General features: G+C 57.6%; 104 protein-coding genes and 3 tRNA genes (1 of these 107 cut by a window edge). 64 read left to right on the top strand and 43 right to left on the bottom strand.

Annotation, left to right across the window (positions count from 1 at the left end):
* Positions 1-14: 14 nt before the first annotated feature.
* The 5 genes from ACP15R_RS17540 to ACP15R_RS17520 all read right to left on the bottom strand — a co-directional run bounded on the left by ACP15R_RS17540 (position 15) and on the right by ACP15R_RS17520 (position 3572).
* Complete coding sequence (locus tag ACP15R_RS17540) at positions 15-227, bottom strand: hypothetical protein (RefSeq protein WP_222230535.1); 213 nt, start codon at positions 225-227, stop codon at positions 15-17.
* A gap of 422 nt (positions 228-649) precedes the next feature.
* A complete protein-coding gene (locus ACP15R_RS17535) occupies positions 650-988 on the bottom strand; it encodes a P-II family nitrogen regulator (RefSeq protein ID WP_010133727.1) in 339 nt (112 codons plus the stop codon).
* A gap of 115 nt (positions 989-1103) precedes the next feature.
* A complete protein-coding gene (locus tag ACP15R_RS17530) occupies positions 1104-2363 on the bottom strand; it encodes an ammonium transporter (RefSeq protein ID WP_010133726.1) in 1260 nt (419 codons plus the stop codon).
* A 91-nt stretch (positions 2364-2454) separates the two neighbouring features.
* Positions 2455-2793, bottom strand: a complete 339-nt coding sequence (locus tag ACP15R_RS17525; RefSeq protein ID WP_222230538.1) for a P-II family nitrogen regulator — start codon at positions 2791-2793, stop codon at positions 2455-2457.
* Positions 2794-2849: 56 nt separating this feature from the next.
* Positions 2850-3572 (bottom strand): TorF family putative porin, encoded by a 723-nt coding sequence (locus ACP15R_RS17520; protein ID WP_224867790.1) that lies wholly within the window; start codon positions 3570-3572, stop codon positions 2850-2852.
* 436 nt (positions 3573-4008) lie between these two features.
* Here ACP15R_RS17520 and ACP15R_RS17515 point away from each other — a divergent pair, with 436 nt between their 5' ends.
* The 4 genes from ACP15R_RS17515 (at position 4009) to ACP15R_RS17500 (ending at position 7367) form a co-directional block, all read left to right on the top strand.
* On the top strand, positions 4009-4248 hold the full coding sequence (locus ACP15R_RS17515) for an accessory factor UbiK family protein (protein ID WP_224867792.1): 240 nt from the start codon (positions 4009-4011) through the stop codon (positions 4246-4248).
* 101 nt (positions 4249-4349) lie between these two features.
* Entirely contained in the window at positions 4350-5840 is a 1491-nt protein-coding gene (locus ACP15R_RS17510) for a YifB family Mg chelatase-like AAA ATPase (RefSeq protein ID WP_224867794.1), read from the top strand.
* Between the two features lie 31 nt (positions 5841-5871).
* Positions 5872-6036, top strand: a complete 165-nt coding sequence (locus tag ACP15R_RS17505; RefSeq protein ID WP_224867796.1) for a DUF2256 domain-containing protein — start codon at positions 5872-5874, stop codon at positions 6034-6036.
* 26 nt (positions 6037-6062) lie between these two features.
* Positions 6063-7367 (top strand): DASH family cryptochrome, encoded by a 1305-nt coding sequence (locus tag ACP15R_RS17500; protein WP_424987591.1) that lies wholly within the window; start codon positions 6063-6065, stop codon positions 7365-7367.
* 23 nt (positions 7368-7390) lie between these two features.
* On the opposite strand, the gene ACP15R_RS17495 is transcribed toward ACP15R_RS17500, so the two are convergent.
* The 3 genes from ACP15R_RS17495 to ACP15R_RS17485 are packed head-to-tail and all read right to left on the bottom strand — an operon-like array spanning position 7391 to position 8633.
* On the bottom strand, positions 7391-7936 hold the full coding sequence (locus ACP15R_RS17495) for a GNAT family N-acetyltransferase (RefSeq protein ID WP_224867800.1): 546 nt from the start codon (positions 7934-7936) through the stop codon (positions 7391-7393).
* A 2-nt stretch (positions 7937-7938) separates the two neighbouring features.
* A complete protein-coding gene (locus ACP15R_RS17490; protein WP_224867802.1) occupies positions 7939-8400 on the bottom strand; it encodes a YaiI/YqxD family protein in 462 nt (153 codons plus the stop codon).
* The gene (locus ACP15R_RS17485; RefSeq protein WP_224867804.1) at positions 8400-8633 is read right to left on the bottom strand and encodes a DUF3565 domain-containing protein; all 234 of its coding nucleotides are present in this window, start codon (positions 8631-8633) and stop codon (positions 8400-8402) included. Before ACP15R_RS17485 ends, ACP15R_RS17490 begins: the two co-directional genes overlap by 1 nt.
* Positions 8634-8824: 191 nt before the next feature.
* Here ACP15R_RS17485 and rep point away from each other — a divergent pair, with 191 nt between their 5' ends.
* A complete protein-coding gene (gene rep, locus ACP15R_RS17480) occupies positions 8825-10858 on the top strand; it encodes a DNA helicase Rep (protein WP_424987590.1) in 2034 nt (677 codons plus the stop codon).
* A gap of 55 nt (positions 10859-10913) precedes the next feature.
* On the opposite strand, the gene ACP15R_RS17475 is transcribed toward rep, so the two are convergent.
* Complete coding sequence (locus tag ACP15R_RS17475) at positions 10914-11804, bottom strand: hypothetical protein (protein ID WP_424987589.1); 891 nt, start codon at positions 11802-11804, stop codon at positions 10914-10916.
* Entirely contained in the window at positions 11804-12169 is a 366-nt protein-coding gene (locus ACP15R_RS17470; RefSeq protein ID WP_077399516.1) for a hypothetical protein, read from the bottom strand. The genes ACP15R_RS17475 and ACP15R_RS17470 overlap by 1 nt, the downstream gene beginning before the upstream one ends.
* 274 nt (positions 12170-12443) lie before the next feature.
* Here ACP15R_RS17470 and ACP15R_RS17465 point away from each other — a divergent pair, with 274 nt between their 5' ends.
* The 3 genes from ACP15R_RS17465 to ACP15R_RS17455 are packed head-to-tail and all read left to right on the top strand — an operon-like array spanning position 12444 to position 16259.
* Positions 12444-14339 (top strand): DUF3604 domain-containing protein, encoded by a 1896-nt coding sequence (locus ACP15R_RS17465; protein ID WP_424987588.1) that lies wholly within the window; start codon positions 12444-12446, stop codon positions 14337-14339.
* Between the two features lie 31 nt (positions 14340-14370).
* Complete coding sequence (locus ACP15R_RS17460) at positions 14371-15255, top strand: peptidyl-prolyl cis-trans isomerase (RefSeq protein ID WP_224867811.1); 885 nt, start codon at positions 14371-14373, stop codon at positions 15253-15255.
* Between the two features lie 8 nt (positions 15256-15263).
* The gene (locus ACP15R_RS17455) at positions 15264-16259 is read left to right on the top strand and encodes a HupE/UreJ family protein (protein ID WP_424987587.1); all 996 of its coding nucleotides are present in this window, start codon (positions 15264-15266) and stop codon (positions 16257-16259) included.
* Between the two features lie 61 nt (positions 16260-16320).
* Here ACP15R_RS17455 and ACP15R_RS17450 read toward each other — a convergent pair whose 3' ends face one another.
* Positions 16321-16746, bottom strand: a complete 426-nt coding sequence (locus tag ACP15R_RS17450) for a c-type cytochrome (protein WP_224867813.1) — start codon at positions 16744-16746, stop codon at positions 16321-16323.
* A 240-nt stretch (positions 16747-16986) separates the two neighbouring features.
* On the opposite strand from ACP15R_RS17450, the gene ACP15R_RS17445 reads away from it, so the two are divergent.
* Positions 16987-17063 (top strand) — tRNA-Arg (locus ACP15R_RS17445).
* A gap of 117 nt (positions 17064-17180) precedes the next feature.
* On the opposite strand, the gene ACP15R_RS17440 is transcribed toward ACP15R_RS17445, so the two are convergent.
* On the bottom strand, positions 17181-18590 hold the full coding sequence (locus tag ACP15R_RS17440) for a DsbA family protein (RefSeq protein ID WP_424987586.1): 1410 nt from the start codon (positions 18588-18590) through the stop codon (positions 17181-17183).
* A gap of 203 nt (positions 18591-18793) precedes the next feature.
* On the opposite strand from ACP15R_RS17440, the gene ACP15R_RS17435 reads away from it, so the two are divergent.
* Both ACP15R_RS17435 and ACP15R_RS17430 read left to right on the top strand, forming a co-directional pair.
* Complete coding sequence (locus ACP15R_RS17435; protein ID WP_224867815.1) at positions 18794-20464, top strand: AMP-binding protein; 1671 nt, start codon at positions 18794-18796, stop codon at positions 20462-20464.
* Between the two features lie 36 nt (positions 20465-20500).
* Positions 20501-22297: an acyl-CoA dehydrogenase C-terminal domain-containing protein gene (locus tag ACP15R_RS17430; protein ID WP_224867816.1), complete on the top strand. Its 1797-nt coding sequence runs from the start codon at positions 20501-20503 to the stop codon at positions 22295-22297.
* A 137-nt stretch (positions 22298-22434) separates the two neighbouring features.
* On the opposite strand, the gene ACP15R_RS17425 is transcribed toward ACP15R_RS17430, so the two are convergent.
* Positions 22435-23619, bottom strand: coding sequence for a glutathione S-transferase N-terminal domain-containing protein (locus tag ACP15R_RS17425; RefSeq protein WP_224867817.1), 1185 nt, complete (start codon positions 23617-23619; stop codon positions 22435-22437).
* Positions 23620-23818: 199 nt separating this feature from the next.
* On the opposite strand from ACP15R_RS17425, the gene ACP15R_RS17420 reads away from it, so the two are divergent.
* From ACP15R_RS17420 to ACP15R_RS17400, 5 genes are all read left to right on the top strand, one after another.
* Positions 23819-24901 (top strand): MBL fold metallo-hydrolase, encoded by a 1083-nt coding sequence (locus ACP15R_RS17420; protein WP_224867818.1) that lies wholly within the window; start codon positions 23819-23821, stop codon positions 24899-24901.
* Positions 24902-24955: 54 nt separating this feature from the next.
* Positions 24956-25642 carry a hypothetical protein gene (locus tag ACP15R_RS17415; RefSeq protein WP_224867820.1) on the top strand — a complete coding sequence of 229 codons (687 nt, stop codon included), beginning with the start codon at positions 24956-24958 and terminating at the stop codon, positions 25640-25642.
* Positions 25643-25726: 84 nt separating this feature from the next.
* On the top strand, positions 25727-26860 hold the full coding sequence (mutY, locus tag ACP15R_RS17410) for an A/G-specific adenine glycosylase (protein WP_224867822.1): 1134 nt from the start codon (positions 25727-25729) through the stop codon (positions 26858-26860).
* Between the two features lie 8 nt (positions 26861-26868).
* Positions 26869-27150 carry an oxidative damage protection protein gene (locus ACP15R_RS17405; RefSeq protein WP_010133137.1) on the top strand — a complete coding sequence of 94 codons (282 nt, stop codon included), beginning with the start codon at positions 26869-26871 and terminating at the stop codon, positions 27148-27150.
* A gap of 110 nt (positions 27151-27260) precedes the next feature.
* Positions 27261-27336 (top strand) — tRNA-Phe (locus ACP15R_RS17400).
* 501 nt (positions 27337-27837) lie between these two features.
* Here ACP15R_RS17400 and ACP15R_RS17395 read toward each other — a convergent pair.
* A tRNA-OTHER gene (locus ACP15R_RS17395) sits at positions 27838-27900 on the bottom strand.
* A 51-nt stretch (positions 27901-27951) separates the two neighbouring features.
* Between ACP15R_RS17395 and ACP15R_RS17390 the strand changes: the two genes are divergently transcribed.
* Positions 27952-28380, top strand: coding sequence for a DUF1810 domain-containing protein (locus tag ACP15R_RS17390; RefSeq protein ID WP_224868664.1), 429 nt, complete (start codon positions 27952-27954; stop codon positions 28378-28380).
* Positions 28381-28560: 180 nt separating this feature from the next.
* On the opposite strand, the gene ACP15R_RS17385 is transcribed toward ACP15R_RS17390, so the two are convergent.
* The 4 genes from ACP15R_RS17385 to ACP15R_RS17370 all read right to left on the bottom strand — a co-directional run bounded on the left by ACP15R_RS17385 (position 28561) and on the right by ACP15R_RS17370 (position 35994).
* Positions 28561-29727, bottom strand: a complete 1167-nt coding sequence (locus ACP15R_RS17385) for a hypothetical protein (RefSeq protein ID WP_224867824.1) — start codon at positions 29725-29727, stop codon at positions 28561-28563.
* A 64-nt stretch (positions 29728-29791) separates the two neighbouring features.
* Positions 29792-30688: a hypothetical protein gene (locus tag ACP15R_RS17380; protein WP_224867826.1), complete on the bottom strand. Its 897-nt coding sequence runs from the start codon at positions 30686-30688 to the stop codon at positions 29792-29794.
* Between the two features lie 382 nt (positions 30689-31070).
* Entirely contained in the window at positions 31071-34343 is a 3273-nt protein-coding gene (locus ACP15R_RS17375) for a S8 family serine peptidase (RefSeq protein WP_424987585.1), read from the bottom strand.
* Positions 34344-34446: 103 nt separating this feature from the next.
* Positions 34447-35994, bottom strand: a complete 1548-nt coding sequence (locus ACP15R_RS17370) for a tetratricopeptide repeat protein (protein WP_224867830.1) — start codon at positions 35992-35994, stop codon at positions 34447-34449.
* A gap of 243 nt (positions 35995-36237) precedes the next feature.
* Between ACP15R_RS17370 and ACP15R_RS17365 the strand changes: the two genes are divergently transcribed.
* From ACP15R_RS17365 to ACP15R_RS17345, 5 genes are all read left to right on the top strand, one after another.
* Positions 36238-37335, top strand: a complete 1098-nt coding sequence (locus ACP15R_RS17365; RefSeq protein WP_224867832.1) for an AI-2E family transporter — start codon at positions 36238-36240, stop codon at positions 37333-37335.
* A gap of 26 nt (positions 37336-37361) precedes the next feature.
* On the top strand, positions 37362-37640 hold the full coding sequence (locus tag ACP15R_RS17360; RefSeq protein ID WP_424987584.1) for a hypothetical protein: 279 nt from the start codon (positions 37362-37364) through the stop codon (positions 37638-37640).
* A gap of 75 nt (positions 37641-37715) precedes the next feature.
* On the top strand, positions 37716-38459 hold the full coding sequence (locus ACP15R_RS17355; protein ID WP_224867836.1) for a CPBP family intramembrane glutamic endopeptidase: 744 nt from the start codon (positions 37716-37718) through the stop codon (positions 38457-38459).
* A 4-nt stretch (positions 38460-38463) separates the two neighbouring features.
* A complete protein-coding gene (locus ACP15R_RS17350; protein WP_224867838.1) occupies positions 38464-39636 on the top strand; it encodes a sensor histidine kinase in 1173 nt (390 codons plus the stop codon).
* On the top strand, positions 39626-40270 hold the full coding sequence (locus tag ACP15R_RS17345; protein WP_224867840.1) for a response regulator transcription factor: 645 nt from the start codon (positions 39626-39628) through the stop codon (positions 40268-40270). The genes ACP15R_RS17350 and ACP15R_RS17345 overlap by 11 nt, the downstream gene beginning before the upstream one ends.
* 147 nt (positions 40271-40417) lie before the next feature.
* Here the strand turns inward: ACP15R_RS17345 and ACP15R_RS17340 are convergent, their stop codons facing one another.
* Both ACP15R_RS17340 and ACP15R_RS17335 read right to left on the bottom strand, forming a co-directional pair.
* Positions 40418-42466: an NADPH-dependent 2,4-dienoyl-CoA reductase gene (locus ACP15R_RS17340; protein ID WP_318247429.1), complete on the bottom strand. Its 2049-nt coding sequence runs from the start codon at positions 42464-42466 to the stop codon at positions 40418-40420.
* A 35-nt stretch (positions 42467-42501) separates the two neighbouring features.
* Entirely contained in the window at positions 42502-42891 is a 390-nt protein-coding gene (locus ACP15R_RS17335) for a nuclear transport factor 2 family protein (RefSeq protein WP_224867842.1), read from the bottom strand.
* A 240-nt stretch (positions 42892-43131) separates the two neighbouring features.
* Between ACP15R_RS17335 and ACP15R_RS17330 the strand changes: the two genes are divergently transcribed.
* Together ACP15R_RS17330 and ACP15R_RS17325 are read left to right on the top strand one after the other, a co-directional pair.
* A complete protein-coding gene (locus ACP15R_RS17330) occupies positions 43132-43692 on the top strand; it encodes a TetR/AcrR family transcriptional regulator (RefSeq protein ID WP_424987583.1) in 561 nt (186 codons plus the stop codon).
* A 351-nt stretch (positions 43693-44043) separates the two neighbouring features.
* A complete protein-coding gene (locus tag ACP15R_RS17325) occupies positions 44044-44799 on the top strand; it encodes an alpha/beta hydrolase (RefSeq protein ID WP_224867846.1) in 756 nt (251 codons plus the stop codon).
* A gap of 103 nt (positions 44800-44902) precedes the next feature.
* Here ACP15R_RS17325 and ACP15R_RS17320 read toward each other — a convergent pair whose 3' ends face one another.
* From ACP15R_RS17320 to ACP15R_RS17280, 9 genes are all read right to left on the bottom strand, one after another.
* Positions 44903-45955 carry a FecR family protein gene (locus tag ACP15R_RS17320; protein ID WP_224867848.1) on the bottom strand — a complete coding sequence of 351 codons (1053 nt, stop codon included), beginning with the start codon at positions 45953-45955 and terminating at the stop codon, positions 44903-44905.
* A 2-nt stretch (positions 45956-45957) separates the two neighbouring features.
* Positions 45958-46503 (bottom strand): RNA polymerase sigma factor, encoded by a 546-nt coding sequence (locus tag ACP15R_RS17315; RefSeq protein ID WP_224867850.1) that lies wholly within the window; start codon positions 46501-46503, stop codon positions 45958-45960.
* A gap of 148 nt (positions 46504-46651) precedes the next feature.
* Complete coding sequence (locus tag ACP15R_RS17310) at positions 46652-49210, bottom strand: TonB-dependent receptor domain-containing protein (protein ID WP_424987582.1); 2559 nt, start codon at positions 49208-49210, stop codon at positions 46652-46654.
* 431 nt (positions 49211-49641) lie between these two features.
* Positions 49642-50820 carry a DUF3570 domain-containing protein gene (locus ACP15R_RS17305; protein ID WP_424987581.1) on the bottom strand — a complete coding sequence of 393 codons (1179 nt, stop codon included), beginning with the start codon at positions 50818-50820 and terminating at the stop codon, positions 49642-49644.
* Positions 50807-51037 carry a DUF4266 domain-containing protein gene (locus ACP15R_RS17300; RefSeq protein WP_224867856.1) on the bottom strand — a complete coding sequence of 77 codons (231 nt, stop codon included), beginning with the start codon at positions 51035-51037 and terminating at the stop codon, positions 50807-50809. Before ACP15R_RS17300 ends, ACP15R_RS17305 begins: the two co-directional genes overlap by 14 nt.
* Before the next feature lie 3 nt (positions 51038-51040).
* Positions 51041-51526: a TlpA family protein disulfide reductase gene (locus ACP15R_RS17295; protein WP_010131932.1), complete on the bottom strand. Its 486-nt coding sequence runs from the start codon at positions 51524-51526 to the stop codon at positions 51041-51043.
* A 38-nt stretch (positions 51527-51564) separates the two neighbouring features.
* The gene (locus tag ACP15R_RS17290; protein WP_224867857.1) at positions 51565-52221 is read right to left on the bottom strand and encodes an outer membrane beta-barrel domain-containing protein; all 657 of its coding nucleotides are present in this window, start codon (positions 52219-52221) and stop codon (positions 51565-51567) included.
* Complete coding sequence (locus ACP15R_RS17285) at positions 52191-53030, bottom strand: SH3 domain-containing protein (RefSeq protein ID WP_224867859.1); 840 nt, start codon at positions 53028-53030, stop codon at positions 52191-52193. Before ACP15R_RS17285 ends, ACP15R_RS17290 begins: the two co-directional genes overlap by 31 nt.
* A gap of 45 nt (positions 53031-53075) precedes the next feature.
* Positions 53076-55799: a hypothetical protein gene (locus ACP15R_RS17280; protein WP_224867860.1), complete on the bottom strand. Its 2724-nt coding sequence runs from the start codon at positions 55797-55799 to the stop codon at positions 53076-53078.
* Between the two features lie 355 nt (positions 55800-56154).
* Between ACP15R_RS17280 and ACP15R_RS17275 the strand changes: the two genes are divergently transcribed.
* From ACP15R_RS17275 to ACP15R_RS17205, 15 genes are all read left to right on the top strand, one after another.
* Complete coding sequence (locus tag ACP15R_RS17275; protein WP_404804242.1) at positions 56155-57375, top strand: hypothetical protein; 1221 nt, start codon at positions 56155-56157, stop codon at positions 57373-57375.
* Between the two features lie 4 nt (positions 57376-57379).
* Positions 57380-59962: a LamG domain-containing protein gene (locus ACP15R_RS17270; RefSeq protein ID WP_224867863.1), complete on the top strand. Its 2583-nt coding sequence runs from the start codon at positions 57380-57382 to the stop codon at positions 59960-59962.
* A gap of 87 nt (positions 59963-60049) precedes the next feature.
* Positions 60050-61621, top strand: a complete 1572-nt coding sequence (locus ACP15R_RS17265) for a general secretion pathway protein GspF (protein ID WP_224867865.1) — start codon at positions 60050-60052, stop codon at positions 61619-61621.
* 27 nt (positions 61622-61648) lie between these two features.
* A complete protein-coding gene (locus ACP15R_RS17260) occupies positions 61649-62677 on the top strand; it encodes an FAD:protein FMN transferase (protein WP_424987580.1) in 1029 nt (342 codons plus the stop codon).
* Between the two features lie 239 nt (positions 62678-62916).
* Positions 62917-63399, top strand: coding sequence for an AraC family transcriptional regulator (locus ACP15R_RS17255; protein WP_424987579.1), 483 nt, complete (start codon positions 62917-62919; stop codon positions 63397-63399).
* A 7-nt stretch (positions 63400-63406) separates the two neighbouring features.
* The gene (locus ACP15R_RS17250) at positions 63407-65476 is read left to right on the top strand and encodes a hypothetical protein (protein WP_424987578.1); all 2070 of its coding nucleotides are present in this window, start codon (positions 63407-63409) and stop codon (positions 65474-65476) included.
* Positions 65473-68376, top strand: coding sequence for a tetratricopeptide repeat protein (locus ACP15R_RS17245; protein WP_224867873.1), 2904 nt, complete (start codon positions 65473-65475; stop codon positions 68374-68376). Before ACP15R_RS17250 ends, ACP15R_RS17245 begins: the two co-directional genes overlap by 4 nt.
* Complete coding sequence (locus ACP15R_RS17240) at positions 68363-69019, top strand: tetratricopeptide repeat protein (RefSeq protein ID WP_224867875.1); 657 nt, start codon at positions 68363-68365, stop codon at positions 69017-69019. Before ACP15R_RS17245 ends, ACP15R_RS17240 begins: the two co-directional genes overlap by 14 nt.
* Positions 69020-69319 carry a hypothetical protein gene (locus ACP15R_RS17235; RefSeq protein ID WP_224867877.1) on the top strand — a complete coding sequence of 100 codons (300 nt, stop codon included), beginning with the start codon at positions 69020-69022 and terminating at the stop codon, positions 69317-69319.
* 100 nt (positions 69320-69419) lie between these two features.
* A complete protein-coding gene (locus ACP15R_RS17230) occupies positions 69420-70106 on the top strand; it encodes a MotA/TolQ/ExbB proton channel family protein (protein WP_224867878.1) in 687 nt (228 codons plus the stop codon).
* 52 nt (positions 70107-70158) lie between these two features.
* The gene (locus ACP15R_RS17225) at positions 70159-70698 is read left to right on the top strand and encodes an ExbD/TolR family protein (protein WP_224867880.1); all 540 of its coding nucleotides are present in this window, start codon (positions 70159-70161) and stop codon (positions 70696-70698) included.
* Positions 70695-71216, top strand: a complete 522-nt coding sequence (locus ACP15R_RS17220; RefSeq protein WP_224867882.1) for an ExbD/TolR family protein — start codon at positions 70695-70697, stop codon at positions 71214-71216. The genes ACP15R_RS17225 and ACP15R_RS17220 overlap by 4 nt, the downstream gene beginning before the upstream one ends.
* Before the next feature lie 12 nt (positions 71217-71228).
* On the top strand, positions 71229-72248 hold the full coding sequence (locus tag ACP15R_RS17215; protein ID WP_224867884.1) for an AgmX/PglI C-terminal domain-containing protein: 1020 nt from the start codon (positions 71229-71231) through the stop codon (positions 72246-72248).
* Between the two features lie 366 nt (positions 72249-72614).
* Positions 72615-73412 (top strand): LuxR C-terminal-related transcriptional regulator, encoded by a 798-nt coding sequence (locus tag ACP15R_RS17210; RefSeq protein WP_224867886.1) that lies wholly within the window; start codon positions 72615-72617, stop codon positions 73410-73412.
* The gene (locus ACP15R_RS17205) at positions 73412-74224 is read left to right on the top strand and encodes a helix-turn-helix transcriptional regulator (RefSeq protein ID WP_318247430.1); all 813 of its coding nucleotides are present in this window, start codon (positions 73412-73414) and stop codon (positions 74222-74224) included. Before ACP15R_RS17210 ends, ACP15R_RS17205 begins: the two co-directional genes overlap by 1 nt.
* A gap of 357 nt (positions 74225-74581) precedes the next feature.
* Here ACP15R_RS17205 and ACP15R_RS17200 read toward each other — a convergent pair whose 3' ends face one another.
* Positions 74582-74971 carry a DUF2237 family protein gene (locus ACP15R_RS17200; protein WP_224867888.1) on the bottom strand — a complete coding sequence of 130 codons (390 nt, stop codon included), beginning with the start codon at positions 74969-74971 and terminating at the stop codon, positions 74582-74584.
* 2 nt (positions 74972-74973) lie between these two features.
* Entirely contained in the window at positions 74974-75585 is a 612-nt protein-coding gene (locus tag ACP15R_RS17195) for a DUF2939 domain-containing protein (protein ID WP_224867889.1), read from the bottom strand.
* A 219-nt stretch (positions 75586-75804) separates the two neighbouring features.
* Between ACP15R_RS17195 and ACP15R_RS17190 the strand changes: the two genes are divergently transcribed.
* From ACP15R_RS17190 to ACP15R_RS17160, 7 genes are all read left to right on the top strand, one after another.
* Entirely contained in the window at positions 75805-76554 is a 750-nt protein-coding gene (locus ACP15R_RS17190; protein ID WP_224867891.1) for a DUF975 family protein, read from the top strand.
* Between the two features lie 68 nt (positions 76555-76622).
* The gene (locus ACP15R_RS17185) at positions 76623-77405 is read left to right on the top strand and encodes an RDD family protein (RefSeq protein WP_224867893.1); all 783 of its coding nucleotides are present in this window, start codon (positions 76623-76625) and stop codon (positions 77403-77405) included.
* The gene (locus ACP15R_RS17180; protein WP_224867895.1) at positions 77402-78415 is read left to right on the top strand and encodes a stage II sporulation protein M; all 1014 of its coding nucleotides are present in this window, start codon (positions 77402-77404) and stop codon (positions 78413-78415) included. The genes ACP15R_RS17185 and ACP15R_RS17180 overlap by 4 nt, the downstream gene beginning before the upstream one ends.
* Positions 78412-80046, top strand: a complete 1635-nt coding sequence (locus ACP15R_RS17175) for a DUF4129 domain-containing protein (protein ID WP_224867897.1) — start codon at positions 78412-78414, stop codon at positions 80044-80046. The genes ACP15R_RS17180 and ACP15R_RS17175 overlap by 4 nt, the downstream gene beginning before the upstream one ends.
* On the top strand, positions 80043-81485 hold the full coding sequence (locus tag ACP15R_RS17170; RefSeq protein ID WP_224867899.1) for a DUF4350 domain-containing protein: 1443 nt from the start codon (positions 80043-80045) through the stop codon (positions 81483-81485). The genes ACP15R_RS17175 and ACP15R_RS17170 overlap by 4 nt, the downstream gene beginning before the upstream one ends.
* On the top strand, positions 81482-82507 hold the full coding sequence (locus tag ACP15R_RS17165) for an AAA family ATPase (protein WP_224867901.1): 1026 nt from the start codon (positions 81482-81484) through the stop codon (positions 82505-82507). The genes ACP15R_RS17170 and ACP15R_RS17165 overlap by 4 nt, the downstream gene beginning before the upstream one ends.
* A 98-nt stretch (positions 82508-82605) precedes the next feature.
* Complete coding sequence (locus ACP15R_RS17160; protein ID WP_224867903.1) at positions 82606-83832, top strand: DUF58 domain-containing protein; 1227 nt, start codon at positions 82606-82608, stop codon at positions 83830-83832.
* Between the two features lie 62 nt (positions 83833-83894).
* On the opposite strand, the gene ACP15R_RS17155 is transcribed toward ACP15R_RS17160, so the two are convergent.
* The 5 genes from ACP15R_RS17155 to cysK all read right to left on the bottom strand — a co-directional run bounded on the left by ACP15R_RS17155 (position 83895) and on the right by cysK (position 87321).
* A complete protein-coding gene (locus ACP15R_RS17155; RefSeq protein WP_224867905.1) occupies positions 83895-84479 on the bottom strand; it encodes an outer membrane protein in 585 nt (194 codons plus the stop codon).
* A gap of 90 nt (positions 84480-84569) precedes the next feature.
* Complete coding sequence (locus ACP15R_RS17150; protein WP_222231254.1) at positions 84570-84845, bottom strand: type II toxin-antitoxin system HicB family antitoxin; 276 nt, start codon at positions 84843-84845, stop codon at positions 84570-84572.
* A 119-nt stretch (positions 84846-84964) separates the two neighbouring features.
* A complete protein-coding gene (locus ACP15R_RS17145; RefSeq protein ID WP_157520468.1) occupies positions 84965-85171 on the bottom strand; it encodes a hypothetical protein in 207 nt (68 codons plus the stop codon).
* Between the two features lie 187 nt (positions 85172-85358).
* Positions 85359-86198, bottom strand: coding sequence for a 3'(2'),5'-bisphosphate nucleotidase CysQ (gene cysQ / locus ACP15R_RS17140; protein ID WP_224867907.1), 840 nt, complete (start codon positions 86196-86198; stop codon positions 85359-85361).
* 205 nt (positions 86199-86403) lie between these two features.
* A complete protein-coding gene (gene cysK, locus ACP15R_RS17135; protein ID WP_222231248.1) occupies positions 86404-87321 on the bottom strand; it encodes a cysteine synthase A in 918 nt (305 codons plus the stop codon).
* A 158-nt stretch (positions 87322-87479) separates the two neighbouring features.
* On the opposite strand from cysK, the gene ACP15R_RS17130 reads away from it, so the two are divergent.
* The 11 genes from ACP15R_RS17130 (at position 87480) to ACP15R_RS17080 (ending at position 98288) form a co-directional block, all read left to right on the top strand.
* On the top strand, positions 87480-88166 hold the full coding sequence (locus ACP15R_RS17130) for a lysoplasmalogenase (protein ID WP_224867910.1): 687 nt from the start codon (positions 87480-87482) through the stop codon (positions 88164-88166).
* Positions 88167-88228: 62 nt separating this feature from the next.
* Positions 88229-88885: a GMP/IMP nucleotidase gene (gene yrfG / locus ACP15R_RS17125; protein WP_224867913.1), complete on the top strand. Its 657-nt coding sequence runs from the start codon at positions 88229-88231 to the stop codon at positions 88883-88885.
* A gap of 196 nt (positions 88886-89081) precedes the next feature.
* Positions 89082-89462 (top strand): RNA-binding S4 domain-containing protein, encoded by a 381-nt coding sequence (locus ACP15R_RS17120; protein WP_224868668.1) that lies wholly within the window; start codon positions 89082-89084, stop codon positions 89460-89462.
* Between the two features lie 242 nt (positions 89463-89704).
* Positions 89705-91240 (top strand): S1C family serine protease, encoded by a 1536-nt coding sequence (locus ACP15R_RS17115; RefSeq protein WP_224867914.1) that lies wholly within the window; start codon positions 89705-89707, stop codon positions 91238-91240.
* 67 nt (positions 91241-91307) lie between these two features.
* Positions 91308-91772, top strand: a complete 465-nt coding sequence (locus tag ACP15R_RS17110) for a DUF4124 domain-containing protein (RefSeq protein WP_224867916.1) — start codon at positions 91308-91310, stop codon at positions 91770-91772.
* 239 nt (positions 91773-92011) lie between these two features.
* Entirely contained in the window at positions 92012-92890 is an 879-nt protein-coding gene (gene hslO, locus ACP15R_RS17105; protein ID WP_224867917.1) for an Hsp33 family molecular chaperone HslO, read from the top strand.
* A 390-nt stretch (positions 92891-93280) separates the two neighbouring features.
* Complete coding sequence (locus tag ACP15R_RS17100) at positions 93281-94828, top strand: phosphoenolpyruvate carboxykinase (RefSeq protein WP_224867918.1); 1548 nt, start codon at positions 93281-93283, stop codon at positions 94826-94828.
* Positions 94829-94989: 161 nt separating this feature from the next.
* Positions 94990-95706 (top strand): D-Ala-D-Ala carboxypeptidase family metallohydrolase, encoded by a 717-nt coding sequence (locus ACP15R_RS17095; RefSeq protein WP_424987577.1) that lies wholly within the window; start codon positions 94990-94992, stop codon positions 95704-95706.
* A 36-nt stretch (positions 95707-95742) separates the two neighbouring features.
* Positions 95743-96471, top strand: coding sequence for a D-Ala-D-Ala carboxypeptidase family metallohydrolase (locus ACP15R_RS17090; protein ID WP_224867920.1), 729 nt, complete (start codon positions 95743-95745; stop codon positions 96469-96471).
* 75 nt (positions 96472-96546) lie between these two features.
* Complete coding sequence (locus ACP15R_RS17085; RefSeq protein WP_224867921.1) at positions 96547-97668, top strand: AI-2E family transporter; 1122 nt, start codon at positions 96547-96549, stop codon at positions 97666-97668.
* A 77-nt stretch (positions 97669-97745) separates the two neighbouring features.
* Entirely contained in the window at positions 97746-98288 is a 543-nt protein-coding gene (locus tag ACP15R_RS17080) for a DUF3833 domain-containing protein (protein ID WP_224867923.1), read from the top strand.
* 3 nt (positions 98289-98291) lie between these two features.
* Here ACP15R_RS17080 and ACP15R_RS17075 read toward each other — a convergent pair whose 3' ends face one another.
* From ACP15R_RS17075 to glnA, 6 genes are all read right to left on the bottom strand, one after another.
* Positions 98292-99086, bottom strand: coding sequence for a hypothetical protein (locus tag ACP15R_RS17075; RefSeq protein ID WP_224867925.1), 795 nt, complete (start codon positions 99084-99086; stop codon positions 98292-98294).
* A gap of 84 nt (positions 99087-99170) precedes the next feature.
* Positions 99171-99506, bottom strand: a complete 336-nt coding sequence (locus tag ACP15R_RS17070; protein WP_224867927.1) for a zinc ribbon domain-containing protein YjdM — start codon at positions 99504-99506, stop codon at positions 99171-99173.
* Between the two features lie 133 nt (positions 99507-99639).
* Positions 99640-101058: a nitrogen regulation protein NR(I) gene (ntrC, locus tag ACP15R_RS17065; protein WP_404804244.1), complete on the bottom strand. Its 1419-nt coding sequence runs from the start codon at positions 101056-101058 to the stop codon at positions 99640-99642.
* 61 nt (positions 101059-101119) lie between these two features.
* Positions 101120-102193, bottom strand: coding sequence for a nitrogen regulation protein NR(II) (glnL, locus tag ACP15R_RS17060; protein ID WP_224867931.1), 1074 nt, complete (start codon positions 102191-102193; stop codon positions 101120-101122).
* A gap of 328 nt (positions 102194-102521) precedes the next feature.
* Entirely contained in the window at positions 102522-103202 is a 681-nt protein-coding gene (locus tag ACP15R_RS17055) for a DUF4124 domain-containing protein (RefSeq protein WP_224867932.1), read from the bottom strand.
* A 214-nt stretch (positions 103203-103416) separates the two neighbouring features.
* A complete protein-coding gene (gene glnA / locus ACP15R_RS17050; protein ID WP_224867934.1) occupies positions 103417-104823 on the bottom strand; it encodes a glutamate--ammonia ligase in 1407 nt (468 codons plus the stop codon).
* Between the two features lie 391 nt (positions 104824-105214).
* On the opposite strand from glnA, the gene thiI reads away from it, so the two are divergent.
* From thiI to typA, 7 genes are all read left to right on the top strand, one after another.
* Positions 105215-106687, top strand: coding sequence for a tRNA uracil 4-sulfurtransferase ThiI (thiI, locus tag ACP15R_RS17045; protein ID WP_424987575.1), 1473 nt, complete (start codon positions 105215-105217; stop codon positions 106685-106687).
* Between the two features lie 323 nt (positions 106688-107010).
* Entirely contained in the window at positions 107011-107760 is a 750-nt protein-coding gene (locus ACP15R_RS17040) for a MipA/OmpV family protein (RefSeq protein ID WP_424987574.1), read from the top strand.
* Complete coding sequence (locus ACP15R_RS17035; protein WP_224867939.1) at positions 107757-108134, top strand: DUF3019 domain-containing protein; 378 nt, start codon at positions 107757-107759, stop codon at positions 108132-108134. The genes ACP15R_RS17040 and ACP15R_RS17035 overlap by 4 nt, the downstream gene beginning before the upstream one ends.
* Before the next feature lie 5 nt (positions 108135-108139).
* Positions 108140-108832, top strand: a complete 693-nt coding sequence (locus tag ACP15R_RS17030; RefSeq protein ID WP_224867940.1) for a response regulator transcription factor — start codon at positions 108140-108142, stop codon at positions 108830-108832.
* Between the two features lie 11 nt (positions 108833-108843).
* Positions 108844-110013 (top strand): ATP-binding protein, encoded by a 1170-nt coding sequence (locus ACP15R_RS17025; protein ID WP_424987573.1) that lies wholly within the window; start codon positions 108844-108846, stop codon positions 110011-110013.
* A 184-nt stretch (positions 110014-110197) separates the two neighbouring features.
* Positions 110198-112627 (top strand): transporter substrate-binding domain-containing protein, encoded by a 2430-nt coding sequence (locus ACP15R_RS17020; RefSeq protein ID WP_224867942.1) that lies wholly within the window; start codon positions 110198-110200, stop codon positions 112625-112627.
* Positions 112628-112988: 361 nt separating this feature from the next.
* Positions 112989-114797, top strand: a complete 1809-nt coding sequence (gene typA / locus ACP15R_RS17015) for a translational GTPase TypA (RefSeq protein WP_224867943.1) — start codon at positions 112989-112991, stop codon at positions 114795-114797.
* Between the two features lie 158 nt (positions 114798-114955).
* On the opposite strand, the gene ACP15R_RS17010 is transcribed toward typA, so the two are convergent.
* Positions 114956-115343, bottom strand: partial view of a TonB-dependent receptor plug domain-containing protein gene (locus tag ACP15R_RS17010; protein WP_424987572.1) — the end only. The gene runs 2144 nt beyond the window's last position; 388 of the gene's 2532 nt are visible here — the last part of the coding sequence; the start codon falls outside the window, past its right edge — the gene reads right to left on this strand; it ends in the stop codon at positions 114956-114958.

The following is a 115343-nucleotide window of genomic DNA, read 5'->3' as shown; positions in this document are numbered from 1 at the left end:
CTGTTCCAGTGCGCTTAGATCGGCCGACTGCCGTACTTCGGCTGCGGCTTGCGCGGAGGGTCAGCAGTTACATCTGGCGCCACTTCATCGATGGCGCCGCCTCTGGCGAGAAAGGCCTCGACTTCGGCACTCAGTTGACTGCGGGCCCGCTGGCGGGAGGAAAGCGTGCGCTCTTCGGCGAAATCCTCATTGTCTTTCGATCGAGCGCTGGACTGGTCGTCTTTCATGTCAATTACCCTGTAACTTGATACCCCTGTTACAGAGGGAATACCCCTGCTGCCGCAGCACATCTCCGACATGCGTCATCGTTTGGCGGCAACCTTGCCTTTTCTCCCGCCAGTAAAAAACCGACGCGGGAAAAACAGCAAATAAAACTCGCCAAGCAGAAGATTACCTGCGGCGAAATATTTATAGGCAGTGTCCAACCAGCCTGCCAGAAAAGGTTCCCTTTTCCGGTAGAGTTTTTTTGTGCGTTTTTTGCCCGATTTATTGCTGTTGGTTATGCTTTTTTCGACGCCACAATTACGACGTCATCCACAGCGGCAAAACGTTTTCGCCGCCAGGCAACGCACGCCTATCCAACATTTCTTTCGCGCACAAAAAAGCCCCGCAAAGCGGGGCTCATAAAACACTGTGTCCGATTCTTTGATCAGACCGCTTCGCTGCCGGTTTCGCCGGTACGAATACGGATTACTTCTTCGAGCGCAGTGATAAAGATTTTGCCGTCACCGATCTTGCCAGTTTGCGCCGCTTTGGTGATCGCTTCTACAGCGCTATCTACCATGTCGTCGCCAACCGCCAGCTCCAGCTTAACCTTGGGCAGGAAATCTACGACGTATTCAGCGCCACGGTAGAGCTCGGTGTGGCCTTTCTGACGGCCAAAGCCCTTCACTTCGGTCACGGTCATGCCCTGCACGCCCACTTCAGACAGCGCGGTGCGCACGTCGTCTAGTTTGAATGGCTTTACAACAGCCGTAATCAATTTCATGACTTATCCCCTAATTATGTTTCTTGCGGGTACCGGCCCGAAAACCGGTACCGGAAGATTCCTTACTGCCGTCGATATTGGAAGTCCAACTATCGACGGCCTTCTTTAAGAGCAATTACTTGCTAGTAAATTCCGGATAAGCTTCCATTCCGCACTCAGCCAAGTCAACACCTTGTTGCTCTTCTTCTTCGGTAACACGGATACCGGTGATGAGCTTCAGGGCGTACCAGACTACGAAGGAGGCAGAGAATACCCAGCCAAAGATGGTAGCGGCGCCAATCAGCTGACCGCTGAAGGAAGAACCATCGTTGGTAACCGGTACCAGCAGCAGACCCAGCAGACCAACAACACCGTGCACGGAGATGGCGCCAACAGGATCGTCGATGCGCAGCTTGTCCAGGGTGATGATGGAGAAGACTACCAGGATGCCACCCAGCGCGCCGAACAGAGTCGCCTGCAGGGGAGTCGGAGTAGAAGGCTCAGCGGTGATCGCTACCAGGCCAGCCAGTGCGCCGTTCAGCAGCATGGTCAGGTCGGCTTTACCGAACAGGATGCGGCCAGTAATCAGAGCGGCAACAGCACCACCGGCAGCAGCGGCGTTGGTGTTCAGGAATACCAATGCAACAGAGTGCGCGCTTGCCGCATCGCCCAGCTTCAGTACGGAACCGCCGTTGAAACCGAACCAGCCCATCCACAGGATGAAGGTACCCAGGGTCGCCAGCGGCAGGTTGGCACCAGGAATCGCGTAGATTTCGCCGTTCTTGCCGTATTTACCTTTACGTGCACCCAGCAGCAGTACGCCAGCCAGAGCAGCAGCGGCACCAGCCATGTGTACGATGCCGGAACCGGCGAAGTCGGAGAAGCCCAGGTCGCCCAGGTTGTACAGGCCGAATACTTCACCGCCGCCCCAGGTCCAGTAACCTTCCAGCGGGTAGATGAAACCGGTCAGGGCAACCGCGAAGATCAGGAAGCTCCACAGCTTCATGCGCTCGGCAACCGCGCCAGATACGATGGACATTGCGGTAGCAACGAACACAACCTGGAAGAAGAAGTCAGAAGCACCGGAGTACACGGAATCGCCATCGAAACCGTTCTCAGCAGATGATGCGAGTACTTCGTCGAGGCTGAAGGCCTCAATGCCGTTCAGCAACCAGCCGCCATCGTACATGATCGCGTAACCGCTGATCAGATACATGGTGCACGCAATCGCGAACAGCGCTACGTTTTTGGTAAGAATCTCGGTGGTGTTCTTAGAACGCACCAGGCCTGCTTCCAGCATGGCAAAGCCCGCTGCCATCCACATAACCAGTGCACCACACACGAGGAAATAAAATGTATCAATTGCGTACTGCAACTGAAAAATTTGATTTTCCATTTTTCGCTCCGTTTAACCCAAACTAGTCCGGGTTACCCCGGCAGTTGTTGTCTATTGATCAAAGAATCGTTTTGGCAATCTGTTCTATTAATTAGATCGCTTCAGCACCGGACTCGCCGGTACGAATGCGGATTGCCTGCTCAAGGTTTGCCACAAAGATCTTGCCGTCGCCGATCTTGCCGCTTTGCGCTGCTTTACCAATTGCTTCCAGCACGGCATCCACCTGGCTGTCTTCAACGGCAATTTGCAGCATGGTTTTGGGCAGAAAATCCACTACATACTCCGCTCCACGATAGAGCTCGGTATGTCCTTTCTGCCGCCCAAAACCTTTTACTTCGCTCACGGTAATGCCATTGACACCGGCTTCTGCCAGGGAATCGCGCACTGCGTCGAGCTTGAAAGGTTTGATGATTGCGGTTACCAGTTTCATGGTCTCCCCCCTAAATAATTAAGCCCACTCAAAGAGCGGGCTCATTTTTGTTGCTGTTACCAGCTGTAAGAAGCACCAGCCAGAACGGTCGGCTCGCACCAATCGGTCAGGAAGCACTCCTGGTCGCTTACGTCGGTACCAACCAGAGAAGCGCTCAGGGCCAGGCCGCCGAACTCTTTACCTACAGATACGGAGTAATCGATGTAAGAATCGGAACCGTTCAGGAAGATTTCTTCGTCAAACAGGTTCAGGCCAGCGCTCAGGTCCAGGGAAATGTCGTTGGCCAGGGCGAAGGAGTAGCCAGCGCTCAGGTAGTAGAACTCACCGCTCTGGTACCAGTAGTCGTCGGAGTAAGCGAAGCCAAAGGAAGCGTCGCCGAAGCTCAGGCTACCGTAGATTTCCTGATAGTCTTCGTCCTGATCGCTACCGTGGTAGGCGTAGTAGATGTAGCCAACGTCGTAGCCAACACCGCCAGCAGTCTCACCGGCGTAACCGCCGTAGAAGTCCTGTTCGAAATCGGTTTCGTCAGCACCGTAAGCGAAGTCAACCTGAGAAACCCAGGTACCTGCGTAAAAACCGTTGCCCAGGTCCAGGTCTACACCAGCCTGAACAGCCGGGTTGCTGTCGGTCTGGGAAATACCGCGGAAACGGTAATCGGTCACAACACCAACATTGGCGCTGAAGCTGGGGCCAGATTCTTCGGCAGTAGCGGCGCTGGAAATAGCCATCGCCAGAACGCTACCGGATACGATTGCTGCAACTTTTTTATTGAATCCCACTTTTAGGTTCTCCTAGATCTCTGTGTGAAATATTTGTTTTGTATTTTTTATCTAGCGGCGCTGACTACGTCGGGGAGACGACACTGACCGCGCTCGCCCGGGTGCTTCACAAGAAGACCTGTCCCCTGCCTTCGTTACCAGGGCGATTCAGGGAGACTACTTGCAGAGTTAGTGCCAACTTTTAAAAAGCCAAGAGAATCAAACAGTTAGGTCTACATCTGGACATTTCTCACAGAAATCGCCACGACCGGCTCACACCACTGCGCAAAAATAGTGCGCACCAAAATGGAACCTGCACCCAAAGTGGGCGCCGATCTGCGCTGACTTGCCGGTGCGTGACCTAAATAGGCGCAGCGTCAGATTACCTTGGTAGGAAATCCGGGCTGCGGTACTATTTGCAGCTACGAATATCGTGTTTTGTAGTGGAGAATTGCGCTTGGCCGCGGAAAAATTGCAACAGTTACTCAATGAACTGCAACAACAAGGGGCAGTCATCAGCAGCGATCTGAAGGATGCGCTGGCGGTGGCGCTGGGCAAACTCCCGCTGGTAAGCCAGCAGGAGTTCGATATCCAGGCCGCCAAACTGGCGCGGGCAGAGGAAAAGCTCGCGCAACTGGAAACGCAGATCAGCGCACTGGAACAACAACTGGAACAACAGCTGCCAGATCCGCAGTAACTGCCACGCCCAGTCACGCAGGAAAGCTTCGGGTTAATTTGGCTCGCAGCCGCTCGCAATGAGCAAAAACTTTCACGGAAGACAATTTTTCAGGAAGAAAAGTGAGCCTATCCATTACCTATGCCCGTGCCCAACTGGGGGTCGCGGCGCCACTGGTCACCGTAGAAACCCACCTCGCCAACGGTTTGCCCGCATTCAATATTGTCGGCTTGCCGGAAGCCGCCGTGCGCGAAAGCCGCGATCGCGTGCGCAGCGCCATTATCAACAGCCATTTCGAGTTTCCCCAGCGGCGTATCACCGTGAATCTGGCGCCCGCCGATCTACCCAAGGCCGGCGGGCGCTACGATCTGGCGATTGCCCTGGGCGTGCTGGCCGCCTCCGGCCAGATACCCGGAGAAACCCTGGAGCAGTTTGAATTTATCGGTGAGCTGGCCCTGTCCGGCGGCCTGCGCCCGGTGCCCGGGGGGCTGCCCGCGGCCATGGCCTGCGGCGACAGCGGCCGCACCCTGGTGATTTCGGCAGAGTCGGCGCCGGAAGCGGCGCTGATCAAGACCCCGGTCAAATCCGCTAACAGCCTGCTGCAGGTCTGTGCGCAACTGCACGGGCGCGAGCCCTTGCCCGATGCCGTCGGCGATGAATCCATAGAAGAAGCATTGTATGCGGACCTCGCCGACGTGCGCGGACAGTTGAAAGCGCGGCGCGCTCTCGAGGTGGCTGCCGCTGGATCGCACAACCTATTGTTTTACGGACCGCCAGGTACCGGCAAAACCATGCTCGCCAGCCGCCTGCCGGGAATACTGCCGCCACTGACCGAGCGCGAGCGCATCGAGGTCGCCGCGCTCTATTCCAGTGCAGGGCTCGCGCGGGAGAGCCAAAGGCCTTTCCGTGCACCACATCATTCCGCCTCGCCTACCGCACTGGTGGGCGGAGGCAGCAACCCGCGCCCGGGGGAAATCAGCCTCGCCCACCGCGGCGTACTGTTTCTCGACGAGATGCCGGAATTCCCCCGTGCGGCGCTCGAGATTCTGCGCGAGCCACTGGAGAACGGCGAGGTACGCATTTCCCGCGCCCGCGCCCAGGTCACCTTTCCCGCCCAATTCCAGCTGGTTGCGGCAATGAACCCCTGCCCCTGCGGCTATCTGGGAGAACCCCGCTGTCGCTGCACCCCGGATCAGATCGACCGCTACCGCAACAAACTCTCCGGCCCGCTACTGGACCGCATCGATATGCAGGTAGAAGTCGCCAGCATGAGCGCGGCCCAACTGCAGGATTCGCCCGCTGGAGAATCCTCGGCAGTGGTACGGAATCGGGTGCGCAGCGCACGTCAGTCACAATTGCAAAGGCAAGGGAAGATCAACGGCGAGCTGCAGGGCAGTGAACTGGATGAATACTGTCGTTTGGGAAAAGCCGAGAGCGCACTGTTGCGCGCCTCGGTAGAAAAGCTCGGGCTGTCTCCGCGCAGTTACCACCGGGTACTGCGAGTGGCACGCACCCTGGCGGACCTGAGTGAGCAGCAACATATCGGCACAGCGCACATCGCCGAGGCTCTGGCCTACCGCAACCTGGATCGCAAAACCGCTATCCCCGCCTGAGCATGCCGTCTATTTCACGCTAGAGTAGAAAGTGACTCGGAAAAACGCGCTACCAGAAAAAATCTGTCCGGTATGCGGGCGCCCTTTCAGCTGGCGGCGGAAATGGAAGCGCTGCTGGCACGAAGTGCGTTACTGCAGTGAACGCTGCCGGCGACAGCGTCGCAAAAGCGCGATGAAAAGTCGCGACGAAAACTAGCGACGAAAAGCAGTAGCGGAGGCTAAATGAAGCTGGTCTGGTTTCTCAATAATCTGCGCAGCCATGACAATCGGGCGCTGACTCGAGCCTGCGCGCCAGAACATGGTGATGAACCAATTATCGCCCTCTACTGTTTTGATCCGCAGTTTTTCAGCAGCGATCCGTTCGGATTCCCGCGCACCGGAAAATTTCGCGCGCAGTTTCTCCTGCAGAGTCTGGAAGATTTACAACAACAGCTAACCGACCTCAATATTCCGCTACTGATACGCTTGGGTGCACCTGCACAGATTATTCCAGAGCTTGTCGCCGAACACGGAGTAACCAAGCTGTTTTTGCAACGTGAGTGGACCCGCGATGAGCGCACTGCGCTGGCGTCACTGCAAGCGGCATCGGCCATGGACGCAGTGCACCTCCACGTCGATTACGACCAGTTTCTCATCCACCCCGACGACCTGCCGTTTGCGGAAGTCGCAGAGTTACCGGAAGTATTTACCCAGTTCCGCAAGGTGGTTGAACAACAGTTACCCATACGCTCGCCACTGCCCACCCCCATACCGCGACCCGTAAAAAATCTCACCGCGGCGGGTGGCAGCTCGCCGTTACCGGCTCTCGAAGGACTTGGTCTGGAACAGCCGGCAGCGGATCCACGCAGTGCTTTTCCCTTTGTCGGCGGTAGTTCCGCGGGCAGGCAGCGCATGGAAGACTATTTTTGGCGTAGCGAAAACATTACCCGCTACAAGCAAACCCGCAACGGATTAATCGGCACCGAGTACAGCAGTAAGCTCTCCGCCTGGCTGGCCAATGGCAGCCTGTCGGCACGGGAGGTGTATGCCGAACTGAAACGTTTCGAGCGGGAGGTACAGGCCAACGAAGATACCTACTGGCTGCAGTTTGAACTGCTGTGGCGCGACTACTTCAAGTACATATCACTAAAGCACGGCGATCGCCTGTTCGCCCTCAGCGGTATTCGCGCGCGGGAATACGCGTGGCAGCTGGACCCGGAAAAACTCGCGGCATGGATAGACGGGCGCACGCCCTACGATTTCGTCAACGCCAATATGCGCGAATTCGCCGCCACCGGCTGGATGAGCAACCGTGGGCGGCAGAATGTGGCGAGCTACTGGGCGAAGGAATTACAACAGGACTGGCGCGCCGGCGCCGCCTTATTTGAAAGCCAGCTCATCGACTATGACGTGCACAGCAACTACGGCAATTGGATGTATAACAGTGGCGTGGGGAATGATCCGCGCGACCGGCGATTTAATATCGAGCGGCAAGCGGAAAATTACGATCCGGATAAACAGTATCGCACGTTGTGGTTAGGTAATTAGCTGAAATTAAACACGCACAACGATCACGCAGATCGCGATAGCCGGTACAACACATGGTCCTGCATCGGGTGCCCGGAGGGTAATCCCGGATGCAAAAAGTTATCTTCCCGCACCATGCCCAGCTTTTCCATCACCGCACGCGAACGCAGGTTACTAACTACGGCAAACGAGACAATTTCCTCAAGCCCTAACCGGGTAAACCCGTACTCCAGACTCGCACGCGCGGCTTCGGTAGCGTAACCCTTGCCCCAGGCAGCGGGTGCCAGGCGCCAGCCAATCTCCACCGCCGGGGCAAACGGCATATCTTCGGTAACATTTTTGATGCCAACGAAACCAATAAATTGCTTGTCTGCCAGAGTCTCTATTGCCCAGAAACCCCAACCGTGTTTTTCGACATGCGCAATCTGGCGGTCGACGCCGGCATCGCTCTCTTCACGGCTCAGCAGCTTGGGGAAATATTCCATCACCACCGGGTCAGCGTTCATTGCGGCAAACGGTGCCCGGTCGCTATCGCGCCATTGACGAAGTTGCAGACGCTCTGTTTTAGGTTGTGCAATTTCCACAGCCATTGTTATTTCCCACTGCGACGACACTGCACCAGCCAGCGGTCCAGCTGATCGGCAAACGCCTTGCGCTCCTGCTGCCCGAGCGGCGGCGGCCCGCCGGTATGCACGCCGCTGGAGCGCAAGGTCTCCATAAAATCGCGCATATTCAGGCGCGCGCGAATATTGGCCTTGGAATATTTCTCGCCGCGCGGGTTCAACGCGGTGGCCCCCTTGTCGATCACTTCCGACGCCAGCGGGATATCCGCAGTAATAATCAGGTCGCCCGCCTCACAGCGCTGCACGATTTCGTTATCGGCTACGTCAAAGCCCGCGGTCACCTGCACCGCGCGAATATATTGGGAGGGCGGCACACGCACATACTGGTTGGCCACCAGGGTCAGTTCGGTCTTGGTGCGCTCGGCAGCACGAAACAGAATTTCTTTGATAACGGTGGGACAGGCATCGGCGTCCACCCAGATCTTCGGCATTAATTGGACTCTCTCGATTGTGAGGGCGGTTGTTCATCCAAGGGGGCACCCTCGTCGCACTTTTTGCACTGGAGCTTGAACCCCAGCATCTTGGCCCGGCCCTCCGCGGTAGTGACCCACGGCCGATTCTGCCACGGTGGGTCGTGACGTACATGCTGGTTGTGGCCACAGGCGAGCTGCGCCACCCAGTGGCCCTCGTCATCGCGATGATAGCCGGTGATCGGCTGCTGCATTGCGCTTCCCCCTCTAGTAAGCCCCACCTTGGTTGGGCCGTCCTTTATAGACAAAATCCCGGCCTGGGTAAAAGCACCGTCCTGCTGGTCACAATAAAACCTGCCCACAGGCACAGCCAAGCGGCCCTTGCGCTGGTAAAATCGCCCAACTCTGTCGCCCAACCCAGCTGTATCTCGATCCTGTTTCGCTTATGACCAAGCTCAATCCACGCCAGGCGGAAGCCGTCAAATACATCGACGGGCCCTGTCTGGTACTGGCCGGTGCCGGCTCCGGCAAGACCAGTGTAATTACGCGAAAAATCGCCTATCTGATCGAAGAATGCGGCTATCAGGCGCGAAACATCGCTGCACTGACGTTTACCAACAAGGCCGCGCGGGAGATGAAGGAGCGGGTCGGCAAGCTGGTCACCGGCCCAGATGGCAAGAAATCCAAGGCCTCCCACGGCCTGACCGTGTCCACCTTCCACAACCTGGGCCTGAACATCCTGCGCAAGGAATACCGCGCCGCCGGCTTCAAGCCGGGCTTCTCCATCTTTGACGCCGAAGACGCCCGCGCCCTGATCAAGGAGCTGATGCTGCGCGACGGCGACCTGGATACCGACCTGCTGGACCGGGTACAGAACCAGATTTCCAACTGGAAGAACGACATGCTCACCCCGCGCAAGGCGCTGGAAATGGCCCAGAGCCCCGGTGAGCAGGCCATGGCGGTTGCCTACGGGCGCTACTGCGACGCCCTCAAGGCCTACAACTCCGTGGACTTTGACGACCTGATCATGATCCCGGTGGAGCTTTTCGATACTGACCCCGAGCTGCTGCAGCGCTGGCGCCGCAAGATCCGCTACCTGCTGGTGGACGAATACCAGGACACCAACAGCTCCCAGTACCTGCTGGTGAAAATGCTGGTGGGCAGCGGCGGTGGCCTCACCGTGGTAGGTGACGACGACCAGTCTATCTACGCGTGGCGCGGAGCGCGCCCGGAAAACATGAGCCAGCTGAAGCAGGACTACCCCAACCTGCGCCTGATCAAGCTGGAGCAGAACTACCGCTCCACCAGCCGCATCCTCAAGGTGGCCAACCACCTGATCGCGCACAACCCGCACGAATTCGACAAGGCACTGTGGTCCGACCGCGGCCTCGGTGACGAGATCCGCGTACTCAAGGTGGCCAACGAAAACGAGGAAGCCGAGCGCGTAGCCAACGAGATCTTCCTGCAAAAGGCCCGCCGCGGCTGCAAGTTTATGGACTTCGCGGTGCTCTACCGCGGCAACCACCAGGCGCGCCTGATCGAAATGAAGCTGCAGGAAAACCAGATTCCCTACCAGCTCTCCGGTGGCACCAGCTTTTTTGCCCGCGCCGAGATCAAGGACGTGATGTCCTACCTGCGCCTGCTGGTCAACCCGGACGACGACAACGCCTTCCTGCGCATCATCAACACCCCGCGCCGCCAGATCGGCACCAGTAGCTTGGAAGCCCTGGGCAACTATGCCAAAGGGCGCGAGATCTCCATGCTGAGCGCGTGTACCGAAATCGGCTTCAAGGAGCACATCTCCGAGGCGGGCTACGAGCGCCTGAACCGCTTCGCCCTCTGGTTGGAGGGTGTATCCCGCAACTGTGCCAACAGCAGTGCGGAATCGGCATTACGCGAGATGCTCGACGATATCGATTACGCCGGCTGGCTGTCACAAAATGCCAGTAGCGAGAAGGTGGCCGAGAAGCGCATGGAAAACGTGTACTGGCTGCTCGACTCGCTGATGAAAACCATGGAAGGTACCGACGACGAGCTGGAACAGGACGTGCGCCTGGAGCAGGCCATTTCCAAGCTGATCCTGCGCGACATGCTCGACCGCCAGGAAGAGGAAGAGGCCACCGACAAGGTCAGCCTGATGACCCTGCACGCCTCCAAAGGTCTGGAATACCCACACGTATTTATGATCGGCATGGAAGAAAACCTGTTGCCGCACCGCAACAGCATCGAAGACGACAATATCGAGGAAGAGCGCCGCCTCACCTACGTGGGCATCACCCGCGCGCAGAAGACCCTGACCATGACCCTGGCCGGCAAGCGCAAAATGTTCGGGGAAAATCAGGATACGACACCGAGCCGCTTCCTCGAGGAACTGCCCGATGAAGATTGTATCTTCGAGGGCTTTGGCAAGGCGTCGCCGGAGCAGAATCAGGCCAAGGGTAACGAGACGCTCGGATCGTTGCTGAGTATGTTTGACTAGGTGGAAACGGGTGGCGCTATAAATAGATAGCACCGCCGTCACCTTGGCGCAGAACTTACAGCCCCAGTGCCGCCAGGTCCCAGCTCCAGCCCAGCTTGAAGGTATTATCCGCTGCCCGATCCAATGGCAACTCGCCATCGGTATAAGCAATAAACATATTGTTTTTCAGATTGAGGACCGCTTTGGCATGACCGAATCGGTCCAGCTCCGCCTGCTCAATAACCTCAGGCGCATCCACCTCGGAAAAGTAGCGGTAACTCAACTCCAGGTCTTCGGCATAATCCCCAAGCAACTGGTCCACCCGCACCTTGTAAAGAGCCTGAAGATCCCAGCGGTTAAATGGCTCCAATGCATCACCGAGTATTTGTTGGCGCTCGCCGTCCGCTATCGGAGTGACCTCCCCAAAAGCTACGCTTAGATACAAGTCGCTACTCGTTTTATAGGTACCCGGCACACGGAAACCATAATGGGACAGGTAGCGCAGCCCCAGCACCGTTTGCTTGTCCTCTAAAGATTGGTCCGCCTCATATTTGTAAACGCCACCGAATTGGTGCTGCCAGGGATCGCAAGTAATACTCTGGCAGTCACTAATAGACTGAAGGTCGGCAAGCTTCACGTAATTCAGGAAAAGATCGAACTCCATAAAGTTCTCCGGATTGTTTTCCGGATCACCCGTGATGGTACCTTTCAGGGTATAGCCCCACTCCAGCTTGTCGGTATCGATTTCCTCCCATTCATCACCACCATCGGCGGCGGGATTGGAGAAATCACGCGACGACTTGCGCTTGAATTCATAGGCAAGCCCCAATACTGCAGACCCAGAATCACCAGTGACTACTATGGGAGAAACCAGCCTTTTTTCTTCCTGCCCATCTGCGTGGGCCGGAAAAGCCAGAATTAATGCGGCGAGCGAGCCCAGGGCCCAACGTATTTTGCTAATGGGCATCAGAATTCATCCTCAAACTTGCAGAAGCGATCCACCGTAGACGCCAGGTCGGTCAAGGTTTTTTCATCACTGGCAAATAATTCGATTAACTCACCCAAGAATTGCTCACTGGTCATTTCCCGCTGCTCTTTCTTCGGGCTGTAGTCGTCCCGCAGCGCGCGAAAAAACATCAGCGCGGTAGGCTTTGCTTCATAGCCATCAAAATTGCTGGTGCTGGTAATGCGAAAGCGCAGGTTCTTCAGTTTGAGGTCACCAGCCTGCGCAAGCGGATAGTCTTCCGAATCAAACTGGTCCATCTTGTTCTGGCCGGACAAGATCTTGTAGGTAGCCAAACAGGCCAGGTTATTTCTCCACTCGTAAGACACTCGGATCTCCTTTGATATTGTTTTCCACCGCAATACTTATTCAGAAAAAATTTCTGTAAAAATTCTCACAAAGAGGAAAAACACGCTAAAGGAAAATGAGACGTGTGTCACGAAGCGATCGCACCAGTGGCGCGACAAACATCTTTTATGCCGGCACCGACTGCGGCACTACCAACATCGGCGACGATATATCCGCCTCAACGAAGCGTTCGCGCAAGCACAGCCTCTTCATCTTCTATATTTGGGCAGTTGATCCAATCGGAGCACCCTGCCCATGCGCCTCCCGTCCAACCTGCCCGCTTCACTTTGTGTCCTTCTGCTTGCTGTTCTGGCCAGCCCGATAACGCTGGCGCAGGGGGCGAAGTTCGAGCCGGCGCCGAAAGACCGTATTTATTCACCCTACCCCGCAGAGAACTTTCCGCGCCGGGTCTATTTTGGTGACACCCACCTGCACACCAGCTACTCCACCGATGCCGGCATGGCCGGGCAGGAAAAAGTTGGCCCGGATGAGGCCTATCGGTTTGCCAAGGGTGCGGTGGTTGAATCGCAAACCGGACAGAAGGCACGACTGCGTGCGCCACTGGATTTCCTGGTTGTGGCGGATCACGCCGAGCTTCTCGGGCTGGCCCCGTTTATCCGCAAGTCGGATCCGTCTGTACTGAATGATCCGTTGGGTAAGAAGTGGCACGACATGGTCAAGGCGGGCAAAGGCTATGATGCCTTTATCGAGTGGCTGAATTTCGGCTCCGAGAAGCCGTTCGATAGCCCGGAGATGACCAAGTCTGCCTGGGGCGAGATCGTGGATGCCGCAGAGAAACACAATCAACCGGGCGCCTTCACCGCGCTTATCGGATTCGAGTGGACCTCGCACCCTGACGGCAACAACCTGCACCGGGTAGTGATCTTCCGCGACGACGGTGACAAGGCAAAGCAGGTGGTGCCGTTTTCCGCCTACGATTCGGAAGCACCGGAAGAGCTGTGGAAGTACATGGACCGCTACGAGCAGACCACCGGCGGCCGCATGCTGGCCATCCCCCACAACGGTAACCTCAGTAACGGCCGCTTCTTTGAGAAAAAGAAATTTGATGGCTCCAAGTGGGATCGAAACTATGTGGAAGTTCGGGCCAAGCGCGAACCGCTGGTAGAAATCACCCAGGCCAAGGGCACCGGGGAGGCCCATCCGTATCTCTCGCCCAAAGATGAATTCGCCGATTTTGGTTTGCTGGATAAAACCAACCTGCAGGGCTCCGCACCCAAAACCAACGACATGCTGGCAAACGAGTACGCACGGGAGGCATTAAAAGATGGCCTGGCCCTGCAGGAAACCTACGGCACCAACCCGTTTAAATTCGGTTTGATCGGCAGCACAGATAATCACACCGGCCTTGCCACCGCCGCGGAGAACAACTGGTTCGGCAAGGCGCACTTTGTGGAGCCAAGCCCGGAGCGCTACAAGGATGTACTGATCAAATCCCTGGTGGATCCGAACCTGAATATTTCTGCGGTGGACCTGCAGGCATCCGGGCTGGTTGCGGTCTGGGCCAACGAGAACACCCGCCCCGCCCTGTTTGATGCCATGGAGCGCAAAGAGGCCTACGGCACCAGCGGTACCCGCCTGCAGGTGCGGGTGTTTGGCGGCTGGGATTTTTCCGAAGACGACCTGGCCAGTTCGGAGTTCGCAAAAATCGGTTACGACAAGGGCGTCCCCATGGGTGGTGACTTGACTCGCGCGCCCAACGGCAAAGCACCGACCTTCCTGGTGCGCGCTATGCGCGAAGTCGAAGGCGGCAACCTGGATCGCATTCAGGTGGTAAAGGGTTGGCTCGACAAAGATGGCAAAACCCACGAGCGCATTTACGACGTCGCCGTCTCGGGTGATCGCAAGATTGACAGCAGCGGCCGCTGCAGAACGGCGGTAGGCAATACCGTGAATGAAGCCGACGCGAGCTTCACCAATACCATTGGCGCGCCCTTTTTACAGGCCTACTGGAAAGACCCGGAATTCGATCCGGAAGAGAAAGCGTTTTATTACATCCGCGTGCTGGAAATTCCCACGCCCACCTGGCTGGCTCACGACGCAAAGTACTACGGCCTGAAAATGCCCAAGGGCACGCGCCTGTCTTCACAGGAACGCGCCTACACCTCGCCCATCTGGTACAACCCGAGTTAACGCCCGAAAAACTTAACCTCAGGGGCATTCCATGATCAAAAAAATAATCAAAGAGCCGCTGCTGCATTTCGCTGTTATCGGCGGGCTGGTGTTCGCGCTCTATGCGATGGCACCGGGAGATGCGAATGTTGGGGAAAAGCAGATCGCTGTCTCCGCGCAGGACATTGAGCGGCATGTGGCACTGTTCGAGCGCAAATGGCAGCGGCTTCCCACCGCCAACGAACTCTCCGCGCTGTTAGAGAATGATATTCGCGAGGAGATCTTCTACCGGGAGGCGCTGGCACTCGGGCTGGATCGCGATGATGCACTGGTGCGACGCCGGCTCGCGCAAAAAATGGAATTCATTTCGGCCGATATCGCGCAAATGCGCCAGCCCAGTGACGAAGAGCTGCAGGGGTATCTGGACAGCAACCCCACCGCGTTTACCGCGCAGGCACGTTACAGTTTCGATCAGGTTTATCTGGATCCGGCCCACCGCTACAGCAATGCGGATGTATTGGAGCTCCTCGCGCAATTGCGCGGGGCAGCATCCGTGGATCACCGCCAGTTCAGTGACCCAATCATGCTCCCGGCTGAGGTCGCGGATACCGACACCCAGACAATCGGCCGCACCTTCGGCGAAGGCTTTGCCACTGCGCTGGCGAATATCCCCAGCGGCCAGTGGCACGGCCCCATCCAGTCCAGTTACGGCATGCATCTGGTGCGAATTGCCAGCCACCAGCCAGGCCGCAATGCCAAGCTGGCCGAGGTACGTGATGCGGTGGAAGGGGCCTGGCGACAGGCAGAACGCAAGCAGGCACAAGCGGCCCTCTACCAATCACTGCGCGCGCAGTATCAGGTGTTGATACCGGAGGCGGCGCAGCACTTGCTGGCGCCGGTTGAGGTTGAGGTTAAGGTTGAGGTCGCAGCCGAATGAGACGGATATTGCGTCTACTGGGATTGGGAATCCTGTTACCACTCGTGCTTGTGGCCAGCCCGCTCAGCCATGCCCACGAAATAAAGCCCGCGTATCTGGAGCTCAAAGAAGCCAGCAACGATGTATGGGAGGTGTTGTGGAAAATGCCCATCAAGGGTGGCATCCCCGCGCCGATGGAACCTACCTTACCGGGAAACTGCCGCGAACAGGGCGACCGGGTTAGCCTTGAAGTCACTGGAGCGCGCGTGCATCGCTGGCGGCTAACCTGCGAGGGCGGTATCGACGGGCAGCCCGTTGCCATCGCCGGCCTGCAACACTCGATGACCGATGCCCTGGTGCGGATTGCCGGCGTCGACCGGCCCGTCCAGACCGTCAGGCTGACGCCCCGACAACACAGCACCATCGTGGATGCCGCCCCCGGTACCGGGGCGATTGTGTGGAGCTATTTCACTCTGGGCGTCGAACACATACTGCTCGGCATCGACCACCTGCTGTTCGTGTTCGCGCTGTTGCTGATCGTGATTGGCTGGCGCCGCCTGCTGGCCACCATCACCGCATTTACCGTGGCCCACAGCATCACCCTCAGTGCGGCGTCGCTGGGGGTAATCCAGATACCACAGGCACCGGTGGAGGCGGTGATCGCCCTCAGCATCCTGTTGCTGGCCGCAGAAATCGTACGCGCTCAATTCGGGCGACCCGGTCAGACGCACCGCAGCCCCTGGCTTGTGGCATTTGGCTTTGGCCTGCTGCACGGCTTTGGCTTTGCCGGCGCGCTGACGGAAATCGGCTTGCCGGCGACGGATATCCCGCTCGCGCTGTTATCGTTCAATGCCGGGGTGGAGGTCGGCCAGCTACTGTTTGTGGCCGGGGTGGTATGCCTTGGTTACCTGGCACTCGGGGTCGCGCAGCGCTATCGACAACTGGCACGGCTGGCCGCCGCCTACAGTATTGGCAGCATCGCCATGTTCTGGACCATCGAGCGCATTAGCGCCTTCTACGTATAGCCGGGGCAACAAAAAAGGCCGCTCAGTGAGCGGCCTTTTTGCGGGATAAGTAAGCGGTCGCTTACTTGCTGCCTTCTACCATGTAGTCAACGGCAGCCTTGATCTCGTCGTCGGAGCAGGTCATGCACAGACCTTTCGCCGGCATCGCACCGATACCGCTGATGGCATTGGTATAGAGCGTATCCATGCCCTTGCCAATGCGCGGCGCCCAGGCCGCGACATCTTCATACTTGGGTGCACCAGCGGCGCCAGTCATGTGGCACGCTGCGCAGTGCGCACCGTACACATCGCTACCGCTGCGAGTACCGCCGGCAGATGCGCTGGCTGCAGGCGCTGCCGCCGCACACTCATCGCCCTGCATGCAGGTCTTGCCCGCTGGCGCCAGGCGCTCGGCAATTTCTTCGTCAACAGACTGGCTCTGGGCAACCGCTACTGCTGCGCCCACCGCTACGGCCAGAGCCGCTACAAAATTGAATACAACCTTCATCCATTCCCCCTAAAGGCCAGATACAGCCTGCAGATTCCGGCGCGATCGCCACAAACCTCTACTAAATTGCCGCGCATTATAAGCATTGCGCCGCCCGCTGCGAAGGGCCGTAAGCCATAAGTGGGCAAATCTCCCGGATTTCCTTTGCCCTGCCATAGCCCTTCTGTATAATCCGCGTCCGCGCCAGATGTCGGTAAACCCTTGATTTGGCGCCGTTTTGACCTCCAAGGTCACCCCAATCCGCCCGTAGCTCAGCTGGATAGAGCGTCGCCCTCCGGAGGCGAAGGTCAGAGGTTCGAATCCTCTCGGGCGGGCCATATATAAAAAAGGCCACCCATTGGGTGGCCTTTTTTATATATCGTCCCAAGCCCGAGGGCTTTGCTCAGTTCCCAGGTTCGACTCGGAGGCGGCAAAGCCACCGCAGCGCAAACGCCTCAGCCGACAGGTTCCGACTGCTCCGCCAGCAACTGCTGAATTGTGCGGGAAACCAACCACAGGCGGTCCTGCCCCCACACCGCCAGCCGCTCGCGGCCGTTCTGGTCGAGCAAGCGGAAACTCGGCACGCCCCACAGCCCCGCCTGGTATAGCACCTCGCGATTACTCTCCAGCACGTTTTCCCAGACGCGCTCGCCTTGAGGCGTGCGTGCGTCTGCGTTGAGGATGTCCTGTGCCTGCTGCCAATCGAGGCCCGCCTGCTCCACCACGTAACGCAGCCCCCGATCTTTATTGGTATTGATGCCTTCGGCAAACGCCGCCCGCAGGAAGCAGGACATCAGCTCGACTTCCCGCCCCTGTTCACACGCCCACGGGTACAGCGCATAAGCACGGCGCACCGGGTCGCCAATCGGATCGTAGAAATTACCGAAGGCTACTCCCGCCGCGTGCGCTTCCCGCGCGGCGTCGGTAAAAATGTACATGCCTTTTTCGCGCGTTGCCGGTACGCCGCGCATCACCATCGGCAGCACCGGCCGCAGTACCAGCTTGATACCGGCCGCACGGGCAAACGCCACCACGCGGTCAAAACAAACCGCGGTGTAGGGGCTGCGCAGGGAGGGGAAGAATTCCAGGGTCAGGCTGCTCGCAGCTTTACCCTGAATCGGCTCGACGGGCGGGCGCGGTGCCAGCGCGGGGTTGGCAGGGAGCTGGTCCGCACCCAGCCCCGCCAAACGACGCTCCAGATGGTAGAGGCGGTCGACACCCCAATACAATTCATCGCCATAAAAGAACATGGCCCCGGCGTAGTGCTTGAGCTGACGGCGCCGCGCATTACCGGCGGCGATGCGTTCCGCTACCAGGTCATCACTGGCACTGCCCCATCGCGCGACGAGTGCCTGCATACGCGCCCGGTCACCGGACCACAGTGCCTGCCCGACTTCCGCGGCGCACGCCAAAAAACCGCTGGTACTCTGGGCACACAGGATGGCAGAGGCCTGCTCAACCAGCTCCGGCGCCGGGGCCGCGTCACCCCCTGGAAACCGCAGGCCGTAGTGCGGCGCGATCAGGGCGGCATCCACCCGCGACAGGCGCGCGAGCAATTCGGGCTCGGGTACATTGTCACCACTCGGCGCGCTGACCAGATGAATTACCAGCTCAATACCATAGCGCCCGGCCAGAGCCCCCAGCATTTGCGCGGCCAGATGGCTGTATCCATCATCCACCTGGTGGAAATACTCCACCACATGTGCGGCGCCGTCGCGCTGGCGGGCGGCTTCCGCTTTGTCGCGGCGCCCCTGCAGGCGCTGTGGCGCACAAACCCGCGTCATCACCTTCGACGTCAGCCAGCGCAGCAATCTGCCCGGGTCCATGGTGGCCGCACCGCCCTGCTCTTTGAATGCTTGTGCCATCCCAATCTTTCTCCCGCCTCTTGTATTGTCCTATCTTATGACATTATATTTAAGGTTGCTATCTAGGCTTACGGACAAGAATTACTTACAAGAATTAGTATCGTAGCGTTACATCTAAGCGCACCCGCGCGCGATGTACCACAGTAACGCGAGTAGCCCGTTTGGCGCCAAGCAGCGAGCACAGCAGCAGCGAGGAAAAAATAATGAATAGACCCTGGCAAGAAACCCTGTACCCACCGGGTGTCCCCACAGAAATTGACCCGGATGCACACGCCTCCATCAATGACGTTTTTCAGGAATCGGTTAAAAAATTCGCGAGCAAGCCGTCCTTCATCAGCATGGGCTACGAATTAACCTACGCCCAGCTGGGAGAAAAAGCCGAGGCATTTGCGGCTTTCCTGCAACAGGACCTGGGGCTGGTTAAAGGCGACCGCCTGGCCATCATGGTACCCAACCTGCTGCAGTACCCCATCGCTCTGTTTGGCGCACAGTTGGCGGGCATTACCGTGGTCAACGTCAACCCGCTTTACACCGAGCGTGAACTGCGCCATCAGCTGCAGGATTCCGGTAGCAAGGCGATCGTCATTTTCGAAATCTTCGCGCACACCCTCGAGGCAGTTATCGACGATACGCCAGTGGTGAATGTAATTACCACCGGGGTGGGCGACTGCCTCGGCCTCAAGGGCAAATTGCTTAATTTTGTGGTGCGCAAAGTCAAAAAGGCGGTGCCGGCGTTCCAACTACCCGGCGCTATCGGCTTTAACGAGGCACTGGCCCGCGGTGCGCGCCTGAGCCTTTCGCCGGTGACCGTTTGCGGAGATGACATCGCGTTCCTGCAGTACACCGGGGGCACCACCGGTGTGGCCAAGGGCGCGGTACTGAGCCAGCGCAATATCATCGCCAACATGCTGCAGACCCGCGCCATGATCGAGCCGATTGTGGAAGAGGGCAACGAAATAATGGTCACGGCGCTGCCGCTCTACCATATCTACGCACTCACCTGTAACTGCCTCGCCTTTATGTTCAGTGGTGGCAGCAACCTGCTGATCGCCAACCCCCGCGACATGGACGGGTTTGTAAAAACCCTGTCCAAATACCGCTTCACTTTCTTCACCGGTGTTAACACCCTGTTCAACGGCCTGATGAATACCCCCGGCTTCGACAAGCTGGACTTCAGCGCCCTCAAGGTAACTATGGCCGGCGGCATGGCCACCCAGCGCGCAGTGGCCGAGAAGTGGCAAGAAAAAACCGGCTGTGCCGTGCTCGAGGGATTTGGCCTTACCGAGTGCTCCCCCTGCGTAGCGGTAAGCCCCTACACCCAGGATTACTTCAGCGGCGCAATCGGTGTGCCATTGCCTTCCACCGACGTGCGTTTGGTCGATGAAAACGGCGAGGATGTGGCCGCGGGCGAACCCGGTGAGCTGTTGGTGAAAGGGCCGCAGGTCATGCAGGGCTATTACCAGCGGCCGGAGGCCACGGCAGAAGTCATCCGCGACGGCTGGCTGGCCACCGGTGACATTGCCACCCTGGGCGAGGATGGCCTGCTGCGCATTGTCGACCGCAAGAAAGACATGATTCTAGTGTCCGGCTTTAACGTATTCCCGAATGAAATCGAGGAAGTGGTGGCGATGCACGAGTCCATCGCCACCGCCGGCGCCATTGGCGTGCCCTGCGAACAGACCGGAGAAAAAGTCCGTGTGTATGTGGAGGTTCACGAGGGCGAACTGGATACCGAGGCACTGATTGCCCACTGCCGCCAGCACCTCACCGCCTACAAGGTGCCGCGGGAGTTCGAGGTGATGGACGAGCTGCCCAAAACCCCAGTCGGCAAGGTGCTGCGCAAAGACCTGCGCAAACTGCTTGCCGAAGCCTGATTTTCCGATCGAACAAAGTATTAGAGAGTTATCGTTATGCCCGAATATAAAGCCCCGCTGCGCGACATGCAGTTTGTACTCCAGGAAGTGTTCGACTGCGAGACCCACTACCGCAAACTCGGTTTCGAAGATGTCGATGCAGACACCATCAACGCCATCCATGAGGAAGCAGCCAAGTTTGTCGAAGACGTTGTCGCGCCCCTGAACCGCATCGGCGATGAGCAGGGCTGCCAGTGGAACGACGGTGAAGTGACCACGCCCGACGGGTTCAGGGAAGCCTACGAGCAGTATATGGAAGCGGGCTGGCCAACCCTGGCGCAGAACGAGGCGTTCGGCGGACAGGGCCTGCCACACTCGCTGCAGCTACCGATCAGTGAAATGATATCCGCAGCCAACCACAGCTGGAGTATGTACCCGGGGCTCAGCCATGGCGCCATGGCAACGCTGGAGGCGCACGGCACCGACGCACAGAAAGCCCGCTTCCTGCCTGCACTGGTCGAAGGGCGCTGGACCGGCACCATGTGCCTGACCGAACCCCACTGCGGCACCGACCTGGGCCTGTTGCGCACCAAGGCCGAAGCCAATGATGACGGCAGCTACCGCCTCAACGGCAGCAAGATTTTCATCAGTGCCGGTGACCACGACCTGGCCGAAAACATCGTGCACATCGTGCTGGCGCGCATCCCCGGCTCCCCGGCGGGCACCAAAGGTATCTCGCTGTTTATCGTGCCCAAGGTCAACGTCAATGAAGACTCCTCCCTGGGTGAACGCAACGGTGTGCACTGTGCCTCCATCGAACACAAGATGGGCATCAAGGGCAGCGCCACCTGCGTACTCAACTTTGACGATGCCCGCGGCTACCTGATTGGCGAGGTCAACCGCGGCCTCAATTGCATGTTCACCTTCATGAACTCTGCGCGCCTGGGTGTAGCACTCGAGGGCGTGGCCGCTTCAGAAGCCGCCTTCCAGGGCTCGCTGGCCTACGCCCGCGAGCGCCTGCAGATGCGCGCGCTGTCCGGTGCCAAAAACCCGGACGGCGCCGCCGACCCGATCATCGTGCACCCGGATGTGCGCCGCATGCTGCTGACCCAGAAGGCATTTGCCGAGGGCGGGCGTGCCATGAGCGCCGACCTGTCAATGCTGATCGACACCACCCACAAAGGCACCGACGCCGACGAACGCGCGCGCGCCGATGCCAAGCTGGCCCTGCTCACCCCCATCGCCAAGGCCTTCCTCACCGAGACCGGCATGGAGTCCACCAGCCACGGTGTACAGGTGTACGGCGGCCACGGATTTATTTCCGAGTGGGGCATGGAACAGCTGATGCGCGACACCAAGATTTCCTGCCTGTACGAAGGCACCACCGGCATTCAGGCACTCGACCTGCTGGGCCGCAAGGTGCTGGGCAGCCAGGGCGAATTGCTGAAAGGCTTTATGCAGGAAATGGGCAGCTTCCTCGGCGAGTGCAGCACTGACGAACAACTGGCTGCACACGCAGCAGTGATCGGCCAGTACCTGGAAGAACTGCAATCGCTGACCGCAACAATCGGCAAGCGTGCCATGAGCAACCCGGAAGAGATTGGCGCGGCCTCGGTGGACTACCTGATGTTCGCCGGCTACGTGGTGCTCGGTTACTACTGGCTGCGCATGATGGCCACCGCGCAGCAGAAACTCGCCGAAGGCAGTGGCGATGCCAATTTCTACACCGCCAAACTACAAACCGGTGCGTTTTATTTTGACCGGGTTCTGCCCCGTGCCAAGAGTCACAGTGCCTGTGTCCAGAATGGTGGAGAAAGCATGATGGCGATGGCGGCGGAGCACTTCGCTTTTTAAATCCTCGTGCATGGCGGCCCCCGAGACCGCCTGGCGCCGATGCTTGGCCCCACTTTGTGGGGCCTTTTTTTGGCGCATAAAAAAGGCCGCTGGATGCGGCCTGATTATTTTTGGGAGATTCGTTCAACCCGTGCCGATCAGCGCAGCGGCCCCCAAACTTCAAGGTGCGCCTTGCGTTCCACACGGCGGTCGGTACGCAGGGCCAGCATTGCTTCCAGCCCGGTCTCCGCAAACAACGCGGCAATTTTTTCCTGCTCGCTGGGCGCTGCCCCGTCGTAGCAGTCCTGGATACGCTGCAGAAGGTAGAAACGGTACGGCATCACCCAGGTGCTCAACGATATGCCGCGCCACTGGAACACTGCCTTGCCGATAATGCGCGCGGTGGGATCTTCGAGGCCGTTGCTACCGTCTTCCAAGTCCGGGCGTTCGCGCAGCCACTGATTGGCAAATGCCACATGCGCTGCCAGCTCGGGCAGATATTCCTCGGCCACAAAGCGCATCAGCGCCTTCAGGGTTTCGGGAATGGCTTCGTCGGCGAATAGCTGAGCGTTCTCTCCCACATATTCTTCCGCGTACTCCACAGCCACCTGTTCCGGCGCATGCATACGCTCCACCCAGCGCGCCACCTGCGGCGCCGTCTCGCGCATCAGCGCGGCCGGTTTGGGGTCGCGCGCCATATGCCCATAGAGTGGGCCGGTGAGGCCGTAATCACCTAGGGTTGGGCGGCCACCGAGCAAATAGGGCACCGTGCTCAGGTGCTCGGAGAACAGCGCCAGGAATTCCGCATACGACTGCTCGATCAGTGCGCGCGCTTCCACCGGTGCGCCGAAGCCGACCGCGGCCTTGCGCATGCGCCCGCTGGCCCAGTCGAACAACTGTGTGCGCCCCTTCTCATCCGTGCCCGGTGGTACCAGGCCCGCACAGAATTCGTTTTTCAAAAACGCCAGGTTTTCTTCGTCGAAATGCCAGCGGTAGTGCATCGCCGGGCGCAACAGGCCCTCGCCACCGAACAACTCAAACAGGTGCGCCACCGTCTGTTGCAGCGGTGTATCGGGGTAAGCCGACTGGCGGTACAAACCCTGCTGCTCGAAGTAATCGATAATATCGGTACCGTCCTGGATCACCTCTCCCGCGGCACTCTCCACCACCGGCATGATGATGCGGCCGAGCTGCGGCACGATCGCCTGCTGGTATTGCGGGTGGTTCACGCCGCACTCGGTAAAGCCAATCCCCTGCTTGCGCATATAGCAGCGCACCTTGGCGGTATACAGCGAGGCGGGAATCCCATACATCGTGTAGGGCGCGTTAAGAGAGGTAGTCATCGGCAACTCCGGTCTGGCAATAATACGTGTGGCCGGAAGCGGACCCCACGAAGACTTTTATTGGTTATCTTTACTTCACAACAAATAATGGCATAAAGTATGACACAAGGTAAAGCGATCGCGCAGCGGCACTGCAGCAGTGCCCGAGACGTACAAGATAGACACAAGAGACGCACAAGAGAGACACTGGAGTCGCGCTGTGAATTTGAATAGAAAAGTAACCCTCGCACTCGGAGCAGTTGCCATCGTCGCCGTGGTTTTATTCAGCCAGCGTGCACACATTGCCCCCGTGCTACTGGAGCGTGCGCTGCCGCGCATAATGGCCGCCGATGCCCTGGCCGAACTTGGCGACGGCCTGCATGTAGCCGTGTGCGGCGCCGGCAGCCCCATGGCCGACCCGCAGCGCTCCGGCCCCTGCCTGCTGGTGATGGCGGGCGACAATTTACTGATGGTGGACGCGGGCAGCGGCGGTGCCAAAACCATCGGCATGATGCGCCTGCCCATTGGCGAAATCGATGCGGTACTGCTGACCCACTTCCATTCCGACCATATCGACGGCCTCGGTGAAGTGGCCACCCTGCGCTGGGCCAGCAGCGCCAACACCAGCCCCCTGCCGGTGATTGCCCCGGAAGGCGTCGAGCCGGTGGTACAGGGTTTTAACCTGGCGTATTCACACGACGTGCAGTACCGCCACGACCACCACGGCGATACCGTGGCACCGCTGTCCGGCAAGGGCATGGTGGCGCAACCGTTTGCGGTACCGGCAGATGGCGTGGGTGAAATTGTGTGGGACCGCGACGGCCTGCGCGTCACCGCCTTCCGCGTCGAGCACGCGCCGGTGGAACCGGCCGTGGGCTACCGCTTCGACTACGCCGGCCGCAGCGTGGTTATCAGTGGCGATACGGTACAGTCCCCCAACCTCGAGCACTTCGCCAAGGGCGCAGACCTGCTGTTACACGAGGCGCTGTCGCGCAAACTGGTAGGCATCATCGAAAAGGTGGGCAAGCAAACCGGTAACGCCATCGCCGCCAAGGTGATGTATGACATTCAGGACTATCATAGCGACCCGCGCGAGGCCGCCGAGAGCGCCCGGCGCGCCGGCGTTGGCCATCTGGCCCTGTACCACCTGGTGCCGCCACTGCGGGTGCCGGCCATGGAAGCGATATTTTTGGACGGTCTCGACGAGATCTATTCCGGCCCGGTGACCGTCACCCGCGACGGCACCCTGTTCTCCCTGCCCACCGGCAGTGACGAAATCCGCCTGGTCTCCGAAGGCCTTTGAACCCCGCGGGCCGATGCTCGCTGCAAACAATAAACCGCCGTACAGGAAACCCGCATGAAAAAATGGCTCACCCGCACCGCACTGGCCCTGGTGGTGTTTTTCGCCTGGGCTTTTTGGCTGGCTTTTTTCTCTGCCCGCCCACCACTGACCATCGACCCCGCCACCCTCGCCGACGATGGCAGTACCCTCAATTACTGCGCGCTGCCGGATCTGGATAGCAGCGGCAAGATGGCCGCCGACATTCCCAAGGGCAACACCCCCGGCTGCGCCTACGAACACTTCCCGCTGCCGATCCTGACCGAGTGCACCGAGCCGCTGTCTGAAGGCGCAGACGACCTGCGCGGCTTGTGGATCGGCGTGGAAGGCGGCCACAAGGGCCATGTGGAGCGCGTCGAGCAGTGCGGCGAGCGGGTGGTAATCACTTCTGCCGGCATCATTCACGACCTGGGCCCCAACAGCACCGGCGGCCTCACCTCCAACGATACCGAGGGCTCGGTGCTGTTCACCGCTGGCGAGCGTGAATTCTGCGCCCGCAGCTCCGCCGGCACCACCTGGAACAACGGCGTACTGGAGTTCCGCGTGTTTGGCTGGGGCCCGATCGTGGTCAAACGCTACATGGACGGCGAACAGCTGGTGTGGGAATACGCCGACGGCAGCACCACCCGCATGGACCGCCTGTGCACCCTACCGGATGAACACAAACAACCCAAACCACGGGGCAAACGGATCGAACTCTTCTGACGTCCTACTCTAACGTTCTGTAGGACCTCTGGTACACTCGCTGCACCCGAGGTTCCTACTTGCCGATTCCACGGCCCCGAGAGCATGTCCACCAAGCCCATCTCCGCGAAGCCCGCAACCATCTCCCCCAGCCAGTTCCAGCGCACCCTGCTCAAGTGGTTCGACCAGCACGGCCGTCACGACCTGCCGTGGCAGCAGGACATCAACCCCTACCGGGTGTGGGTATCGGAGATCATGCTGCAGCAGACTCAGGTAGCGGCGGTTATTCCCTACTACCAGCGGTTTATGGAGTCCTTCCCCACCGTGGAAGCCCTCGCCGCCGCCAGCCAGGACCAGGTGCTGGCCCACTGGAGCGGCCTCGGCTACTACGCCCGCGCGCGCAACCTGCACAAGTGCGCGCAGACCGTGGTCAACGAACACAATGGCGAATTCCCCCGCAGCGTGGGGGCCCTCGCCGAACTGCCCGGCATCGGCCGCTCCACCGCCGGTGCCATCGCCAGTATCAGCATGGGGCTGGAAGCGGCGATTCTCGACGGCAACGTCAAACGGGTACTGGCGCGTATGCACGCGGTAGAAGGCTGGCCCGGGCAGACCGCCGTGGCCAAGGGCCTGTGGGAGATCGCCGAGCAGTACACCCCGGCCAAGCGCACCGGCGACTACACCCAGGCGATGATGGACCTGGGCGCCACCCTGTGCACCCGTTCCAAGCCCGCCTGCGAGCGCTGCCCGTTTGCCAAGCACTGCGTGGCCCACGCCCAGGGCAACCCCACCGATTACCCGGGCAAGAAGCCCAAGAAGGAAAAGCCGGTACGCCAGACTACCCTGTTGCTGATCGAGCACGATGGCGAGCTATACCTGGAACAGCGCCCGGCCAGCGGCATCTGGGGTGGCCTGTGGATACCGCCACAGCTGGAAGAGGACGACGGCGGTGAAGCCAGCGCGCAGGAATGGCTGGCGGCACAGGACCTGGACGCCAGCGAGCTGCAGGCCCTGCCACCCATGCGCCACACCTTCAGCCACTTCCACCTGGATATCCACCCGGTGTGGATAAGTCTGCCGCGCAAGCCCGATCAGGTAGCGGAAGGAGCCAGCGGCTGGTATAAACTGCGCCAGCTCGACCGGCCCCGATCCGGACAGGATCTCGGCCTGCCGGCGCCCATCGCCAAGCTGGTCAAACAATTAACGGCCATGCGCGCCCCACTATTGGCACCCTGTTAGGAGAAACCATGTCTCGCACCGTCTTCTGCCGCAAATACCAGGAAGAACTCGAAGGCCTCCCCAACCCGCCCTTCCCGGGCCCCAAGGGGCAGGACATCTACGACAACGTCTCCAAGAAAGCCTGGGGCGAGTGGATGGCCCACCAGACCATGCTGATCAACGAAAAGCGCCTCAACATGATGGAACCCTCCTCCCGCGCCTACCTGGCCGAACAGATGGGCAAATTCTTCGCCGGTGAAGACTACGACGACGCCGAAGGCTTCGTTCCCGAGCAAGACGGCGACAAGTAAGCAACCACTTACAAACCGAAAAAACTATTTATCAATCAAGGGGTTGACTCCCCCCGGAAGAGCAGGTTTAATACGCGCCTCGCTGCCGGGGACAACCCCGAAACAGCATTGCCCAGATAGCTCAGTCGGTAGAGCAGGGGATTGAAAATCCCCGTGTCGGTGGTTCGATTCCGCCTCTGGGCACCATACAAAAAAGGCCGCTCCCGAAAGGGTGCGGCCTTTTTTGTATGGTTTCGAGGGGCGGCTGAGAACCACCGCGGTTCGACTAATTGCGAAAGCAATTAGCAACGAGCGCGCCAGCGCGAAGCCCGCAGGGTCGTAATAGCCCAAAGGCTATTACGATTCTTCCGCCCAAACACCAATCCTGCTTGCCCAGCCAAACCCAAATAAAAGCTTCTTAGATTCCATCCGACTTACCGGCATAAGATTCACTCTTCCCGCCCCTTCATCCCAAACGAAGTGCACTACCAAGCTGCGCTACTTATAGAGGTTTGTAGAGGTTTGGCCATTTGGATCTCAGATCGCGGGCACTCGATATCCAGACAACCGATAATTATTGCTTTGCAGGACTCGAACCCGCAAACAAACCCTTAGAAGGCACTTACTCTACCCTCACCGAAAGCGACGGTCTTGAAAACCGTCGCGCGTAACAGCTCCTTGGGCTCGAATCCCAGCTTACAATTTGTTCGGGGCAGAGGGATTCGAACCCCCGACATCCTGCTCCCAAAGCAGGCGCGCAGCCAGTGCCCCCATAGCGGCCCACCTATACTAAAAAAATACTCAGGAAACTCTGTGCCCACGATGAACGACCCACACAACCTACAACGCTTCCTCGACACCCAAGCATCCTGCTACCCCGAAGCCCTCGCCGAAATCCACGCCGGCAACAAACACACCCACTGGATGTGGTTCATCTTCCCGCAAATCGATGGTCTCGGCCGTAGCTCCACCGCGCGCCACTACGCCATCAAAAGCCGCGATGAAGCAGAGGCCTATTTGGCCCACCCAATTCTCGGTACCCGCCTGCGCGAATGTTGTGCTGCATTGCTGGCAGTAAAAGGCCGCAGCGCCCACCAGATTTTCGGCAGCCCGGACGATATGAAACTGAAATCCAGCATGACGCTGTTTACGGTGGTGGCGGGACAGAGGAGTGAATTTATGCAGGTGCTTCAGCGTTACTACTGTGGGGAGCTGGATACGGTAACGCTAGAGTTGCTGTGCGGTGATTAGCACCAAAAGGCCTGCGTCGCTTTTTAATGGCTTAATAAAAAACCGCACCTCGGCTATTCCGAAAAGCATGCTTTACATCTACTGAATGAATTCAGCTTCGAGTGGCAAAATCTACCGCATGTTTCTCATGCCGAGCTTGTCACATTCCAGAACCGGCGACTTTCGATCACGAAACGCCACTCAAACGCCCGCGGTCCAGTTCTGGTTACCTTTGCCAAGTGTATTTTGGCAAATAGCCTTGAGGCTCCGGGCATGACCGCTGATATCGTTACAAGCACTCTTCCCCAGAATATAGCAACCTACCCCAGCTGCGATCATACCCCCAGGGCCAGTCGCCTGTACGGCCAGGCTGAGACCTTTCGCAAGGGTATCGAATCCTGCTGCTCCAACAAAACCGCCAACGCCGATTTTGGTTATAAGCGGCAAAAACCTCTCTGAGTGCGCACCATTGGTTTCTCTATCCCATAAATCATTCGTATTTCGGTTGATACCGGCAAGATCAATTCCAACTTGAGAACACAGCGCTTCTAACTCATTGCTGGCGGTATCCGCACCCCGAGGATTGGAAAAATAGACAACCTGCCGAGCCCGTACTTTTCCGTCATTCTCTGCATTGTGTAGCTTTGGGGCTGATTTTAGTATCTTCATGGCACGGACAAAGGTACCAGCCCCTTCACCATGCGCTAACCAGTGCACACGAGCCTTTTGCCCCATAGCCTGTTGCATCAGGGAAGCTAGCTGATTACTTTGTCGGTCACTTCGGTAACCGCCGTTTTGCCAATAAAGAGAATAGTGTTTATTCGCTCTATCGATATCGTGGCCTCGCAGTTCACCTGAGTAGGCGTTGCGAATGTGGTCTACTAATTTGCCCCCGGCCTGCTCTTTACTATCAAATTTCCCGGCGACGGCAGCGTAATGAGCCTCTTTCCAGCGATGCTTTAGTTGCATCGCAGTTTTCGGAGAATCCTGCGTTTCCCACCCATCCAATCCGTGATCACCGGAAAATTTTACTTGATAGAGTCCACTCGACTGCTGACCACTTGGCAACTGGTGTTTTTCATCGACTTCTAATTGAAGAAGGGTAACGTCACCATGCTCATCAATTAGGTAATGAACGGCAAAGCCCGGCTGAATAAGCTTTGCTGGTTTTCCTGTACGCCCACCAGCGCATGAGTTAAGGCTATAAACTGCACGCAAAATTGAAGCCAAATAGTAGTTACGCTCATGGGATTTTTTAATTACATCCCAGTCAGCAAAGTGATCTGAGTACACATAAATATTTCGGCTACTATTAGGATTGGCGAACTGAGGAATTAGAATCTTCCGTGATCCAACGGATGGGCTCATAACGTATTCCTTGTTATGTATCTATTACCAAATAAATTTGTACTGCCTTAAATCAGAGCTCGATTTATGGGGAAAATTGCGGTGGCGGGCTGCCGGATTCAATGATCACAATATTTGACTCGCCCTTGTGGTACTTCCCATTACGCCATTTTGGGTATTTCCAATTAATAGGTTTACGACTTTCACTGGCACGAGAACCTGGCCACTTAAGCTGAGCTTCTGCCAGCTGATTTTTTGCAGTAGACCCGAGTTCCAGCTGTACAGAATTGAGAACCAAATCTCGTAATTTATTCATATTCGCTAGTGAATCTTTAGCAGGGCCATAGCCAAAGTATCGAAATGCAACCCCCAAGCTATATCGATGCTCCAATGGCAGTAACAGTGTGCAGCTGTGAGAGGCCTGCTCAAAGGCCTCTGGTTCTTGCGTGCGATGGGCGAAATCTCGGTGGCGCTCGAAGTAAAATCCTGTGGCGCCAGACATTTGGCACAGGCGTGTGTTAAAGGGGCCTTTAGTTCTAGGTAAATCGGGGCTAGTCGGGCCGCCAGCGCCAAAATAGAGACTATGTGCAATCAACTGCTCAAAATGGGAAGGATTGAAACAACTCATCTCCTCCGGCATCGCGTCTTCACGAGTAATTCCAATGCCGAATGCGATATAACCGTAGGGACGCGATCGCCAAGAAGGACCGTAGAACTCCCAGTGTCGGTTAGCCACTCCGCCCTTATAGCGGGCATTACCACTCCTCTGCCACTCCGGGGATTCTTCATCCGTATAGAAGTTATCCGGATCATGTAGATCAATTTTCTTCGGCGGCGGCTTCCGGCGGAAGCCTTCGGAGTCGCTATGCGGGGGGAGCAGCATCGTCAGCCGACTTCCGGAAATGTCGATTTCCACTTTTTCCCGCTGATTGAGTCCAGGGACATAGGGCTTTTTGCGCGAAGCAAATAGGCGTTTAAGCATGAGATGAAAATTTCTGGTGCAGAGTTTTTAATATTTGTAACTGTACGCTATTCAGTAGCGCGTTCAAAGAAACACAAATTACTTTTGATTACAGTATTTTAAATGGAACGGCTGTTCTATTTATTTTTTGGGGAAGACGGCACGAAAAGGAAATTACAAAGAAAAGCTTACAGCTACGCGAAGCAAACCGCAGAAAACCATATCGATTACTGCACTCATGTTAATGCGTTTTTACCGCTCATCACCGCCGGGGTATCGAGCACGCTTCCATGCTCGATACCTGCGGTAAGCGGCACCGCTAGGCGCGGTCACCATGATAGTACTTCGGTACTGTCACGATCACCGCTTTGTTGGTTACGGTACCGCAATTAGGTACAACCGATCAGTAAAATTCCAGTGACCAGGAATCGAGGTAACCCTGGTCTGCGGAAAACAGGTCGATCACCTGTAACTGCCAGTCGCCGGCCGATTCTTCATTACCCACATTCACCTGGTAGGTTTCCAGGATGTCGTCGGCGCCGTCGAAGCCGGTCTCCTTCAGTATATGAGTACTCCCTGATGGCGAAATCAGGCGCAGTTCGATATCGCCCCGGTAGGGGTGTTTGATATCCACGGCGACGGACACCAGGCCGGTTGGGCCTTCGCGGTCAACGCTGATCACACTGGTGATACCGCTGGGGTCGCCATCGGGAATGTTCATGTCGGTGCCGTTGATGTAAAAGGCCGGGTTTTCACCACCGCTCACCCCGTTGTGGGTGGCCACTACACTGGCGTCGACAAATGCGTAGTAACCCACAACCCACACGTGCCACTGGCCCGGCTGGGTGTTGTCTTCGCTAATGCTTTCGGCACTGCCAAACAATACGGACTTGGCGTCGTAGTCGTATTTACCCGGTGCGGAGCCGAACTTCACATACAGGTCGACATCGCCGGTACCGCCAAAGGTCTCGAAGGTGACGTTGGTGGCATTGGCGGGCACCTCAAAGGTGAAGCGGAAGCCCTCGCCCGCGGCGCCGCTCATACCGCCAACGGCCACGCCATTCTCCAGGGTGTTGCCTACGGGGGGTGCCGTGGCTTCGACGGTAACCGATTGCGTGGCACTGCTGCTGGCGCCGTCGTTATCGGTGACGGTGAGGGTCACGCTGTAGGTGCCGGCGGCCGTGTAGGTGTGGCTGGGGTTTTGTGCGGCGGAAGTTGCGCCGTCGCCAAACTGCCACTGCCAGCCGGTTACCGTGCCATCGCTATCGCTACTTTCGTTGCTGAAGCTGGCGCTCAGGCCGGTTACCAGGAAGTCGAACGCGGCGGTGGGCGCCTGGTTTACTGGCGGCGGCGCGTCGCTCACGGTGACGGTCTGGGTGCTGCTATCGGTGGCACCCGCATCGTCGGTAACGGTGAGGGTCACGCTGTAGTCGCCGGCACTGGCATAGGTATGCGCGGGGTTTTGCGCGGTGCTGGCTGCGCCGTCACCAAAGTCCCACTGCCAGCCGGTGATGGTCCCATCTACGTCTTGGCTCTGATCGATAAACGTGACCGACAACGCATCAACGCTCTGGCCAAACGCGGCACTGGGCGCGATGTTTGCAGGTGGGCCGCCATTGCCATCGAAGCTGGCCGCCAGTGTTACACCATCGTAGGCGGAGTAGGTGCGCAGCATGATGTACCAGGTGTCGGCGGCGGGTGCGGCGACTTCCACGACTTCTTCATTGCCGTTGCGGTAGGGGCGGTAGTCCCACACGTCGAAGCTGGCTTTAGCGCCCACTTTTACGTAAAGGTCAACGTCGCCAGAACCACCGGTGGTGAGGATGCGCAGGTTGCTGGCGCCGGCCGGTACGTCAATTTTGTAGTGGCGCTCTTCGCCGTAGGTGGTGCTTACCAGGCCGCTCAGCGGGGTGCCGTTATCCAGTACGTAAGCGTCGTCACCGGGCGGGGGTGGCGGTTCCACGTTGAGGCTACAGTCGGCGTTGATGGCGTCGACCGCCGCTTTGGCTTTGACCAGGCCGTAACCAAAGCCATTGTCGCGGCCGGCGGCACCGAGGTCTTCGGCGGTGGCGGCGAGCGCGGAGCGAATGACGTCGGCACCACAGCTCTGGTGGTGGCTCCATACCAGTGCGGCCACACCGACCACATGCGGGGTGGCCATAGAGGTGCCACTGAGCTCACCGTAGTTGCTCTGGCCAATAGACAGCTCTGCGGTTTCACCCAGCTGCTGCAGTAAGCCGGCACCTGCGGTGTCGGAGACGCCTACGGAGATGATCTGCGTGGGGGTTCCACTGATGGTGCCAGCCAGCGGGCCCGCCTCGTTGTTGTAGATGATGGCACCCACGGCGCCGCCCGCTTCACAGTTCTGGATTTTGCTGGCAAAGGTCGAACCACCGCGCTGGATGAGGCAGACGGCATCGGTCACGCCGGTACACACGGCATCGGCGAGGCCGCAGTCAACCAGGTTGCCGCTGGCGAGGCCACTGGCGGAACCGTCCATGGCGAGTGCGTCGTAGCCGGTGCTGCCCACCGACAGTGCGGTGGAGTAGCCTGTGCCCATGGGCATGGTGGAGCGCACCGCGACACCGGGGCCGGCCAGTTCTACCTGGTCATTTTGCTGGGAGAAGCTGGCCAGGTTTTTGTTGGCATCGATCGCCGCCACAGAAACGACGGCGGGGTAGGATGCGGGGTACGAATAGGCGGTATTGCCATCGTTACCGGCAGCGGCAATTGGCAATACACCGGCATCGTAGGCGGCCTGGAAGGCATCGGCTTCCGTCTGTACATAGGTGTTTGCGCCCAGGCTCATATTGATCACCGCGGCCCCGGCGGTAACACAGTTGTCCATGGCATTGATCAACGAGGACGAATAAGCCCAGCCCTCTGCATTGAATACCTTGACGATGTGCAGGCGCAGTTTGCCATTTGGCAGCACGCCCACCACACCGCGGTCATTGTTGACCGCTGCAATGGTGCCACCCACGTGGGTGCCGTGGCCGTTCTCATCGGTGAACCAGTCACCGGCACCGCCCGGGTCGCTGTCACCGGTGACGTTGTTGGCCGATAGGTCTTCGTGGGCGTATTCAAACCCGGAATCGATAATACAGGCGGTCAGGTTGGTGGCACCGGCGTCACTCAGCAGGTGCGCTTCCACCATTTCGATACCGAACGGGGTGGATTGCGACAGCATGTAACGCTTTTCGTCCACTTCAATGCGCTTGATATTGGGATTGCCCTTCAGCTCGCGCAGCTCCTGCGCGGACAGTATGGCCGCCATGGCATTACGCTGCGGCAGGTCTTGCTTGACCCGCACGCCAGCCGCGCGCAGCTGGCCGCGATTCTCGATGCGCTGCAGCGGGCCCGCGCCATCCAACTGCGCACGTTTTTGCGCGAAGGAGGGTGGCCCCTTGCGCGCCTCTGCACGCTTCGGATTACTTCCGTCATGGAATTTAATGATGTAACGCTCGGCCTCGCTCGGTGCGTCGGCGGCGAGTGTCACTGTGGGTGCCAGTAGTGTTGGCAGCATGGCGGCAATCGCCAACACCCGCGTTAGCCCCGCGCCGGTTTTCCGGCCGATATTATTTTTAATGGTCATTTCTTCACCTGTTGGTTGAAAAAAGGCGGTGGCTTTGAGGCCTTCCGCGCAGCGTTTTTCACTGCAGGTTTTTTCTACCATGGTGGCCGTCAGCGGTTGGCTACAGGGTGGTGAGCCGTTGGTGACGTTTTGGTGACAGGGCTAAATTTTGTGATGGGGTAGCGATTGCGCGCGGAATAAACACTTACATCATGCGCTCGCGCACACGCGCTTGCATCTGGGCAACCTTGGCTTCCAGCGCTTGTTGCAGACGGACGAATTCCGGTAATGCACGCGCCTCGGCAAAGGCCGGGTCCTGTGAGACCTGTTGGTAATCGACCCAGCCCGCTTGCTGCGCGCGCAGCAGCCAACCGTGGGCCAGGGTGAAATCTTTTTCAATCGCATAACACGTGGCGATATCGACATAATTTCCCGGCCACTCATCCCCTTCGGCGATCAGCGCTTCCGCTATTTCGCGCGCCTGCTGCAGGGCTGCCTGTGCGTTTTCCTTGTTGCCTTGCATCCAGAGAATTTGGCCAGCCCTCAGCAGTGCGTAGTGCGCCGCTTTACCGGCCTGTGCATTGGGGGCGGCCTGGCGGTAAAACGCCAGTGCCTGGTCGTAGTCCCCGCGATGGAGCGCAATATCCCCCGCCGCTGTCACGATATTGGAATGGTCTGGCGCGAGGGCAAGCGCCGCGGTAATGATCTCGTTGGCACCGGCGATGTCACCATTGCGCATCAGAAAATAGGCGAGCGAATGGTATAAGGGGGGGTAATCCGGACGCAGGTTGCGCGCTTTGGCGTACCACTCCCGCGCCTGCTCAAACATGCCGAGGCCCTTGAAGGTTTCGGCCACATGCAGATAAACAATGGCGTTGTTGGCATCGAGGCGCAGTGCGCGCAGGTTCCACTGCATGGCGCGATCAAGCTGCCCGAGTTCCTGCCAATGGAAGGCCGTATTACTGATGGCGGCCAGGTTATTTGGGTCAATTTCGAGGGTGTGCGCATAGGCATCAATGGCCCGGCGGAACCACCCTTTCATGGAGTAGGCGTGCCCCAGGGCCTTGTGACCGCCGCCCTCATCCGGGGCCATGGCAATGGCCGTTTGCGCCGACGCAATGGCACTATCCAGCTCACCGAGCATCGCCTGCGCATCACTCAGGGCCGCCCAGGCGCGGGCAAACTCTGGATCTAGGGCGATGGCTTTCTGGAATTGTGTGACCGCGATGCGGGCATCTTTTTCACGGTAGCGCTGATAGTAATCCACGCCGCTCAGATACAGACGATAGGCTTCGGCGGAGGCGGTGAATGACTGGACGTGGTCACTGCGCGCGGGCGTCCACAGTGCAAGCTGCCAGACGCCCCCAGTGGCGAGCGCTATGGCGAGCATACCGACTACCAGGTAACGGCGGGGCCAGCGCGTATCTGCGGTGACGGCCAGCGGCTCACAATCCAGCCGATAGCCACGGCCGCGCACCGATTTGATGTAGCTGCCGGCGGGCGCACCGAGTGCTTCTCGCAACCGCTTTACGGCCTGCTTCACGCTCTGGTCGGTGACCACTTTGCCCGGCCAGATGGCATCAATCAGCGCCTGCTGGGTAACGGTATCCGGCCAAGCATCCACCAGCACACGCAATACCTGCATACTCTGGTTGGTCAGAGGAACAGGTTGGCCACCACACTCCGCCTGCCACTTGCCGAAATCGACCCTGAAATCACCAATTTGCAGTTTATTACTATTATTTTCCCGCAAAACCGCCCCCCGGCTCCTTTAGAGCCTCTTTCGCTCGAATAGCCCCAATATGAGGGGGCAGACACCATGCTCTAGGATACTGGGCGCATTCCCGGAGCGAAAGGATCCTCCCTTATTGGCGTATTGCAGGCCAATTTGCGCCACCCCCCACTGCTATAATTCCTAGCCGATAAGAGCCCGCGGAGGGCAGCCGGGTGACAGAAACCGGGCCTGCCGCCTCACGGAACAGAGGGACTCTGGCTCATGGAAACGCCCGACAACAATCTACCTGGCAACCAGCAACCCGAACCCCTGTCACTGGTCGATCTTGTGATACGGCTGGCGCTGGCCGCTTTGTTAATGTGGCTGGCGGCGCATGCGTTTGCGCCCTTTCTGATGATGATGGTGTGGGCGGTGGTACTGGCGGTTTCCCTGCACCCGCTGAATCAGAAACTGGCAGCGCGGCTTGGCACCTCCAATGGCCGCGCCGCGACGCTATTGGTGCTGTTGATGCTGATACTGCTGGGTGTGCCAACGGTACTGCTGGGTATGGCATTCATTGACCATGTGATTGGCTTTCACGACAGCCTGTCCGAGGGACGGCAGGTGATCCCGCCTCCACCGAAAGCGGTTGAGGACTGGCCGTTAATAGGCCAACAGATTTACGCCGCCTGGCAGACCGCCTCGACCAATTTCACGCGCTTTGCCGAGCACTACCATGACCAGTTGCTGGCGCTGTCACGCGATGCAGTGGCCAAGCTGGGCAGTACGCTTGTCACGCTGCTGGCCTTTACCGCCGCGTTTATCGTGGCCGGTATTTTGCTGGCCCACGCCACTCCCGACCGCACCACAGCACGGCAGATTTTCTCGCGCGTGTGTGGGCCCGAGCACGGCCCGCAAATGCTGGAGCTGTCGGTGGCGACGGTGCGCTCGGTGTCTTCCGGCGTGATTGGGGTGGCCTTTATTCAGGCGCTGCTGCTGGGGATTGGCTTTCTGCTGTGCGGGGTGCCCGGCGCGGGCCTGCTGGCGGTGATGGCCCTGATTCTGGGGATTGCGCAGATCCCGGCAATTCTGGTGGTCATCCCGGTGCTGGTGTGGCTGTGGTCGCAATCCGATGCTTCCACCCTGGCCAGCGTAGTGTTCACCGTGTACCTGGTGTTGGCGGGCCTGGCAGATAATGTGCTCAAGCCCCTGCTGCTCGGGCGCGGGGTGGCGGTACCCATGCCGGTGATTTTGCTCGGCGCCATCGGCGGGATGATCAGCGCCGGGCTAACCGGCCTGTTTGTGGGCGCGGTGATTCTTGCCCTGGGTTATCAGGTACTGAAGGTGTGGGTGCGTGGCGGCCAAAGCGCATCCCGCTGACAGCGCGGCGCTGCTGTCGGGTGGCAGTGAGTACCGCGCTGGCATTGTGTTATGGCTTTGACCTGGGCATTCCCTACCTGTCACCGATTTTTGCCGTGCTGCTGGCCATTGGGCTCACGGTGATCCCCGCAGCCGGTATTCTCAGCCCGGCACGGGCGGGCGCCATCGTGGAAGCCATGGTGTTTGGCATGGCGGTGGAGTTGCGGTTCTTTACTGGCTGGGTGTTGCTGGTGAGCTTGCTGGAGCGCATTTCGCGCAGTAAAGAAATAGCCTGTAAAGATAGCTTCGGATATATGGTCATATGACCCGCGGCACTTACCAATGTGACTTTCGCTCCGTTAGCGTGAATCCTAAATTCACGGCTCAAAGAACAGTCCATTATGCAGCTGCTACATACACAAAAGCGCACCTTTATTTACCTGGCCTCCACACTGGTCGTCATCACCCTGGCAACGCAACTTGGAGCAAGACTCAATATAATCCCGGTCGTTTTGCTGGGGGTTATCAGCCCCTTGCTGCTGGCCATCGGCTTCAGCCTGCATGAGAAAGGTTCCCGGGGACTGAAAGATCTCTTCGGGCACCCGCAGGGATTCCGCTTCAGTTCGTTAGCATTGGGCCTGGCACTGCTGCTGCCGTTTACCCTGATGATAATCAGCATCGTGCTGGATCGGGGAGAATGGGTGTTGCCCGACTTCAGCCTGATGCCGGGGAAACTACCCTTACTACTGATACTGATGACGGGCGAAGAGTACGGTTGGCGGCGCTACGCGTTTGCCAGATTGTGCAAAAGCACCCGCTTTATGCCCGCCGCGCTGATCGTAACCGCGGTATGGCTGCTGTGGCACTACCCCGGGTATCTCATTGGCATGGGCACCCCGGAGCAAATGCCGTTCTGGCTGTTTGGGTTAATGCTGGTGCCCGCCAGCATTCTTATTTGCTTCCTGTATCGCTGGACCAAAAACATCTATCTGGTAATCCTGGCCCACGTGTCTTCCAACATGGCATTCAACACCCTGCCATTCCTCCCAGAGGTTACCGGCGATAGCACGGCATTTACAATCTACACAGGACTAGTATGGTTGATTGCATTGCCCCTGATACTCAACAAAAAATTCTGGACCTGAAGGCATGTCCGACACGCAGCAAACACTCTCTCAATGGGTGTTGTTCACCATCGCTGGCTTCACTCTGGGAGGCAGCTACTTTGTAGTGCAGGGTATTACCGTGTCTGGTCAGTGGTGGCTGCTGCTCCCCCTGCTTCTGTTTATTGGCCTCGCCCTGCTCCTGGCAACACGGAAAGTGAGGCGGGGCGCTCAGGCTATCCTGGCTACGCTGTTCCTGCTTTGTACCCTGATTATTCTGAGCATGCCTCAGCATGCGGCCATGCTCTATGTGGTGATCTGTCTCCTCGCCATAGAAATTCTCCCCAGAAAAACAGCGCTCGGCTGGGTCGCCACCTGCGTCGTGGCGGTATTTTTCAGTGAACTGCTCCTTTCAGCAGAACGCATTGATCTACAGGATGCGTTTGTGAACAGCTTGCTGACTCTCTTCTTGAGTGGCTTTGCCTTCCAGAGGATTGAGGCGGAGAAAGGGCGAAGTGAAACACGACGCCTGCTGTATGAGCTTGAGCAGAAGAATCATCAGCTCGCACTCCATGCCATCGAATTGGATCAGCAATCGAGATTGGAAGAGCGGCAGCGGCTGTCGCGTGAGCTGCACGACACCCTGGGACATAAATTAACGACGTCCATCGTTCAACTTGAAGTTGCCGAGCGGCTCAGCGGGCAGGATCCGTCCAGGGTAGCGGCGATTATTTCTACACTGCGCGGCCTGTTGAGCGAAGGCCTGGAGGAAACCCGCAACATCGTCCAATTGCTGGATCAGGATGCGACGGCTGACAAGCCGCTGACAGAGCTCATCGCCACACTGGTGAATAACTTTGAGGCGGCGACTGGGTTGTCAGTGTCCATACAGATTCGCTGTCATGACAGCCAGATACCTGCACCCATCAAGCAACATGTTTTCCGGATTATTCAGGAGTCGCTCACAAATATCAGTCGCCACGCTGGTGCGTCTCAGGCGAGCATTTCACTCGTGCAAAATGGCAACCTTAGGCTCCAGGTGGAAGACAATGGCTCGCAACTGGACAACCACCAGGGTAAACCGTTGCCCCCAATAAAATCTATTGAAAGCCGGGTAGCGGAGCTGCAGGGCACGCTGGCGTTTCAGCGCGAAGGCGCACTTACAAAGCTGTTGATTAAGATTCCTCTCGGAGTAGCAGGAGAAGAACATGCCCATTAAGGTTCTACTGGTGGACGACCAGCAGCTGATGCGTGATGGCATAAGAATGCTACTGGAGCTTGAGGATGGGATCGAGCTGGTAGCTGAGGCAAGCAATGGTGAAGAGGCTGTAGCCGCTTACACCAGATACACACCCGATCTCGTATTGATGGATATCGAAATGCCACGCATGAATGGTATTGAGGCCACCAAGCAGATTAAAGCGCTCAACCCGCAGGCGCGAATTATCATCCTGACCACATTTGGACAGGCAGACTACTTGCGTAATGGCTTGCTCGCAGGGGCTCAGGGCTTTTTACTCAAAGCGGTTTCCGGGGCGGAATTGGCGGAGAGCATTCGCAAGGTGTACCGGGGGGAGTCCGCACTTGACGGGCAGTCAACAGAACTACTGCTGGATAGTTACCGTGCACTTTCCGAAGCAAAAAATTCCCAGAAGAAAACATTGCTGTCCACTCGTGAAGTGCAGATTCTGGAGCTAGTTGCCCTGCAATATAGCAACCGCGACATAGCTGTTAAGCTGCAGCTCGCCGAAGGTACGGTGAAAAATTACATCAGCCAGGTTTTGGAAAAGCTGTATGTCCGCGACCGTAACCAAGCTGTGCGGGTTGCGCAGGAAAAGGGGCTGTTGGAATAATCGAGCAGGAAAAAACGGTCGCAATACCCACCGCTATCTCATCAGACTGATTGTGTCGCGCCAAGAAAGACCGTAGCGTGTAGGGAAGCTTCCGACCGACCCACCCACGAGAGGCAGGTAACGGCCGGAGGTAGCCGAGGATCCCGCTTAAATCGTCGCAGCCAGACGCATACCCTGATCAATCGCCCGCTTGGCATCCAGCTCGGCCGCTTCATCCGCGCCGCCAATCAGGTGATACGGTTTGTTCAGGCCATCCAGCAACGCACGCGCAGGCTCCTGACCGGCACACAGGATCACGTTATCCACATCCAGTACTTTGGTTTCTTCGCCGACCTTGATGTGCAGGCCTTCGTCATCGATCTTCACGTATTCACAACCCGGGATCATGTTCACCCCTTTGTTGGCGAGGCCGGTGCGGTGGATCCAGCCGGTGGTTTTACCCAGGCCGCCGCCGACTTTGCTGACCTTGCGCTGCAGCAGGAACACTTCACGCGGTGACGCGGGGACTTCAGCCTGCACGCCTTCGATACCACCGCGCGCCTGCAGGGTCATATCCACACCCCATTCGCGCATAAACGCGGGGATATTCTGGCTGGTGGCTTCGCCGGCATGGGTCAGGTATTCGGATACGTCGAAGCCGATACCACCTGCGCCGATGACCGCGACTTTTTTGCCCACCGGCTTTTTGTCTCTCAGCACGTCCAGGTAACCGAGCACTTTTTCGTGCTCGACACCGGGGATCGGCGGTACGCGCGGGGTAATACCGGTGGCCAGGATCACTTCATCAAAGTCACTGTTGTTCAGCTGCTCGGCGGTTACCGGAGAATTCAGTTTGAGGGTAACACCGGTGGTTTCGATACGGCGCTGGAAGTAGCGCAGGGTCTCGTAGAATTCTTCCTTGCCCGGGATCTGTTTGGCGATGTTGAACTGGCCACCGATCTCGCTGGCGGCATCAAACAGGGTGACATCGTGGCCACATTCTGCGGCAGACGTGGCGAAGGCGAGGCCCGCGGGGCCGGCGCCGATGACCGCAAGTTTTTTCACGTTGCTGGTGGGCAGCAGGTTCAGCTCGGTCTCGTGACAGGCACGCGGGTTAACCAGGCAGCTGGTCATCTTCATGCTGAATACATGATCCAGACAGGCCTGGTTACAGCCGATGCAGGTGTTGATTTCGTCGGCGCGGTTTTCCGCGGCCTTGTTGACGAAGTCGGCATCGGCGAGGAACGGACGCGCCATGGAAACCATGTCGGCATCGCCGCGCTGCAAAACTTCTTCGGCCACTTCTGGGGTGTTGATGCGGTTGGAGGTAATTACCGGCACGGACAGTTCCTCGCGGAACTTGGCGGTAACCCAGGTAAACGCGGCGCGCGGCACCTTGGTGGCAATGGTGGGGATGCGCGCTTCGTGCCAGCCGATACCGGTATTGATAATGGTGGCACCGGCTTTTTCGATAGCTTTACCCAGGGTGACGATTTCTTGGTAATCGCTACCGCCCTCGACCAGGTCGAGCATGGACAGGCGGTAGATAATAATAAAGTCTTCACCTACCGCTTCGCGCACGCGGCGCACCACTTCTACCGGCAGGCGCATGCGGTTTTCGTAGCTGCCGCCCCAGTCGTCGTCGCGCTGGTTGGTGCGCGCGGCGAGGAACTGGTTAAGGAAGTAACCCTCGGAACCCATGATTTCCACACCGTCGTAACCGCTCTCTTTGGCGAGTACGGAAGTGCGCACGAAGTCCTCGATCTGCTGTTCGATTTCGTCTTCGGTGGCAGCCTTGGGCATAAACGGATTGATCGGTGCCTGGATGGCAGACGGCGCTATCGGGTTTTCATTAAATGCGTAACGACCGGTGTGCAGGATCTGCATACAGATCTTGCCGCCTTCTTTGTGCACCGCGTCGGTAATAATGCGATGGTCTGCGCAGTCCTCTTCACTCCACAGCATCTTGGTGTGCTCGTGGGTAGCGGCACGTTTGTTGGGGCCAAAGCCGCCGGTAACAATCAGGCCAACACCACCGCGGGCGCGCTCGGCAAAAAACGCGGCCATACGCTTGTGGCCATCGGGCGCTTCTTCGAGGCCGGTGTGCATGGAGCCCATGAGTACGCGGTTGCGCAGGGTGGTAAAGCCCAGGTCGAGGGGCTCGAGCATTTTCGGGTAGGGATTGCTCTCGGAAGGACTGGTAGCAGAATTGCTCATCACGTTTTACCTAAATCTGTTTGTCTGTTTGCGTATCAGGCGAAGCCGGCGGCCACGACACGTGCGTTCATTTCATCGAATACTTTCTGCAGGCCGTTCAGCGGCCGCACCATCACTTCAAAGTGAATAATCTGGCCGTTGTCATCCCAGCGGATCAGGTCGATACCTTTGATGCTTTTGTCTTCCACGGTGGCGGAGAATTCCAGCGCCATCTCGTTGCCGTCTACCCACTGGCGGTGGTATTCGAAGCCCTGAAAAATATCGATCACATTCATCAGGATGAACTGGGCTACGTCGCGCCCGTGCTTCGGCTTCCACACGGTGGGGGAATGGAACTCGACGTTTTCCGCCAGCAGTTGGCGCAGCAGCGCCTGATCCCGCTGGAATACCACCTGGTGCCATTGCGCTAAACGTGCGTCGCTCATCACCTATCTCCCTTTTGGGTTCTCGGAGTTCTGTTGTATTTATTCTGACTGGCCAGCCTATTGGTCGGCTGCCCATTCTTGACACTGTCAAAATGCGTATCGCTACCATATGTCGCGGTTTTGACAGTGTCAAGATGGCCTGATAGATTGCGCAGCATGACCACATCTTCCACCCGCACTACATCTAGTACCTCAAGCCGCTCTGGCAGTTACCACCATGGGGACCTCCGCCAGACTCTGGTGAGCGAGGCTGTGCGCATCATTCGGGAAGAGGGTGAGAAGGCGCTGTCCATGCGCAAGCTGGCGCTGAATATCGGTGTGTCGCGCACCGCGTCTTACCACTACTTTGCGGACAAGCAGGCGCTACTGTGTGCCATCGCCGAGGAGGGGTTCCGGCGCTACAACGCCATGCTGTCGGAGGTACACCAGAACGGTCAGCGCCCCCCCAGTGCCGAGAGCATGCGCGACTTTGTACGCGGCTATGTGCAGTTTGCGACCGAGCAGACGGAGTACTATGACCTGATGTTCGGTGGGCACATTTGGGAGTCCGGCACGTCCACAGACTCCCTGCGCAAAGAATCCCACAACAGCTTCCGCAACTATGTGAATAATGTGCGCACCTGGAAGGAAAAGAGACTGATTTCACACAAGGTGGACGCGCTGCGTTTTTCCCAGGTGAGCTGGAGCACCCTGCACGGAATCAGCCGGTTGATTATCGACGGTATCTACGCGGACTCTGCGGCGATCGAGCCCATCTGCCAGAACGCGGCGGAGATGTTCTGGCGCGAGCTGGCGCCCTGAGCAGAAACCGACAAGCGCCCTCCCGCCGAACCCTCGGCGATCCCCTGTGACTGGCGCGAAACGGTCGGCATTACGCCGGCTCTCACGACTAACCTGCGGCATACACCCCATTCAAAGTGTCTATTACCGCCTAAAAATCGGTTGCTTGCAGCGCCATCAGGCAATTGCAGCCGCCACTGGTTGTTTCAGACAACTCTCCCGAGATATAAAGATTTAGCTCTAATGATATAAGTTTATATTGTTATGTTGTTATGACTTATATGCGTCTTCTCACTGCGCTCGCACTTAGGTAATGAGGCCCAGTCGAGATCTGGAGCAACCCACTCGCAGCATATAATTTCGGGAAACACCATGAAAAAACTCGCACCTCTTGGCATCGCTCTGTCGATGCTCCTCACCCTTCTCCTGCCGCAGGCCAGTGTCGCACAGGGTTATCCAGCCATGGCGAACGACGACGCCCTCGATGCGCTGGAGTCCAATCTGGTAATGACTGTCACCGAGACGCCGCAGTTCATCCGCTTCGATAATAATTTCATTACCCAGGACGTGGGCTTGCTGATCCAGCCGGGTGGCGATGTAGACCCACGCGCCTACGCCCGTATCGCACGCAAAATCGCCGCCAACGGCTACCCGGTGGTCATCGATAATTCGCCAAGCACACTGGTTATCGCCGGCCTGATGCCTTCAATGGTGCCGGTCATCAAGGCCGCCAACCCGGATATTGCGAACTGGGCACTGGCCGGGCACTCCCTGGGCGGGGTGATTGCCGCCAAATATATTGCGGAAAATCCGCAGGATTTCTCCATTAAGGGACTGGCACTGTGGGCGAGTTTCCCGGATCCGGAAAACCCCATCTCCTACCGTACCGATCTGGTGGTAGCGTCAATTTACGGCGAACTCGACTGCCTTGTACCACCCCAGACCGTGCAATCCCTGAGCTGGACCCTGCCTTACAATGCCAGCTTCCATCAGATAGATGGTGCCAACCACGCCCAGTGGGGTGACTATGGCGACCAGGAAGGCGACTGCGCCGCTGACATCACCACCACCCAGCAAAAAATTCGCGGAAAGCGCGCGACCATTGAGCTGGTACTGGAAAAGATATAATCGCTCAATGCACTACAGCGCAGAGGAAGCGATTCCCGCGCTGTACGGGCAATAAAAAACCCGGGGACACCCCGGGTTTTTTTCGCGAACGGCCTGGCAGGCTTCAGTGCTCTACCGTGCCGGGCCAGATCACCACGCGCCCATCGGGCTCTTTGAACACACGCACCGGCAATGACTGCTCCAGCATGGCCACCAGGGTATCCGCCTGGTCGGCAGTAAAGGCGGTGGTCACCCGCAGATTTTCCAGTTCGCGGGTGCCGATGATGATGCGGTCTTGGCGATAACGATTGGCATCGGCAACGATTTCCGACAGCGGCGCGTCGCGGTAGCTGAACTTGCCCTGGCGCCAGCTGGCGACGGTAGTGGCATCGACCTGGCTGACCGGGCTGATCGCACGCTCGTCGACCTTGACCTGTTGGCCGGCAGTCAGACGCACCTTGTTTGCCGAATCGCCTTTATCCACATCCTCAGTCGCAACGGTGTTTTTGCGGGCGACATCGACGATGCCCTCTTCCACGGTGACCTTCACCGCAGGATTGAGTTTGCTGCCGGTACGCACATCGAAGCGAGTACCCACAACGCGCACTTCTGCACCCTGTGCAGTCACCTGAAATGGCCGCGCGGAATCCTTAGCCACATTAAAAAATGCCTGACCGCGCAACAGCTTAATACGGCGACTGTCTTCGCTGAATTCCGCTTCCAGCGCCGAGTCACCCCCAAGCGTTACGCGGGTCCCATCTTCCAGGGTCACGTTGCGTACCTGCGCCAGCTCGGAAGCATAGGACTGGGCGGCCGGCTCGCCTTGCCAGGGTGCCAGATAGGCAATACCCACCGCCAGCATTAGCGTGCAGGCGAACGCAAGGCCGTTTAGCGGGCTCACGCCAAGATAACTGCGCAGTGTTTCCATCAGTGCAGACAGGCCGCTCGGCTGACGCAAACGCGCGCCCTCTTCGCTCGCCGCGAGTGCGGCGAGGGTCTGATCGATCTGTTGCAGTTGCTGATAAGCGCTGCGGTGTTGCGGCTGTTCCATCCAGTGCGCAAACGCTACCTGTTCGGAGCCGTCCAGTGCGCGCTCGCCCTGCAACAGAAACCATTCCCGGGCTTCCGCTTCTATTTGCCGGATATCGGTCTGCGGCTGACTGTTCCCAGTCGACATCTTCATTCTCCACCGTGTGCCCGCAGCGCTTCCTGGCAACCGGCCAGGGCTTTCGCCACGTGCTTCTTCACTACTGTTGCCGAGAGACCCTCGCGACGCGCAATTTCCGCGTAGGAGAGCCCATCGACACGATTCATCAATAACAGCCGGCGACGCTTGTGCGGCATGTTCCACAGCGCGCGACTGATCAGGCCAAGGAACTGGCGGCCGGAAGCCACCCTTTCGGGACTGCGGCTATCCTGGTCACGGTCTGGGTCGCCCTGTACCGACTGTGCGTAACTCTCGCGCACCTGGCCTTTGCGCAAGGCGTCGATGGTGGCGTTGTGCACCGAGCGGTACAGGAACGCGCGCACATGCTCGATTTCACCGGTGTGCAGCTGCGGCGCCATACGCGCAAACGCCTCCTGCACCAGGTCTTCCGCCTCGCTGTACGACAGGCCGAACTTACTCACCGCATACCGACACAGTTCCTGGTGGTATTCGCGGTAGTAGTAATCCAGGTCGCGCTCGTTTTCGCTTACCATCTGGCTCGCCAATGCTGTGGCCATCGACTCTCTTCACCATGGTTTTTGTTATCAGGACGCCGTACTTATGCGGCAATCACTTTCTCTTGTCGATATAACGGGGATCAGGCCCGAATCGTCTCCCCCTCCGATGAATTTTTCGGGCGATCTTTGCGAACCCGCCACACGTAAATCAGTCGAACTGCAGGCCGAAGCGCAGGCCGACACTGCGCGGGGGACCGTAGTAGTAAGCGGGAACCGCGACATCGGCATCGTGCACGTCGCTCGCCACCAGCGCATTGGTCAGGTTGTCCCCATAGAGGTCCAGCCACCAGTTGCCAGCATGCGGCGCCAGCTTTATACCCGCGTTCCACAGGCTGTGCGTGGGCCGACGGTCAATATTACGGGCGGCACCAGATGGATCCGGGACCCATTCGGCGGTGCTGTTGTGCCACAGGAAGCCGCTGCGGTCGCCGCGGTTGGCCTCGTCAAAATACATGCTACTGGTGTAATGCAGGCCGAGGCGTGCGGTGGCACGCAGGGCGTCACCCACAGGAAAACCGTGGCGGTAGTTGAGGCCCAGACTCAGGCGCGGCACCTGTTTCAGGCGGTTGCCACTGAAGTCCACCAGATTCGGTACCTGTGGGTCGCCAACGCTTGGGTTCCAGGTCGCACCATGATCCGGAAACTCGTTATCGACCGCATAGAAGCGGTTATAGCGGGCATCCAGCCAGGACAGGAAGCCACTGACGCGCCCGTTCTGGCTGGATGCCCAGTTGAGTTCCAGCTCCAGGCCGCGAATGGTGGCGCTGGGGGCGTTGGTACTGCGAATCAGTTCCGTCCCGTCTTTCGCCACCGCAATGCCGGACACCTGCAGGTCGCGATAGCCGGTATCGAATAGGGCACCATTCAGAGTCATGGCGCCATCCAGCAGGCCAAGCTTGAACCCCATCTCGATATTGGTGCTGGTTTCCGGGCCGACATAGGCGGCGCCATCGTTATTGCGCGCAATCAGCAGGGTGAGGTCCTGCTGGAAGGCAGGGTCCTCGGCACCGCTATAAGTACCGCTCAGCGAGGCGCCGTCCTGCACAATGCCCGGCTTGAAGCCTTCGGCGAACAGCAGATAGAGGAGCGTTTCATCAGCTGGCTGGTAACTGAGGCGCGCCATGGCGGTGGTGCTGCGCCAGGCGCGGTCGACATCGTTGTAGTTGGCCACAAAGCACTGGCCGGGATTGGCCGAGGCCTGGTTTACCGCAATCACCCCGAGCTCGCCGCCGCGATCTGCGCGAATCAGGTCTGGGCAGGCGATATTGCGCCCGCCGCGATCATAGCGCTGATCGCGCCCGGTGCGCGCACCGACACTGGCCTGCCAGTATTCACTGACATCGTAATCCAACTGACCATACACCGCGTTCAGGCGTGTGCCGCGATGGGGCTGCTGGAAACTGTGGGAAGGGGCACCGCCCCAGCCACTGCCGTCTTCCAGCTGGTGTTCCAGGTCAAAGCGAATGGCGTTCTGTTCGCTGAAGTGAAAATAGGCGAGCAGCCAGCGCAATGCTTCGTCATCGCTGTTTTTCAGTTGCAGCTCATGCTGACGCGCGCGGTATTTGGACCACACCGTGCGGTTGCTCTGGTGGTAGATGGCCGGGTCTGTTTCGCTGCCCAGTGGGCTCTCACGGTCTGCATCCCAGTCCTGGCTGCGGCGGGTCAGGCCATGACCGGCGATATACGACAGGGTATGCGCCGCGGGCAGCGCCAGCTCTAACCGGCTGCGCCAGGTATCCTGATCCAGCACGGTGCGTCCCGGGGTATCGATGGTGAGCGGGGTATCGTAATCCACAAGGGGCAGACTGCCCGCGCCGCGGTCCTCGAAGCCCTCAAAACTCACCCACCAGTTGAGTGCGTCGCCCAACTGCCAGTCGGAGCTCAGGCGGTGGCTGAACAGATCGGTATTGTTGTAGCGATCGGCGGCCCTGGCCGCGATGGAGTCGCTGGTATAGGTGAGCGGACTGTCTGCCGTCTGCTTGACGGCGGCCCAGCGCAGGGCCCAATTGTCGGTGAGCGGAGCATTGGCCACTGCGCGCCATTTCTTTTGCTGGTTGCTGTCCAGCGTGATGGACATTTCAGACGACCAATCGCGGGTGGGACGCGCGCTGTGGTAGTTGATCACCCCTCCGGTGGAGTTGCGGCCAAATAGCGTGCCCTGCGGCCCGCGCAGCACCTCTACCCGGTCCAGGTCATACAGCAGCACCGCGGTACCCTGTACCCGGCTGCTGAAAATCCCGTCCACATGGGTGGCGATACCGGAGTCGCCGGCTTCGGTGTGATTGTCCGAACCAATACCGCGCAGATACAGCATGGATGTGGTGTGATCGCCATTGCGGGTCACCTGCAGGCTGGGCACATCCGCGGCCAGCTCTTCCAGGCTGTCGATATTGCGCTCCCGCAACCGCTCTCCGTGCAGCGCGGTGATCGCCATGGGCGTGTGCTGGAGATTCGTGCGGCGCTTGCTCGCGATCACCTCGACTTCCTCCAGCAGTGGACGCGGTTCGGCCGGGTGCTCCTCAAGCGTAGCGCTCGGCTCAGGCTCGCTGCGCCGTGGCAGTATGACCACACCCTGGCCATCGACTCGACGGTAGCGCAGCCCCGACCCGGCCAACAGGAATTCCAGTGCTGCGTCGATGGTGTAGCGGCCTTGCAGGGCGGGCGCAGCGGGTAGCGACGCACCCTGTACTCCCGTCATCACCGCCATCCCGGTCTCACGGGACAGTGCGAGCAGGGATTGCTCAAGCGGTTGCGCGGGGAGCTGGAATGAATAAACCGTAACTGCAGGGGATGACGCGTTCGATGCGACAGCACCCGCCACGACCGGGTGCGCCGGTAGGGCGCCGAGCGTCGTCGCTAGCAGCAGGGCGCTGAATGACCTGTGGCAGGTCTTAGGCATAGGCAGTTCGTCATCGCTGAACCCACTTAGCGGTGGGCCCGGAAACACGATTGCGGCTTGTACGTGCTTGTACTTTCGGTAGCCCGCAGCCGCTATCACGTGTCCGGTTGATTATTGTTTTGATTGGAAAACATACAACAACAGTCGATGACGTGACAAGATCAGGGGGAAAAGATAAGACGGCTACCGGCCGGAAAAGCACTCCCCCCAAACCGGCAGCCGCAGCGATGGGCGGGTGCTCAGAACCACATGGACCAATAAGCGCGCACCACATGCGCGTTGAAGTTATAGGCGGGTTCGTCACCGGGCAGTACGCTGTCACCTCCATTGTGCACCCGCACATCGTGGAAGTTCTCGTAATCGAATAGCACGTAATCCCAGTACAGGTTCAGGGTGTTTTTGCGGTCGAACAGTGCCCAGCGATCGGGTACCAGGTAGGTGGCGCCAAAGCCGATCGCAGTGCTGGTGAAATCACTGAGCTCTTTATCCCGCGCGCGAAAGTTGGTGGCGTCCACATACGGGAACAGATCACTGTAAAAATCCGCACCCTTCTGTTTGTAGAAGCGCAGTTTCCCTTCGAGAATCAGGTTCTCACTTTCCAGCGGATGGGTATAGCGAAACTCCAGGTTATCCGATTGGATGCCCCAGCTATCCGCATAGCGCCGATATTCCGTTTTTACCGCCGCCCGGTAGGGCAGTCGATATTTCGCTCTTAACGCCACCGCATCACTGTTGCGGGTGGTGGGGTAGAGCTCGGCCTGGTAACTGAAACCAAGCGCAGAGGACGGGTCGAGATAGCGCACACTGCGGTAGGGGTTATTCAGGAAGCCCTCGTCGGCGACGGTTTCCACACTCAGCTCGGCGATCAGCTTGGTGGTAAGGATCTGACTCCAGCCCAGGGAATAACGGCGGTGCTCGGCGTGGCCGAGAAAGTCTTCGTCACCGTTACGCATCACATCGTCGCTACCGTAGGTGGCGCGCAGGGACAGGGTGCTGAGGTCGCCGAAGAAATCCTGCGAGATACCAAAACCGACGGTTTCCGCCTGGTAGTCGTTTTCGCTGGAATTGGTATAGCTCAGGCTCATGGTGGCTTTATCCACCAGATAATCCGCCCCTACGGAAAACTCATCCCGTTGCTCGGTATAGCGACTGGCCGTTGCCTGCACGTCGATCGAGGCCCCGGAAATCATATCCACATAGTAATTGGCCGACAGTGAAACATTGTTGCCAATGTTTTTGCGCACCAGTATCGACGGGCCATCAATGGTGACGCCGCCACCACTGTAGGAGTGGTACAGGGTGTCGAGCCGCTCTTCCGGCAGCACCGCAGCTTTCGCAGTCGACACGAAAAATACCGAAAAAAGTAAAAATTTCGTGAGAGCGTAGTAGCTCTCACGGAATTCTTTAGTTACAACCACAGCCGCCTCCCGACCCGCCTTCGGCACCGCGGGCGGCTTCACGCGCTTCGTAGACGTGATTCATAAAGCCGGCCGCCACCGGGTCCCGCTCAAAACTCATAATCGGGTCGGCGAGGTAATGCCGCTCGTAGGGCTGTACCCATGGTTCGGGCATTATGCTTTCGCAGCCACCGAGCAGTAACAAAGCCGGCAGTAACAGGAGCGCGCGCTTGGTCATGGCTTATTCCCGGATAAGTTCCTTGATGATTTTTTTGTACTCGGCCTCGTCACCGGTGCGGTAACCCTTGTGCACGTAGCGCACGTTGCCATCGCGATCGATAAATACGGAGCTCGGCATGGCCTGCACGCCGAACAGTTTGCTCACGTCACTTTTGGAATCGAACAGCACCGGGAAGTCCACCGGGATTTTATTCAGCATCGCCTGAGCGTCTGCCGGGTTGGCATCCACGTTCACGCCCCACACCTGGAAGCCCACCGGCTCGTAGCGTGCGTGCAGGTCGTTCAGCAGCGGCATTTCTTCACGACAGGGGCCACACCAGGAAGCCCAGAAGTTCAGCATGATCACTTCACCGCGCTGCTCGCTCAGCTTCAGGTTGCCATCTTTCAGAGAGGCCAGAGTGAAATCGCTGGCGGGGATCTTGGCGAAAACAGGGGCAGCGGCCAGCAGGGCAGCGCTGGTGCAAAGGGCGGCAATCAATTTACGCATGGATTGACTCCAGTAGGGTTTGTCTCGTTATTGTGTATTCAGAAATAAATCGATACGCCCAGCTGGGCGGATAGATTGTTGGTCGTTAACGGCTCACCAAAAATTTCGTGTTCAAAAATGTGGTCGCGCACATCCAGGCGCAGGGCCAGCCAGTCCTGAGCGAGCATGCGCACACCGATACCGACGTTATAGGTGAAATGCTCTTCACCGGCAAAATTGGTATTGCCCGCGCCGCCGATCAGATACAAATTGCTGTTGAGCGCGAACTTATCCAGGATGAAAATTTCCCCGGGCAGGAAGTTCCAGGCCAGGGACAGGTTGTACAGACTGAGGTCCCGCTCATCGTCGCTGAGCAGCGGTGCCGAGCCACTCAGGCGCTCGTAACTGGACTCCCCCAGGGTCGCCTGGCCGTAGGCCGCCTCCATAAAGAAGTCTTCGTTGATGTGGTAGGCCAGGCTACCGCCGATCATACTGTTGCTACCGAAGTCTTCGACACTGAGGATGCCACCGAGATACACGGTGAATTCAAAATCTTCACTATCAATTTTGGCTTCGCGAATTTCGCGGCGTTCCAGGTCCGGCGAAATAATATCGTCGATATCGCCAGAGCTTTGCGCAAGCGCAGTTGAGGACATAGCACCTGCCAGCAGAAGGCTCGCGAGCTTTACATAAATACGTCGAATCCGAGTTTCCACTCGACTATCTCCTGGTTTTCTTCCCGCGAGGTCAGCAGGTAGTGATTTGCAACTTCCGCGCGCAGGGCAAAGCGACGGGATAAATAGGTGGTGATACCGATGCCGGACAGCATGGTGGTGTCCTGGCGGTCTTCGGTGGCGACGATAGTGGCGTTGGGCGAGGTGATATTGACCCCGGTGCCGAGCAGGAAATACGGGGATACCCGCCACTGCGGAAAGGGCTGGTGCACCACCGCAACCTGGAAGGTGCGGCTATCGGAATAGGCACCGATGGTCTGCGCTGCGCGCAGTTCCGCGGAGAGGTTGCCGGTAAAGCGGTAACCAAGAGACAGTCCCATGGAGTTGGCACCGGCAAAATCACCATAGGCAAAGCCAACGCGGAGGCTCTGGTCACGGTAGTCGTCGATGCCCGGGGTGGGTACCACCACCTGTTCGCCCTCGGTGGTATAGATTTCGTCGAGGTCGGCAATTTTGGCCCAGCCGGTCTTGCCGGTGCGGGTCATGACCTTGACCCAGTCGGTACGGCGCTTCAGCAGCCACAGGGGCTCGCCGTACTCCACCACATGGTCGATCACATAGCCGCGGCCGGGGCCGGTGTACAAATTGAGAAACTCCGCTCCGACGATGACCCGCTCGCTATCGAACGCCAGCGTCTCCGGCTGGCGGTCTTCGAACTGACGTGCGGAAAAGCTGTCGGTGACGAATACATCACCCGAGTTTTCTGCCGAGTCACTGACCGTTTCCGGCTGCGCCACGACCGATGAGGAAAAACTCCCCAAGCTCCCCAAGATAAATAGGGCCGTGGTCATTGCTACGGCCCTGCTTGCTCTAAACTCGAGCTGCCTGTTCATTGTTTAGTTAACCGGCGCTTCAAATGGATTGTTGTAATACTGCGCACCGATATCCAGCCATTCAGAAATCAAACGCAATTCCGCTGCGGACAATTCTCCCTCATGCACGCCTCCCGCTTCAAATACATTGAAGAAACGGCTGGCGTTGGCACCGTTAGTGTTCATGATCCGCTGAATATTGACGGTAACCATAACAGGAATCGGGTTGCCATCTGCATCTAGGATCTGCTCTCCGTTTTCATCGACTTCAAACAGCGGATTGCCATCGTCGTCGGTATCCTGCACCAAAACGTTCTGTACTGCGCCGTCGCGGAGCTCTTCGGTCGGGTTGTCAAAAATTAATTCGACATAGGAAGTGCTGTAGTTGTTATTCACACCGGACTGGTCCCCGCGGAGATCCAGCTGCCCCGGGGGCACCTGCGCCATGCCCGCAGCATCGCGGTTGCTATGGCAGGCGGTGCAGGTACGGTCTTCCAGCACGGTACCCATATCATCGGTGATTTGTCGCGGCAGATCCCAAATCGGCTGGATATGGTCCGGGTAGTGAATCACCGTGCGGCAGTCCGCGCTCCAGCTGCTCAAACAGGGAAGGCTGGTAGGCGCCGGGGTAGTGAGTTCACTCATCAGCAGCTCGCTCGACGGGTCCTTGGCACGCAGCGCCGGATCGGTCCAGTTGTCGGCAAACTTCAGGTCGCCCTCCAGCTCCGGGTGCCCCGCCACGCGCGCCAGCAGCTGCGCCATGGTTTCACCCATGTCTGCGGTGAGGCCCGGCTCGGTATTGGGAAAAGGGGCGGCACTCGTTGGCGCGCCGGCCCAGGCGGATTCCGGCTCCATATCCGTGCGCCCGTGGGGCACCTCGCTGTCCGCAAGGTGACAGCCCTGGCATTTGCGCAATTCACCGGCGCGGAAGTGCAGCCAGTTATTGTGGCGGCCGAACAGGCGTCGACCATTTTCATCCACCACAGAAATGGCCAGCGGGGTATCCGCCGGTACTTTTACTCGCACCGAGCCATCGGGCTGAATCGGCGTATAACCAACGATTTCACGCATCAACTGACTGCGATTGCGGCCAAACGCGGAGCGGTCGAAATCGAGAACGTCATCGTCGGGAATCCCCACCGCTTTGACCACGCGCAGGAAGCGCGCGGGGCGGTCGGCAGCCGTGCTTTGCAGCGGATCGGCCAGCACGTCGATTTCCAGCAGCTCCATACCGTCGAAATCGTAGACGCTGCGAATATCCAGTACCGCCATGCCTTCATCATAGAGGTCGCGATCAATATCGATACCGGGAATCGGTTGCGGGATAAATGTGGCCACCGGGCGGGTGTCCGCGGTCACCGCTTCACTGATCATGATGCCCTCTTCCGGCTGAATGATCGGGCGCTGGGTGCCTTCGTCATAATCGTAAATCCACAGTCCGTAGAGTGGATCGGCGGGCTCAATATCCGGGGTTGCCAGCCATTCGTCGGTACAGGGCTGGGTAATACCGGCTTCGGTTTCCGTTGCGGTGCCCGGCTCGATCACCCGGCACTCACTCCAGCTCACCAGCAAACGACTGGTACCATCGTGGAACGCCCAGGCATTGGCAAACAGGCCGTGGGGTGACAGGCCGCCATCGATAATTACCTGCTCCACGGACAGGGATTCCTGCCCCTGCAATACGCCCTGCTGCTCTGGCTCGCTGTAGGCTTCGGAAAAATTCTCCCCATCGATCACCACCATGTCGCCACCGTAGGCAATACCTTCCGGTGCGCGCAGGGTCACGAGAATGCGCCCGTCGGGCATCTGCTGCGGTTTGCTGAAGGTGGCGGCAACCGGATCGGTACCGGAGCCAGTGCCGGTGGCCTGGCTGTGATAACCGTAATACAGCTGCAGGTCGGTGCCGTCGGGCTTGACGGTATACAGGCTCAAGCGATCACGCCCGCCCATATTGTCCCAGCGGTTAAACAGGATGCGGCCGTTAGACAATATCGTCGGGGTCAAATCATGACTCTGGTTATAGGAGATCTGCTGGATGTCGCTGCCGTCAGCTTCCATTACATGCAACACGAATGCTGGCTCTTGCAGATCTTCTGCCAGTGCAGAAAACTGGGGCTTGTTGTCATCCAGTAACAGCGCACGCGAGCGGCGCTGGCGGGTCGAGGTAAATACCAGGCGCCCGTCAGGCAGGAATGCCGGGGAAATGTCATCGCCCTCTTCGGCAATCAGGTCCGAGGCAATGACCCGGGTAAGCTGTGCAGTTTCGAATTCGTACAGCCAGATATTCCAGCTCGGCTGCTCGTCATCATCCAAACCCGCAATATTCGGGGCGCGCATGGCAAAGGCCAGCTGGCTGCCATCGGCGGATACCGCGAGGTCCTTGACGTCATAGCCGCCCTCGAACACGATGCCTGCCTCTTCATCACTGACAAACAGGCCTTCCGTCAGGGAGCGTTCCGGGGCGGTGGCGGTAGCGCGATCGCGCAGTAGCAATTCGGCACCCGGGTGAAAAGTGGAAGGACTGTACACACTGTCGACGACCAGCATGCCTTCCTCATCGCGCACCAGCGAGCGGCGCACATACACCACCGGGTAATCCACCACTACCGGATCTTCCGCCTGATCACCACCCAGGCTGGAACCATCGTCAGAACTACCGCCACAACCGGCCAAGGCGATCGCAGAAAAAATAGACAGCAGTGACAATTTCCGACGGGCGGCCAGCGTCCGTGCACCAAAAGCTTTCAAGAACTCGTCCTCTTTACCCGCAACATCGTTCCGCGACGGATAATTTCTCAATGATTTTCTGTGAATTTTTAATGACAACCCGAAGAAGAAACGCAGTAACCACTCACCATTTACATCACAACCTTACTGCATTTTGCTAGATGCTCGTCTGACAACCCAGCTCGATTTAACTTCGATTCTCCCGCCGCAAAATTTCGATCTCAAGCAATGCACGGGGAAATTGCCAACCAGAACACGCTTTATATTTTTTCCGCTGGCGAATCCTTCGGTCTTCTTTACTATTTCTTCCACTCGCAATGCATACAAGTCAATCGGTACGACCGTACGACGATAACCAGACGCAAAACGTTTCATGATGAAAATCCCATCGTCCGCTACGCGGGCGCTGCTTGCAGCAACTGCCTGCCTCAGCGCTTCAATTTCCATGCCGGCATTGGCAGGCCCGGAAGAACAGGCCGCACAAATGCACAGCCGTTTGACCGGGGTCAAACCCAGTGTCAGCGTGCTCACCGAAATGGCCGAACGTATTGTCAATGGCAATGCCACCAGCGCCGCCCAGCTGGCAATGGAAAATGATTCTTTTTATGACGTAACCTTGAAGAACCTGGTTACGCCATGGACCAATCGCGACGGCGATAATTTTGCGCCCCTGAACGATTACACCGCAACCGTGATCGGCATGGTGCGCGACGATGTGGACTTCCGCGAGATCCTTTCCGGCGACATTATTTATACCGGCGCCTCCGGCCTGGGCCTGCCCACGTACAACAACGCCAACAATGATCACTACGAGGCACTGGAGGCGGCGGGCTACCCGCTGCAGACCACGCTGGAGCGCCAGTCCCAGTCTTCGGTCACCGGCCTGCCCAGCGACGCCACCGCCGGTGTGATGACCACCCGTGGCGGCGCCAAGGCATTCTTCTATGCCGGCACCAATCGCGCCATGTTCCGCTTCACCCTGATGAATCACCTGTGTCGCGACCTCGAACAGGTGCACGACACCTCAAGACCGCCAGATCGCATTCGTCAGGACGTGAGCCGCAGCCCCGGCGGCGACAGCCGCGTCTTCCAGAACAACTGTATTGGCTGCCACAGTGGCATGGACCCAATGGCCCAGGCCTTCGCGTACTACAACTACGAATACGATGTGGAAAATGATCCGACCGGCGAAGACGGCCGTCTGGATTACAACCGCAGCGGTGATACCGACCCCACCACCGGCACCCGTGTGCAGGCCAAGAACCATATCAACAGTGCCACCTTTCCGTATGGCTTCGTGATCCCCGATGACAAGTGGGATAACTACTGGCGCGAAGGGCCGAACCTGCACCTGGGATGGAGTGAAGCGCTGCCGGGCACCGGCAACGGCGCCAAGTCCATGGGCCAGGAGCTGGCCAACAGCCAGGCCTTTGCCCAGTGTCAGGTCACCAAGGTGTTTGAACAGGTGTGCCTGCGCGCACCGGAAGACAGCACCGACCGCAATCGCATTAGCAGCATTACCGACAGCTTCACCAGTAACGGCTACAAGCTGAAGCAGGTGTATGCCGATACTGCTGTTTACTGTGCGGGGGAATAACACAATGCACTACAAGACCCCAGCGACCAGTACCAGCCAGAAGAATCCCCTGCAGACCATGTCCGACTTTTGCCAGCTTGTTGTGCGTCCGCGCCTGCGCAGGGCCGCACTGTTATCCACCATTCTCAGTAGTGCCATGCTGGTCGCCTGTTCCGGCGGCAGCGGGCAGTCCACCGAAGAGCTGCCCAACACCAACCCGGACTCCGGTGATACCAGCTATGCCGGCCCGGCCCCGGAAAGTGAAGACGTACAGAACTATAAGCGCTATATCTGGGACAACCTGGCGGCGGAAAACCGCTGCGGTAGCTGTCACGTGGAGGGCAACCAGAGCCCGCGCTTTGTGCGCGGCGACGACATCAACCTCGCACATGGCGAAGGCCGCGACCTGGTCAATCTGGGCGCGCCGGAAGATTCGCGCCTGGTCACCAAGGTGGCCAGCGGCCACAATTGCTGGCTGGCCAGTGCCGACGCCTGTGCGGAGATCATCACCGGCTACATTGCTGACTGGGCCTCTGCGGCCGGCTCCGTAGCCAGCACCATCACGCTCACCGCTCCCACCGAACGCGAAGTCGGCGAAAGTAAAAGCTTCCCGGAATCCAGCGGCAACTTTGCGAACACCATTTATCCGCTGCTGGAACAGTACTGCTCCAGCTGCCACAGTGAAGACGCCAGTACCGCACAACAGCCGTACATTGCCAGCAGCGATGTCGACCAGGCCTACGAGGCCGCGAAACCGCGGATTGACCTCGACAGCCCGGAAAATTCCCGTCTCGTGGTACGGCTCGGTAGCGATTTCCACAATTGCTGGAGCAACTGCTCGGAAAACGCCGATGCTATGGCCGCGGCGATTCGCAATTTCGCCGATGGCATTTCGGTCACCGCCGTAGACCCCAACTGGGTCATCAGTAAGGCGCTGTTCCTGACCGACGGTGTGGTGAGCAGCGGCGGTGGCCGTATCGACAACAACGCGATCGCGCTGTACGAATTTAAAACCGGCAGCGACGATATCGCCTACGATACCTCCGGCATCAATCCGGCCATCGATCTGAAGCTGTCCGGCGACTATGAGTGGCTCGGCTCCTGGGGCGTACAGCTGACCGGCGGTAAGGCCCAGGCCACTACCGCCACCAGCAAGCGCCTGTTCGACACCCTCAGCGGCACCGGTGAATACACCATCGAAGCCTGGGTCGCCCCGGCCAACGTGGTACAGGAAGGCCCCGCGCGGATTATCAGCTACTCCGGTGGCAACGATATTCGCAACTTCACCCTCGGCCAGGCGATGTACAACTACACCTTCCAGAACCGCAATGACGCCAGCACCAATGCCGACGGCATGCCCGCGCTGATCACCGACGATATGGCGGAGCGCGCGCAGGCAACCCTGCAGCATGTGGTGGCCACCTTCGATCCTATTAATGGCCGCCGCCTGTACGTAAACGGTGAGTTCACCGGCGATGCCGATCCGGTGGAACCGGGCCTGCTGTCGACCTGGGACGACACCTTCGCGCTGGTACTGGGCAGCGAAGTCTCCAATGAAAACCAGTGGCATGGCTCCGTGCGCCTGCTGGCGATTCACTCCCGCGCACTGAGCCAGGACGACATCCTGACCAATTACGATGCGGGTGTTGGTGAAAAATACCTGCTGCTGTTCAAGGTGGAAGACGAGACCAACGTGCCGGAAGGCTACGTGATGTTCGAGGTGCAGCAGTTCGACAACCACGGTTACCTGTTCAGCGAACCCAAGTTCATCAGCCTGGAAGACGGCGTCACCCCGGACGGCGTTGTTATCCAGGGTATGCGCATCGGCATCAACGGTCGCGAAGCGGTGGTGGGACAGGCATGGGCGAATCTCGATACCACGGTGACCGCCACGGATTACGACGCGGAGGCCGGCCAGAAACTTTCTCCGCTCGGCACCATCATCAGCCTGGAGAAAGGCCCCACCTCGGACGAGTTCTTCCTGACCTTCGAGCGCCTGGGCAATGAAGAATTCGTGCGCGTCGAAGCCACCCCGGCGGCACCAGCCGCGGCCGCGGACCTGACCCCGCAACCGCGCATTGGTATTCGCCGCTTTGAGCAGATTCACGCAGCACTGTCTGCAGCCACCGGTATTTCCAGCGCCCATCCGGATGTGTTGGATACCTGGGAGAAGGTGAAACAGCAGTTGCCGGTGGAAGCCGATATTCAAGGCTTCCTCGCCGCCCAGCAGATGGGTATTACCCAACTGGCGGTGAAGTACTGCAGCACCCTGGTGGACAATACCAGCGCGCGCGCCAGCTACTTCTCCGGTTTCGACTTCTCCGCTGCCGCCAGCAGTGCGTTTGATAACGACACCAAGCGCGCGCAGATTCTGGATCCGCTGTTGGAAAATCTGCTGGGACGGCCGATTACCTGGAGCGCCGCTGTGGGCGGCCACACCGCGCAGCTGGGTACCGCACCGGATGAAAGCGCGGTGCGCGCCGAGCTGGACGGCCTGATCGACAAGATGACCGCCTGCGGCGCTGGCTGCAGTGCAGACCGCACCGCCACCACCGTTAAGGCCGCCTGTGCCGCCGCGATGGGCAGTGCGATGATTTTGATCCACTAAATTTTTGTGTGTGCGCTTCGGGAAACGAAGCGCGACGGCAAGACAACGCATTAAAAAATACGCAAGACCCGGGAACCCGGAAACGTCATGAGCAAGAAAAAACATTTTGGACTGGACCAACCACTGCGCCACCCGGACCACCACCGCCCGGTAAGCCGACGGGACTTCCTCGGCCAAGGTTTCCGTGCCGGTATGGCAACCGTGCTGGGCGGCTCGGTATTCAGCCTGTTCGCCAATCCGGCGCAGGCAGAGGTCAGCTTGTCTTCGGACCTGGAAGCGATGCGCGCCCTGTGCGGCGTCAGCAAGAACGGTGCAGGCAAGATTCCCTTCATCTGCTTTGACCTGGCCGGTGGCGCCAACATCGCGGGCTCCAACGTACTCGTCGGCAAGCAGGGTGGCCAGCTCGACTTCCTGAGCACCGCGGGTTACAGCAAGCAGGGTCTGCCCGGCGATATGGTGCCCTCACTCACCGATGGCACCGGCAACCCGTTGTACAATACCGACCTGGGTCTGGCGTTTCACAGTGACAGCCAGATGCTGGCGGGGATTCTCGAAAAAGTATCCCCCGGAACCGCCGGCGCCATTAATGGTGCGGTCATTCCCGCGCGCTCGGAAAACGATACCGGCAACAACCCGCACAACCCCATGTACGGCATCAACCGCGCCGGCGCCAACGGTTCACTGCTGGCGTTGATCGGCTCCCAGACCAGCGAATCCGGTGGCAACTCCATGGCGCCGATGGATCTGATTAATCCGGAAGTGCGCCCCACCAAGATCGACCGTCCGTCGGATGTTACCGGCCTGGTAGATGTGGGTGATCTGGTTGGCCTGCTGAGCCAGGAAGACACCGTGGCGGTAATGGAATCCATGTACCGCATCTCTAATTCCAAACTGGGCAAGGTCAATACCCGGGTTACCAATGATGCGGTGATCAAGGATCTGGTGAAGTGCGGCTATATGAAGAGCGCCGACCTCGCCGCGCGCTTCGGCGACCCTTCTGCACTGGACCCGGCGCTCGACCCGGATATTGTCGGCCCCGCCGGCATTTTCAGCTCGAACGAATTCCTCAGCGATCGCGAGTTCCAGAAAGCAGCTTCCACCATGAAGCTGGTGATCAATGGCTACGCCGGCGCCGGCACCATCACCATGGGTGGCTACGATTACCACACCGGTGATCGCGCCACCGGCGAGCTGCGCGACCTGCGCGCAGGCCGCTGTATCGGCGCCTGCCTGGAGTACGCACGCCGGGTTAACCAGCCACTGATGGTTTACGTATTCAGTGATGGTTCCGTATTCAGTAACGGCATGATCGACGACTCCGCGGAAGGCCGCGGTAAGGGTGTGTGGACCGGGGACAACCAGCAAACCGCGGCGTCCTTCTTCCTGGTTTACAATCCTGCGGGTCGTCCACAACTGCTGGGCGGCAGTGCCGACGAGCAGGCACGCCATCAGCAACTGGGTTACATGCGTGCATCCGGTGATGTGGAAACTGCCGGTAGCCCGGCGGCGAACAACGTCAACCAGCTGGTGCAGACCGTGGTGCTGAACTACATGGCGCTCCACGGTGAGCAGGGTAATTTTGGTAGCCTGTTCCCGAATCACGGCCTGGGTAATGCCAGCCTGATGGACAGCCTGACGGCCTTCCAGCCCATCGTCTAACAAGAAACTCATTAGCGAAGTAATAAGATGTACCCGATTCGCCTTCTAATGTTTGCCTGCAGTCTGTTTGGCGTCGGCGCGGCCCATGCCGAGTGGCGCTACGACAAGCAGGCCATTATGGGTACCGAGGTGCATCTGCAGTTCTGGCACGAGGACACGGCGCAGGCGACGCAGATTACCCGCGCCGTGATGGATGAATTTCGCCGTATCGATGGCGCACTCTCGCCGTACAAGGAAGACAGCGAGCTATCCGAGGTAAATCGCACCGCGGGCAAAAGTGCAGTGAAAGTATCCGACGAGCTGGCACGAATTGTGGATAAGTCCCTGTTCTATAGCCGGCAAACCGATGGGGCCTTCGATATCACCTACGCGACGGTGGGCAGCCTGTACAACTTTCGCGAGAAAAAGCAGGCAGACAAAAAAACTACCGACAGTCTGCTCGAGGCCGTTGGATACCAGCACATCGAGCTCGACCGCGATGCAGGTACGCTGCGCTTTGCTGACCACCGTACCAAGATTGACCTGGGCGGTATCGCCAAGGGGTACGCGGTGGACCGTGCTGTCGATATTCTGAAAAAATACGGTGTTACCAATGCCAATGTGAGTGCCGGCGGTGACGCCCGCCTGATTGGTGACAAAAGAGGTAAGCCCTGGCTAGTTGGCATTCGCCACCCCAGAGATAAAAGTAAGAATGCCGCGGTGATACCGTTGGAGAATACCGCCCTGTCTACATCCGGGGATTACGAGCGGTTTTTTATTGATGACGACGACCATCGGGTGCATCACATCTTCAACCCGGCCACAGGAAAGCCCACCGACAGTGCCATCCAGCACAACGGCCCGAGCAGTGACGCGCAAAACGAAGATGCACAAAAATTAATTAGCGTCAGCGTGATTGGCCCGCAGGGATTCGATACCGACCCACTCTCCACCAGTGTTTTTGTTTTGGGTAAAAGCAAAGGACTCGCACTGATCGAGCGCATGGACGGGTTTGAAGCCATCGTGATCGATGCCAACCGCCGGATGTTTTTCTCCAGCGGGCTCGGCAACCGGTGAGTCACGTCAAAGCCAAGGCGTCGGTATTGACCACCCATAAAAAGATCACCGTAAAGTGTGAATAAAATCACGAGAAAAACGTGACGCGCTGACATAATTGCGCACACATATGTGCGAATGATGAACGACAACCAAATATAAAATTTTCAGGCTTTACCATGTTTTCCTTGCGTAACCTTCCCCGTCCACGCACCGGTATCCGTACCAAATTTGGTACTCTGCTTACCGCAGTGACCTTGATGACCGCAGGGCAGACCTTTGCCCAGGAAGGCGACTTTCCTGCAGAGGATCTGGAATCTCTGAAAAAGGAAGTACTGAAGTTGAATCGGGACCTGCTGGTACTGGAAGAAGATCTGCTGTTCCCCGCGCAAAGCCAGGTGGCTGTGTACGTATCCATGGACGTTGGCCACTTTTTTGACCTGGACTCGGTAAAACTGCATATCAACAACAAACTCGTGGAAACCCACCTGTATACCGAGCACCAGAAAGACGCCCTGTTCCGCGGTGGTATCCAGCCCCTATTCAAGGGCAACCTGAAGTCCGGTAAACACACCATCACGGCATTTTTCAATGGCACCGGCCCCGAGCAGCGCGAATTCAAGCGCGCCGCCAGCCTGGAGCTGAAAAAAACCGACGAGCCCGCGGTGATCGAACTGCGTATTTCGGATGCTGGCAGCAAACAGCAGCCGGAGTTCAGCGTCGTCCAATGGCCGGCCCCCTGAGTTTCCCATGGGGTCTGTTGTGCTTAAGAAAGCTTCTCTGGCGCTCGCGCTGACCGGCATTATTGCCGGGGCCGGCACCTGTGTTGCGCAAGATGAACCTGCTCCCCAAAATGCCGCAGAGTCGGGCAAGCAAAAATTCCAACAGGCACAGGACATGCGCTACGGCGCCGCCCTGTACCACTACTTTCAGGGTAACACCTTTGATGCTCTGAGCACCCTGATGGTATCCGATCTGCGCGGCGGCATTTCACATCATGCGGACAACGCGGACCTGATCCGCGGCGGCATCAGCCTGGCATTTGGCCTCGAGCGCCAGGCAGCCTCGCTGTTCGAACAGCAGTTACAAAAAGCGGTCGATGAAGACAATCAGCAGCGCCTGACGCGCTTCCGCCAGATCGCCTGGATGAAGCTTGCGGAGCTGAATTACCGCCACCAGAACTGGGACACCGCGGCCCAGCAGCTGGAAAAATCCGGAGCCATCCACGAAACCACCCTGACCCTCAACCTGGCGATTCGCAATGGCGACCTCGGTCAGGCTGCGCAGCTGTTGCGCATGGCCGACCTGACGGTAGCGGAGCGTGCACTCGGGCACAACAACCTTGCTGCCGCGTTCGCGCGCGGCGAGTACTTCCCAGCCGCTGCCGAGGAATACCAGCGCGCGGCCGATCTCGTGGACACCGTCACACTCGACAAAGATCTCGACGCGGAACTGCGCGAAGAACTGTATATCCTGCGTGACAAGGCGCGTATCGGGGCGGGTTATGCCCTGACCCTGCAGGGGGATTACGCTGCGGCGGCCGACGAGTTTCGCCGGGTAAGGCTCGATACACCCTGGTCAGCAGGTGCGCTGCTCGGTCTCGGCTGGGCGTCGGTGAATGGTCAGATGCACACCCAGGCGGTGGACGCGCTGGGCTACCTGATCCGGCAAAACCCGTTACTACCTCAGGTACAGGAAGCACTGCTTGCGCTGCCGTATACCTACGAAGCGCTGGACCGTCCGAAGCTGGCACTGCGTACCTATCAAAGTGCCGAGCAGCAATACCAGCGCGCACTCACCGACCTGAACAATCTGCACAGCGCCGCCGCACAATTACAGTTTGCCGAAATTGATGGCGACGAAAAAATCGACCTGCAGCGCTACGGCTGGCTGGAAGATGCTGAAACCCCCGCGCTGATTCGCATGAACGAGCACTACCTGCTGCAAATGATGCAAAGCGATCGCCTGCAGCTGCAATTGTCGGAACTGCGCGACCTGCAACAGCTACGCCGGGTGCTGGACCGCTGGCAGCAACGCCTGCCCGAGTTTCAAACACTGATCGAAGAGCGCGAGCAACGCCGTCTCAATATTGTGCAGGCCCACGACAGTGCCCAGTACGATCAGCAGGTGCAAATTGCCGAGCAGCAGCTGGATGAATTACAGACATCGCTGCAGCGCATCGAATCCAAAAAAGACAGCCTCGCCTTATTGGCCACGCAAACTGGCGAGACGTCGGAATTTCTGCAAATGCTGCGCGAAGCCGAACAGCGTTATGCACGCTTGAGTGCCGCGGGCAAAACCAGCAAATATCAGCAGCAGACTCTGGCACGCGCGCGCGGCATTCTGCAGTGGCACGCGTCTGAGCAGTACCACCAGAATCTGTGGGAGAAGCGCAAAACCATTGATGCGCTGGAAGATACCCTCGTCGAGGCCGCGCGCAACCAGCGCAAGGTGGCGCGTATCGCAGCCGAAGCGCCGCAACTCAACCTGCTGAGTGGCAGCGTCGACGACGCTGGCCTGCGTATCAATCAGCAGCGCAATGCCATTGACCGTGCCAGCGCGGTGATCGAAACCCAGATCCGCGCAGATCTGCAAAGTGCACTGGGCGGCGCCCGCGACCGTGTTGAGCAATATATCGCGCATACGCGCCTGGCCATCGCGCGCATTCAGGATGCCGCCATGCAGGGGCACTACGACCTGCCTGTCGCGGAGCCGACGACAGAGATGGCGCCCTCAGCTGATGAAGAGCCCTCAGCTGATGAAGAGCCCTCAACTGACGAAGCGGCCTCGGTGAATCAACAATTGGAGCCGGCACTGTGAGTGTTTTATTTTCACGCCCGCCCCGCAAACAATTACTCGCCCTCGCAGTGTGCGCCACCGCGGCGCTGAGTGGCTGCGCCGGCTATGTGGATAACAGCAAGACCCTGGGGGACCTGCCAGCCGCAGCGCTACCACCAGAACCCTTGGTCGCAATGCCCAAGCTGGAAATTCCCGCACTGATTCACAGCTACCAGAAAGCCCTGTCCTCACAACAGGACCCCAAGACCCGCCGCCAGATCCAGCTGCGCCTGGCGGATCTTGAAATGGAACGCCTGGAACAGCTGCAGGAAGACAACCCGGAAATGGCCGTGGCGTACGCCGAGGCCGTGCGCCATTACGAAGCGCTGCTGGAAACCTCCGCCGACGATGACTACCTGGCCTATCGCCTGGCACGCGCCCGCAGCCTTGATGGCAATACACCGGGCGCCCTCGATGCACTGGAAACGATTGTTCAGCGCAACCCGGAATCGCCGTTTATTGCCGAGGCGCTGTTCCGCCGTGGCGAAGCTGCCTTTGGGCGCAAGCAGTACCGGGCCGCAGAGCGCGATTTTGCCGAAGTGCTGTCCCAGGGTGATACGCCCTTTGCGCGCAACGCCCGCTACATGCTTGGCTGGAGCCAATTCAAAGACGCACGCTACAAGGCCGCCAGCGAAACCTTCCTGACGCTGATGGATGACCTGCTGGCGGAGAACGGTGAAGAGCAAAAACTTCTCGGCCAGCTGGATAAGGGTGAGCGTCGCCTGGCCAACGACACCCTGCGGGTACTGGCGCTGGGCTTCAACTACCTGGGCGGTGCCGAGGTTATCGAGTCCTTTGTATCTGACAAAGGTCCGCGCTCTTACCACCACCTGCTGTACCGCGGCCTGGGTAACTGGTATGCGGAAACCGAGCGCTATCGGGATGGTGCACAAACCTTCCTGACTTTCGCTTCACGATATCCACAAACGGACGAAGCACCGCAGATGCATGTGCGTGCGGTGGAGATATTGCAACAGGGCAATTTCCCCAGTGAAGTGATACCGGCCAAACGGGACTTTGTTACGCGGTACGGCAGCCGCAGCGGTTACTGGCAAACTGCCGACGATGCCAAGCGCCATTTGATCAGGACTCATCTGAAACCCTGGCTGGAAGAGCTAGCTCGCTTTGATCACGCCCGCGCCCAAGCCCTGGCAAAAGAAGCACAGAACCCGAAGAATCGCGGCAAGGCCGCGGTCCGGGCCAAGCAACAATCGCGCGAAGCTTTTATCGCTGCGGCCACGCTGTATCGGGAGTTTACCGATACCTTCCCGGACGACCCGAAAATCCCAGAACTCACCTTCCTGATGGCGGAAAGTCTGAACGAGGCTGGGCAGTATGCGCAGGCATTTGGTGCATACCGTCACGTGGCCTGGGGCATCTCCAAGGAAACCGGCACGCCGCCCCCACAAGCCACCGAAGCTGGTTATGCGGCGATCCTCATGGCCGGGCGTGTTTATGATGCCGAAAAGCAAATCAACAACAACGAAGAACAGGCTAACCTCTGGCTGGACCTGAAAACCGAAAGCAGCCTGCGTTTTGCCGACAGCTGGTCGCAGGATCCCCGCGCGCTACCGGCACAGCTGGATGCGGCCCACAACCTGTTTGCCCAGTACCGTCATCAGGAAACCATCGATGCGGCCATCAAGGCGGCAGGCTGGCAGCCACCGCCCACCCCCAAACAGCGCCGCAGCATCTTGCTGTTACTCGGTCACAGCCAGTTTGAAACAGAAAACTACCCGGCGGCAGAACTGGCCTATGCCCAGTTGCTTGCCGGTATGGCCAGCGACGATCCAGACTACATCAGCACGCGCGACCGCTTGCAGTCTTCGATCTATAAACAGGCGGAAGTGATTCTGAGCCAGGTTCTACTGACCACCAACAGCATGGAATTCGTGGCCCCCACGGAAGAAGCCATCGAGTTACTGTTGCGGGTACGTGAAAGTGGCCGCTCCGCGATCGCCGCAACCGCGCAATACGATGCGATTAACCAGCTGATGCGCCTGGAGCGTTGGCCGCGCGCGCACACCGAGCTGGTGGATTTCCGCACGTTTTATCCACAGCACGCGTTGACGCCGACACTGACCGCTAAAGCCGTGGTGATGTATCAAGGTATGGACCTTCCGGAAGCCGCCGCCAAAGAACTACTGGTGTTGGCTAAAACAGACAGTGACTCGAACGTTCGCCGCGACTCGCTGTACCTGGCCGCAGAACAGTTTGAAGTTGCCGGCAACCGCGGACGCGCCATCGACGCGTATCGTCAGTATGCCCGCGACTGGCGCGAACCTGCGTTGCAAAACCTGGAAGCCCAACATCAGCTGGTCACCCTGTACGGCAAAGCCGGCGATCAGTCCGCGCGCAATCAATGGTTGCAGAGCCTGGCGAGCAACAAGGTCTCCGAGCCGCGCGGCCGCTATCTCGCCGCTTTTGCGCAAAACGAACTGGCGGACCAGAGCTTTGCGCGTTTCGAGCGCCTGGCACTGACCTTGCCGCTGAAACAAAGCCTGCGCAATAAAAAGCAGGCGATGGAAACGACCGTTGCGGACTACAAGAAAGTACTGGAATTTGGTATTGCCGAATTCACCACCGCCGCCAACTATCGCCTGGCAGAAGTTTATCGCCAATTGAGCCGCGACCTGATGGACTCGCAACGCCCCAATGGCCTGAATCCGCTGGAACTCGAGCAGTATGAAATCCTGCTGGAAGAACAGGCCTATCCGTTCGAGGAAAAAGCCATCGAACTGCATGAGGCCAACATCAAGCGCACTGCCGATGGCGTCTACGACGAGTGGATCAAGAACAGCTTCTCTTCACTGGAAAACCTGCTCCCCGCCCGTTACCGCAAACCCGAATCAACTGTGGAGTGGAGCGATGCAGCGTATTAATCGCAACCTGCGTACAGGTGCAGCCTTGTGTGCACTGAGCGCACTACTACTCAGTGCCTGCGCCAGCAACCCGGGTGCGCCCGATGAAGGTGCAGCGCCCCAGACAACGGCCGACGGTGAATCGAGCAAACGAATTGCCACACCCAACCCTTATCTGAGCGAAGCACCCGGCATCCCCTCTGGTGCCCAACAGGCACTGGCGAACGCCCGCGGCCACTTCGAACAGCAACAGTTTGCTGCGGCGGAAACCGAGCTCCAGCAAGTGCTAAGCCAGTGGCCGGAACTTTCCGGTGCGTGGCTCAACCTGGCAAAAGTACAGCTGAAACTGGAACAACCGGAGCAGGCGGAGCAAAGCCTGCAACAAGCGGTCACCGCCAACGCAAAAAATGTGTTTGCCTGGAACTCGCTTGGCGTATTGCTGCGCGATCAGGGCCGCTTTGACGAAGCCCGCGAAGCGTATCAGAGCGCGCTGAACCAGTGGCCAGATTTCGCCATGGGCCATCGCAATCTGGGAATTCTCTTCGACCTCTACCTGCACAAACCGGAACAGGCTTTGCATCACTACCGCGAAGCGCAGGCACTGGAGGCAGAGGAAGATCGGATGCTGAAAGGCTGGATTATGGATCTGGAGCGCAGACTGTAGATGAAATCGATCAAACGTGTCCGCTTACTGACCGCTGCCGTTACCTGCACCCTTACCGTCTTTTCAGGGGCTGCACTGGCGCAGGACGATGACGGTGATGTTATTTCACTGGAGTCGACCATTGTCGGCAGCCAGGAGCAGCCGAAAGTGTTGTATATCATTCCCTGGAAACAGGCCACTAGTCTGGAAAAGATCGAGAGCACACTGCCCAACGCAATTACCCACAGTTTCCAACACCAGGAATACTCGGAATTGCACAGGGAAATTAAGTTGCTCAAGGCGGCAGACGAGGAAGAATAAATGGGCACTGCTCATCCAAAGATACTAGTGTCCAAATTAATTTTTTAGAAACACATACAACTTAATCACAACAAAAATCTTTACGTCCCGGAGATTTACCATGGAGTTTTTCAACACACTGCTGCGCTTTTTCCAAAATGGCGGCGCCTTTATGTATCCCATCGCACTGGTGCTGGTCATCGGCATTGTGCTGATTGTGGAGCGCTGGGTTTTCCTGTCCCGCGCCAAGTTCGCCAACCGACGCGCTTATGGCCAGGTTCTGCCGATGATGCAGCAGCGTAACTTCGCCGCCGCGCTCAAGTTCGCCCAGGGCGAAAAAGCCCCGGTAGGCAAGATCGTTGCCGCCGGTATCAGCACCGCCCAGCACGCGCGCAAAGATGAAAACATTGCGATGGCCATCGAAGAGAGCATTCTCGAAGCGGTGCCGCGCCTGGAAAAGCGCACCAACTACCTGGCCACCCTGGCCAACATCGCTACGCTACTCGGTCTGCTGGGTACCATTATCGGCCTGATCGCGGCGTTCACCGCGGTAGCCAATGCCGACCCATCAGAAAAAGCCACCATGCTGTCTTCCAGTATTTCGGTAGCGATGAACACCACCGCCTTCGGCCTGATCTCCGCCATTCCGCTGCTGCTGGCTTACTCCATGCTGCAGAACAAAACCAACGAGATCATCGACAGCCTGGAAATGGCCGGCGTGAAGTTTCTTAACCTGATTACCCTGACCCGCGGTCAAAAAGCGGAAGCGGCGGCGCGCCCTGCGGCCAAAGCCGGTGCACCGGCTTAATCGCCCTAAGCGCTAGACCCGACAACGTTAAGAACGAGAACAAGAGAGAGCCATGGCTATCCGACGCAGGCTGGAAACCGACCCGGATCTGGACATCACCTCTTTTATGAGCCTGATGACCGTTCTGGTACCGGTATTGCTTCTGAATATGGTGTTTTCCCATATCTCCGTACTGAACCTCAACCTGCCAGGACTGAGTGATGCCAGTGCGGCGGAGCAGAAAGAAAATCAACAGCTGGAAATGGTGCTGCGCGCCGAATACATCGACATCAACTATCCGGCGGGCATTCGTGTGAAGCGAATTCCCAACCGGGACGGTGCGCCGGATTTGAAGCTGGTGTCTGACGTGTTGCAGGAAATCAAACGCGCCCTGCGGGATAAGGACATCGACAAGAAAGATGTGGTAATTCTCTCTGAACCGGGGACCTCATACCGTACGCTGGTGAGCGCCATGGACACCGCGCGTTCTTTCCGTGCGGTGGTTGCGGCTTCCGTAGTGGACGCGGAGCTGTTTCCACAGATTTCCCTCGGCGACGCGCCCCAACAGGGTGACGCAGCGCAGGACAAGCAGCTGGCAGGCAACGCATTATGAAAGCGACGATCGGCGGCAAGCTGAAAGGGCGCAAACAGCGCCGGCATAAAGAAACAAAACTGAATCTGGTATCCCTGATGGATATCTTCACCATCCTGGTATTTTTCCTGCTGGTGAACTCCTCCGATGTGGAAGTACTGCAGACGGACAAGACCATCAAACTGCCGGAATCCACCTCCACCCAGAAGCCGGAAACCACCACGGTAGTGCGCGTGAATGGCGACCAGCTGATGGTAGGCAACCGTATGATTGCCATGGTTGCGGACATCTCCGCAGACCAGGAGCAGATCGAACCACTGCTGAACGAGCTGAAGTACCTCGCCAGCCGCGCGGAACCCCTGCCGGAAGAGAAAAAGGAGCTGGGGCGCCCGGTGACCATCATGGGTGACGAAGAGGTTCCCTATGCGCTGTTAAAGCAGATCATGAACACCTGTGCGGCGGCAGACTACCGGGATATCGATCTGGCGGTTACCCAGACAGCACCGCAGGACCCGGCGGCACCCGCCGCTGGCCAGTAAGGAGGCATGCAGATGACACCAGCCTCCCCAGCAAGCGGCCGCGCGGCTTTAATGCCGTGGCACTACTACAACTCGAAACTCCCCTGGGCCTCCACAGAAGAGGAAGACCAGCGATTTGGCAAGTTCCTGCGCTCCGGTTTTATCGCGTTCGCGGTACTCGGTGCGCTGTTCACGTTTATTCCGGCCCCGGAACTGACCCGTGAGCAAAAAGAACAGCTGCCACCGCAGTTGGCACGGGTTATCCTCGAGAAAAAAGAGCTACCAAAGCCGGTGGAAAAGCCCAAGCCAAAGCCGGTAGAGAAAAAGGTTGAGAAGCCCAAGGAAGTTAAAAAAGAAAAACCCAAACCGGTGGAAAAACCCAAGCCAAAACCGATCAAGACCGTTAAGCCGAAACCCCTGAGTGAAAAGGCCCCGGCAGCAGAGGTTGCCAAGGCGCGGGAAAAGGCGGCAAACAGCGGCCTCATGCAGCTGCAGGACGACCTGATGGATATGCGCGATAGTCTCGACGTATCCCAGGTGGCCAACGCCAACTCCCTGGCGAGCGGCGCAGCCAATGCGCAGAAGATTGATCGCTCGATGATCAGCGATAAATCGAAGACGGCCAGCGGCGGTATCAATACCGGACAGCTCAGCCGCAATACCGGCGGTTCCGCACTGTCTGGCCGCGAAACTACCCAGGTGGAAGTGGCGGAAGCGACTGCGGCGGCCGAGTCCAGCGGCAAACAGGCGCGTCGTGAACGCGGCTCGCGCGGTGAGGAGTCCATCCGCCAGGTTATGGAAGCCAACAAGGGCGCGATCTTTGCGATCTACAACCGCGCCCTCCGCCGCGATCCGACGTTGGCGGGCAAGGTTACCGTGAAGCTGGTGATCGAGCCCAACGGGGTTATTTCAGCGGTAACGCTGGTGAGCAGTGAGCTGGAGAACGCGGATCTGGAGCGCAAGTTGCTCGCGCGCATTCGCCTGATCAATTTCGGCTCCGCCAACGTGGAAAAATCCACCCTCAACTACTCCATCGACTTCCTGCCTTCTTAAGCATTTAAAATTGCTATCGCCGGTGAGCTCCTGTTCCAATCTTGATCAGCGGGCTTACTGGCACTTCCTGCATCTTCTGCTCTTTAGTCGGTCACTACCTCGACTTTTTTCGATTCAGCATCAGAGCCCGTCCATACTTTCCTGTATTTTTTGACAGTTCAGAGTGTTTTTTCTGCCCTAAGTAGCAATTAGGATTGCAAGAAACGAGCAGGTTCTGGTACAAGTGTCCCACCAGAACTGTGACGACGTTCACAATATAAACTTGGATTGGCCGCCCGTTGCAGTAGGTAATTTTGTCGGGAATACCACAGGCCATACGTTGATTCCGTTGGGATGTTTAGCGGGAAGGTAAAAGGGACAGCCACAATGGCCACAGAAGAAAAAGAAAAAGCACCCGATACGGGCATGCTCACCGAAGTCTGGGAGCAGAGCGATAATGTGTTCGCCAAGGGTAAGACCGACCTGAGCCGGGTACCGGTAGACGAACTCGTCGGGCGCGTGTTCAGCAATGGCCCCCATTACCATTACGTGTTTGATCTGTTCGACCAGGAGCTGGTGTATGTAAGCCCGCTGGTGGAACAGGTCCACGACCTCAAAATCGGCGACATGACCTTCCAATCGATCCTGGACCAGATTCATCCAGAAGATATGGATTTTGTCGCCAGCGCCGAGGCCACTGCCATACGCTTGCTGCAAGAGCGTATTGGTATGGATAAGGTCACCAGCTATAAAGTGTCCTACTGTTTCCGTTTTCGGGCAAAAGGTGGCGAGTACCGACTGTTCAATCATCAGTCTTTGGTTTTGGATACGGACAGCCATGGACGGATCAGTAAAGCACTGAATGTACATACGGATATTTCCCACCTGACGACGAAAAATAACTATCGCCTGTCCCTGATTGGCATGGACGGCGAGCCCTCCTTCATCAATCTGGAAGTGGACAACTACTCCAAGGCAGAACAGTCCAATCGACCAAGCTTTACCGAACGCGAGTTGTCGGTGATCCGACTGGTTTCAAAAGGACTCACCAGTGCCCAGATTGGTGAAGCCCTGTCGTTATCGGAATACACCATTAAGAACCACCGCAAGCGTATTCTGAAAAAGGCCGGCTGCCAGAACATGAGTCAGCTACTGGCGAATTGTGTGGGCGAAGGCGTGATTTGATGGATCTCCCCGTCAAGCTTCCTCCAAAGGAATTGGATGAATTGAGGGAATCGACCTACCCTGCATGGCGGAAGGTTCCGGATCTTTTCGCCCGGCGGGATGTGGTGCAGCAGAGACTTGAGCTGGATCGTTTTATCAGCGCCTGCTTTAGCAGCGGTCCCTGTTATTACTATGTGCTGGATTTTCTCAATCTCGACAAGCCCATGCTGGTTAGCCGAGAAATCGAATCGATTCTGGGGTTAGACGCGGAACACACAACGATCGAATCATTGCTTGACCGGGGACACCCGGAAGATATTCCGTTTGTCGCCAAGGCCCAAGAAACCGCATTCGCCATATTAAAAAACCAGCTCGGCATGGCGCGGGCCAAGGAATTTAAAATATCCTATAGTGGCCGACTGCGCGTTGCCGACGGCAGTTACAGACTGTTCAATCACCAGACCATCATCCTCGATACCAACAAACAATTTGGTATCGCCCGTACGCTGGGAATTCACACCGACATCAGTCACCTTGCCCAGCACGGCAGCCGCAAGCTTTCACTGCTGAATCTGCATGGCGGGGAAAACTACCGCAATATTGACGTTTTCAACAATCCTGACCATTTCCTCGCCACCCCATCACTTTTCACTCGGCGGGAACTGGAAATTGTGGAACTGCTTGCGGAGGGAAAGACAAGCGCTGTCATCGGCGAGTTACTGGGAATTTCTGCGCATACGGTAAAAAACCACCGCAAAAACATCCTAAAAAAATCCGGCTGCAAGACGACAGGACAGTTGGTTTCGAAGTGTCTTAACGAAGGCCTGATATAGGCCGAGACGGATTCAGAGAAGGGCAAACTGCAGCAAATAGATCCGAATGGGCTATTGCCCGGCACCGCGAATGGGCGCATGCTGAATTCTGAGCAGACCGCACGCCGGCATTAACGGCGGCCAAGATAGGGACTTCGCGCTCACCAACAAATTTTCATCCTGTGAGTTGGTTACAGCCGCAAGGCTGGCTCTGGGTAGGCCCGGACGGCTTACTTCAGAGCACTTTTTTCTCGCATCGTCACCTTTCGTTGACGCTCTTCTCGCACATTCCTTAAGCCACCCATTTCACGCCGCTCGTCTGGCGTTGCGTTGGGCAATGATTGTGCTTGCCGCGGCTCACCAGGCTGGCCCCGACGATTAATTCAAGTCGACCGCGTACTGACGCAGCACCTCCATTGGCACGATTTCCAGCGCCTTTACGTGCGTGCGCTGCAAAAATACACGCGGTGCCATTTCCACTTTCTGCGCTTCCAGCCAGCGGGCCGCACACAAGCACCAGCGATCCCCTGGATTTAGCCCCGGAAAACCAAATTCCTCCACCGGTGTGCTCAGGTCGTTGCCGCGTTCCGCGGAAAACGTCAGGAATTCTTTCGTCACTTCGACGCATACCGTGTGCGAACCCAGATCCTGATCATTGGTGTTGCAGCAGCCGTCGCGGAAAAATCCAGTTAACGGGTTCGTGCTGCAAGGCACTAAAGGATCACCAAAAACGTTCAACGACTCGTGCATTTCCAGAGCAATAGCCATGGTTATTCTCCACCGGGTACTTCGTCTATCAGTTCAATATCGACCAGTTGCCAGCGCAGCCCGCTCCGTTGCAAACGCAGTAACACGCGGTCAAAGTCATCGCGATTGCCGCACACCACTTCGACTGTATTCATACCGGTAAAGTACCAGTGTTGTAACCGCCAGTGATGACCGCGGCCTGAATCTGTCTCTGCGCTTTCTTCTGTCGGCCCACGGCGTTGACTGGCGGATGGCGCAGCAACACGATGCTCACCCATTCCACTCAGCTCTCGCTCGAACTCGCGCCAGTCTTTCTGCCCCTGGACAAGTTGCACGATACCTTCTGGGCTGATCAACCGCTCCAGTAGCGGCCCAACAAACAGATCCGCGCCGGCCTTAAACAAATCGCCAAGTGCCGGAGGTAAGTCATCACTGATCGATTCACGAATTTCATCCTGCAGCCGCCCGCGGATATTGCCGCGTAACTGGGGAAAATCCACATAGCGTTCGAGCCTGGCGACATCTTCGTTCTGCGCGGCCTCAATAAGCTGGTGTGCGGAATACCAGGGGAGGGCCACATAAAACATGATCAAGACAGATAGTAGCAACAGGCTACGCAGTAACCATTTCCCCATTGGGCATGAACCCTCGCAAGATTCGAGTCTGTAGTCCATCCATATTAGCGCTGTGTGCAGCTGAATTACAGGCGCTTACAAATGCGAGGCAAAGTAAGATTACGGCGCCAATCCTGTGTTATTGTTGCTCACCGCTCCGCCGGCAAGGGGTAAAAACACGGAACTGTGTTCGCCGGCCAATAAAAATGACAAAAATTGTTGGATTAAGGAATATCGACCATGAGTGATATCTATAACGCACCACAAGCTGACCTGTCAGGGGACCATGAGCCCAGTGGTGGCGAAGGCTCCATCCCCAAAGCACTCGCTGGGGATTATCAGGTGGCCATTGGCGAGACCTTGAGCGAAGCCTGGGCCAAAACCAGTGGTCGTAAAGGTACTGTCTGGCTCGGCGTATTGCTGTATTTCGTTGCTTACGTCGCCATTACCGTGATCGCCAACCTGATCACCGGCCAGTCCATGACTAATCCGGAAATGAATCAAGGGTTCGGCGCGATCCTTTCACAGGTAATTATTGTTGCCGCATCGGCGCCATTAGGCGCAGGCCTGATGATGATTGGTATCAAGATCGCACGCGACGAGCAGGTCTCAGGCACCGAAGTGTTCGCTCACTTCGACAAGACATTGCCACTGGCTGTGGGCATGATCCTCATGTACGTCCTTGTAGTACTTGGCTTTATCCTTCTCATCCTGCCCGGTATCTACCTGATGATTGGCTACATCCTGATGATGCCACTGATCGTAGATAAGAACCTGGGCGCATGGCAGGCATTGGAAGTTTCCCGTAAAGCGGTGACCAAGCACTGGTTCCCGATCTTTGGCTTTATGATCGTCCTCGGCCTGCTGTATCTCGCCGGTTTCCTGGCGCTGTTGATCGGTCTGATCTGGGCTATCCCAACCCTGGGGATCGCTTACGGCATCCTGTATCGCAACATGTTTGGTGGTCACGAGGCCAATCCGGAAATCTAATTTCCGAAGTTCCGGCGGCGCACGAGGTGCCGCCGGATCTGCCTCAAGCGTTTACTTTGTAGCGACCAATGCACTCCTCTACAGCCCGCTCTACTGACCGTTCTGATGCGGAAACACCGCTCGACACCCTGTATCAAATCGAAACGCCGGAAGGTATCGACTTGAGCGTACAGGTGGCAGGCCCGGTTCCACGCATACTTGCCTATGCGGTAGATCTTTTATACCGCACACTTATTCTCGTCATCCTGGGGATTGCACTCACCTTCGCCGGTAAGGCCGGTGTAGGCTTCTGGCTGCTCGGGTCGTTTATTCTGGAATGGTTTTATCCGGTTTTTTTTGAAATGTTCCGCGGTGGGCAAACCCCGGGAAAACGTGCGTTTTCGCTCGCTGTTGTCAATGACAACCTGACACCCGTCTCCTGGGGCGCATCCATTATGCGCAATCTACTCCGTTTTGCGGATTTTCTCCCTTTTGGATACTGCGCCGGAATGATCAGTATGAGTGCCAGCCGATACTTCCAGCGTCTTGGCGACTACGCTGCCGGCACGCTGGTTATCTATCGACAGGAAGAATCAAATCCAGTCGCACTCCCACAAGTGCCACCCGCTCCCCCACCCAAAGGTCTGAAGCTGCAAGACCAGCAGGCGATTATCAGCCTTACAGAGCGTAGCACCGCCCTCAGTAAAGGACGCCAACAAGAGCTTGCCGAAATATTAGAGCCAATCACGGGGCATCGCGGAGAGGCGAGTATTCGCTATTTGCACGGTGTCGGCCGTTGGTTACTCGGTACCCGCCAGAAGCCAGCGACCGGTGCAGGGGCTGACACTCGGGATAAAGGCGTAGCGCCATGAAGCAGAAAGACTTTGAGGAACGCTACAGCCCATCGTGGGCACGCATTGAAAACTATCTTGCGGGCTACGAAAAAAATACGATCCCGCAAACACAGGCTTCAGCAGATAATTCCACGCAACAATTCGATTTGCCAGTTGCCTATCGTGACCTCTGCCAACAGCTGGCAATGGCCAAGGAACGTCAATATACCAGCTACCTGGTAACGCGACTGAATCAACTGGTGATGGCCTGTCATCAACGTGTCTACCAGCAACAGTCGATCAGCAAAAACCGCTGGCTGGACTTTATTATTCGTGGTTTTCCATGCGCCTTGCGGGAGCAGGCACGTTTTGTATGGCTCGCCTGCGGCCTGTTCTTGGCTCCGGCACTGGTTATGGGGCTGGGCTGCTACTGGAACGATGCACTGATTTACGCAGTCATGTCACCGGAGCAGGTACTGCAGATCGAAGCCATGTACGACCCCGCCAACCGGGTGCTGGGTCGCGAACGCGGCTCGGATTCTGACTTGCTGATGTTTGGTTATTACATCAAGAATAATATTGGAATTGCCTTTCGTACTTTTGCCTCGGGTATTGTCTTTGGCCTCGGATCAATATTTTTCCTGGTCTTCAACGGCGTATTTCTGGGCGCAGTTTTTGGTCAACTTACCCGGGTCGGATTTGCGGTAACTTTTTATCCCTTCGTTATCGGCCATGGTGCTTTTGAACTGACTGCTATCGTATTTGCCGGTGCCGCCGGCCTGATGCTTGGCCACTCGCTGGTCAACCCGGGTAATATCAGTCGACGGGCAGCGTTGCAGCAGGCGGGACGTAATGCGATGAAGATCATGTACGGTACGTTTCTAATGCTCGTTATCGCCGCTTTCCTGGAGGCATTCTGGTCCTCCAGCACCACGGTTAGCATGGAAGTGAAACTGGCAGTCGGTGCGCTGTTCTGGTTGTTGGTGATCAGTTACTGTGTGCTCGCTGGACGAGGCACCCACACAGATTCCCGCGAGGTTGTGCGGTGAACCTAAACCAACTGGTGGTACATGCCAGGCAACGCAGTAACTGGGAATCGGTCGATCTCGGCATATTACTGGCACGGCGTCACTGGTTGCTCTTGGCGACACTGTGGCTCATACCTGCCGCAGCTGTATTCTCGCTGCTGTTGCTGATCTTTCCCGACAGGCCAAATCTGGCCCTGCTGGTTGTCTGGTGGCTAAAACCGATGTTTGAACGCCTGCCTTTGCTGTTGGCCAGCCGGCAGTTGTTTGCACAACGGGATAGCTACCCGGAGGCGCTGAAGTTGTTTTTCCGCGCAAACCGCCATGACGCCCTGTCATGGATCAGCTGGCGCCGGCTGAACTTCACCCGCAGCTTTGATTTGCCGCTCACCGTGCTCGAACAAGCCAAAGGTCCTGCGCGCACCGCGCGCCAGTCGCTCCTGCATCGACAAACCGCAGGTACTGCCAGCTGGCTACATATTGTCGGTGCCCATGTAGAGCTGATTTTGAGCGTTGGCCTGTGGGCGCTAGTGTATATGATGCTGCCGGAGCAGATTGAAGTAGATTGGCTGCCATTGATGCAAGGCGACAACCAGCTCTTCATGTGGCTCGCCAACGGCGCCAGCATTCTGGTCATGGCTGTAGTAGCACCCTTTTATGTTTGCGGTGGCTTTATGCTGTACATCGGGCGCAGGGTTGACCTCGAGGCCTGGGATGTGGAAATCCAGTTCCGTAAGCTGCGTGAGCGATTCACATCAAAGCGCGGTAGCCGAAACCATTCACGACAAGAAAACAATGATCCAGCGCAGACACCGCGCAAGTCTTCGCCAGTAAACACCACCCTGAGCTGCCTGTTCGCGCTCATCCTTTGTGTACCCCTTGCCATGCCACAGTCAGCTCTGGCCGATGTGGTAACACCAGCGCAAGCAGAGGAACAGATCGATGCAGTCATGTCGGATGACGCATTCCACGAAAAAGAAACCGTGCGCGGCTGGCGACTCAAGGATTTCGAGGAACGCAAGTACCGTTTTCCCGAATGGCTCATCGCAATCATTGAGTGGCTCGAGGGGCTGGGGTGGGACGAAGAAAGCGAAGAGACCGAGGCCTCCTGGATCCCGCTGCTCGCGGGTATCGTCGAAGTTATTCTCTGGGCCCTCGCCCTGGCATTGGTTGCCTGGTTGGTATGGCATTGCCGCAACTACATTCGCCAGGCACTGGGGTTGCGCACACGCACAGACCATGCACCGGCGCAGCGGCCGGAAACACTGTTTGGACTGGATGTCCGCGGTGACAGTTTGCCGGAAGATGTCACCGCAGAGGTATTAACGTTGTGGGAGCGGGGCCAGCAACGAGAAGCCATAAGCCTGCTCTATCGCGCGAGCCTGGCGCATCTTATTAATCGGTATGACTGCCCCTTCCAGGATCATCATACAGAGGCGGAATGTGCGCGACTGGTATATGAAGAATCAGGGCTCAACAAGCAAATCACACCCAAACTGGTACAACTTTTCAGCCGCCTAACGCAGGTTTGGCAACATCAGGCCTACGCCCACCGCGCTCCAGCAACCCCGCTGCTCGAATCACTTTGCCGTGACTGGCACAGCAGTTTTTCTGCCACGCCGACAGACAGTGATGCACAGGGGGGGCAAGCATGAGCACCCATATGAAAGGTTCCCGTGGTTTTGCCCGTGCTGCCCTGCTGTGGACACTGCTGATATTAGGCATTTGCGCAGCGGCGTTCCTGTACTTTTTTGAGTACTACTCAGAGGAAGTGGATCGCGGATTCGGCACTGAGGCACGTCGCAACCCCTACCTTGCTGCAGAGAAATTTCTTGATCGCATCGGCATTCCGCATCGGCAGGCAGACAATATTGCCGTTCTTCCGGCGCTCAACGACAACGATGTCCTGTTTCTCGCAAATAGCAACCTGATCTACAACGAGCAACGGCTCTGGGAATTGCTTGAATGGGTCGAGCGAGGTGGCCAGGCGATCGTTGTGAGCAACCAGCTTACCACCGACGGCGAGCGTAATTTACTGCTTGATCTACTCGGACTGGAAGTTACGCACGGGGATACCGACCTTTATTTCAACTGGCGCTTGCGTGAAGTTTTTGGTGATGAAGCGAAGACACTGCAAGAGAAAACGGTCAGCGAATTAATGCGCGACCACAACCGCAAGCTTGCCGAGAAATCGAAGAACCAAAAGTCAGACACTGCGCCCATCGGGGACGGGGTAGAAGCGGCGCAAGATGCAGTTACCGAGGATAAGCGCAACCCTGAAGTCGATCCCGAACGACTGATTAATCTGACCAGTGATGGCGGTACCAGTTACTCCCTGTATTTTGATCCAGAGTTGCTGCTAAGCCACGCGATGATGGCCCAGGGCGATGAAGTGGATGTGCAGGGTGGGTTGCTACACTGGGTCACTTTTCAAGATCCAACCCTGCACACTGACCAGGTGTTAGCGCAACCGGGCGATATCGCCGGCTATGACAGCGACCTGCTGCACCATCAGTCACCTCTGGTATTTTTCGAGTACGGCCACGGCCGGATCACACTGATGGCCGACAGTGGCCTGTGGCAAAATCGACGCATTGGTGAATTCGACCACGGGTTTTTCCTGGCACATCTCGTCGGCCACAAGAACCTGGTGATGATCACCCACCCTCATTTTCTTGGCTTCGGTGAATTAATTCGACGCTACTGGCTGGAATTTTTCACTGCCGGGGGGCTTGTATTACTTGCCTGGATTGCCAACCGCAGCCGTCGCTTCGGCCCGCGGGATCCAGAGGGCGCGTCAGTGCGTCGCTCGCTGCTGGAGCATGTGCGCGCATGTGGATATTTCTACTGGCGTGAGGACTCCGCCCGGAAACAGTTCGAAAAGGTCCGATCGCAGCTTCTCGGAAAAATACTACCTCATGCGCCCAGGCCTCTCACAGAGGATCGACAAGCCGAAGTCGGTCAGTCACTTGCCGAGCGTACCGGGTTAACTACCGCTGAAATTATCACAGCCTTGTGGGGGCCTGCTCCCCACAGTGAAGAAATGTTTACCGCGTGCATGCGCAGCCTTCAGATCATTGAGGACGCCTTATGAGCGAATCCACCCTGGACCAGACAACACTTTCCGACGAGACTGCCGCCGCATCGGAAATCACAGACTCGCCATGGCAACAGGCAAGTTCGCTTGCTGACGAACTCCGCGCGCGAGTGAACAAGGTAGTCATTGGCCAGCAGGCCGTCGTCGATCAGGTACTGACGGCACTCCTGGCCAACGGACATGTCCTGCTGGAGGGCGTACCGGGGCTTGGCAAAACGCTGTTAGTACGCAGCCTGTCACAAGGATTTGGCGGCGAATTCCGTCGCATACAATTCACACCGGATTTGATGCCGGCGGATGTCACCGGGCACGCGATCTATCACATGGCGGAGAGTCGCTTCGAAGTACGGCGCGGACCGGTGTTCACCAACCTGTTATTGGCGGATGAAATTAACCGGGCCCCCGCGAAAACGCAGGCGGCGTTGCTGGAAGTCATGCAGGAGCAGCAGGTCACCATCGACGGGGAAACCCACAAAACTCCCAGCCCTTTTATGGTACTGGCGACACAAAACCCGGTGGAGCAGGAAGGTACCTACCCATTGCCCGAGGCAGAGCTTGACCGCTTCCTGCTCAAGGTAATCATTGATTTCCCCTCTCAGGAAGCAGAAGAGCAGCTGGCCGCAGCGGCCAGCGCGGGGCATATCGAGGCCCAGCTCACGAGCAACCTGCAGCCAGTTCTTGATGTCGCCGGGCTACAACATCTGCAGCAGCTGGTACCACAGGTGCAGGTGGACCAAGAAGTGTTGAGCTATGCCGTACGCCTGGTACGCGCGACCCGCGTGTCTTCCCAGCTGCGTCGCAGTGCCGGGCCCCGCGCGAGTATCGGCTTAATTCAGGCCGCAAGAGCCCATGCATTACTGGCAGGGCGAGAGTTTGTTCTGCCAGACGATATCAAGTCGATGGCCATTCCGGTGATGCGCCATCGCGTAGCCGTGTCACCAGATATGGAAATTGATGGTGAAACGGCCGATACGGTACTGGCACAAATCATCGAGACCGTCGAGGCGCCTCGGCTGTGAGACCATCGCCACGGTTGATGCGGCTTTTACTCATTGGGTGTGGTAGTGCGCTCCTCGTAAGTGGTGCACACATACTACAGCCGGAGTTAGCCGCACTTTTGTCGAAGGCCTGGTGGCTGTTGCTCGCCGTTTTGTTACTAGCCGCTGCGCTCGACTTTATTACCGGCAGTACCGTCCATGGCCTGACCGGCAAACGTACTTTACCTGGCAACCTGGCCCTGGGTGTTGAGCAGCCAATACACCTTCAGCTACACAACCAAAGCGATCGCAGCCTGACCTTTATTTTATCCGACCAACTACCTGCGCAATTACGCGGTCACAAGCTGCCGCTACATATTCAGTTGCATCCAGATCAGCAACTGGAAACTCACTACCTCGTACAACCCATTCGTCGAGGTCAGGCGGAGTTCGGGCAACTGGAAGCACTAGTCAGTTCGCCATGGGCTCTGTGGCAAAAACATGTCCGCCTCGGCCAGCCCCAAAGTGCGCGGGTTTACCCGAATTTTCTCGGCATCTCTTCTCTGCAGTCCCTGTCCACAGAGCAGACCCTGCGCCAACTTGGTGTTATTCAACATCAACGCCGTGGTGAGGGTCTGGACTTCCGGCAGTTGCGGGAGTATCGCCGGGGCGATAGTCAGCGGCAGGTCGATTGGCGCGCAAGTGCGCGCATGCAGAAATTGATCAGCCGGGAATATCAGGATGAGCGCGACCAGGAAATCATTTTTCTACTGGACTGCGGGCGTCGCATGCGCACCCATGATGGCGACCTCAGCCATTTCGATCACGCACTCAATGCCATGTTGCTGTCGGCTTATGTAGCCATTCGCCAGGGCGATGCGGTTGGCCTCCAATGCTTCGCTGGCAACCAAAGTCGCTTGCCGCCGGTGAAGGGCGAGGGTGCGATCAATTTACTGCTCAACCACGTTTACGATATTCATTCCGGTACTGCCCACAGTGATTACTCTGCAGCTGCAGAGCAATTACTTGCCAGACAGCAGCGACGTGCACTGGTCATTTTACTAACGAACGTGAGGGATGAAGACAGTGCAGACCTGAGTGCCGCAGTGCAGCAGCTCTCCCGCCACCACCTGGTGATGGTAGCGAGCTTACGCGAAGGTTCCCTGGACGCACTATTGCAAAAACCGATAGCGAATTTTGACGATGCTTTGATGCACTGTGCAGGGCGTGACTTGATTCAGCGCCGCGAGCGATTGCTGCAGCAACTGCGGGCGCGTAATACCATTCTCGCCGACGCCTTGCCGAGAGATATGCACACCTCACTTGTGGAAAGCTACTGGCAACTCAAACGTAGCGGCAAGCTGTAGAAAATAGGGAGTAGGGAAAAGGATTCGGGGCAGATCACGGATGTGACGCACCCCATTTTTTGTCAGAAGCGGTAACTGAAATTAAGCGTGAGTGTACGCAAGTGCCCCAGGTCGAAGCGCACATCATTCACCCCGTCAAAGAAGTAAAAGCGTGTGTCTACATCGTTGTACATGTACTCGATGGAGGTATCGAAATCCTGCGTCCATTTGTAGCGATAGCCGACGCCCGCATTCCAGTAATCGTCGTCGTAATCGTTGTTGATTTCGTAAATAAACCCATCGCGCTGGATGTTATCTACATCGAACTCGCCATAGTTCCAGCCGATCATCCAATAAAGGCACTGGATATCGCAGGTCACGGTGAAGTCGACCTTGGCGCCAATTCCCCACTGATCGATGTTTACGCTGCCATCGTCGAATCCGGTATAGCGTAATTCAACCTGCCAGATACCCGCGGCAGGGGTTACACCAATGCTCGCGTATCCGGCGAAATCCTGTTCGTCATTAATCTGCAGTTCACCGGCACCCAATCCAATACTGCCGACGATGAAGTATTCACCATTGCAGTAGCCGTCGATAGGGTTATTCCATTGCGCCAACGCGGTGCTGGAAGCGAACAGCGCGAGAAGAAATACCAAAGTTTTCATTATTTGACTTCCCTGTTTGAGAGCATCGAATCAAAACATCCTTTTTTGATTCAAAGATCCTGGCGTGAAAATTCGGGCTTATCGGAGTTGCTAGTTACGGGAACTGAACGCGTTCTGCTCTATGTCGATGATCGCCCAGATACCACCGGTGAACGCGGGGTTTTTACGCAGCGCTTCCAGGTCGCCGGGGGTTGGCGGTACATCACCGGCAGCATGCAAGTCGTCAAGCCGCGCAACGATGGTCTCCGCCATTTTCTGTAGCGTGAGTTCCAGAGTGTCACCGTGGCAATGGCAGTGGGGCAAATCCGGCGCGATGGCGCCGTAGCCGGCAAACTCGATATTGTGTACCACAACCGGGTAGCGCATGGGCTTTCTCGTTTCAGTTAGCTTTTATCCCATCAAGCGTAGACCCAATTATTCGGAATTGAGCAATTTTCTCTGCAAAGAAAATAAATGTGCGACGAGTGCAAACAAGAGTGAGAAAGCTAACGAGGAATTCGCCCAAGTAAGGCGCGACGGGAAAAGATCATTTCCCGGTAGGTTTGTTGTAAAGAATGATCGGGTAAATGATCCGCGCTTTGCATGTCCTGCAATTGGCGCGACAGCCAGGTAATTTCAACTTGCAGGCGCTGACGCAAATGCCTGGTTTCTGTTTCGTTGACGTTTACATGGGTATTGCGAAAATTAGTCATGGCTTACCCTGCGGTTCAACCCAATGGACGGAACCGGCCACCACGATGTCAGAAATTAAGTCAAAGTCGCTTAAAACAACAGCTGTGGCCGAGATACATCTTTAAGCCTAGACCAAGATGAAGGGCTTCACCGGAGGGGTAGGGCTGGCGGGGCTATTTACCCCGCCAACAGGGCGTAACAGCGTAATTATTCGCCCAGCAACAGGGATTTCCAGGCAAAGGACTTATCGCCGATCACATAGAAGAACGGGTTCAGCAGCTCGTCTTTCTGGTTGTAACGCAGCAGTTCGAATTTGTCGTCAACCACGATACCGCCGGCGGCCTCCACCACGGCCTGCGCCGCGGCAGTATCCCACTCGCAGGTCAGCGCCAGGCGCGGGTACAGGTCCGCTGCACCTTCGGCCACCAGGCACAGCTTGAGTGAGCTGCCCATGTTCTTCAGGCCAGTCTCACCCAGGGAGCCCTCAATACGCTCCAGCAGTGCATCCACGGCGCCGGCGCCGTGGCTGCGGCTGGCAACGATTTCGATCGGCTGCTTGTCATCCAAACGTGGCTGCATGGTGCGCACAGCGATGGACTTCTCGCCGCTGGCATCGCGCTTGATCGCGCCTAAGGATTTGGCGCCGGCGTAAGTGATATCCAGCACCGGCACGTGCACCACCCCCAGAACCGGCTCGCCATTTTCAATCAGTGCCACGTTCACGGTGAACTCGCCGTTGCGGCGGATAAATTCCTTGGTGCCATCCAGCGGGTCGATAATCCAGTAGCGATCCCACTGGCTGCGCTCCGCATAGGGCGGCATGTCGCCCTCCTCGGACAACACCGGCACACCGTCCAACAGCTGCGCCAGGGCCGGTTCGAGAATCTTGTGCGCCGCCAGATCGGCAGCGGTCACCGGGGAATCATCGGATTTGGTGTCCACCTCCAGTTCACCACTGGCGTTGTACACCTCCAGAATCGCTTCACCGGCTTCAACCGAGATCGCGATCACCTTATCCAGCAGCTCCCTGCTCACTACGTTTTCCATGATTCCCCCAATACAAAATTATTCAGTTGCTGTACCAGCCAACGAGAAGGTGGTGATACCGGTAGCCCCACCGCCACGAACGTGGTCGGCAGCCCAAAATAGGTAAGCGGGGATTATACGTGTGCCGCGGCAGGATTTGTGGCTTGATCCGGCCGCGGCGACGAGAGAGGCCCATTTTTAGGTAGTGATCAGGTCGAGGTAGCGATCAGGCGGTGAACAGGTCTTCGATGGACAGGTAGCGCTCACCGGTGTCGTAGCTGAAGATCAATACCCGGCTACCCGGGGCCAGTTCGGCCTCTTTTTGCTTCACCGCGGCGAGCGACGCACCGGAAGAGATACCGACAAAGATGCCTTCCTTCAAGGCGCACTGGCGCGCCATCTCGAAACTGTCTTCTTCACTCACCGGCACGGTGCCATCCAGCGCCTCGCGGTTCAGCACCTCCGGAACAAAGCCCGCACCAATGCCCTGCAGGCGGTGCATGCCCTTTTCTTTGCCCGCGATCACCTGGGATTTCTCCGGCTCTACCGCGAAGACTTTCAACTCCGGCATCGACGCTTTCATCACCTCGGCGCAGCCAGTGATATGTCCACCGGTACCGACTCCGGTAATCATGTAGTCCAGCCCCTCCGGGAAGTCCGCAAGGATCTCCTGGGCCGTGGTGTTGCGATGTGCGCTCACATTGGCGGGATTGGTAAACTGCTGGGGCATCCAGCTGTTGTCGTGTTCGGCGAGAATCTCTTCCGCCTTGGCGATGGCACCGGGCATCCCGTTTTCCTTGGGAGTGAGCACCAACTCAGCGCCCAAGGCCTTCATAATCTTGCGACGCTCCACCGACATGGACTCTGGCATGGTCAGGATCAGGCGATAGCCTTTCACCGCAGCTACCATGGCCAGGCCGATACCGGTATTGCCGGAAGTGGGTTCGACGATCACCCCACCGGGCTTGAGCGCACCGGACTTCTCCGCATCTTCAATCATGCCCAGAGCGATACGGTCCTTGATGCTGCTGCCCGGGTTAAACCGCTCTACCTTCATCCACACCTCGATATCGTCACGGAACAGATGATTGATGCGTACGTGGGGGGTGTTACCAATGGTTTCGAGGATGTTATTTGCCTTCATCTGTCGCTCCCTGAATCAATAAAAGGTGATGGTCTTAGTAAAAGTGGACTGGTGGTCGAAAATGTCACTGCCTGCCGGATTGTACGACACAGCTATTTCGCCAATACTCGGGCAAGAATACTCCCCAAATCACCAAATATAAAAAGCTGGAGCTTCCAATGTCAGAAATAGCGATGACTTCCCCATCAACGACTGCGTATAAGCCCGCCCCTCTGGCGGTGTTCGCGGTGTCAGCCCTCGCGTATATCGCGCTCCGCGCTGCGGGCATCGAAGCCCTGTGGATGGCGGCACTGAAGATAGTGCCCATCGCCACACTGTTCTGGATCGCAGCTACCTCTCTGGCCGGCCTCACCCGCACCCTAACCCTGATTGCGCTGGCGTTCTCCGCCACCGGCGACGTGCTGCTGGCGGTGCCATTCGCCAATCACTTTGTATTTGGCCTGGGCGCCTTCCTGCTGGCCCAGCTCACCTATGCCGGTAACTTCCTGCGTGCCGCGCAGCTAGGCAGCCGACGCTTTATGCTGCGCGGTGTAGCCCTGGTACTGGCGGCACTGCTGCTGGCCCGTCAGGTGTTGCCCGGAGCCGGCGAGCTGGCGATGCCGGTGGCGTTTTACATTGTGGCGATTGTGTTTATGGCCCTGTCCGCGGCAGCGCACCGCAGCGGCTCATCCTTGCTGTTCGCTGGTGCGGTGACCTTTATGGTGTCGGATGCACTGATTGCGCTGGACCGCTTTGTGGAGCCGGTACCAATGGCGGGTATGTGGATCATGCTGACCTACTACGGTGCCCAGGCGCTGCTGGTGATGGGGCTTGTTCGCACGGATTTGGCGGCACGGCAGGCTTGAGGGCATAATAGCCGGCCATTTTTTGTGCAATTGCGGGCGCCAGCCCGCGGTATAGGTTGGTTATGCTGGACTGGAGCCGGATCGATACGGTGCTGCTGGATATGGATGGCACCCTGCTGGATCTGCATTACGACAATCATTTCTGGATGGAGCACCTGCCGCTGCGCTATGCCGAGGCCAATGGCATCTCGGTTTCCGAGGCGCAGCAGCTGGTGATCGAAATGACCGATGAGTTGCGCGGCACCCTGGACTGGTACTGCCTGCAATACTGGTCGGACGTGCTGAAGCTGGACGTGCTGGCGATTTACCGGGAGATCGAGGACCGCATTACCCTGCGCCCGCACACCGACAATTTCCTGCGCAGCCTGCGCACCATGAACAAACGCGCCTTACTGGTCACCAACGCACACCCGGACGGTTTGAGTCACAAGCTGGCCATTACCGGTATTGCTCAGTGGCTGGATGAGATTGTCTCGTCCCACGATCTGGGGCATGCGAAAGAAAGCACGCTGTTCTGGCATTCACTGCAGGAGCGCCAACCATTCAACCCGGAACGCACCCTGTTTGTGGATGACAACCTGCATGTGTTGGGCGCGGCGCGGGATTACGGTATCGAGCACTTGCTGTGTATTCGCCAGCCGGACAGCAAGAGCCCTGCGCGGGAGATTTCCGAATTTCCCGCGATTCATGATTTTGATGAGATTCTTCGGGCGCCTTAGCTTTTCTTTGTTAGTGCTCTCGACTCGCCCCCTGTGGCGGTCGCGCACTGGGTGGCGTTTTTCAGGACCACTGTAAACCCATCCCTGGGCGTTGCGGCGCAAACTTCCTGTTTGCGACGCTCCTGAAAAACGCCACCCAGCGCACGACCTTCTCATCTGACCTTTTTACTTCGTAGATTCTTTTATTTGATTGCTGATGGATAAAGTTCGTATTGATAAGTGGCTCTGGGCCGCTCGTTTTTTTAAGACCCGAAGTATCGCCAAGCAGGCTATTGAAGGCGGCAAGATACATGCGGGTGGCCAGCGGGTAAAAGCCAGCAAGGAAATCACCACCGGCACCTTGCTCACCATTCGCCAGGGCTGGGATGAACGCGTGGTGGAAGTCATTGCACTTTCGGACCAACGTCGCGGCGCAGACATCGCGCAAACGCTGTATCGCGAGACGGAAGAAAGTATTGCCAAGCGCGAGCAATTTGCCGCCGACCGCAAAGTGAATAACGCGACCATTTCGCATGAACGGCCAAATAAAAAACAACGCCGGCAGATTCATAGGTTCCTGCAAGAATCACAGGACTGAGTACAGATGTGAAATGCGAAGGGCAAGTCGCGGGTGGAGCTTTTCAGGAGCGTCGCAAACAGGAAGTTTGCGCCGCAGCGCCCAGGGATGGGTTCACAGCGGTCCTGAAAAGCTCCACCCGCGACTTGGCCGCCACACAGGTCCAGCGAGCCCATCAGAGCGTACCGAACACAGCCAGAGCACAAACCCGCCAAAGTGCTAAACTGCCCCAAACTAATGAATAATCAATACGCGACGCCGCAATGAAACACCTGCTGACTCTTTGCCTGCTGATTCTCTGCTTCTCCCAGATCGCCCACGCGGACAACCGCGAACGCGAGCAGCTCAAGCGCTCGATTATCAAGATCTACACCACCGCCGCCGCCCCCGACTACTTCAATCCCTGGGCACTGCTCAACGCCCAGCAACTGTCTGGTTCCGGCGCTGTGATCGACGGTGAGCAAATCCTTACCAATGCCCACGTCATCGCCAATGGCAGTTTTATTCAGGTGCAACGCCACGGTGACGCGCAAAAATTCCGCGCGCGGGTCAAGTTCGTATCCCACGACGCCGACCTCGCCCTGCTCACGGTGGACGATGTAAGTTTCTTCGACGACACCCGTCCACTGGCACTTGGCAAGCTTCCGGACCTGCAGGAAGAAGTGACGGTTTACGGCTACCCCATCGGCGGCAAATCCCTGTCCATCACCCGCGGCGTACTGTCTCGGGTCGAGCACCAGTATTACGCCCACGCCGAAAGCTACCTGATGGCCGGCCAGATCGATGCCGCCATCAACCCCGGCAACAGCGGTGGCCCGGTAATTTCCGGCGGTCGTATTGTCGGTGTAGCGATGCAGACCAATCACAGCGCCGGTGCCGAGAACCTCGGCTACTTCGTGCCACCCAGTGTGATCAGTCACGTGCTGGAGGATGCCGAAGACGGTGTGCACCAGGGCTTCCCGGAATTGGGCGCGGTGACCCAGAGCCTCGAGAGCCCGTCGATGAAAGCCGCTGCTGGGCTGGCCCCAGACCAGGAAGGCGCACTGGTTGTGCGTGTATTTGAAGATGCGCCTGCGGCACAGGTATTGCAGCCGGGCGATGTGCTGCTGCAGGTGGACGGCTTTGACGTGGCCGCCGACCGCACCATTGAGTGGCGCGAACACCAGCGCACAAATTACCACTACGCGGTGGATCAGTATCACGTGGGCGATGAGCTGCCGGTGCGCTTTGCCCGTGACGGCGAAATCCTCGACGAGGAAATCACGCTCGCCGCCACCCCGCCATCGCGCTCGCTGGTGCAGGGTGAGAAGTTTGACCAGCGCCCGCGCTACTACATCTACGGTGGCGTGGTGTTTGTGCCGCTGAATATGAACCTGATCAAGCGCTGGGGTAACAACTGGCATTCCAAGGCGCCCATCGAATACCTGCATGCACGCAACCAGTGGTCCAGCCCGGACCAGCAGGAACTGGTGGTAGCGCTCAAGGTGCTGCCGGCACCGGTAAACCTGGGTTACCACGACTGGAAAAACTGGATCATCGGCTCGGTAAACGGTGAAAAAATTCACGACTTCCAGCAGTTCGCGCAACTGATGGAGAACCGCAAAGACGGCTTTGTGGAGCTGAAAGACAACGCCGGTTACCGCATGGTGCTGGATTCCGCCGCAGCCCGCGAACAGCAGCCGCTGATTCTACAGACCTATCAGATTCCCGAACGCCACTCTCTCGGCCTGTTCGGCGCACTGGCAGAAGGCGCGGATGAACCGGCAGCTGACGCGGCAGAACTGGGGCAGGTAGAATAAGCACCTCTCATCCCGGTCTTGAGTTAAAGAGTGGGGTTGAGTGTGGCAATCACCTCAGGGAGGAGCCGTGAACACGCATTTCAGCTTTTGCGCCCGCTGGCTTGCACCATGTGTGCTTGCCGCTTGCGCTTTTACCGCCAGCCCCGCAAGCGCCGGTGAGCTTTACCGCTGGGTCGACAAGGACGGCAAGGTGCACTTTGGCGATCGCCCGCCGGCGGAGGCAGAGGCGGAGTCGCTGGAAGGTCAGCTCAAACCGGTCAACAGTGCCGAGCCCACAAGACGTCAGGACTTCCCCAACACCACGCGCAAAAACCAGATCGACCAGGAATACGCGGCGCGCAAGCAGGCCGAAAAAGCCAAGCAACAGCGTGCGCAACAGAGAGCCTGCGACTACGCCCGCAAGCAGCTGAAGATTCTGAAAGGCCCGGTGTACTTCGTGGATGCCGATGGCAACGAATCGACCATCAGTGAGCGTGAGCGGGTCGCGCAGGCGCGCAAGCTCGAAACACAAATTCGCAGAAACTGTGGCTAGCGGGCAGCGCTGGGCAAAATTACTCACGCTGCAATCCAAACCACTTTTCTAAGCAACGTTTCCAAGCCACTTTTCTAAGCCTCTTTCCTAATCCACCTTTCGCCAAGCGCCGCCCCTCACAGAGCACACTGCTCTTCGCCGTCACCATAGGGCTATAGTGACAATAAGGTGGCATTTATCGCATTTCGCGCACGCAGCGCCTAAAATCGCCTCCCCCAAAACCTAGCGAGGCAAACATCATGTCGGATCAGTTGGAACGCTTTATCTTCTCCAAGCACGATATACGGGGCCAGGTGGTCACGCTTACCGAGGCTTACCGGGAGGTACTGGAGCACAACCAACTACCGCTGCCGGTCCAAAAACTGCTGGGCGAATTCCTTGCCGCCTCCTGCCTGCTCGCCACCACGCTCAAGTTTGAGGGCATGCTGATGCTGCAGGCCCGTGGCGAAGGCGATGTGCCGCTGCTGGTGGCGGAATGCAGCCACCAGAGCGATGTGCGCGGCCTGGCGCGCGTGGCCGAAGGTGCGGAAATTGCCGAAGATGCCAACCTGCGTGATCTGGTGGGCAATCGCGGTACCTTGGTGATCACCGTCGACCCACAGCAGGGCGAGCGTTACCAGGGCATTGTACCGCTGGAAAAGGAAACCCTGGCGGAGTGCCTGCAGGATTACTTTACCCAGTCCGAGCAGTTGCAGACCCGCTTCTGGATCGAGACCAGCACCGACACCGTGGGCGGTATCATGCTGCAGGTGTTGCCAGGCAATAACGCCGCCAGTGCCACGGAAAACGAAGACGCCTGGGAGACCGGGGTACAGCTGGCCTCCACGGTCACCGCCGAAGAGCTGCACAGCGTGCCCCACGATGAACTGCTGTTCCGCCTGTTCCACCAGATGGAGCCCGCCACGCTGGGCACCACCAACATCCGCTTCAAGTGCAGCTGTTCCGCCGAACGCAGCGCACGCGCCCTGATCGCCATGGGCCCGGAGGATGTATACCGCCTGCTGGAAGAGCAGGGTGGCGAAATCACCGCTGACTGCCAGTTCTGCAATCGCACCTACACGTTCAATCACGACAAGGTGGAAGAGCTGTTCAACGCACCGCCGCACACCCTGCATTGATCTAATTTATGCCGGCACCTGGGCCGGCGCAGAAAATTCCGCAAACGCGCCCCCGAGGCGCGTTTTTTGTGTCCGCCATATCACCACAATCTACCGGCGGTATTTCGCTCCTGTTTGTAGTGAAAACTACAGAACACCCAATATTCTCCAAAACTATGAAGTAAAAAAACTACATCACTGTGTTGAATAAATTTTCGCGAAAATTTCCCCAAATAAACCGTTTTTCGCTCAAAATTTATACGGATGTTCCTGTGAAGAAATTTTGAAGTTTGCAATAATGCGCGCGCCAGCCGGCCGGTCGCACAACGTAACCACGACTGTTGGTCGCGAACTCAGGTGGCACCCCCTACTATTTATTTCACTGATACAACTTCAATGGGTAATAAGCGAATGGCACAGCAAAACGAGACGGTGCAGGCGTTCTCCAACCTCTCCGCAGCGCAATTAGTCGAACAGGCACTGCAGCGTGGTGAGGGTCACCTTACGCACACCGGCGCACTGCTCGCAGTGACCGGCGCCCGCACCGGCCGTTCTCCCGCAGACCGCTTCGTGGTAGAAGAAGCCTCTACTGCCGACAGCATCGAATGGGGCAACGTGAACCGCCCCTTCCCCGCCGACAAGTTCGATGCTCTGTGGAGCCGTGTCGAAGACTTCGTCTCCAGCCACGACAGCTTTGTTCAGGAGCTGCACGTCGGCCAGGACGAAAATCACTATATCCCGGTGAACGTCACCACCCAGACCGCGTGGCACAACCTGTTCGGCCGCAACATGTTTATCCGCGCGGAAAAGTACAATCCCAAGGGCAAAGAAGAGTGGCGCATCCTGCACGCGGCCAACTTCGAGTGTGACCCGAGCCGCGACGGCACCAATTCCGAAGGCTGTGTGATCATCAACTTCGCCCAGCGCAAGGTACTGCTGGCGGGTATGCGCTACGCCGGTGAGATGAAGAAGGCCATGTTCTCCGTGCAGAATTTCCTGCTGCCGGAAAAAGACGTGATGCCAATGCACTGTGCCGCCAACGTGGGCGAAGACGGCGACGTGTGCCTGTTCTTCGGCCTGTCTGGCACCGGTAAGACCACCCTGTCCGCCGACCCGGCGCGCTACCTGATCGGCGACGACGAGCACGGCTGGGCCAAGGGCGGCGTGTTCAATATGGAAGGCGGCTGCTACGCCAAGACCATTAACCTGAGCCAGAAGAACGAGCCGGTCATCTGGGACGCCATCCGCTTTGGCGCCATCGTCGAGAACGTGGTGACCGACGACGCCGGCGTACCGGACTACGACGATACCAGCCTGACCGAAAACGGCCGCTGCTCCTACCCGCTGGAGCACGTGGAAATGCGCCAGCTGGAAAACCGCGCCGGCGAGCCGAAAAACGTGATCTTCCTGACCTGCGACGTCACCGGCGTACTGCCTCCGGTATCCGTACTGTCCAAGGAAGCAGCGGCTTACCACTTCCTGTCCGGCTACACCGCACGTGTGGGCTCCACCGAACTGGGCGCAGAAGCGGGTATTCACCCCACCTTCTCCACCTGCTTCGGCGCACCGTTCATGCCGCGCGCACCGCGTGAATACGCCGACCTGCTGATGAAGCGAATCGAAGACTTCGATTCCAAGGTGTATCTGGTCAACACCGGCTGGACCGGTGGCTCCGGCGACAACGGCAAGCGCTTCCCGATTCCGGTCACCCGCGCCGTGGTTGCGGCAATCCAGAGCGGCGCGCTTGAGAATGCGCAAACCGAGCACCTGGACATCATGAACCTGGAGATCCCCACCGAAGTACCGGGTGTGGACAAATCCTACCTGAACCCGCGCAACGCCTGGGCAGATCAGGCGGCCTACGACGCCGCCGCCAGCAAGCTGGCCGGCCTGTTTGCCGAGAACATCGAGAAGTTCTCTGTAAGCGATGACGTCAAGGCGGCCGGGCCCAAGGCGTAAAAGCCGCCCGCGACAGCACCCCCCAATGCAGGTAGCGCCAAACGACGCCACCCGCACAAAAAAAGGCGACCATTCCGGTCGCCTTTTTTTGTGGGCAACATTTACGCCACGGCAGCTATAGTGAGTAGAGGGACGGTTTTTGCGCCGGCACGCTATGCGCAATGACCGCCATCGGTTCCCACTTACGGTTAGCACAAATGCCATTGGGCAATCCATTTTCCAAAGCCAAGCGTCGCTACGCGCACCTACCAGCCAACCAGCAAACCAACTGGTGGGTGATTGTGGGCATCGTCGCGCTACTGCTGTCACTGCTGCTGGTCCTGCGGCTCTACCTCCAGTACAAGGCGGTGGAAAAGCCATACTACGAGCTCAAAGGCTACCGGGTAGCGGACGACGACAGCCTCAAGGCCTTTCTGCGCGAGGGCAATAACCGCCGGACCCTGAGCCAGCTCTCCGACTTCCTGAATCAGTCCGGTGTGGGTGATACCACCAAGATACCGAACCTGTTGCGCCAGGGCTCCGACTGGCTGGATATCAAAGAGCCCCCTTTCGCCATGCCCCCTGAAGAGTACTGGCCAAATATGGTGGCGACCCTGAAGCTGATTCGCGACGAAGTCGTGCCCGTTATCGGCCCTGTGGATATCGTCTCGGCGTTTCGCACCGACGATTACAACCACAAGGCCGGCGGCTCCAGTAAGAGCAAGCACAAGAGTTTTTGTGGCGTGGATCTGGTGCCGCGCTCGAATATTGGCCGCAAGGAGTTGGTCGAGGAGTTAACCAATCTGCACACGCGTCTCGGCCGCGACAGCAATATGGGGCTCGGCCTTTATAGCGGTGTGCGTTTTCATATAGATACCTGCGGATTTCGCCGCTGGTAGTCGTTTCAATGGTTCAGAGGTTGAGTAGTAGCGCCTATGGATATCAAAGAAAGCGCCGATCACGAATACATCGATATTCACATTGAACGCCGACGCGTTATCTGGATCGTCACGGGGCTGCTGGTCGCCTCACTGGTGCTGGTGGTACTGACGGCAGAAAAGGCCCAAGAACTGGCAGAGCGCATCGTGAGCCCGGTTGCGCATATCGAACCGGAACCAGTCATCATAGACCCGGATGTACCAATGATCTTCCGCATCAAGGGCTATACCGCAGCCTCTGGTGCCGCGTTTGAGCGTTTTCTGGAAGAGGGGGACAATCGCGCGCGCTTCGAAAAACTCGAGCGTTTTTTGAAGCTCAACGAGGTCGATGAAGTTGTGCCGCCTTACGAGTTGATGCGCCAGGGCACCGACTGGCAGAAAATTGGCGAGCCCCCATTCGCCATACCACCTGAAGACGCCTGGGAAACCATGGTGGACACATTGCGGGTGATGAAGGATTACATTATCCCGACTATTGGCCCTGTAGTTGTGCTGTCGGGTTGGCGCACGCCTAGCTACAACGCCAAGGCCGGCGGCGCGCGCACCAGTAAACACTTACATTTTTGCGGCCTGGATATGATTCCCGAGGATGACTACACCCGCAAACAGCTGGTGCCAAAATTGCGTCGTATTCATAGAAAGGTGGGACGCAAATGGAACATGGGCCTGGGCATCTACAGCGGTATTCGTTTCCACGTAGATACCTGTGGTTATCGACGCTGGTAATGCGGATGGTGATCTGTTTTCATAAGCTATCGTCGTTCACGATTGATCACGATCAATAACAATAGGGAAATACCAGTGCAGGAAATACTGGAAAGACGCTCATTTATTATCGCCCTGGTTCTGGTCACCATTGCCTTCTTGCTTATGGTGCGGCCCTTTTTTATTGCTATTTTCTGGGCATGTGCGATTGCCCTTATTTTTTATCCATTTTACAAGTACCTGTGTAAACGCTTTCCCAACTGGCGAAATATGAGCGCGCTGTTGACGCTGATCTTATGTTTCGTGGTTGTGGTGATTCCCGTGTTACTGGTGGCCAGCTCCTTCATCAGCGAGGTCGCGAACCTTTACCAGAAAGTACAGTCCGGTGAGGTAAATCTCGGCGCAAAGGTTGAAGAGGTGCGCAGCGCTTTCCCCGGTATTAACACAGCAATGGAACGGATAGGGTTGGATTTTCAGCAGCTGAAAGAGCGCCTGCTGGAAGGTCTTATGACCTTGGGCAGCCTAATCGCGAAGAATGCGCTGGCATTGGGTCAGAATACGCTGAATTTCTTTGTCAGCCTGGGCTTGATGCTGTACCTCACCTTTTTTCTGATTAGGGATGGCGACACCCTTGTGGACCTGCTGATTCGCGCGCTGCCGCTTGGTGACGAGCGCGAAAAACTTCTGCTGGCGAAATTTGCCGAAGTTACCCGCGCGACTATCAAGGGTAACCTCGTTGTAGCGGTCACTCAGGGCACCCTGGGCGGCATTATCTTTTGGGCTCTGGGGTTGCCGGCGCCACTACTGTGGGGTGTGGTGATGACAGTACTGTCTCTGCTGCCTGCGGTGGGCGCGGCAATTATCTGGTTTCCGGCCGCGCTCTATCTGTACGCAACCGGAGATGCCATCAAGGCCACCGTACTGATGCTGTATGGAGCGCTGGTCATCAGTCTGGTGGACAATATTCTGCGTCCAATCCTGGTGGGGCGCGACACCAAGCTGCCGGACTATATGGTGCTGTTTTCGACCGTTGGCGGCCTGATCATGTTTGGGATCAGCGGTTTCGCCATTGGTCCTCTGCTGGCGGCGCTGTTTATGGCGTTCTGGCAAATTTTTATGCGGGAGTTTCTTGATGACGCCGGTACGCTGTCACCACCGCAAACTGCGCAGCTGCCCGAGACAGCGGTGAATAGCGGATCTCCTGACAAGGATGGGTAACGTACCAATCCAGATTGTGCGTCTCAGCGTAAAGTCTCAGGCACTCTCTGAAGGTCCTATGGCAACTGAGGTAAACGATGATTAAAGCGCTCGCCCTGCCCCTCACAGTTTTACTGACCATCAGCGGCTGCAGTGCGCCGAGTATCGAATCTTATGCGGATAAGACGCCACCCTTCGTGGCCGAAGAGTTTTTCTCCGGGCCGATGAAAGCCTATGGAGTGGTGAAAGACCGCAGCGGCGCAGTCACCCGCAAGTTCGTCGCCGAACTGAATGGCAGCTGGGAAGATGGGCGGGGTGTGTTGCGGGAAAAATTCGAGTTCGATGACGGCGAGATTCAGTATCGCAACTGGGTGATGGTGCCCAATGCGCAAGCCTCGGTAGGGCCGGTGCGTGCCTACACCGCCACGGCAGAGGATGTGGTAGGCGAATCCACCATGCGCACCGCGGGCAATGCGGTATTTATGCGCTACGTACTGCAAGTGCCCTACAAGGGACGCACCCTCGATCTCAACGTCGACGACCGGATGTATCTGGTGGCACCAAATATCCTCATCGCCGAATCCAAGCTCAGCAAGTGGGGATTTAATGTGGGCGAAATTCAACTCACCATCGTCAAATAATCACTATTGCCGTTGGTTGGTCATGCGCTCTGCCAATGCGCGCATCGGCTCCTGATTAACCACCAGCAGGCCCTCACCCGCCCGATCCAAGTCGGCGATCAGCAAAATCACCAGCGCAAACGCAAGCGCCAGGGAGATCGCGACTGGCGCGGAGCCCCGCGCATTGATCCCCAGCTGCACCCCCAACCCAAATACCGCCAGCGCGCTGATGGTATACAGCGCCGCCCAGATGGCCCCGGGGATCTGGTAAATCAATCCGACCTGAACCCGCTTGGCATGCAGGTCAATCACCTCGTTCAACGACTCATAAAACGCCCTTACATGTATTGCGTTCACTGCATCGTTGTCCTGACTGCTGCCCAGCAGCTGCCACAGTGCGCCGTGAATCTCTTCGCTGCGCGCCATTGCCTCAAAGGTTTCCGCCATACTGCGGCGGGTCGGGTCGGTGCTACGCACCTCGGCGTATTCTGTAAGTAGATCCCGCACCTGCGCACGCTCGGCGGCCGGTAAAAAATCGGCGCGCAAAAACGTCGTCTCGATGGCATTGACCTCATCCAGTAACAACGCCTTGCGCTCGCTAAAACGCTCCGAGGTCATATTGAATGTGAGCGCGAGCATAAACGCGAGCAACCCGAGCATGGCTGCGACGGCGCTGCCGATAGAGCTGTCCTGTTGATCCGCGCGCTGTCGCGCTAACCGGTGCCCCACCAGGTAGCCACAGGATAGCGCCACCAGAATCAGTAGCACGGATATCAGGTAGATAATTGAGAGCGGTAATGTGGTGAGAAAGTTAAACATTTACGCTTGAGTCAGGCAGAAATCGGTAAGCCACTCTCAAGTCTGGATCATTCCGATGCGCCCTGCACACACAGCACGCGAGTATCAGGCCTTTTTGACAAACTCGGACTTGAGTTTCATGGCGCCGATCCCATCAATTTTGCAATCGATATCATGATCACCTTCCACCAGGCGAATGTTCTTTACCTTGGTACCCACCTTAACCACCAGCGACGAGCCCTTTACCTTCAGATCCTTGATCACCGTCACCGTGTCGCCATCCTCGAGCGCGTTGCCGTTGGCGTCGCGAATATTCAGGGTTTCATCATCTGACGCATCTGCGGCGCTCCATTCATGTCCGCACTCCGGGCACACAAACCGGCCGCGGTCTTCATAGGTGTATGCGGAGTTGCACTTCACGCAATTGGGTAATTCACTCATAGCTTTGGATACATCTTGTGGAAAGGAATTGAGGATAGCTCGCTGGCAGTGACGCTAGCATAGCGACCAGCGGCCCCGCTGGGAATACGGGGCGCGACCTGGATCTATTTCGTTTGCCGGAAAGGGAGCGGCGTTAGTCTTCGCCGCCGTTCATCCCCAACTCTTTCAGCTTGCGCGTCAGCGTGTTGCGCCCCCAGCCCAGCAGTTCTGCCGCATCGCGTTTGCGGCCGGCGGTATGCTTGAGGGCGATCTCGATCAGTGCGCGCTCAAACGCCGGCACCGCCTCACTGAGGATCTCGCGCTGGCCGGTGGCCAGGGCCTGATCCGCCCACAGGCGCAGCGCTTTTTGCCAGTCCTGCGGTGCTTCGCTGGTGGCGCCCTGCTGGTGCAGTTCCGGCGGCAGATCCTCTATATGCACTTCGCGCCCGGAAGCCATCACCGTGATCCAGCGGCAGGTGTTTTCCAGCTGACGCACGTTACCCGGCCAATCGAGCCCGGACAGGTACTCTTCGGTTTCCGCGGTGAGGATTTTCGGCTCGACACCCAGGTCCTTGGCGGCACTATTGAAGAAGTGGCGTACCAGGCGCGGAATATCTTCGCGGCGGTCGGAGAGTCGCGGGATATGAATACGAATAACATTGAGGCGGTGGAACAAATCCTCACGGAACTTGTGCTGTTCCACCAGACGCTCCAGATCCTGATGCGTCGCGGCAATAATGCGCACATCCACTTTTACCGGCGTGTGCCCACCGACGCGATAAAACTCGCCATCGGCCAGTACCCGCAACAGGCGGGTCTGCGTCTCCGCAGGCATATCGCCAATCTCATCCAGGAACAGGGTGCCGCCATTGGCCTGCTCGAAGCGTCCGGCGCGCTGTGCGCTGGCGCCAGTGAACGCGCCCTTTTCATGGCCGAACAATTCGGATTCCATCAGGTCCTTGGGAATCGCCGCCATATTCAGCGCAATAAACGGCTGATTCTTGCGTGGGCTGTGGTTGTGCAGTGCCGCCGCCACCAGCTCTTTACCGGTACCGGACTCACCATTGATTAACACCGTGATGTTCGAGTGCGACAGGCGGCCGATCGCGCGGAACACCTCCTGCATGGCCGGCGCTTCACCAATAATCTCTTTATTGCCGGTACCATTTTCGATCACCACCGACTCTTCCGGCTGCTGCTCGTTAGCCAGTGCCAGCGCGCGGCGGGTTACCGCCACGGCCTCATCCACATCAAACGGCTTGGGCAGGTATTCGAACGCACCGCCCTGATAAGCGGCAACCGCGCTGTCGAGATCCGAGTGCGCGGTCATGATGATGATGGGCAGGTTGGGGCGCTCTGCCTGGAAGCGCTGCAGCAATTTAAACCCGTCGGAACCCGGCATGCGGATATCGCTGATCACAACATCGGGCGACTCACTGTAGAAGTCATCCAGCGCCCGGTCGCCATTCTCGTAACAGGTCGTGTCAATGCCGGCGCGGGATAGTGCGCGCTCGAGCACCCAGCGGATGGAGCGGTCGTCATCAATGATCCAAACACGGTTGTTCATAATAATTTTCCGGCCTGCGTTCTAATTCAAAAATCTATGCGTCTGTGCGTATTGGGTTCTGTCGCGACTACTCCGATGCCAGCGGCAGATAAATCTGGAATTCGGTTTGCCCGGGCTCGCTCTCGCACTTAATGAGCCCGCGGTGCTGGTTAATAATGTGCTGCGAGAGGGACAGCCCCAGTCCGGTGCCCTCCGCGCGTCCCGAAATCATCGGGTAAAAAATGCGTTCGCGGATGTCCTCCGGTATGCCCGGCCCGTTATCCACAACATCGATGCGGCACACCAGCGAGCAGTGGCGACGACCGATGGTGAACTGACGCTGCACCCGGGTGCGGATCATCAAGCTGCCCTTGCTGAGGCCAATACTCTCGGCAATCGCCTGCATGGCATTGCGGGCAATATTCAGTACCGCCTGGATCAGCTGCTCGCTGTCGGCGGGAATGTCCGGAATCGATGGGTCGTAGTCGCGCTCGATAATCAATGCACCGCTGCACTCCGCCTCGATCAACTGCGCTACCCGCTCGGTAATGGTGTGTACATTTACCGGCTGCAGTTCGACCGGCTTGCGCGGGCCCAGCATCCGGTCCACCAGATTGCGCAGGCGGTCCGCCTCTTCGATGATGATCTGGGTGTACTCACCCAGGCCTTCGTCATCCAGCTCTTTCAATTCTGTTTGCAGTAACTGTGCCGCCCCGCGGATACCACCCAGTGGATTCTTTACCTCGTGCGCCATGCCGCGCACCAAGTTGCGGGTGGTCTCCTGCGCGGAAAGCAGCGCGTCTTCGCGGGCGATGCGCAGCAAGCGATCCATCGACTGCACCTCCAGTAACAACAGCCCCAGGTCCGGCAGCGGGGTTACCGAGTAGTCGACGGTGCACTCTTCCAAGTTATGCAACCGCCACAGGGCTCGGCGCACCGTGTACTTTTCACCACTGACCAGGCACGCCTGCAAAGCGGCCAACGCGGCGGGGTTTTCCCGCACCACCTCTTCCAGCGGCTGGCCACTGGCCCGTGCATTGGAGGCTGCCACCAGGTTTTCCGCAGCGGAATTCAGATAGCAGAGCGCCAGCTTGTCATCGAGCACCAATACGGCCGAGGTGAGGTTGTCCAGCAGCAGGCGTAACTGACGATCGTTGAGCATTCCAGCTTCCGAGGTTGAGGCGTTAAGTGTCGCGATCTTGTTCACTTGTCCGATTCGCCTATTGAGAGTGCAAGAAGCAAACCAAAATGGCGCAAAAAACAGATGAAACAGAATGAATTAGGGGGCACTGGCGGCGTCCGCTACCGGCGCGCGCACCATTATTGTGCATTGGGTGAAAAATAGCCAATTCTGGTGTTCATTGCGGGGCACGGCGCTGGGGTGCCGCGTGTCCGGGGGGGGCCGTCGGGCAGCGAGGGAGCGGGTGTATCAGACTTATGCGCCCGCTCGATGGGCGCATAAGCCGAAGTAGACCGGGTATTCGCGGATATTAGCGGGGCTTGGGACTGGGCGGTTTCGCAATACCCGGCACCTGGGGTGCCTGGGGCATCTGCGGTGCCTGCTGGGCGGGGAAGTCCGGTATCTGTCCGCCGGGTCGCTTCACATGGACCTGAATGGTTTGCGACTGCGCCAACGGCTGGCCGGTGGCGCTGTACAGCACCGCCTGGATGGTATGAGTACCGCGCTCCAGCGCGGAGATGTCCAGGCTGTTGGTGGATGAACCGCCACTCCAGCGCTGGCCGTCGATGACCGCGAAAAAGCGGTAACCATCCCGCGGTACCGGATTCAGGGCCACCTGTAGCACGATAAAGCGCTGACCGGGAGGGATGGTCGCATCATCCGCCGGACTGACAATGGCAAAGCTGATAGGCCCGAGGTCTTCGCGCTGGCGCTCATCGCCGGAGCGCGGAGATAGCTTGCGCGTGGGCAGCGCGCTCTTCGGCGCGATCGGCTGCACATTGATTGGCCCAATCTCAATCTTTTCCACCTTCTCGCCCGCCGGCGCGGTGTCGCTGAAGGTCACGCGGCCATCGGGGCCGACGATTTTGTACACCGAGCCATTACCAGTACCTGAGCCACCCTTGGTGGTGTCGGACTTGTCCTGGGCGCTCGCGGTGGCAATCAGCAGCGCGGCCAGTGGCACAGCAAGCAACGGGGTCAGTTTGATCATGGGTGCTCCCGCAATCTTGTTTTCAACCTACCTAATTAATAAGGCTAGTGTACTCGCGAACCCGGGCGCGACGTAAAGCGCCTGTGCACAAAAGAGCCATAAAATGCGCATAAAAAAAGCCCACACCGCAAGGTGTGGGCTTTCTCGTCATCTTTGCGCCGTTCTCACCAATTTCCCGGAGGAAAATCGGCGGCGGCGCGCTGATGATACCTGCTTATACGGAATAGTACAGGTCGAACTCAACCGGGTGAGTGGTCATGTTCACACGCTGAACTTCTTCACGCTTCAGGTCGATGTAGGCATCGATCGCGTCGTCGGTGAATACGCCACCTTCGGTCAGGAACGCGCGGTCCTGATCCAGTGCGTCCAGAGCCTGTTCCAGGCTGGAAGCAACGGTCGGGTACTCGGCCAGCTCTTCCGCCGGCAGATCGTACAGATCCTTGTCCGCAGCATCGCCAGGGTGGATCTTGTTCTTAACGCCGTCGAGGCCAGCCATCAGCAGAGCAGCGAAGGCCAGGTACGGGTTAGCGGTCGGATCCGGGAAGCGAGTTTCGATACGCTTGCCTTTCGGGCTCGGTACGAACGGGATACGGATGGACGCAGAACGGTTACGTGCGGAGTAAGCCAGGATTACTGGCGCTTCGAAGCCCGGAACCAGACGCTTGTAGGAGTTGGTAGACGCGTTACAGATGGCGTTCAGCGCGCGAGCGTGCTTGATGATACCGCCAACGTAGAACAGGGCAGTTTCAGACAGTCCAGCGTAAGCGTCGCCAGCGAACTGGTTTACGCCGTCTTTGCTGAAGGACTGGTGTACGTGCATACCAGAACCGTTGTCGCCTACCAGCGGCTTCGGCATGAAGGTCGCAGTCTTGCCGTAAGCGTGCGCTACGTTGTGTACCGCGTACTTCAGGATCTGAACTTCGTCCGCTTTCTTGGTCAGAGTGTTCGCGCCAACGCCGATTTCACACTGGCCAGCAGTACCCACTTCGTGGTGGTGTACTTCAATTTCCAGACCCATGGCTTCCATTGCGGAACACATGGCGGCACGTACGTCGTGCAGGGAGTCGACCGGAGGAACCGGGAAGTAACCGCCTTTCACGCCCGGACGGTGACCCATGTTGCCGTCGGTGAAGTTAGCGCCGGAAGACCAGGCCGCTTCTTCGGAGTTGATTTTGTAGAAGGCGCCACCCATTTCGGCACCCCAGGTGATGTCGTCGAATACGAAGAACTCAGGCTCCGGACCGAACAGCGCGGTGTCACCGAAACCAGTGGACTTCAGGTATTCCTCAGCGCGCAGCGCGATGGAACGCGGGTCGCGCTCGTAGCCCTGACCGGTGATCGGGTCAACGATGTTACAGCGAACGATTACAGTCGCTTCATCGGTGAACGGGTCCAGGAATGCAGTTTCGTCGTCCGGCATCAGGATCATGTCGGATTCGTTGATGCCTTTCCAGCCGGAGATGGAGGAGCCATCGAACATCTTGCCTTCTTCGAAGAACTCGCCGTCAACTTCCTTGCTGGGAAGGGAAACGTGTTGTTCCTTACCTTTGGTATCGGTGAAGCGCAGGTCTACCCATTTAGCTTCGCTCTCTTTGATGAGCCCGAGCGTTTTCGCTGACATTACAGTCCTCCAGGAATGAAAAAGTTATGTTCGCGCCAATTCGCTTTATCTTGTGGCAACTGTAAAAGCAAAGAGTGTGCCAAATTGGGGCAAATTGACGGCAGGGGGGTTCGGGGCGTCGGATTTGGTTGCTGGGGAGAACAATCGGATATAAATCACCCAACCCGAACCGGCATTACCACGCCAGCTTTCTCGGGTGACCCGCAGCATTCCCAAAAATGGTGCCCCCAAACCCTCCTTCGCACCATTTTAGGGCAACAATCGCGCAATTGGCACCAATTTGGTGCCGCAAGCAAATTCGCGATAGCGAGTTTATAATTCGCCACCTCTCCCGGGAAGCCAGCAAATTCTTTCCGGCCTCAAATTCAACCGCGGTTCCGGCACATCCCCTATGCACTTTGTCGTTAAGTTTTTCCCAGAGATCACCATCAAGAGCAATCCCGTGCGCAAGCGCATGTCGCGACAGCTCGCAGACAACCTGCGCAAGTTGATGCGGCAGCTGGATGACCGAATTCAGGTGCGCAAAGACTGGGAAAAAATCGACGTGACCGCCCCGGACGCAGTATCCCATCTTTCCGAGCGCATTGAAGAGGTACTGGCGCACACCCCGGGCATCGCCAACTTTGCCCGCGTGCAGCAGTTCCCGCTGGGCGACCTGGACGATATCTACCAGAAGACCCTCGCCATCTGGGGCCCGCAGCTGGCCGGCAAGACGTTCTGCGTGCGGGTAAAGCGCACCGGTAAACACGACTTCCAGTCACTGGACGTGGAGCAGTACGTGGGTGGCGGCCTCAACCAGAACACCGACGCGGCCGGGGTGAAACTGAAGAAACCCGACATCACCGTGAAGCTGGAAATCCGTCACGACAAGCTGAACGTGATTGAGGAGTTGCACCAGGGCCTCGGCGGTTTCCCACTGGGTACCCAGGACCCGGTCATCTCACTGGTGTCCGGCGGCTTCGATTCCACCGTATCCAGTTATCTCACCATCAAGCGCGGTATCCGCACCCATTTCCTGTTCTTTAACCTGGGCGGCCGCCAGCACGAGCTGGGGGTAAAGGAAGTCGCGTTTTACCTGTGGGACAAATACGGCTCCTCCCACCGGGTGCGCTTTGTCACCGTGCCGTTCGATGAAGTGGTAGCAGAAATCCTGGAGAAGGTCGACGACTCCTATATGGGCGTGACCCTGAAGCGCATGATGCTGCGCGCGGGCTCGGTCATCGCCAAGGAGCTGGAAGTGGACGCACTGGTCACCGGCGAAGCCATCGCCCAGGTTTCCAGCCAGACGTTGAAGAACCTAGCGGTCATCGACAGCGTCACCGACACCCTGGTGCTGCGCCCACTGATCACTTCCGACAAAACTGACATCATCCACACTTCGCGCGAGATCGGCACAGAAGAATTCGCCGCGAACATGCCCGAGTACTGCGGCGTGATTTCCGTGAAACCCACCACCCGCGCCAAAATGGAAAAGGTCGAAAGTGAAGAAGCGCGCTTCGACTTCACCGTGCTCGACCGCGCGGTGGGCAACCGGGTGATGCAGAATATCGACGAGGTCATGGAAGACCTGGGTGAAGATGTCCCGCCAGTGGATATCTTCAAAGAGCCCGGCGATGCCATCATCATCGATATCCGCCATCCTACCGAGGAAGAGGTAAACCCGCTGGAGATCGACGACGCGGAAGTGGAAACCATCCCCTTCTATCGCCTCAGCACCGCCTTCCAGAAACTGGATAAAGACAAACAGTACCTGCTGTACTGCGCGCGCGGGGTGATGAGCCAGCTGCACGCGTCGCACCTGCTGGACGAAGGCTATCGCAACGTGGGTGTATTCCGCCCGGAAATCCCGCACCAGGGTAAATAACGCCCGTACTTCCCCTGCGAGACCGCGTAACAAGGCCCGCGCCATGACCAGTCGCGGGCCTGCTGGCGTGCGCCCGCAACGACAGCATAAAACTTTGCAGTCAGCACTTTCTTCGAGGCGAAGTGTCGCCTGAATCATTTTTGTAACAATTTGTTAGCTTTTGCTGTGTTCGCTAGCGACACACGGAATCACTGTGATAAAAGTTGCCAGCGATAAAAAATAACAACTGTCCAATGTTTCCACGAAGTCTGATAACGCTGTTAAGCCTGCTCCTCGTCTGCACACAAGTCGCGGCCGAAGAGTCACGCGCGCCAGTCTGGAAGTTGAGCCTGGCCGTTGGCGAGGGTGTGATTGAGAATCCACTTAAGGGGCGGGATAACGGGACAACCAGTCTGTTGCCGTCCTTCAGTTACTATGGCGACCGCTTCTTCGTCAGCAACCTGACCGTCGGCTATAGCCTGCTGGAACAAAAGAATTTATATGTAGACCTGGTCGTCCGACCGAATGAAGACGGGATATTTTTCCAGCTAGACCGTGACGACTACACCATGGCCTCACTGTCGAACATCCTTGGCAGTACCGGCGGCGCCTTCGGCTGGACACCGGAAAATATTTCACGGGATATCTCCGCGGTCGCCGGGCCGAGCGCAACATTCGTAACCGCGCCGGTGGATATTTCCTTTGCCTATTTTCAGGATATCACCAAGGTCCATTACGGCTCCGAAACCCATCTGAGTTTCGACAAGCAATACCCATTGTTTGGGGGCTCGTTCGCCTGGAGCCTGGGCGCTGTGCAAAAAGATGCGGACCTGGTGAACTATTACTACCATCTGCGCCCAGAAGAAGCCGGGAGATTCGCCTACTCCTACACGAGACAGTTTCCCCCTGATGATGTCACCGACCGCTATGCGCGAGTTCAATTCGCGTATCCACTGGGGAAACACTTCGAACTCAAACTCGCAGCCAAATTCAACCAGTTCGACCTGGATGGTCGAAATCCGCTGATGATCGAAAAGCCGGAAACCCTAAGTTGGTTTGCCGGCATTCAGTACAGTATCGGTGGCGATCGATGAAACGGCTGTATCTGATTCTCTTCAGCATCTTTCTATTGGGCACCAACCAAGGCGTGCTGGCAGCGGAACTGCGTATTACGCCCTCACTGTGTGCAGTGGCGGAAGATGAAGAGCTGTGCAACATTTCGGTGACGGTGGATTTCCAAGCAAAAGATGACAATGAATACTGCCTCATCGTTTCCGGGCGCGGGCTGGTAAGCTGCTTTTCTGCGAATGACGGCCGCTCGCTGCAGGTCTATGTCTCGGCACACGAAGACCTTTATTTCAAAGTCACCAACAGTGCGAGTGGACTGCAGGTAGCCCAGGCAACGCTAAAAGTCGCCAAGTTTCGCCCCAAACGTCACCAGCGTCGCTATGGCTGGGGGTTCTTGTGAAGCCCATGGGCGGCTACCGCATCCTGTTGCTCGAAGATGACCAACAGCTCGCCGAACTCACCTTACGCTTTCTAAGTGCGCGCCAGTGCGAAGTGATACACGCGGCCAGCGGCAAAGATTTCCTTAAGGCTTTGCACCATCGCGATTACGATCTGATTATTGCCGACGTAGTATTGCCCGATGCCAGCGGCTTCCAGTTGTTAGAACAATGCCGATACCAGATCAACTGTCCATTAATTTTCCTGAGCGCGCTGAGTTCCGTTAACGATCAGGTTAGCGGTCTCGATCTAGGTGCCTGCGACTATCTGGTAAAGCCCGTGGATCCGGAATTACTGTGGGCTAAGATCACCGCAAATATTAGAAACGCCAAACGTCCCACTCTAGTCAGCGATATTTGTTTTGGACCACTGCAAATCGACCTGACCACGCGCGCTGCTTCCATTTACGGCGATGTCATTGAGCTGACCGCAAACGAGTTCGACCTGCTGCTGATCTTTGCCGAGCAACCCACCCAGCTGTTGAGCCGTGAATATCTTTTCCGCCGAGTGATCGGGCGGGAATTTGATGGTCTCGACCGGGTGGTGGACATGCGAGTCAGCCGCCTACGTAAAAAGTTAGATAGTTTTAACGATGGCGTGGCGATCCGCTCCATTCGCGGCCGCGGCTATGCGCTACATACGACGGCTGGTAACGGCTAATGCGAAGTCAAATGCTGCGCTTGCTGGGGATCTTTGCTCTGGCACTCATCGTCGTGCTGAGCGCACTGAGCGCGCTGTACCAGAATTATTCCGACCAACCCGGCGAATATGCCATCAGCGCCGCACAACTTGCCAAAGTACTTGAGCACCGCGACGCACCGCTCGCACAACGCTATCCGCTGAATGCCGTGCACTTCCCCCACGACCTGATGGAACGCATGCAGGCCGGAGAAATTATCGGCCTGGACAATAGCAATGAGCAGATCCTTTTCTACCACCTGAGTGATAACAATGTTGTCCAGATAGGCCCCTTCCCGCAGCGTCAGCCAGAAAGTGTGACGCAATGGCGATTGTTGTTTATTGGCGCCATGCTTTTGGTGTTGTTGGCCGCAATCTGGCCAATGTTTCGGGACCTGAATCGCCTGCAAAATACCGCGATTCGTTTCAGCAAAAAACCATTTCGCCTACCTTCGCGCACCAGCCGCCGTTCGACCATTTACCCCCTGGCGGAGACCTTCCGCCGCAACGCGAATATTGTGCTGGGATACTGTCGCATGAACCAGGATCTGGCGCGTACCATTGCGCATGAAATTCGCACGCCTTTGGCAAGGATTAAGTTCCAGCTGGCCCTTGAAGACAAGGGTAGCGAGGCTGCCCGCATGATCGCCCAGGCCACGGGCGATATCGAATCGCTGATCGAAAAATACCTGACCTTTGCCAAGATAGAAATCCAGGAACAGTTTATTTCCCGCAAGCAGAACGAACTCAATTCATTTTTCAGCGCACTGTCGGATTCTCTCGAGGTGCAATGCCCGGACTTGCAGATCGGCTATTACTTTGCCGATGGTAATGCCTGGTTTGAACCGGATTCGTTGACCATTGCGATTCACAATCTGATCACCAATGCGCGCAAATACGCCGAGGATCGTGTGGATGTGCGCTTCCATCACGATATCAACCGCTGCGTACTGACAATTGAGGACAACGGGGCGGGGCTCGGCGGCGACGCACTGGAGCTGACCGACGCCTTTACGCGGTCGGCAACGGATGATCAGGGATATGGACTGGGGCTCTATATCGTCAAGAAGGTGATGATGTGGCACGACGGAGAGCTCCAATTAGACCGGTCACCGAAACTGGGTGGTACCCGCGCCACGCTCAGCTGGCCAAATTCCGCCTGAATTACCGCATCTGAGACTGCCCAAGCAGCACACAAATCTTTAGATCCTGAACCCCAGGTCACGCCTGTTCCGCGTCGGCAAAGACGTCATATCCAACCGTCAGCCCCAGGGCCACCTTCCCACCGACGAAGTCGCTCCCCGCAACTAAACTGAACATATTCCTTGATGAAGCCGGGATGGGCTGATGCCAACCAATCTGCGAGCAATTTCGGGCCTGTACCTACTCTGCGCACTGCTATTTATTGGTGGCTGCGAGCGCACACCAGAAGATTCAGGACCCCGAAAACAGACAGAGACCAGTACCGAATACGTTGAAGGCGGTGCGGACTCCACGGAGGCTGACGACGACACTGACGCCACGGCCATAAATAGCGCTTCCGGTAAGCCCCATAAAAAGTTCAGCGGGAAGGCGGCACAAAAAGGTGATCTTCGCCCCAGTGCCACATGGGAACCAGAAACCTCTGGGGAATATCCGATTGGTGCGTTCAATAACTATGTCGAAACCGGTGACCTTGATGCGATCAAAAAGCGCGGCATGCTGCGCATTCTGGTAGACATCGCAAATACAGACTCTTTGCACCGCGCGGCGACCCAGCAGGATATTGAGATCGAACTGGCAAGACAGAAAGCGGAAAAGCTGGGCCTCGAGCCCGTGGTTCTATTCGTGGAAAATTTTGACCGCCTCATTCCGCTATTGGTCGAAGGGAAGGGCGATATCATCGCCAACAATCTGGTGCCCACCGGGGAGCGCGCAGAGCTCATCGATTTTAGCAAAACCATCGGCAAGACCCATGACACCCTGGTTTCACACAAGGATATGCCCAAGGTCAAACCTGGCGATTCGCTGCAAGGAAAAACCCTCGTGGTCACCAAGGGGACGGTTTTTGAGACACGCGGCAGGGAAATCGCCAAACAACACCCGGGTCTGAAACTTGAGGTGGTCACACAAAATTATGTCGAGCTGGCAATCGACGTTTCCATGGGGCATATCGACTTCACGGTGATCGATGAACAGATTTTCGATCTGGTGCAACAGTTCCGTGACAATATCAAAAAAAATGTGGTGTTTGAACGGGAAGACCCGCTGACCATCGGTATTCGCAAAGACTCACCGCAGTTAAAGCAGGCACTCAATGAGGCCATCCGCAGCATCAAGCTGACCAGCCCCCACACCCGCCATATTGGCGATCTGGATTCAATCAAGGAACGCGGTGTAATCCGTGCGGTGACCCGCAACCATCCCGGCACCTATTTTATGTGGAAAGGGCGCGTGATGGGCTATGAATATGAATTACTGCAGCAATTTGCCAAGAGCCTCGGTGTGCGACTGGAAATTGTGGTTGCTCCCACGCACATGGAGATATTCACCATGGTACGTGACGGCAAGGCAGATGTTGCTGCCAGTCTGATCTCCGACACCGAAGCGCGGGATGAAGCGGGTATGAACTTTGGCCCCCACTACATAAAGGCCGCGGTATCCATTGTTGGCCAGCCGGAGGACAAGTTAGAGAAACTGGAAGACTTGAATGGCAGAACCATCCATTTGCTGAAGTCCAGCAGCCAGTTCGAAGTGCTCATGACGCTAATGCAGGAGCGCCCCGAGTTCAGGGATTTAAAGATCGACATTCAGCTCGTTCCGGAGAATTTGACCATACCGCAGATTCTTGATCGTGTGGCCGATGGCGAGTATGACCTTACGATTGCCGATGATGTTACCGTCCGCCTGGAAAAACATTGGCGCGACGACATTGTGAAGATTTACGACCTCAAAATTGAAGATAATTTTTATGCGTGGATGGTACGGGAAAGCAATCCCCAGCTGCTCACCGCAATCGAGAAGTTCTTTAACAGCCCCAAAACCGTCAAACTGCGCGAAACACTGTACAAGAAATATTTTGACCATCCGCGTAGAACCCGGAATGAAATCAAGTCGCTCAGCGTGAAGGGCGAAATCTCCCCCTACGACGAGCTCATTAAAAAATATGCGGAGGAATTTAACTTCGACTGGCGACTGATCGTCGCACAAATGTTTCAGGAGAGTTCATTCGACCCCAAAGCGAAATCCTGGGTGGGTGCGCAGGGTCTGATGCAGGTGATGCCGGATACCGGCAAGCAGGTAGGTGAGAAGAACCTGTTCGACCCTGAAACCAGTGTGCGTGCCGGCCTGAAATACCTGCGCTGGCTGTATCGTAAATTCGAGGACAAGGGGATCAGCCCCGAGAACCGAATGTGGTTTACCCTTGCCTCGTATAACGCGGGTCTCGGCCACGTATACGACGCGCAGGACCTGGCGGAAGAAAAAGGTTGGGACCGCAATGTCTGGTTTGGCAATGTGGAAAACGCGATGCTGCTGCTTTCGCAAAGGAAATACTACTCCAAGGCACGCTACGGTTACGCACGCGGGCAGGAACCCTACGATTACGTACGCAAAATTTCCCAGCGCTTCCGCACTTACGCGGCGCTACTGGAGGCCTACCGTCGCCAACAGGACGTCAGCGCAATTCACTGCGTGCTGGCAGCAGCGTGGCCAGACTGGCTCGGCGGCTATGCTGCGCGTGCAGAACCCCGCTTCGCGCGGTGTGGACCTGCAGGGACACTGGCCAGCACCCGTTGAGCCAAAGCGGCCCGAACGCGAGCAGCAGCACCCCGGGGTCACGGGTTTCTGTTCTACCAAATGGCGACTCTTCTAGTCTGGAAGCACCGGCATCGACCAATATTGAGTCCCACATAGTGCCTTGTTACTCGTACGCAGGCGTTTGCAAGTCGCGTGCGCGCAAGACGCTACCGCCAGCCAGGCGATTTTTTCGCACAACTTTTCACCAGTTCAACTCCCAATTGACACATTTCAGCTCTATAATGCGCGCGCTTTGGCCGGATAGCCGCTGTATTCCTCTCAGCCCAGCCCCCGCCTGACCTTATTCTCCGGTGTGACCCGACGGTTGCGCCCAATCACGCATTACGCCCAGAGGCCCCCTGTGATAGACAATCTTCGCAATATCGCGATCATCGCCCACGTTGACCACGGCAAGACCACCTTGGTGGACAAGCTGCTGCAGCAGTCCGGCACCCTCGACCGCCGCAGCGCCGATTCCGAGCGCGTGATGGACTCCAACGATCAGGAAAAAGAGCGCGGTATTACCATCCTCGCCAAGAACACCGCGATCAACTGGAACGATTACCGTATCAACATCGTGGATACCCCTGGGCACGCCGACTTCGGTGGTGAGGTAGAGCGCGTGCTGTCTATGGTGGACTCGGTGCTGCTGCTGGTAGACGCGGTAGACGGCCCCATGCCACAGACCCGCTTCGTAACCCAGAAGGCATTCGAGCAGGGCCTGAACCCGATCGTGGTTATCAACAAGATCGACCGCCCGGGCGCGCGCCCAGACTGGGTAATGGACCAGGTATTCGACCTGTTCGACAGCCTCGGCGCCACCGATGAGCAGCTGGACTTCCCGGTAATCTACGCCTCTGCCCTGAACGGCATCGCCGGCACCGACGAAACCGATATGGCGGACGACATGACCCCGCTGTTCCAGATGATCGTCGACAAGGTTGAGCCGCCCAAGGTTGACCAGGACGGCCCCTTCCAGATGCAGATCTCCGCGCTGGACTACAACAGCTACGTGGGCGTAATCGGTGTTGGCCGCATCACCCGCGGCACCCTGAAGCCGAACCAGCAGACCGTGGTACTCGACCGCGAAGGCAACTCCCGCAAGGCCAAGGTTCTGCAGGTCATGGGTTACCTGGGCCTGGAGCGTGTGGAAGTGGAACAAGCCAGCGCCGGTGACATCGTTTGTATTACCGGTGTCGGTGAGCTGAATATTTCCGACACCCTGTGCGATCCGGAAAACCCGGAAGTGTTGCCTGCACTGACCGTGGACGAGCCCACCGTAAGCATGACCTTCCAGGTAAATGACTCGCCGTTTGCCGGCCAGGACGGCAAGTACGTTACCAGCCGCAACATCAAGGAGCGCCTGGACCAGGAACTGATCCACAACGTGGCACTGCGTGTGGAGCAGGGCGATTCCCCGGACAAGTTCAAGGTATCCGGCCGTGGTGAGCTGCACCTGTCGGTACTGATCGAATCCATGCGTCGCGAAGGCTTCGAGCTGGGTGTATCCCGTCCGGAAGTCGTACAGAAGATTGTCGACGGTGAAGTACAGGAGCCGTACGAGCAGGTAGTGATCGACGTCGAAGATCAGCACCAGGGTTCCATTATGGAAGAGCTGGGTCTGCGCAAGGCCGAACTCACTAACATGGAGCCGGACGGCAAGGGCCGTGTGCGCCTGACCTTCGTGGTACCGTCCCGCGGCATGATCGGTTTCCGTAACCAGTTCCTCACCCTGACCAGCGGCTCCGGCATCATGACCAGCATCTTCGACCACTACGGTCCGGTGAAGGAAGGCGATGTAACCAGCCGCATCAACGGTGTCCTGGTGTCCATGGTGAAAGGCAAAACCCTGGCTTACGCGCTGTATGCACTGCAGGACCGCGGCCGTCTGTTCCTGGGCCACGGCGAGGAGATCTACGAGGGCCAGATCGTGGGCATCCACTCCCGCGACAACGACCTAGTGGTAAACCCGACCAAGGCCAAGCAGCTCACTAACGTACGCGCCGCCGGCACCGACGAAGCCCTGACCCTGACGCCGCCAATTCGCCACACCCTTGAGCAGGCGCTGGAATTCATTGAAGACGACGAGCTGTGTGAGGTAACCCCGAACCACATCCGTCTACGCAAAAAAATCCTGCAGGAAAATATGCGCAAGCGCGCGAAGAAGTAATTCTTCGGAGACAGAAAAAACGGGCCCAATGGCCCGTTTTTTTATCGGCGTTGCAATGTGCTCACGGCAGCTCTCGTCTGCCAGGCAGCACCGTTGACGACGCAAACAAAAAAGCGCCCCGAAGGGCGCTTTTTTTACTTCCGGATCAGGCGAGTTGATTAGAACTCGTAACCCGCCTTGAGGTAGTAGAAGCCACCGCCAATGCCATAAGGCGAGGTTTCGTAGTAAATACCACCCAGTACATTGTCCGGCGCGCCGACGATGGAGCCATCGATCTTGCCGCCCATGTTGTCAAACAGGTTGGACGCACCGGCTGTCAGGGAAACGGATTCCGCCGCCTGGTAGGAAACCTCCATGTCCATGGTGAACTCGGAGCCCAACTGCTCGCCAAACCAGTCGGCGTGAACCCCTACATACTCACCGTAGAAGTTGGTGCGCACGAAGGCGCTGAGCTTGTCCCAGTTCTGCGCCACGGTGAAGGAAGCGCGATGCTCCGGCAGTCCGCGCTCCAGGCGAACGGCCTTACAGATCTCACCCTGGTCATTC

It is taken from the genome of Microbulbifer sp. S227A (assembly GCF_049800935.1).
This window is presented reverse-complemented; position numbering and strand designations above follow the sequence as displayed.

Bases quoted from the DNA above. Each gene is read 5' to 3' on its own strand.
- ACP15R_RS17540 (WP_222230535.1), bottom strand. From the start codon at position 227: ATGAAAGACGACCAGTCCAGCGCTCGATCGAAAGACAATGAGGATTTC.
- ACP15R_RS17535 (WP_010133727.1), bottom strand. From the start codon at position 988: ATGAAATTGATTACGGCTGTTGTAAAGCCATTCAAACTAGACGACGTG.
- ACP15R_RS17530 (WP_010133726.1), bottom strand. From the start codon at position 2,363: ATGGAAAATCAAATTTTTCAGTTGCAGTACGCAATTGATACATTTTAT.
- ACP15R_RS17525 (WP_222230538.1), bottom strand. From the start codon at position 2,793: ATGAAACTGGTAACCGCAATCATCAAACCTTTCAAGCTCGACGCAGTG.
- ACP15R_RS17500 (WP_424987591.1), top strand. From the start codon at position 6,063: ATGAAGCTGGTCTGGTTTCTCAATAATCTGCGCAGCCATGACAATCGG.
- ACP15R_RS17495 (WP_224867800.1), bottom strand. From the start codon at position 7,936: ATGGCTGTGGAAATTGCACAACCTAAAACAGAGCGTCTGCAACTTCGT.
- ACP15R_RS17490 (WP_224867802.1), bottom strand. From the start codon at position 8,400: ATGCCGAAGATCTGGGTGGACGCCGATGCCTGTCCCACCGTTATCAAA.
- ACP15R_RS17485 (WP_224867804.1), bottom strand. From the start codon at position 8,633: ATGCAGCAGCCGATCACCGGCTATCATCGCGATGACGAGGGCCACTGG.
- rep (WP_424987590.1), top strand. From the start codon at position 8,825: ATGACCAAGCTCAATCCACGCCAGGCGGAAGCCGTCAAATACATCGAC.
- ACP15R_RS17475 (WP_424987589.1), bottom strand. From the start codon at position 11,804: ATGCCCATTAGCAAAATACGTTGGGCCCTGGGCTCGCTCGCCGCATTA.
- ACP15R_RS17465 (WP_424987588.1), top strand. From the start codon at position 12,444: ATGCGCCTCCCGTCCAACCTGCCCGCTTCACTTTGTGTCCTTCTGCTT.
- ACP15R_RS17460 (WP_224867811.1), top strand. From the start codon at position 14,371: ATGATCAAAAAAATAATCAAAGAGCCGCTGCTGCATTTCGCTGTTATC.
- ACP15R_RS17450 (WP_224867813.1), bottom strand. From the start codon at position 16,746: ATGAAGGTTGTATTCAATTTTGTAGCGGCTCTGGCCGTAGCGGTGGGC.
- ACP15R_RS17440 (WP_424987586.1), bottom strand. From the start codon at position 18,590: ATGGCACAAGCATTCAAAGAGCAGGGCGGTGCGGCCACCATGGACCCG.
- ACP15R_RS17435 (WP_224867815.1), top strand. From the start codon at position 18,794: ATGAATAGACCCTGGCAAGAAACCCTGTACCCACCGGGTGTCCCCACA.
- ACP15R_RS17430 (WP_224867816.1), top strand. From the start codon at position 20,501: ATGCCCGAATATAAAGCCCCGCTGCGCGACATGCAGTTTGTACTCCAG.
- ACP15R_RS17425 (WP_224867817.1), bottom strand. From the start codon at position 23,619: ATGACTACCTCTCTTAACGCGCCCTACACGATGTATGGGATTCCCGCC.
- ACP15R_RS17415 (WP_224867820.1), top strand. From the start codon at position 24,956: ATGAAAAAATGGCTCACCCGCACCGCACTGGCCCTGGTGGTGTTTTTC.
- mutY (WP_224867822.1), top strand. From the start codon at position 25,727: ATGTCCACCAAGCCCATCTCCGCGAAGCCCGCAACCATCTCCCCCAGC.
- ACP15R_RS17405 (WP_010133137.1), top strand. From the start codon at position 26,869: ATGTCTCGCACCGTCTTCTGCCGCAAATACCAGGAAGAACTCGAAGGC.
- ACP15R_RS17390 (WP_224868664.1), top strand. From the start codon at position 27,952: ATGAACGACCCACACAACCTACAACGCTTCCTCGACACCCAAGCATCC.
- ACP15R_RS17385 (WP_224867824.1), bottom strand. From the start codon at position 29,727: ATGAGCCCATCCGTTGGATCACGGAAGATTCTAATTCCTCAGTTCGCC.
- ACP15R_RS17380 (WP_224867826.1), bottom strand. From the start codon at position 30,688: ATGCTTAAACGCCTATTTGCTTCGCGCAAAAAGCCCTATGTCCCTGGA.
- ACP15R_RS17375 (WP_424987585.1), bottom strand. From the start codon at position 34,343: ATGGTAGAAAAAACCTGCAGTGAAAAACGCTGCGCGGAAGGCCTCAAA.
- ACP15R_RS17365 (WP_224867832.1), top strand. From the start codon at position 36,238: ATGGAAACGCCCGACAACAATCTACCTGGCAACCAGCAACCCGAACCC.
- ACP15R_RS17355 (WP_224867836.1), top strand. From the start codon at position 37,716: ATGCAGCTGCTACATACACAAAAGCGCACCTTTATTTACCTGGCCTCC.
- ACP15R_RS17350 (WP_224867838.1), top strand. From the start codon at position 38,464: ATGTCCGACACGCAGCAAACACTCTCTCAATGGGTGTTGTTCACCATC.
- ACP15R_RS17345 (WP_224867840.1), top strand. From the start codon at position 39,626: ATGCCCATTAAGGTTCTACTGGTGGACGACCAGCAGCTGATGCGTGAT.
- ACP15R_RS17340 (WP_318247429.1), bottom strand. From the start codon at position 42,466: ATGAGCAATTCTGCTACCAGTCCTTCCGAGAGCAATCCCTACCCGAAA.
- ACP15R_RS17335 (WP_224867842.1), bottom strand. From the start codon at position 42,891: ATGAGCGACGCACGTTTAGCGCAATGGCACCAGGTGGTATTCCAGCGG.
- ACP15R_RS17325 (WP_224867846.1), top strand. From the start codon at position 44,044: ATGAAAAAACTCGCACCTCTTGGCATCGCTCTGTCGATGCTCCTCACC.
- ACP15R_RS17320 (WP_224867848.1), bottom strand. From the start codon at position 45,955: ATGTCGACTGGGAACAGTCAGCCGCAGACCGATATCCGGCAAATAGAA.
- ACP15R_RS17315 (WP_224867850.1), bottom strand. From the start codon at position 46,503: ATGGCCACAGCATTGGCGAGCCAGATGGTAAGCGAAAACGAGCGCGAC.
- ACP15R_RS17310 (WP_424987582.1), bottom strand. From the start codon at position 49,210: ATGGCGGTGATGACGGGAGTACAGGGTGCGTCGCTACCCGCTGCGCCC.
- ACP15R_RS17300 (WP_224867856.1), bottom strand. From the start codon at position 51,037: ATGACCAAGCGCGCGCTCCTGTTACTGCCGGCTTTGTTACTGCTCGGT.
- ACP15R_RS17295 (WP_010131932.1), bottom strand. From the start codon at position 51,526: ATGCGTAAATTGATTGCCGCCCTTTGCACCAGCGCTGCCCTGCTGGCC.
- ACP15R_RS17285 (WP_224867859.1), bottom strand. From the start codon at position 53,030: ATGACCACGGCCCTATTTATCTTGGGGAGCTTGGGGAGTTTTTCCTCA.
- ACP15R_RS17275 (WP_404804242.1), top strand. From the start codon at position 56,155: ATGAAAATCCCATCGTCCGCTACGCGGGCGCTGCTTGCAGCAACTGCC.
- ACP15R_RS17270 (WP_224867863.1), top strand. From the start codon at position 57,380: ATGCACTACAAGACCCCAGCGACCAGTACCAGCCAGAAGAATCCCCTG.
- ACP15R_RS17265 (WP_224867865.1), top strand. From the start codon at position 60,050: ATGAGCAAGAAAAAACATTTTGGACTGGACCAACCACTGCGCCACCCG.
- ACP15R_RS17260 (WP_424987580.1), top strand. From the start codon at position 61,649: ATGTACCCGATTCGCCTTCTAATGTTTGCCTGCAGTCTGTTTGGCGTC.
- ACP15R_RS17255 (WP_424987579.1), top strand. From the start codon at position 62,917: ATGACCGCAGGGCAGACCTTTGCCCAGGAAGGCGACTTTCCTGCAGAG.
- ACP15R_RS17250 (WP_424987578.1), top strand. From the start codon at position 63,407: ATGGGGTCTGTTGTGCTTAAGAAAGCTTCTCTGGCGCTCGCGCTGACC.
- ACP15R_RS17240 (WP_224867875.1), top strand. From the start codon at position 68,363: ATGCAGCGTATTAATCGCAACCTGCGTACAGGTGCAGCCTTGTGTGCA.
- ACP15R_RS17235 (WP_224867877.1), top strand. From the start codon at position 69,020: ATGAAATCGATCAAACGTGTCCGCTTACTGACCGCTGCCGTTACCTGC.
- ACP15R_RS17230 (WP_224867878.1), top strand. From the start codon at position 69,420: ATGGAGTTTTTCAACACACTGCTGCGCTTTTTCCAAAATGGCGGCGCC.
- ACP15R_RS17225 (WP_224867880.1), top strand. From the start codon at position 70,159: ATGGCTATCCGACGCAGGCTGGAAACCGACCCGGATCTGGACATCACC.
- ACP15R_RS17220 (WP_224867882.1), top strand. From the start codon at position 70,695: ATGAAAGCGACGATCGGCGGCAAGCTGAAAGGGCGCAAACAGCGCCGG.
- ACP15R_RS17215 (WP_224867884.1), top strand. From the start codon at position 71,229: ATGACACCAGCCTCCCCAGCAAGCGGCCGCGCGGCTTTAATGCCGTGG.
- ACP15R_RS17210 (WP_224867886.1), top strand. From the start codon at position 72,615: ATGGCCACAGAAGAAAAAGAAAAAGCACCCGATACGGGCATGCTCACC.
- ACP15R_RS17205 (WP_318247430.1), top strand. From the start codon at position 73,412: ATGGATCTCCCCGTCAAGCTTCCTCCAAAGGAATTGGATGAATTGAGG.
- ACP15R_RS17200 (WP_224867888.1), bottom strand. From the start codon at position 74,971: ATGGCTATTGCTCTGGAAATGCACGAGTCGTTGAACGTTTTTGGTGAT.
- ACP15R_RS17195 (WP_224867889.1), bottom strand. From the start codon at position 75,585: ATGGGGAAATGGTTACTGCGTAGCCTGTTGCTACTATCTGTCTTGATC.
- ACP15R_RS17190 (WP_224867891.1), top strand. From the start codon at position 75,805: ATGAGTGATATCTATAACGCACCACAAGCTGACCTGTCAGGGGACCAT.
- ACP15R_RS17185 (WP_224867893.1), top strand. From the start codon at position 76,623: ATGCACTCCTCTACAGCCCGCTCTACTGACCGTTCTGATGCGGAAACA.
- ACP15R_RS17180 (WP_224867895.1), top strand. From the start codon at position 77,402: ATGAAGCAGAAAGACTTTGAGGAACGCTACAGCCCATCGTGGGCACGC.
- ACP15R_RS17170 (WP_224867899.1), top strand. From the start codon at position 80,043: ATGAGCACCCATATGAAAGGTTCCCGTGGTTTTGCCCGTGCTGCCCTG.
- ACP15R_RS17165 (WP_224867901.1), top strand. From the start codon at position 81,482: ATGAGCGAATCCACCCTGGACCAGACAACACTTTCCGACGAGACTGCC.
- ACP15R_RS17155 (WP_224867905.1), bottom strand. From the start codon at position 84,479: ATGAAAACTTTGGTATTTCTTCTCGCGCTGTTCGCTTCCAGCACCGCG.
- ACP15R_RS17150 (WP_222231254.1), bottom strand. From the start codon at position 84,845: ATGCGCTACCCGGTTGTGGTACACAATATCGAGTTTGCCGGCTACGGC.
- ACP15R_RS17145 (WP_157520468.1), bottom strand. From the start codon at position 85,171: ATGACTAATTTTCGCAATACCCATGTAAACGTCAACGAAACAGAAACC.
- cysQ (WP_224867907.1), bottom strand. From the start codon at position 86,198: ATGGAAAACGTAGTGAGCAGGGAGCTGCTGGATAAGGTGATCGCGATC.
- cysK (WP_222231248.1), bottom strand. From the start codon at position 87,321: ATGAAGGCAAATAACATCCTCGAAACCATTGGTAACACCCCCCACGTA.
- ACP15R_RS17130 (WP_224867910.1), top strand. From the start codon at position 87,480: ATGTCAGAAATAGCGATGACTTCCCCATCAACGACTGCGTATAAGCCC.
- yrfG (WP_224867913.1), top strand. From the start codon at position 88,229: ATGCTGGACTGGAGCCGGATCGATACGGTGCTGCTGGATATGGATGGC.
- ACP15R_RS17120 (WP_224868668.1), top strand. From the start codon at position 89,082: ATGGATAAAGTTCGTATTGATAAGTGGCTCTGGGCCGCTCGTTTTTTT.
- ACP15R_RS17115 (WP_224867914.1), top strand. From the start codon at position 89,705: ATGAAACACCTGCTGACTCTTTGCCTGCTGATTCTCTGCTTCTCCCAG.
- hslO (WP_224867917.1), top strand. From the start codon at position 92,012: ATGTCGGATCAGTTGGAACGCTTTATCTTCTCCAAGCACGATATACGG.
- ACP15R_RS17100 (WP_224867918.1), top strand. From the start codon at position 93,281: ATGGCACAGCAAAACGAGACGGTGCAGGCGTTCTCCAACCTCTCCGCA.
- ACP15R_RS17095 (WP_424987577.1), top strand. From the start codon at position 94,990: ATGACCGCCATCGGTTCCCACTTACGGTTAGCACAAATGCCATTGGGC.
- ACP15R_RS17090 (WP_224867920.1), top strand. From the start codon at position 95,743: ATGGATATCAAAGAAAGCGCCGATCACGAATACATCGATATTCACATT.
- ACP15R_RS17080 (WP_224867923.1), top strand. From the start codon at position 97,746: ATGATTAAAGCGCTCGCCCTGCCCCTCACAGTTTTACTGACCATCAGC.
- ACP15R_RS17075 (WP_224867925.1), bottom strand. From the start codon at position 99,086: ATGTTTAACTTTCTCACCACATTACCGCTCTCAATTATCTACCTGATA.
- ACP15R_RS17070 (WP_224867927.1), bottom strand. From the start codon at position 99,506: ATGAGTGAATTACCCAATTGCGTGAAGTGCAACTCCGCATACACCTAT.
- glnL (WP_224867931.1), bottom strand. From the start codon at position 102,193: ATGCTCAACGATCGTCAGTTACGCCTGCTGCTGGACAACCTCACCTCG.
- ACP15R_RS17055 (WP_224867932.1), bottom strand. From the start codon at position 103,202: ATGATCAAACTGACCCCGTTGCTTGCTGTGCCACTGGCCGCGCTGCTG.
- glnA (WP_224867934.1), bottom strand. From the start codon at position 104,823: ATGTCAGCGAAAACGCTCGGGCTCATCAAAGAGAGCGAAGCTAAATGG.
- thiI (WP_424987575.1), top strand. From the start codon at position 105,215: ATGCACTTTGTCGTTAAGTTTTTCCCAGAGATCACCATCAAGAGCAAT.
- ACP15R_RS17035 (WP_224867939.1), top strand. From the start codon at position 107,757: ATGAAACGGCTGTATCTGATTCTCTTCAGCATCTTTCTATTGGGCACC.
- ACP15R_RS17030 (WP_224867940.1), top strand. From the start codon at position 108,140: ATGGGCGGCTACCGCATCCTGTTGCTCGAAGATGACCAACAGCTCGCC.
- ACP15R_RS17025 (WP_424987573.1), top strand. From the start codon at position 108,844: ATGCTGCGCTTGCTGGGGATCTTTGCTCTGGCACTCATCGTCGTGCTG.
- ACP15R_RS17020 (WP_224867942.1), top strand. From the start codon at position 110,198: ATGCCAACCAATCTGCGAGCAATTTCGGGCCTGTACCTACTCTGCGCA.